The sequence below is a fragment of the Mesorhizobium sp. ESP6-5 genome (assembly GCF_020164695.1).
Taxonomy (GTDB): Bacteria; Pseudomonadota; Alphaproteobacteria; order Rhizobiales; family Rhizobiaceae; genus Mesorhizobium; species Mesorhizobium australicum.
Map to the genome: position 1 here is coordinate 279,386 of NZ_JAIUGR010000005.1, position 114,960 is coordinate 394,345.

Consider the following 114,960-nt stretch of genomic DNA (forward strand, 5'->3'; position numbering starts at 1 on the left):
CCGCCCGCACGCAGGCGCGCATCGATTCCGGCGAGCAGATGCTGGTCGGCGTCAATGCGCATCGCCCCGGAGCCGATATCGAGGTCGACGTGCTGAAGATAGACAATGCCGAGGTCAGGGCCCGGCAACTCTCGAAGCTGCAACGGCTGAAGGGCACGCGTGACGTCGCCGCCGTCGAAAGCGCGCTCGATGCGCTGACCCGTGCCGCACAGAGCGAGGACAACCTCCTGGAGTTCGCCATCCGCGCCGCGCGCGCCAATGCCACTGTCGGCGAAATCTCGTTCGCCCTGGAAAGAGCTTATGGCCGCCATGTGGCCAGGGTGCAGACCATTTCCGGTGTCTACCGCAAGGCGCTTGGCGACAGTCCGGTGATCGACCGCCTGCAGGACAAGCTCGGTGCCTTCGAAAAGAAAAACGGCGGCAAGCCGCGCATCCTCGTGGCCAAGATGGGACAGGACGGCCACGACCGCGGGCAGAAGGTGATCGCCACGGCCTTCGCCGATCTCGGCTTCGACGTTACCGTCGGCGCCATGTTCCAAACGCCGGAAGAGATCGCGAAACTGGCTGTCCAGAATGACGTCCACATCATCGGCGCCTCATCGCTGGCAGCGGGTCACCTGACGCTGATCCCAGAATTGCGCGACACGCTGAAGAAGCTCGGCCGCGGCGACATGCTGATCGTGGCCGGCGGCGTCATCCCGCCGCAGGACTATGATGCGGTGCTGCAAGCCGGCGCGGCGGAAATCTTCCCGCCGGGCACGGTCATTCCGGAAGCGGCGGAGCGGCTGCTGGATCGGCTGCTATCCTCGTGACGAATCTGTTATAATATCTGTTGCAACACCCGGCGCACCGCGTTATAATTAGCGTTGCAACAGGATGTTTCATCATGAACACCACAATTCGCAAGATCGGTAATTCGGACGGCGTGATTCTGCCGAAAGAGCTTCTCGATCGATTGAATCTCAAGACAGGCGACAACGTGGTCGTCGTCCAGGAAGGTCAAGAGCTTCGCTTGCGCCGATTGGAAGATTCTGCCGAAGAATTCGAGCGCAAGATGAAGGTAGCGCGCGAGCGGATGAGGAAATACGAGGTTGCCTACCGCGCGCTCGCAAAATGACGGCACATCATTCGCGAGAGTTCGTGGAGGCGATGCATGCCGAGCAGTTGCGTCTTCACGGCGGCGCGTCGGGCATCCGCGATGAAGGCCTGTTGGAATCGGCGCTCGCACGTCCGCAACAGAAAGAAGCATATGGCGAGCCGGATCTGAGCGAACTCGCTGCCGCCTATCTCTTCGGCATCGCAAAGAACCATCCGTTCGTCGATGGGAACAAGCGCACGGCTTTCGCTGCGGCCGACTTGTTTCTCTATTTCAACGGATTAAGCATCGAAGCCGAACAGGAGGAGGTCATCCAACTGGTGATGATGGTCGCTGCCAGCGAGATAGACGAAGCGGGTGCGGCCGCATTCTTCCGCGACCATGTGGTCAAGCTTGAAGACTAACTCTCCGAGAGCTTGACGATCTCCCACTCCTTGCCGTTGACGCTGGCCACGTCGCCAACCTTCTTGCCGAACAGCGCGACCGCCATAGGCGAGACGTGCGAGATGCTGCCCTTGGCCGGATCGGCTTCATCCTCGCCGACAATCTTCCAGTGCACCTTCCTGCCGTCGTCACTTTGCAGCGTGACACCCATGCCGAAGCGGACGACATCGCTGCCGGGCTCCGGCACGGAAAGCTCGGCACTCTCGCGTCGCGCGGTCCAGTAGCGCAGATCGCGCGACACGACCGCGATGCGCTCGCGGTCGGCTTTCCGCTCCGCTTTCGCCATGATATCGCGCAGATCGGCCAGATTGTCGTCGATCTGCGCCAAGCCGCGCTCCGTCACCAGGTTCCGGTGCGTGCTGATCGGCCGCTCGCCAACACCGGCGATCGCGTTTTCGCTGTCTTCTTCGCGGGTAAAAGCTCTGCTCATCCCCTGAACTTAGGCGCCGAGTGGCTGCCCGACAAGTCATTGCCGCCGAGAAGAGGCGCGTTGAACGTCTGGCATGATTCCTGCGGTGTCGGGGCGGAACACTGGGATTCTGTGCCGATGTTGAACAGACGAACCCTGCTGACGCAGACCACCTGCTTTGCCGTCATGGGCCTCGCGCTCGGCAAGGCGGCGGCCGCCAGCCTGACCGGCATCGAGAAAGCCTCGATGCGCGGCTCGATCAACGCCACCGAACTTGGCGTCCAGCCCGGTACGTTTGACGACCAGAGCAAGGCCTTCGCCAAGCTGCTGCGCGACGCGAATGGCCGTGACATGCCGGTCTTCCTGCCGCCCGGCACCTATGTGGTGTCCAATCTCTCGCTGCCTGGTCGCGTGCGTCTTTCCGGCGTGCCGGGCGCGACGCGGATCGTCTATGGCGGCGACGGCCATTTGTTCATGGCCGAACAGGCCGACCATATTGAACTCAGCGGACTGGTTTTCGACGGCGCGAATCGCTCTATGGGCGACTACGCGCAAGGACTGCTCGATCTGCGCCGGGTGGCGCATCTCGTGGTTGACAACTGCCAGATCACGGGCAGCGGCAAGAACGGGCTGGCGCTGGAACACGCCGCGGGCCGGATCGAGCGTTCGGACATATCGGGGGCGGCGGACGCCGGCATCTATTCGGTGGAGGCCGCAGGACTGGCGATATCAGGCAACACCGTCTCCGATTGCGCCAATGGCGGCATCCTGGTGCACCGCTGGCAAGCTGCGGAAGACGGCACCATGGTCACCGGCAACCGCGTCGAACGCATTGGCGCGCGCAGCGGCGGTACAGGCCAGAACGGTAACGGCATCAATGCCTTCCGCGCCGGCAATGTCGTCATCTCGGGCAATGTGGTCTCCGACTGCGCCTTCTCGGCGATCCGGGCCAACAGCTCCAGCAATCTGCAGATATCGGGCAACACCTGCTCACGCTCGGGCGAGACTGCGGTCTATTCCGAGTTCTCGTTCGAGGGTGCTGTCATCTCCAACAACATCGTCGACGGCGCCGCCAACGGCATCTCGATCGTCAACTTCAACGAGGGCGGCCGCATGGGTGTCTGCTCCGGCAACGTCGTGCGCAATCTGTCGACATCAGGCCCCTATACCGCGGATCCACCCGGCTTCGGCGTTGGGATCGCCGTCGAGGCCGACACCGTCGCTTCCAACAACGTCATCGAGAACGCGCCGCTCTACGGCATGTCGATCGGCTGGGGCCCGTATCTGCGCAACGTCGTGGCCACCGGCAACATCATTCGCAAGGCAGGCACCGGCATCGTCGTCAGTGTGGTCGAAGGTGCCGGCACGGCCGTCATCTCCGACAACGTCATCGATGGCGCGTCGAACGGAGCGGTTGTCGGCCAGCGCTGGGCCGAGCCGGTGACATCAGACCTCACCCAGACCAGCAGCAGCGGTTATGCGCACCTGACCGTCGAGCGCAACCGCGTCAGCTGATTACCACCTTCAATTCAGGGCCGGCGCCGGCTTCAGCGCCCCGACCTTGGCGCCAATCCGGCTTTCGATGGGCGCATTCGCCAGTTCGAGCAGCTTCGCCGCCAAGGCCTCGTCCGCCCGCAGCAGCCTGGCGAGGATCGCGGCCGCGATTGCATCGCCGGTGCGCCCGGCACCGTCATCGCATTTGACCGCGATACCGAGGCCGAGTTCGGGAATTGCGGCACAGTGGACGCCCTCGGCCCCGCCTTTGGCAAAAATTCGTCCCGGAGCGGCTTCCATCAGCAACAGATCCGCGCGGCGGGTGCCGGCGACGAAGAACGGCTCCGCCATGCAGGCCGAAAGCAGCCGCTTCGCGGCCTTCGCCCGCTCCGGGCCAAAGCCTTGGGCCGTGGCCATGCGAGCAAAGCCGAGCGCGAAACTCCTGAGCGGCACCGCATAGGTCGGAATCGAGCAGCCGTCGACCGCGCGTTCGTCGGGGCCGTGGACAGCGCCGGTGACTGCCTGCATGGCGTCGCGCACCATTTCCTGCAGGGCGTGATCCGGTCTGACATAGCCGCGATGCGCGATGCCCGAATGGACGCAGGTACAGAGGAAACCGGAGTGCTTGCCGGAACAATTGTTATGCAACGCATTCGGTGAGCCGCCGGCACGCGCGAGCGCAATCTCCGCGTCATGGTTCGAGGGCCAGTGGACCCCGCATTCGAGCGCCGACCCGTCCAGCCCGGCCCTGGCCAGCATGGACCGCGCCAGTTCGACGTGCGCCGGCTCGCCGGAGTGGGAGGCACAGGCCAGCGCCAGTTCGCGGTCACCGAAGCCATAGGCATCCGCGGCACCCGTTTCAACAAGCGGCAGGGCCTGGATCGCCTTTACGGCGGAACGCGGAAAGACCGGCTTCGACGTATCGCCGATCTCCAGCACCGGCTTGCCGTCGGCATCGAAGACGGCAACGGCGCCGCGATGGGCGCTCTCGACAATGGCGCCGCGCAAAACTTCGATCAGAACCGGATTTGCCATGCTACCTCCCGCGAATGCCGGGGCGGTTTACCTGATCCGGTCGAGAATGGAAACGTAGTTGGCGACCGCCGCACCGCCCATGTTGAAGATGCCGCCGAGTTTCGCGCCCGGCACCTGGATGCCGCCGGCTTCGCCGACAAGCTGCATGGCGGTCAAGACATGCATGGAGACGCCGGTGGCGCCGATCGGATGGCCCTTGGCCTTCAGTCCGCCGGAGGGATTGACCGGCAGGGGGCCGTCTTTCGCCGTTGTGCCATCCAGCGCCAGTTTGGCGCCCTCACCCGGCTTGGCCAGTCCCATCGCTTCATACTCGATCAATTCGGCGATGGTGAAGCAGTCATGCGTTTCGACGAAGGAGAGATCGTCGAGCGTTACGCCGGCGTTCTTCAGCGCGCGGGTCCAGGCCTGTTCGCAGCCTTCGAAGGTCAGGATGTCGCGCTTCGACATCGGCAGGAAATCCTGCACATGCTCGTTGGCGCGGAAGGCGACCGCGCGGCGCATCTTCAGCGCCGTTGCCGTGTCGGCAAGGACAAGGGCAGCAGCGCCGTCGGAGACCAGCGAGCAGTCGGTGCGCTTCAAGGGTCCAGCGACGAACGGGTTTTTCTCGCTCTCTTGCCGGCAGAAGTCATAGCCGAAATCCTTGCGCATCTGCGCATAGGGATTGTCGACGCCATTCTTGTGGTTCTTGGCAGCGATCATGGCGAGCGCATCCGACTGGTCGCCATAGCGCTGGAAATAGGCCTGCGCGATCTTGCCGAAGACGCCGGCGAAGCCGGCTGGCGTCTCGCCGTCCTCGGGCAGATAGGAAGCTTTCAGCAAATTCTTGCCGATTTCGGGCCCGGGCGTCGTCGTCATCTGCTCGGCGCCAACCACCAGCACGATGCGGGCGGCGTTTGCATCGATGGCGCGGATGCCTTGCCTGACCGCCGCCGAACCGGTGGCGCAAGCGTTCTCGACGCGTGTCGCCGGCTTGAAGCGCAGCCGGTCGTCCGCCTGGAGAATCAGACTTGCCGTGAAATCCTGCGCCGAAAACCCGGCATTGAAATGGCCGAGCACGATCTCGTCGACCTCGTCCGGGCCGATGCCGGCATGGTCGAGCGCGTCCGTCGCGACCTTGACGATCAGGTTTTCGAGCGTCTCGCCCTCAAGCTTGCCGAAGCGCGAATGCGCCCAGCCAACGATGCATGCGGTCATGGCGGTCTCCATCCTTGGCGTCAGCGCCCACGGCTCGTGACGCACTTCACCTTTATTGTTCAAATATAAACATTCTCGCCCGGGCCGTGAAGGGCCGCAACGCAACAATCGCTTGGTACAGGTCGCGTCGAGGTCGATTTTTTATTGATTGACGCGTCAATAAAAAATAATCTCCCGCAAAAATCGGAAACGGCATGCCAAAAGTCGGAATGGAGCCATTGCGCCGCAGGGCGCTCATCGACGCGACGATCTCGGCGATCGGCGAGCGTGGCTCGCTTGACGTGACCATGTCCGAGATCGCCGGACGCGCCGGTGTGTCTTCGGCGCTCGCCCACCACTATTTCGGCGCCAAGGACGAGCTGCTGTTCGCGACGATGCGGCACATCCTGGCCGAACTGACCATCGATATGCGCCGCGCCCTGCAGTGCGCCGGCACCGCGCGCGAGCGCGTCTCGGCCGTGGTCACCGTCAACTTCTCCGATGTCCAGTTCCAGGCCGAAACCATTGCCGCATGGCTCGCTTTCTATGTCGAGGCGCAGCAATCGTCTTCGCTGCGCCGGCTGCTCAGAATCTATGCCCGGCGGCTGCATTCCAACCTGATGAGTGGACTGACCGGCATCCTGCCGAGGACCGAAGCCGACCGCGCCGCGGAAGCGACGGCGGCGATGATCGACGGGCTCTACATCAGGCGCGCGCTGAAGGATGGCGTGCCTGACGCCGCGACCGCGATCGCGCTGGTCGAGGATTATCTCGAAACCAAACTTGGCGGACGGCACAAGCAGTGACAGCGAAGCGACCCAATTTCCTGATCGTCATGGTCGACCAGCTCAACGGGACCTTGTTCCCGGATGGGCCGGCGGAATTTCTGCACACACCGCATCTGAAGGCACTGGCGGCGCGTTCGGCGCGCTTTGCCAACAACTACACCGCCTCGCCACTCTGCGCGCCGGGCCGTGCCTCGTTCATGAGCGGCCAGTTGCCGTCGCGCACCGGGGTCTATGACAATGCCGCCGAGTTCGCCTCGTCGATCCCGACCTTCGCCCATCATTTGCGTGCGGCCGGCTACTACACCTGCCTGTCGGGCAAGATGCATTTCGTCGGACCGGATCAGCTGCACGGTTTCGAGGAACGGCTGACCACCGACATCTATCCGGCGGATTTCGGCTGGACGCCGGACTACCGCAAACCCGGCGAGCGCATCGAGTGGTGGTATCATAATCTGGGTTCGGTGACCGGCGCCGGCGTTGCGGAAACAACCAACCAGATGGAGTATGACGACGAGGTCGTGTTCCTCGCGTCTCAGAAGCTCTATCAGCTTTCGCGCGAACAGGACGATGCGAGCCATCGGCCCTGGTGCCTCACCGTCTCGCTGTCGCATCCGCACGATCCCTATGTCGCGCGCAAGCAGTATTGGGATCTCTATGAGCATTGCCAGGTGCTGGATCCGGAAACCGGGTACATCGCTGAAGACGAGCAGGATCCGCATTCTCGGCGGCTGTACCATGCCAGCGACTATCCCTCTTTCGAGATCACGCCTGAAGAGGTGCGTCGTTCGCGGCGCGGCTATTTCGCCAACATCTCCTATGTCGACGACAAGGTCGGCGAGCTCCTCGACGTTCTCACGCGGACGCGCATGCTCGACGACACGATCCTCCTGTTCTGCTCGGATCACGGCGACATGCTCGGCGAGCGAGGCCTGTGGTTCAAGATGAGCTTCTTCGAAGGCTCGGCGCGAGTGCCGTTGATGATTGCCGGCAAGGGCATTCGTGCCGGGCTGATCGAGGCGCCGGTCTCCAATCTCGACGTAGCACCAACGCTTTGCGACCTTGCCGGCATCGACATCGGGGCGATCGCGCCGTGGACCGACGGCCAGTCGCTGCTGCCGCTCACCAAGGGCGGGCAGCGCACGACACCGGTGCTGATCGAGTACGCGGCGGAGGGCTCCTATGCGCCCTTGGTGGCAATCCGCGAAGGCAGGTACAAATTCGTCCATTGCGAACTCGATCCGCCGCAATTGTTCGATCTCGAAGCCGATCCGCTCGAGCGGGACAATCTGGCCGACGACCCCGCCAATGCGGGTCTTGTGGCGGCATTCCTGGAAAAGGTCCGGGCGCGTTGGGACATGGCCGGCTTCGATGCCGCCGTGCGCGAGAACCAGGCACGCCGCTGGGTCGTCTATCCGGCGCTGCGCAACGGCGCCTACTACCCCTGGGATTTCCAGCCGTTGCAGAAGGCGTCAGAGCGGTACATGCGCAATCACATGAACCTCGACAAACTCGAAGAAAGCAAAAGGTATCCGCGAGGCGAATGATGGCAGACCTTCTCGTTCCCACTCTCGACCATCTCAGGCAGGCCTATGCGGTAACGTCACGGGCGACACAGGTCACGCCGCTGTTGGAATCGGCGGCGCTCGCCAGGGAAACCGGCGCGGCCCGGGTCTTCATCAAGCCGGAATCGCTGCAATGGGCCGGATCTTTCAAGGTTCGCGGCGCTTATTGGCGGCTGAAGCGGCTTTCGCCCGACGAGGCGAAGAAGGGCGTCGTGGCCTATTCCTCCGGCAATTTCGCGCAAGGGCTGGCCGCGGCCGGCCAGGCGCTCGGCATTCCCGTGACCATCGTCATGCCGATCGACGCGCCGGCCGCCAAGCGCGATGCTACCGCGGGTTATGGCGCGCGCGTCGTGCTGACCGACCATGGCGATCGCGCGCGTGAAGAGGTCGCGGCGGCCAAGGCGCGCGAAATCGCTGAAACAGAAGGGCTAGCGCTCCTGCATCCATTCGACGATCCCGAGATCGTCGCCGGTCAGGCGGGTGCCGGCCTCGAAGCGCTCGACCAGCTGTCGGCTAAGCATGCCAGCGCCGATCTCTTGTTCTGCTCGGTCGGCGGCGGTGGGCTGATCGGCGGCGTTTCGCTCGCCTTCCACTATCTGTCGCCTGCGACCGAGATCATCGGCGTAGAGCCCGAAGGGTTCGACGGCATGGGCTCGTCACTGGCGCATGGCAGCATCGAGACCATGCCGATCGGTCCGAAATCGATCTGCGACGGACTGATGTCGCGCCGGCCCGGCGACGCGCCGTTCGCCGCCGTCAAGACCGCTGGCGTGCGCGGCATCACCGTCGACGATCGGTCGGTGCGGCGCGCGATGCGGATCGCTTTCGAGCGGATGAAGCTGGTGCTCGAACCGTCAGGTGCGGCGTCGCTGGCGGCATTGCTCGGTGGCAAGGTGGATGTGGCGGGAAAAACCGTCCTGGTGGTGGCTACCGGCGGCAACGTTTCGCTCGCCGATTTTATGGCGCATATGAACCATGCTTGAAGCGGATTTCGTTATCATCGGCTCCGGCTCCGCCGGCTCGGCCATGGCCTATCGCTTGTCGGAAGACGGCAAGCATTCGGTCATCGTCATCGAATTCGGCGGCACTGATATCGGGCCGCTGATCCAGATGCCTTCGGCGCTGTCGATACCGCTCAACATGAGCCTCTACGACTGGGGATTCGCCAGTGAACCGGAACCGCATCTGGGTGGCCGCGTGCTGGCGACGCCGCGCGGCAAGGTGATCGGCGGCTCGTCCTCGATCAACGGCATGGTCTATGTGCGCGGCCACGCCCGCGACTTCGACCATTGGGCCGAACAGGGCGCGGCCGGCTGGGGCTTCGCCGACGTGCTGCCCTACTTCAAACGCATGGAGGATTCAGATGGCGGCGAGGATGGCTGGCGCGGGCACGGCGGCCCGCTGCATGTGCAGCGCGGCTCCCGGCGCAATCCGCTCTATGGCGCCTTCGTCGAAGCGGGCCGCCAGGCAGGGTTTGAACTGACCGACGACTACAATGGCGCCAAGCAGGAAGGCTTCGGCCCGATGGAGCAGACCATTCTGGGCGGCCGCCGCTGGTCGGCGGCATCAGCCTATCTGAAGCCGGCGCTCCGGCGCAAAAACGTCAGACTGGTCAAAGGCTTTGCGCGCCGGGTGATCATCGAGAATCAACGCGCCATCGGCGTCGAGATCGAAGCTCACAAACAGATTCAGGTCGTTAAGGCGCGACGTGAAGTAATCGTCGCGGCGTCGTCGATCAACTCGCCGAAGATCCTGATGCTGTCCGGTATCGGCCCGGCCGGGCATTTGCACGAAAACGGCATTGCCGTCGTGGCCGACCGGCCTGGCGTCGGCGGCAACCTGCAGGACCATCTGGAGCTCTACATCCAGCAGGAATCGACCAAACCGATCACGCTGAATTCAGTGCTGAACCCGTTCTCCAAGGCGATGATCGGGGCGCAGTGGCTGTTCTTCAAATCGGGCCTTGGCGCCACCAATCATTTCGAGGCGGCCGCCTTCGTGCGCTCGCAGGCAGGCGTCGACTATCCCGACATCCAGTACCACTTCATCCCGGCGGCGGTGCGTTACGACGGCAAGGCGGCGGCGAAGTCGCACGGCTTCCAGGCGCATGTCGGACCGATGCGCTCGAAGTCGCGCGGCTCGGTGACGCTGCGCTCGCCGGATCCGAAAGCGAAGCCGGTCATCCGCTTCAACTACATGTCGCATCCGGACGACTGGGCGGAGTTCCGCCACTGCATCCGCCTGACCCGCGAGATCTTCGGCCAGTCGGCCTTCGATGCCTATCGCGGACAGGAACTCTCGCCGGGCAGCCATGTCCAGTCGGACGACGATCTCGACGTGTTCATCCGCGACCATGCCGAAAGCGCCTACCACCCCTGCGGCACCTGCCGAATGGGCCGCGTCGATGATCAATCGAGCGTGGTCGATCCGGAATGCCGGGTCATCGGCGTCGACGGATTGCGGGTCGCCGACTCCTCGATCTTCCCGCGCGTGACCAACGGCAACCTCAACGCGCCATCGATCATGACCGGCGAAAAAGCGTCCGATCACATCCTTGGCCGCACGCCGCTCGCGCCGTCCAACCAGGAACCATGGATCAATCCGCGCTGGCAGGCTTCCGACAGATAGGCCATGATCCGCCGATAGAGTGAGCTGCCCGACAGGCGCCCGCCCAATAGCCGTCTTGGGCACAACGATTGGAGACCTCCCATGCGCGCCCAGCCCACGGCTTCGCACTATGTCAACGGACGCTATATCGAGGACGAAGGCGGCGCGCCGCTGCCGGTGATCTATCCGGCCACGGGCGAGACCATCGCCATGCTGCGATCGGCGACGCCGAACGTGCTGGAACTGGCGGTCGAGGCCGCCCGCGCCGCACAGCCGGCCTGGGCGCGGCTTAAGCCGGTCGAGCGCGGCCGCATCCTGCGCCGAGCCGCCGACATTTTGCGCGCCCGCAACGCCGATCTTGCCCGCATCGAGACGCTCGACACCGGGAAGGCGATCCAGGAGACACTGGTGGCGGATGCACCTTCCGCTGCGGACTGCCTTGAATATTTCGCCGGCGCGGTCGCTGTCTTCAACGGCGAAGCGGTCGACCTCGGCGGGCCGTTCGCCTATACGCGCCGCGAGGCGCTCGGCGTCTGTGTCGGCATCGGCGCATGGAACTATCCGATCCAGATCGCCGGCTGGAAATCCGCACCCGCACTCGCCATGGGCAATGCCATGGTGTTCAAGCCATCGGAAAACACGCCGCTTTCGGCGCTGGCGCTGGCCGAGATCTACTCGGAAGCCGGCCTGCCCGACGGGCTGTTCAACGTCGTGCAAGGCTATGGCGACGTCGGCGCCGGCCTTGTCGGCCATGATGTCGTGGCCAAGGTCTCGGTGACCGGCTCGGTGCCGACCGGGCGCAAGGTGCTGTCGCTAGCGGGCTCCAGGATGAAGCACGCGACGATGGAACTCGGCGGCAAGTCGCCGCTGATCGTCTTCGACGATGCCGATCTCGAAAATGCGATTGGCGGCGCCATGCTCGGCAACTTCTATTCGACCGGCCAGATCTGTTCCAACGGCACGCGCGTTTTCGTCCAGAGTGGCATTCACGACCGCTTTGTCGAGCGGCTGATCGAACGGACCAAGAAAATCCGCATCGGCGATCCGCTCGACCCGGAAACGCAGATGGGGCCGCTGGTCTCCAAGGCACAGCAAGACAAAGTCGTCGGCTATATCGAGGCCGGCAAGCACGATGGGGCGACGCTGGCCTGTGGCGGCAATGTGCCGTCGCTGCAGGGCTTCCAGGGCGGCTTCTTCGTCGAGCCGACCGTGTTCACCGCCGTTACCGACACGATGCGGATCGCCCGCGAGGAGATTTTCGGCCCGGTCATGAGCGTGCTGAAATTCGACAGCGAGGACGAGGTGATCGACCGCGCCAACGACACCGAGTTCGGTCTTGCCGCCGGCGTCTTCACGCGCGACCTGCCGCGCGCCCACCGCGTCATCGCCGAGTTGCAGGCCGGAACCTGCTGGATCAATGCCTACAATCTGACACCGGTGGAAATTCCCTTCGGCGGCGTCAAGCAATCGGGCATCGGGCGGGAGAACTCGCTGGCGGCGCTGGCGCTCTATTCGCAGCTGAAGTCGATCTATGTCGAGACCGGGGACGTCGCCAGTCCGTACTGATCCCGCCTACTTCTCCGCCGTTCCATCCAGATACTGCGTCAGCGCACAGACCAGATGGTAGAAGATGCTCGCCGGCACGTCAGATGCCAGCGAGCGGCCGCGCTCGTCGATGCGATCGATCCACAGGCCGAGCGGCGCCGGGTCGACGTGCCAGCGGAACAGCCGGCCGACCCTCGCCTCGATCTCCGGCTTCAGATCGGGGCCGCCCGAGCCATCCAGGGCGATCGCCGCCTTGAGCGCCTCGGCCTGCGGCCAGCTGCGCGATATCAGGTCGAGCGGCAGTCCTTGCCGCGAGACTGCACCATAGGCAAGGCCAGTGGCCCGGTTGAGGCCATTGGCGATTGCCGAGGCGTAGAGTTTTCGGGCAAAGACGCTCAGTTCGGCCTGGCCGCTGCGGCCGGCGAAATCGACCAGCAGCGATGCCCATTCGAAGTGATGGCCAGGTTCGGTCCAGCTCCCCTTCTCTCCCGGTACCGGTTTCCATTCTGCATCGAAATACTCGCCGAGCGTCCAGCTCTCGGCGTCGAAGAAATGGCTGCGGAAGAGGTCGATGATGCGCGACGCGCGACGCAGATGCGCACGCTCACCGGTTGCCTGGTGCCAGGCCAGGAAAGCTTCGAGCAAATGCATGTGCGGGTTGGAGCGTCGCTCGCCCGCCCCGTCCGAGGTGTCGAGGAAGCCGGTCATGCGGCTGTCCTCCAGATGCGCATCGAGGAAGGTGAAGGTCTCTTGGCCGAGCCGCAAGGCGTCGGCATTGCCCGACATATGCGCATGCGCCAGCGCCAGCAGGATGCAGGAATGATCGTAGGCGTCCTCGACGGGATCGGCGACGGAGCCATCGACATTCAGCGTGCGCACCCAACCGCCCCGTTCGGTGCGGCCCTGCCCCGCCATGAAGTCGATGCCATGCGCGATCAGCCGGTCGGCCGGCCCGGTCCAACCGCGCTCCTTGGCAACCGCGAAGGCATAGACCTGCCTGGCCTGGGTGCGCATGCGCTTCGGCTTGACGAGCGGCTTGGCGTCGAAACCCAGCGCCTCGTGGAAGCCACCGTGGCGCTCGTCGACGCCTGATGTCGACCACAACGGCAAGGTCTCCTGGAACAGCCAGTGATGAACGCGCCGCCGCCAGGCGCCACTTTCGATGACGCGGTCATGCGTCGGCGTGAACCTGGTTTCCAGCCGTCCCGATTTTTCGAGTTGTTCGACGATCTTCTTGACGTGCTGGCTGTGGCTCACCGGGGCAACGAAAGTGGCATCCGCCGTCGAGACAATGGCAACGTCCTTCATGCCGATCGCCGACAGCAGGCGGCCGTCGCTGCGGATATAGGAATTCTCGCAATCTATGGCGACGACATCGCCGACAACGACGTTGCCCCGGTCGTCGGCGGGACCGACATCGAGGAGCGATTGCCAGGAGCCGAGATCGTTCCAGCGGAAGCCGGCCGGCACCATGGCTATGTTTTTTGCCCGCTCCATGATGGCATAGTCGATCGAGTTCGACGGGATCGCCGCGTAAAGTTCCAGCGGCATATAGAGGCCGGACAGGTCCGTCGTGGCCGCCTCGTAGGCCGCTTCGGTGGCGTGCCAAATGTCGGGCTGGAATGTCTTGAAGGCGTCGCGCATGGCACCGGCCCGAAACAGGAAGATGCCGGTGTTCCAGTAGAAATTTCCCGCCTTGAGATAGTCGTTGGCCGTCGCAAGGTCGGGCTTCTCGACAAAGCGCGAAACGTCGAACACCCCGCCCTTCTCGGCCGATACCTCGATATAGCCGTAACCGGTTTCCGGCTGGGTCGGTTTGATCCCGAACACCACCAGACGGCCGGCGCGCGCCGCCTGCGATCCCGCCTCGATACTTTGCCAGAATTGCCCTGCCGTCGCTATTTCATGGTCCGAGGGCACCACCAGAACCAGGCTGTCGCCGAATTCCGACAGCGTGCGCAGGGTCGCCAGTGCGACGGCGGCGGCCGTGTTGCGTCCCGCCGGCTCGAACAGCGGGCCGCCGCCGGCAAGATCGAGACCGGCCAAGTCGGCATGGACACGATCGGCATGACGCTCCGAAGCGATCAGGAAGATCGGCGTTTCGCCAGCCGGTCTCGCCGTCAGGCGGCGCAAGGTCTTGGCGAGCATGGAACCGTCGCCCGACAGGTCGTGGAACTGCTTGGGATTGTCCTCGCGTGACAGCGGCCACAGCCGAGAGCCGACGCCGCCGCTCATGATAAAACTGACGATGCGCTGGCCCATGGATGCCCTGTCAAAAAGTCTGGTTGTAAGCGCCGACTTCCGGACTGCGGCGCAGCACAGCATCGACGGCATCGAACATCTGCTGGCGACGCTCGGACGAGACCGGACTTTCGACGACCACGACCAGTTCCGGCTTGTTCGACGAAGCGCGCACCAGACCCCAGGTACCGTCCTCGGCAACGACGCGCACGCCATTGACGGTGACAAGGTCGACGATCTTCTGGCCGGCGAAACTGGAGCCGTCCCGCTTCATCGCCTGAAAATCGGAGACCACCCGCTCGACCACGCCGTACTTCACATCGTCCGCGCAATGCGGGGACATTGTGGGCGTGCCGAAGGTCAGCGGCAGTGCCCCGTAGAGATCGGCCATCGAACTGGCCGGGTTACGGTCCAGCATCTGACAGATGGCGATTGCCGTGACCAGTCCGTCGTCATAGCCGCGCCCGATCGGGGAGTTGAAGAAGAAGTGGCCTGATTTTTCGAAGCCGGCGACCGCGCCGAGTTCGGCAACCCGGCGCTTGATGTAGGAATGGCCCGTCTTCCAATAGTCGGTAACGGCGCCATTGGCGCGCAGCACCGCGTCGGTGTTGAACAGTCCGGTCGACTTGACGTCGACGACGAAGGTCGAACCCGGATGGAGCCGCGAAATATCCCGCGCAAGCATGACGCCGACCTTGTCGGCAAAGATCTCGTTGCCTTCATTGTCGACGACACCGCAGCGGTCGCCGTCGCCATCGAATCCCAACCCGACATCGGCGCCGGTCTCCAGCACCTTGTCCCGGATTGCATGCAGCATCTGCATGTCTTCCGGATTGGGGTTGTAGTTTGGAAACGTATGATCAAGCTCGACATCGAGCGGGATCACTTCGCAGCCGATGCGCTGCAGGGCTTCCGGAGCAAAGGCGCCAGCAGTGCCGTTGCCGCAGGCGGCGACCACTTTCAGCTTTCGTGTGATGCGCTTGTCCCTTGTCACATCGTCGAGATAGGTGGCGCGAAAATTGTCGACGAAATCATAGGAGCCGCCGCCGGTAAGGTCGAAATCGGCGGCCAGCACGATCGCCTTCAGCGCGCTCATCTCCTCGGGGCCGAAGGTCAGCGGCCGCGCCGCTCCCATCTTGACGCCGGTCCAGCCATTCTCGTTGTGCGAGGCGGTGACCATGGCCACCGACTGCGTCTCCAGCGCGAACTGCGCGAAATAGGCCATCGGCGACAGCGCCAGACCGATATCCTTCACCCGTGCGCCGGCCGCCATCAGTCCAGAAACCAACGCCAGTTTGATGCCGAGCGAATAGGATCTGAAATCATGCCCGGTGACGATATCAGGCCCGGCGCCGAGCCGCCGGATCAGCGTGCCGAGCCCCATGCCAAGCGCCTGGACCCCGATCAGATTGAGTTCAGGCGGCACTGCCGAACCGGGATGGCCGAACCACCAGCGCGCATCATATTCACGAAAACCGGATGGCTTGATCAGCGCCGCGGTTTCGAATTCGAAGCTGTTTGGCCACGCTTCGCCGACGATTTTTAGGGGCAAGACGGCAGGGCTCCTAGCGGCAGAAATACGATCCATCAAGGCAGCGGCTTAGCACACAAGGCTTTAAGCCACGTTTATCCCGGATGGAAATTCGGGCCTTCCGGCAACGCCCGCAGAAAGCGGACGAAATGCGACAGAAGGGCTGCCATTGCCGCTTGCAGGAACGATGTGTGGCGGCTATAAGCCCGCGATCTGGTCACGGAGTGTAGCGCAGCCTGGTAGCGCACCTCGTTCGGGACGAGGGGGTCGCAGGTTCAAATCCTGCCACTCCGACCAGAAAAAACAATGTGTTAGCGCATCCCGACTTTGGCGCTCCACCCGAGATTCACCAGAGATAGAGCCTTGTCCAAGATGATGTCTGTTCCTAGGGAACGGACACGAGATTCGTTCCTCTTTGGGGGCATGGGCCACGAAGTCCCTGCCCCCATATGCAGGCGTTTAACGCAGGCCGAAAAAGCTCAATACCGCTATGACGACGACCACCGCTCCCACAAGCCAAATGATGTTGTTCATAATCTCACTCCTGTTGCCTGGTGAAGCCCGCGCCTCTGGCGGAGGACGCGGGCCGATCAGCCTTTGCCTGCTGATCTTCAGCGAACACCAAACCGTGATGTCCGCTGCGGGAAGAACTGTTAGGCCGGCCTAATGTTCCGTCGCCTGACGGGGATCTGGCGACAGGTGGGCGAACTGTCTTAACAATTGCGACAGAGCGTTCCTCCCTGGCAGTGACAGAACGCGGGTGACGTTTGCCGCCGCCTGCGCAGATGGCCGGAAGCAAGCCTCCTCTTTGCCAATCGTGGCGACGCGATAGCCAGCCCTTCGCTTGCGTGCGGCTGTCCCCCGGGAACCGGAACCAAAGGGATCAGCAGCAGTTGTAACCAACGAAGGGCTAATCAAAGCAGTTGGAGAACTTGCAATGAAAACAATGATCATGTGCGCTTTGGCGCTTTCAATGGGATTGCCCGCTTTGGCTTCGGCAGCCGAGGCCGACGTCGTCATCAGGACCCACCATCGGCACCACCACAACGTCAGGATCATCAATGAGGAAGGCCAGCGCCTGCATCACCGACACCACGGGACGGTGGCGTTCTATGACCATGGCCGCCGGCATCACGATCGGAATGCAGTCGTCGTCACCGGCTCCGTTTCCACCCACCACCGTCACCATCATCCGGTGGTAATGGAAAACGGCGGTTACTGATGCCCAACTGGTGGCCCGGCTCTCGCGAGCCCGGCCACCAGGTGACTTTGCCCAGCACGCTCGCGCGCGTTTCATGCGAATAGCTTCGAGTTCTCGCCCGCGGCTGAAATGCAGCCATGCGAAGCGATCGTTTCAACTTCGAATCTCCCATACCGCTCGGAAGCAAGTCGCGGGAATTCTGCTCGGTGACCAGGTCATTTGAGCTGGCCTGGCCAAGACTTCAGGGTTCGCCAGATCCATGCTCGCTCACGAAGCCTATCGGCCTGGGAAAGAACTGGGCTGCGCTAATGTGCCAAGAGATTAGCTGAGGACTATTCCAGCCACCATGAAGGTGATGGCAACCGCGAAAATCGGTGCGAGCAACCAGCGCGCCTGACCAACACTCTTCTCCATCAAATTCCTCCGGTATTTGCAGCAGACAACGGTGACGAAGAGCGACTGTTCCGGCCGGCCCGCTTGGCAAGACCAATGCGTTCCAGGCCCAGACTTAGGTCCGACCTCCGCCCGACCGAAGCCCTGCCCTGGGAACGTTTCCGCTCGGCCCAAGTTCGAGATCGGGCGCGGGAAAACCAAGCGAAGCGGGAACGGATGAGCACCACCATGTCGAACCATGAGACTGTAACATCCCATGTGTTGGGGATGCGCATAGATAGCCTCAAAACCAGAATGCAACACGCTCAGATCACCGAGGGTGAAATGAAGACCTTCCAAAAGGTAGCGGCCGTGATTGAAGGCGGGCGAGGCCGCATCGACGGCGACGATCTGATCGCCGCATCCTTCGTTACCGACACGCTGACGGACGCGATGTCCGAGTAACCATGCCAACAATCAGTAAGCTTTTCGAATCCCATGCCGAAGCGGCGCGGATTGCCGGCGACCTGTTGGCGGCCGGGGTTCCGCGCGTACAGGTCGCCATTATCGGGCCCTATCGTGACGAAATCGATGTCCTGAGGTCTCCGGGTGTCATGCTGGGCGCTGCCGCCGGGCTGTTGGCGTGCCTCGGCGCCGTTGCTGTTTACGACATCAACCTTTTTCCGACCGGCCTATCGGCAATAGCCTTGGCCAGCGTGTTCTGCGGCGGCCTTGGCGGATTGCTCGAAGCCATTGTCGCGGCCGCCAGAAGACCCGAGCGGCCAAGTATTGGCGGGGGGATTGTGCTGGTGACGGCGCATGTCGACGACAAGGCGACCGACATTGCCCAGATGATGCTCGGCGGTTGTGACTCCATGACCGAATTGGCCGCCCAAGCAGCGTAAAAATTCCGACAGCGATAATTGGCCGATAGCCAGTGCAGAACGCGAGCACTGGCCGGCCGGTGAAACTTTGACGAATTGGCTATCAGCGCTAGGTTGATCGATGAAGATCAGGGAGGCGGCAAAAACGGCCGGGCCGGACGCGCGCATGAGTTTGATTTCAAGGACAAGGTCGGCACCCGCTCTTCTGGCTGCGGCCTTCATGGCTGCCGGATGCTCATCGATCGGCAGGACGGCCGATCCGGCCAAATACGAGAGCATGAGCTGTAGCGACCTCAACAGTGCGCTGGGAAGCAGCGCGCGCGACATCTCGCAGACGGCGATCACCCGCGGCAAGGTCGCCAACACCAGCGTGCCGCGCTGGCTGCTGGGCGGATCGCGCGTCAAGACCGCGGTCGCCAACCGTGAAACGGCCAGGATCGACCGGCTGAAGCGACAGCAGGATGCCATTGTCGCTGTGCGCGCACGCAAGTGCGCGAGCTGAGCGACAGACGACGCCACGACAATTGCCCCTGCCGGCGCCTTACGCGCTCAGTCGAAACCGTGTGACGTCGATCGCGGCGTTCATCAGCGTCTGCGTATAAGGCGCCCGTGGATTGCTGAAGATCTCTTCCGTCGGCCCCTCTTCGACGATCTTGCCTTGCTTCATGACGATGATGTAGTCGGCCATGGCGCGCACGACCGACAGATCGTGGCTGATGAAGAGGTAGGACAGTTCGTGGTCGGCCTGCAGCTTGCGCAGCAGTTCGACGATCTGTTTCTGCACCGAGCGGTCAAGCGCCGATGTCGGCTCGTCCAGCACGACCATCTTCGGCTTCAGAATCATGGCGCGGGCAATGGCGATGCGCTGCCGTTGTCCGCCGGAAAATTCGTGCGGGTAGCGGTTGCGGGCATTGGGGTCGAGGCCGACCTCGCGCAGGGCCTCGACCGCGCGCTGGTCGCGCTGCTTTCCTGAAAGGTTGGGCTCATGCACCAGCAGCCCCTCGGTGACGACCTGACCGACGGTCATGCGCGGCGACAGCGAGCCGAACGGGTCCTGGAAGACGAGTTGCATCTGGCGCCGCAGTGGCCGCATCTGCTGCCGGTCGGCAGTGGAGATATCGCGATCGCCGAACCGAATGAGCCCATCGCTCGGCAGCAACCGCAGCAAGGCGCGGCCGAGCGTCGACTTGCCCGAGCCGGATTCGCCGACAATGCCGATGGTCTGGTTGCGCTGCAGCCGGATCGAGATGTGATCGACGGCCCGCAGCATCAGCGGTTCGCCGGCCAGAAACCCACCGCCGATCCTGAATGTGACTTCGACATTCCTACCTTCGAGCACCACCGGCGCATCGGCTGGCGGCGGCGCCTTGGTTCCCGTCGGCTCGGCCGCCAGCAGCATTTTGGTGTAGGCGTGCCGCGGATTGGCAAAAATGGCTTCCGCCTCGCCTTCCTCGACCACCTCGCCCTGGCGCATGACATAGACACGGTCGGCAAAGCGCCGGACGATACCGAGGTCATGGGTGATGAAGACGATCGCCATGCCGAGCTTGCGCTGCAGTTCGGCCAAAAGCATCAGGATCTGCGCCTGGATGGTGACGTCAAGCGCCGTCGTCGGCTCGTCGGCGATCAGGATGTCGGGGTCATTGGCGAGCGCCATCGCGATCATCACGCGCTGGCGTTGGCCGCCGGACATTTCGTGCGGATAGGATTTCATCCGTCGCTCCGGATCGGGAATATGCACGAGCCGCAGCAGCTTGAGCGCCTCTTCATGCGCTGCGGCGGCGCTCAGGCCCCGATGGCGGCGGATCGGCTCGATCAGCTGGTTGCCGATCGAATAGAGCGGATCGAGCGAAGTCATCGGTTCCTGGAAGATCATGCTGATCTTGCGGCCGCGGACCTTGTTCAGCTCGGACTTGCTCAGGGTCAGCAGGTTGCGGCCGCGATAGTCGACATGGCCTGACGCTTCGCCATTGGAGGCCAGCAGGCTCATCGCCGCCATCATCGTCTGGCTCTTGCCGGAACCGGACTCGCCGACCACGGCAACCGTTTCGCCCGCGTTGACGTGGATGTTGATTCCCTTGACCGCTTCGACCGTACCGTCGAGCGTGCGGAAGCGGACGCGAAGGTCCTTGACGCTGAGGATCGTTTCGGAAGCAGCCATTTCAGCGGTCCCCATCTTTATCGATCCCGTGGGTCGAGCGCGTCGCGCAGGCCGTCGCCGACGAAATTCAAGGCGAACAGCGTCGAGACCAGAAAGAAGGCGGGAAACAGGAGCAGCCAGTTGGCGGTGCCGATGTTCTTGGCGCCGACCGAGATCAGCACGCCCCAGCTGGTCATCGGCTCCTGGATGCCAAGCCCGAGGAACGATAGGAAGCTCTCCAGGATGATGACCTGCGGCACCAGTAGCGTCATGTAGATCACCACCGGGCCAAGCAGGTTCGGGATGACATGGCGGATCAGGATGCCACGCTGGCCAATGCCCATGGCTTCCGCCGCCTGGACATATTCCTGCCGGCGAATCGACAGCGCCTGGCCGCGCACGATCCGCGCCATGTCGAGCCACAGCACGGCACCGACCGCCAGGAACATCAGCACGAAGTTGCGGCCGAAGAACACCACCAGCATGATGACGAAGAAGATGAACGGCAAGGAATAGAGCACGTCGACGATGCGCATCATCACTTCATCGACCTTGCCGCCGGAAAAGCCGGCGGCGGCGCCGTAGATCACGCCGATCACCACCGCCACGACACCGGCCAGCAGACCGATGGCCAGCGATATGCGCCCGGCCATCAGCGTGCGGGAGAGAAGATCGCGGCCGGTATTGTCGGTGCCGAACAGGAAATACTGCTGCTTGACCGATGCGCTCATCGTTACTTCGAGGCCGTCGGGCGACTTGTTTTCGATCTTGGTGTCATCGAAGGCATCGGAACGGTCGAGGTAGCGGATGTTGCGGTCGTCGATCGGCTTGGTCGACTTGACCGTGACGAAGACCTGGCTCCCCTCCTGGTGCCAGTCCTTGATGTCGACTCGCATGCGCTTGATCGCTTCGGTAAGTGCCGTCTCGATCATGTCGGGTTTCGGATAGGCTGAGAGGCTTGGCGGCATGCGCACATAGTCGGCGTAGATGGTCGTGTATTGATGCGGCACGAACCACGGGCCAAAGACGCTGATGATCCCAATGAGAACGAGGTAGTAGAGGCTGAACATGGCGGCGCGATTGGCCTTGAGGCGCGCCCAGGCATCGCCCCAAAGCGAGCGACCAACGATTGCGGGGGCCGTGGCTGCGATGTCAGTCATAGCGCACCCTCGGGTCGACGACCGCGTACATGACGTCGACGATCAGGTTGAAGACGATGGTAAAAATGGCGATCACCACCACCGTTCCCATCACCAGCGTATAATCGCGGTTGAGCGCGGCATCGACGAAATAGCGGCCGACGCCGGGAATGGAGAAGATCGTCTCGACGATGACCGAGCCGGTCAGCAGTGCCGCCGCCGCCGGGCCCGTGAAGGAGACGATCGGCAGGATGGCGCCGCGCAACGCGTGCTTGACCACCACCGACCAGTCGGAAAGGCCGAGCGCGCGCGCCGTTCGGATATGATGGGATCGCAGCGATTCGATCATCGAGCCGCGCATCAGCCGGGCAACGATGGCGATTTGCGGCAAGGCAAGTGTCAGCACCGGGCCAACCTTGTTGATGAAGGCGCCGTCACCCCAGCCACCGATCGGCAGCAGCCTCCAGGTCAGTCCGAAGACAAGCTGGATCACCGGCGCGATGACGAAGGTCGGGATGGTGCTGCCGGCTGTCGCCAAGGCGATCACCGTATAGTCACCAAGCTTGTTCTGGTTGAGCGCGGCGATGGTGCCGAGCACGCTGCCGAGCAGCAGCGCCAGGATCAGCGCCGAGGCTCCGAGCTGCACGGAAATGGGCAGGCCCTTGGCAAACAGTTCGGTGACGGTGAAATCCGGCATGTTGTAGCTCGGGCCGAAATTGCCGCGCAGCAGATTGCCGAGATAATGGACATATTGCAGCCAGAGCGGATCGTTGAGGCCGAACTGGGCTTCCAAGTTGGCCTTGATCTCTGGGCTCAGCCCCCGCTCCTGGTTGAATGGACCGCCTGGCGCGACGCGCATCAGGAAGAACGCCATCGTCACGATGACGAACAGCGTCGGGATGGCGGTCAAAAGCCGCCGGAATACGTATCGCAGCATCGGTGCCCCACTTGATCCAGAGCACGCCCTTCCACTCGGACGATTGCGCTCCAGCCTTCAAATCTTCACACCGGATTCTTCCGAAAATCGATTTCCGCTTCCCGGGCCGATGCGATGGCAAACCAGCACCGCCGCGCTCTTTAGAGCGCGGCGGCTTGGCCAGGGATCAATCCTTGCTGACGAAGCGCGACGGATGCACGTCCATCACATTGTCGACGAAGCCATGCAGCTTCGAGGAAACGATGTCGTGGTAGCTGTAGTAGAGAAGCGGGATCTGGCCGACGTCGTCGATGAGGATGCGCTCGGCCGCGGAGAGGTCCTTCATGCGCTCTTCGGGCTTGCCGCCCGCGGCCGCGGCCTTGTCCATTGCCGCTTCGTATTGCGGGCTGTTGTAGTTGGAATAGTTGTTGCCGCTGGCCTTGCGCGTGATACCGAGGAAGGTCTCTGGATCCTTATAGTCGGCAATCCAGGCGGCACGCGCCACGTCATAGTCGCCCTTCTGCTCGAGGAAGGAGTAGTGGGTCTTGGTGTCGGTGTTGAGCAGCGTGACGTCGACGCCAAGCGGCTTCAATTGTTCCTGGATCGCCACTGCCGTGTTCTTGTGGTTTTCCGAGGTGTTGTAGCGGATTTCCATCTTCAGCGGATGTTCGGGGGTGTAGCCAAGCTTCTCGAGGATCTTCTTGGCCGCGTCCTCGCGGTCGATCTGCGGCATGTCGGCGTATTTGGCCATTGCGGGCGTATAGCCCTCGATGCCGGGGGGCACCATCGAATAGCCGGGCAGCATCGAATTCTGCCAGACCTTCTCGGCGATGAAATCACGGTCGATCGCCATCGAGATAGCGTTACGCAGTTCGGGGTTGTTCCACGGCGCCTTGTCGGTCTTGATGGCATAATAGTAGGTGCCGAGATACGGCCCGACATGGATCTGGTCGCCGAACTTCGTCTTGAGGTCGGCGAGCTGTTCGGTCGGCAGATCGTCATAGCTGTCGAGTTCGCCGGCCTCGAAGCGCTTCATCGCCGACGAACGATCCTCGGTCGGAATGTAATTGACGACGTCGAACTTGACGGTAGCGGCGTCCCAGAATTTGGGATTCTTGACCAGTTTCATGTGGTCGTTGGGAACCCATTCGGCCAGCGTATAGGCGCCGTTCGAAACCAGATTGCCGGGCTTGATCCAGTCGGCGCCAAGCTTTTCAATCGAGGCCTTGCTGACCGGATAGGTCGCCTGATGGGTCAGCATCTCCAGGAAGTAGGGCGTCGGCGCCTTCAGCGTCACCTCCAGGGTGCCGGCGTCGATCGCCTTGACACCCATGTCCTCGGGCTTGCCCTTCTTGGTGTTGACGTCCTCCGCGCCCTTAACCGGATACAGCATCGAGGCGTATTCGGCGCCGGTCGCCGGATCTTCCAGCCTGTGGAAGGCATAGACGAAGTCCTCCGCCGTCACCGGGCTGCCGTCCGACCACATGCCGTCCTTGCGCAGCTTGAAGGTGTAGACGGTGCCGTCATCCGATACCGTCCAGCTTTCGGCCGCGCCCGGAATGAGGTTCGCCTTCTGGTCCTGCATGACCAATCCCTGGAACAGGTCACGCAGCACATTGGCTTCATAGACCGTCGAGGTCTTGTGCGGATCGACCGACTCCGATTCAGCGGCGGTGCCCCTGTTATAGACACTCTCCGCGAAAGCCGGCGTGTAGAATGCGCCGGCGGTTACCGCCATGGTGGTGGCGAATACCGTCGCCTTCAGCATGTTTTTCAGCATGAAGTTCTCCCTGTCGGCGCTGCCATCGGCGCGCCTTACGTGTTGACGCCCCGAAGCCGATGACTGGCTCCTTTGAGCGCGCCCCCGGTTCCCTCCGGCGGCTGGTGGCAGGAGACTAGACAGGAGGTAAGCTCTTTTCAACCGAGTACTGATTGACCCTAAGTCAATCCCCATTGTCGAGAAAGCAACGGCTAAATTAGAGATTCGTTTTCAATCGACCGCACCCTTTGGTTGCACCCAGAGTTTTCGCTTTCTGCATGCGAATTTGGGCATGCTGGTGCCATGGTTCACCACCCCATTTTCGAGGCCCGAAGTCGCCGTTTCCGATCAGACAACTCGGGAACTTCAGCCGTCGAGTTCGCTTTGCTGTCCCCGCTTTTCATTCTTCTTCTGCTCGGAATGGTTGCATACGGCATCTATTTTGGCGCCGCCAATTCGATCCAGCAAATTGCAGCCGACGCTGCCCGAACAGCCATCGCTGGGGTGAACCAGACCGAGCGGCAGACGCTCGTGGCCAGCTATCTCACCAACAATGCCGGCGGCTACCCCTTCGTGGACGCCAGCAAACTGACCTACCAGGCCAACGACAGCATCGCCGACGGAAGCCAGTTCGTGGTGTCCATCTCCTACGATGCCCGCAACCTGCCGATCTGGAACCTGTTCCCCGGCATAGCCATGCCAGGGACGACCATCAAGCGTCAGTCAACGATCAGGGTCGGGGGTATCTGAATGCTGCGGCGGGCGGGCAAGGGTATGGGTCGGCTTGCACGGTCGATGATGGGAGACAGGAAGGCGAACTTCGCCGTCATGACCGCATTGAGCGCGCCGGTCGCGTTGGCATTGGCGGCTGTGGCCATTGACGAAGCCTCCATCTACACCGAGCGCCGGGAAGCCCAGGCGATGGTCGACCTGGCGGCGATTACCGCCGCCTCGAACATCAACAACGTCAACACCGCGGTCGTCACCACACTAACCGACAACGGCATGCCGGGCGTCGTCGTTCAAGCTTCGGGCCAGACCATTGCCCCGGCCACCGGCAAAACGGTGGTGACGGTCACGCAGGGCCGATATGCCTCATCGACCGCCAATGTCAGCCAGCGCTTCCAGGCGGGTGTCACGCCTTACAATGCCGTCCGCGTCACATTGGCAAAGATTCCGAACCGCTATTTCGCAAGTTCGCTGATCCCCACTCCCGTCATCGGCACCCAGGCCACGGCCAGCATGACGCCGCTGGCGACGTTCTCGGTCGGATCGCGGTTGCTCAGCGTCAACGGCGGCATCCTCAATGCACTTTTGAGCGGACTTCTCGGCGGCAACATCTCGCTCAGCGTCATGGACTACAACGGGCTGATCTCGGCGGATGTGAGCGTGCTTTCCTTCATCAGTGCGCTCGCCACGCAACTGAACATCACGGCCGGTACCTATTCCGACGTTCTGGCATCGAAGGCGACGGTCGGCCAGATCGCTACCGCCATGGCCAATGTTCCCGGCCTCGGCAATACGGCCAAGGTCGCCCTGCAGACCATCGCCTCCAAATCGACCAGCACCGTCAAGATCCCGCTCAGCAGCCTTGTCGACCTTGGTTCGGTCGGCAGCCTGGGCCTCGGGCAACAGCCGTCCGGGCTTGGGGTAGACGCAAGCGCTATGGGCATGCTGACGGCGGCCGCCGTGCTCGCCAACGGTACCAACCAGGCCGCGATCGATCTCGGCGCCACCATTCCGGGGCTGCTCTCCACCAAACTCAGCATCGCCATCGGCGAGCCGATGCAGTCCTCGCCCTGGCTGGCGATCGATGGTATCGGCACTGTCGTGCGGACCGCACAGACGCGCATCAAAGTAGCCGCGACAGTCGGCGGCGCAGGCGGCAATGTCGGTGGGGGCATTACTCTGGTGTCGGTCAACCTGCCACTGCATGTGGAAGTCGCCTACGCCGAAGCCAAACTCACCGACATAAGCTGTCCTACGGGTCCCGACAGCATCAAGGTCACCGTTTCTGCCCGCCCCGGTGTTGTGGAAGCGCATTTGGCCGACAGCAGTAGCTCCGGCTTTGCCGATTTCACCAAACCGGAATCGTTCTCCGACACTGAAATCGCAAAGGTCAGTCTTCTGATCAATCTACTTTCAGTGACGGGCTCAGCGGCATTTGAAATGGCCAACAACGCGCCGACCGCATTGACCTTCAACAAGGCCGACATCGACGCCAAAACGATAAAGACAGTCTCCACTCAAAACCTGACACAGTCTTTGACGACCTCCCTGATCACTGATCTGTCGCTGACGACCAATTTGCTGGGCTTGCCGCTGCTGAATCTGAATACCTTGCTTTCAACCGTGCGGCCGGCAGTGGTTGCGCTCTTGAACGGCGTGGCGGCGCCGGTCGACGAGTTGGTTTACAATTTGCTCGGAGCCCTTGGTGTGCGTGTCGGCCAGGCCGACGTGCGCGTCACCGGCGCGACCTGCGGCCGGGCGGTGCTCGTTCAGTAGGACCGCCTAGCCACAACCGAAGTGCCAATCAGTCGAGCCGACCGAGAAAGCAGCCGAGAGTTGGCAGCGAGAGGGTGTTTTCCTCGACAGAAGCGGTCCCGCCGAAGATAGCCGTGACGGGTCCGATATCACCCACCAACGGCAAGGTCGCCGGCTCCTCAGCGAAATTGAAGACACAGATCAACCTCTCCCCGCCACCTTCGCGGATGAAGGCGAGCACGTCGCCCTCGGTATCGAGAAAGCGGATCGAGCCGCCGACCAGCGCCGGATGCCGTTTGCGCAAGGCAAGCGCCGAGCGGTAGGCCGACAGCACCGATTGCTCGTCGCCGATCTGCATATCGACCGCGCGGGCGCGATGGCTTGCCGGCACAGGCAGCCAGGGTTTTGCAGTGGAGAAGCCCGCATTGTCGGCGTCGGCCTCCCAGACCATCGGCGTGCGGCAACCATCCCTGCCCTTCACGCCGGGCCAGAAGCGGATGCCGACCGGATCGCGCAGATCCTCGTAGGCAAGCTCCGCCTCCTCAAGGCCGAGTTCCTCGCCCTGATAGAGGCAGATCGAGCCGCGCAGACAGGCGAGCAGCATGATCGAGAATTTGGCCACAAGATCGGGATCGCCACCAGGCCGCATCCAGCGGCTGACATGGCGGACCACGTCATGGTTGGAAAACGCCCAGCAAACCCAGCCGTCGGCCACCGCGCTTTCGAAGGCCTCGACGCAGCCACGCACATGCGCCGCCGAAAACTGCGAACCCAGCAGGTCGAAAGTGTAGCTCATCTGAAGCTTGTCGCCGCCGGAGGTGTAGGCGGCGAGCGTCTGCAGCGAGCGGCCCTCGTCGCCGATTTCGCCGACGGCGGCGCGGTCGCCATATTCGTCGAGTAACGCGCGGAAGCGCCTGAGGAACGCCAGGTTTTCGGGCTGGGTCTTGTCGAACAGATGCTCCTGATAGAGGTAGGTGTTGGTCTCCGTGTTGGTGCCGGCGACGCTCGACGCCAAGGGCGGATTGCCGCGCAGCCAGCGGTCGTGGACATAGTAATTGACCGTGTCGAGCCGGAAGCCGTCGACACCGCGATCGAGCCAGAACCGCACCGTGTCAAGCAACGCATCCTGGACTTCCGGGTTGTGGAAATTGAGGTCTGGCTGCGAGGCAAGGAAATTATGCATGTAATATTGGCGGCGGGTCGCGTCCCATTCCCAGGACGGCCCCCCGAAGACCGACAGCCAGTTGTTGGGCGCGCCGCCGTCAGGCTTCGCATCGGCCCAGACGTACCAGTCGGCCTTGGCATTATCGCGGCTGGCCCGGCTTTCGATGAACCATTCATGCTTGTCGGATGAATGCGACAGCACCTGGTCGATGATGATCTTCAGGCCGAGCCGATGGGCTTCGGCGACCAGCGCATCAAAATCGGCCAATGTGCCGAACATCGGGTCGACGTCGCGATAATCCGATACATCATAGCCCATGTCGGCCATCGGAGACTTGAAGAAGGGCGACAGCCAGACAGCGTCGACGCCGAGCGAGGCGATATAAGCGAGCCTCGACGTAATGCCGCCGAGATCGCCGCTGCCATCACCGGTCGTGTCCTGAAAAGAGCGCGGATAGACCTGATAGATGACGCAGCCGCGCCACCATTCGGCTCCCTGCCCCAAACTCTCACCGGTCATCACGAACCCTTCCTGACGCCGCCGTTTCCGGTTCGGCTCTCGATCATGAAATTGACGCTGCGCCCCGGCAGCCGGCGCGCAAGGTCAGTCACGTGCGTTTCGATCGCCGGATGCCATCGAAAACCTTCCCGCGCCGGCAAGGTGAAGACGCATTGGCGGCGGTCGCCATTGATCAGAACGGCAAGCCTGCCTTCCTCGCCGCCAAGCAGCATGACGAGGCGATGCCGGCTGGTATCGTTCCAGTCGGTCGCGTCGAGCGGCTCACCGGTCTCGGTCAGCCAAGCGACGTCGGGAACGCCTGATGCCGCAATCGGTTCTCCGGTCAAGAAACGCGTGTCCGACAATGCGGGCACCGCCTGGCGAAGTGCCGCGAGTACGAATGCGTAACGCTCCAGCTTCTGATCGCGGCCTGCCCAGTCAAGCCAGGTGGTGGGGTTGTCTTGTGCGTAGGCGTTGTTGTTGCCCTTCTGGGTGCGACCGAATTCATCGCCCGCGGTCAGCATGATGGTGCCGCGCGAGGCGAAGAGCGTGGCGAGCAGAGCGCGCTGGTCGTCGAAACGGGCCTTGACGATTGCCGCGTCGTCCGTCTCGCCTTCGACGCCATTGTTCCAGGACAGGTTCTCGTTATGGCCGTCGCGGTCCTGCTCGCCATTGGCCGCGTTGTGCTTGCGCTCATAGGCGACGATATCAGCCAGCGTCATGCCGTCATGGGCGGCGATAAAATTCACGCCGCGGCTTGCCGGCTCCCCTGCCCTGTTAAACACGTCGGACGAACCAGCAAGGCGCGTTGCGAGAGCACCGACCATGCCGGCATCGCCGCGCCAGAAGCGTCTGACATCGTCGCGATAGCGGTCGTTCCATTCAAGGAAAGGCGGCCGGAAATTGCCGAGTTGATAGCCGTTTGCCCCGATGTCCCAAGGCTCGGCGATCAGCACGCGGTCGTAAAGCACCGCATCATGGGTGATGGCCTGGAGCAGCGGCGCTTCCGGATCGAAGGCACCATCGACCCGGCCCAGCACCGGAGCCAGATCGAAACGGAAGCCGTCGACACCGGTCTGGCGAACGAAGTGACGAAGTGTGTCGAGCACCATTTCCCGCATCACCGGATGGTCGCAAGCGATCGTGTTGCCGGTGCCGCTGTCATTGACCAGCCCGCCATCCGGCCAGTGCCGATAGTAGGCCCTATTGTCGAGGCCACGCAGCGAGAGCGTCGGCCCCAGCCTGTCGCTTTCGCCGGTGTGGTTGAAGACCAGGTCGAGAATGGTGCCGATGCCGGCCCGGCGCAACGCGGCGACCGTGTCCTGCAATTCCGTCAGGCCGCCGGGCGCGAGGCGAGGGTCGAGCGCCATGAAGGTGACGGGATTGTAGCCCCAGGCGTTGCTCAGGCCGAGCGGCGGCAGATGCCGCTCGTCGATGGAGGCCGTGATCGGCATCAGTTCCACGGCGGAGACGCCGAGCTTTTGCAGATGCTCGATGATGGCTGGGTGGGCAAGAGCACCGATCGTACCGCGCTTCTCTTGCGGTACATCCGGATGCAGCTTGGTGAAGGCGCGGACGTTCAGTTCGTAGATCAGGCCGCCAGGGCGAAACAGCGGCGGCAGGATCGATGGAGCCGTGGGCAAGGCCTTGGTCACGGTCTTGGGCATCAGCGACGCGGTGTCGGCGCCCTCATTGCGCCGCGCGGCGAGCCGCCAGTGATAGGCGTAGGCCCGGTCGATTTCGACGGCGTAAGGATCGGTGAGCAACTTGTCGGGATCGAACCACAGCCCCCGCTCGGGCGCATAGTCGCCATCGGCGCGCAGGCCATAGCGCGCGCCCGCGGCCAAGCCGGAGACAAAGAGTGAATGGACGCCGTTGCCTTCCGACGCCAGCTCGAGACGATCGAGTTCGCGGTTTCCCTGCTCGTCAAAGATCGAAACCCAGAGCCGTCTTGCCGACGAGGACCATGCGGCGAAGCGGATGCCTTCGCTGGTGATGGTGGCGCCGAGCTGGGTCAAGAGCGCTCCACCGCCCTCAAGTAATGACGCTCGGCTTGTTGCGCCCGGTGTGGCTCTTGATCCCGGCAATGTCGTCGGCCGCCGAAATCAGGTCGGCGAGCGCCTCCTGGGTGTCGAGGTCGTGCCTCGACTTGTCCGGCTCGTAGCGCTCGATATAGACGCGCAAGGTCGCGCCAGACGTACCGGTGCCCGAAAGCCGAAAGACCACGCGCGAGCCGCCTTCGAACAGCACCCTTATGCCCTGGTGCTCGCTGGTCGAGCCGTCGACCGGGTCGTGATAGGCGAAATCATCGGCATTGGCGATCTTCAGGCCGCGCACGCTGGTGCCCGGTAGCGAGCCGAGCTTGGCCCTGAGTTCGTCGACCAGCGCATTGGCGCGGTCGCTCTCAACCTCCTCGTAATCATGGCGCGAGTAGTAGTTGCGGCCATAGGTCTCCCAATGCTCGGTGACGATCTGCTTGCAGCTTTCGCCACGGGCGGCGAGGATGTTGAGCCACAAGAGGACCGCCCACAGACCGTCCTTTTCGCGGACATGGTTTGAGCCGGTGCCGGCACTTTCCTCACCGCAGATCGTCGCCATGCCGGCGTCGAGCAGATTGCCGAAGAACTTCCAGCCGGTCGGCGTCTCGTAAATCCCGACACCTAGCTTGTGAGCGACGCGGTCGGCCGCGCCGCTGGTCGGCATCGAACGGGCGATGCCTTTCAGCCCGTCCTTGTAGCCCGGCGCCAGGCGGGCATTGGCGGCGAGCATGGCGACCGAATCCGAAGGGGTGACGAAAATGCCCTTGCCGATGATCAGGTTGCGGTCGCCATCGCCATCGGAGGCGGCGCCGAAATCGGGCGCGTCCGGTCCCATCATCTCATCATAAAGGTGCTTGGCATGGACCAGGTTGGGGTCGGGGTGATGACCGCCGAAATCGGGCAGCGGCTTGAAATTGCGGCAGGTGCCGTTCGGTGCGCCGAGGCGGTGTTCGAGGATTTCCTTGGCGTAGGGCCCGGTCACCGCATGCATGGCGTCGAAGCGCATGCGGAAGCCCGACTTGAACAGTTTGCGCAGCGCATCGAAATCGAACAGGCTCTCCATCAACTCGGCATAGTCGGTAACCGGATCGATGATCTCGACGGTCATGCCGGCAGCCTTGACTGTCGCGACCGTATCGATGCCAATCGGGTCGATGTCGGCGATCTTGAAGCTCGAAATCGTCTTGGTCTTGGCAAAGATGGCGTCGGTCAGCTTTTCCGGCGCCGGGCCGCCATTGCCGGCATTGTACTTGATGCCGAAGTCCTCGTGCGGGCCGCCGGGATTGTGACTGGCCGAGAGGATGATGCCGCCGAAGGTCTTGTATTTGCGGATGACATGCGAGGCCGCGGGCGTCGACAGGATGCCGCCCTGCCCGACCATCACCTTGCCGAAGCCATTGGCGGCGGCCATGGCGATGGCCTTCTGGATGACCTCCCGGTTATAGAAACGGCCGTCGCCGCCGATCACCAGGGTCTTGCCCTTGAACCCGTCGAGCGCATCGAAAATCGACTGGATGAAGTTCTCGGCATAGTGCTCCTGCTGGAACACTGGCACCTTCTTGCGCAGGCCCGACGTGCCGGGCTTCTGGTCGGAATAGGGCTTGGTGGAAACGGTGCGTATCATGCTTCAGGCAACCCTTTTCGAAAGCAGCAGGCGATAGAGTTCGACGTATTTTTCGGCGCTTCGATCCCATGACACATCGGTCTTCATGCCCTGGCGCTGGATGGTTTCGAAGATTGCGGGACTGGCGTGGGCGTCGGCCAGGCGTCGGATCGCGTGCAGCAGCGCGCCGCCATTGTTGGGGGCGAACTGGAAGCCGGTCGCCACGCCGGCGGCAAACGCTGCTTCATTGGCATCAATGATGGTGTCCGCCAGGCCGCCGGTGCGGGCGACGACCGGCACGCAGCCATAGCGCAGGCCGTAAAGCTGCGTCAGCCCGCAAGGCTCGAAGCGCGACGGGATGACAATGGCGTCGCAGCCGCCCTGCATGGTGTGCGACAGCCCCTCGTCATAGCCGACGACCACGCCGATGCGGCCACGATGGCGTGCGGCCGCGGCCAGCAGCGCGCCTTCGAGGCCGGCGTCGCCCGAGCCGAGGATGGCCAGCCTTGCGCCTGTCGCGACGATGCCGTCGACCACCGTCGCCAATATGTCCATGCCCTTCTGCCAGGTCAGGCGGCTGACGACGCAGACAATCGGACTGCCGTCGCGGTCGAGGCCGAAACGGTCCTCGACCGCGGCCCTGTTCGGCGCGCGGGCCTTCAACGTTTCGGCCGTATAGGTAGATACCAGATGCTTGTCGGTTGCCGGATCCCAGATGGCGGTGTCGATGCCGTTGACGATGCCATGGAGATCGCTGGAACGCATGTTGATAAGGCCGTCGAGGCCCATGCCGAATTCCGGCGAACGTATCTCCTGCGCATAGGTCGGGCTCACCGTGGTGATCGCCCAGGCGGCCTGCAGGCCAGCCTTAAGGAAGCCGACGCCGCCATAATATTCGACGCCGTCAAGCGCCATCGCCGCGGCAGGCAGGCCGAGCTCGCCGAAGATACCGGCCCCGAACTGGCCCTGGAAGGCGAGATTGTGGACGGTCATCATGGATGGGGTGCCGACCGCCTTGCCATAGCGCATATAGGCCAGCGTCATCGCCGACTGCCAGTCATGGGCATGGACGATGTCGGGGAGGTAGCCCGAGATGGCGCCCCCGGCGATATCGGCGCCGGCCTGGCTCAGCGCCGCGAAGCGCCGCCAATTGTCCGGCCAGTCCGCGCCCGAGGCGTTGCCGTAGGGCCCCCCGGGGCGGTCGAACAGATGCGGCGCGTCGAGCACGAACAAATCGAGCCCGGCGACCTGGACGGCATGGACCGACGCCTTGCCGCCTTGCAGTAGGGGATACTGATAGACGGCCTTCTTTTTCTTGAAGGCGCTCATCACCACAGGAAAGCCCGGAACGAGCGTACGCATGGCCACGCCCTTGGCCGCGAGCGCGATGGGCAGCGCCCCGGTCACGTCGGCAAGCCCGCCGGTCTTGATCAGCGGGAAGATTTCGGGAGTGACCGACAGAACCTGCATGCGCTTAACGATCCGCTTCCCATCCATGCCGCCCAACCGTGTGCGGTTTGGACCACGACATGCACAAAACACCCTAAAGTGACAGCTTGTTGATCACCTGTTCAGGTTGACAACTTGTTGATCATGTCCTGTGTGATCAGGCAGATACCCTTTTCCGAAACCCGGAAGCGCTTGGCGTCGAGGACGGGATCCTCGCCGACCACCAGCCCTTCGGGTATCCTTACGCCGTGGTCGATGACGACGCGCTTCAACTTTGCGTTCCGGCCGACATGAACGTCGGGCAGCATGACAACCTCTTCCAGCGTCGAATAGGAATTGATGCGCGCGCCGGTGAAGATCAGGCTTTTCTTCAGCGAAGCGCCCGAGACGATGCAATCGCCCGACACCAGTGACGAAATGGCGGAACCGCGCCTGCCGTCCTCGTCATGCACGAACTTTGCCGGCGGCTTCAGTTCGGCATAGGTCCAGATCGGCCAATCGCGGTCGTAGAGGTCGAGTTCGGGCGTCACGTCGGTCAGGTCGATGTTGGCCTCCCAATAAGCATCAACCGTGCCGACATCGCGCCAGTAGGCCTCGTTTTCGGCGGTCGAACGCACGCAGGACTTGGTGAAGCGGTGCGCGATCGCCTTACCGTGCGTGACGATATAGGGGATGATGTCCTTGCCGAAGTCGCGGCTGGAGCCCGGCTCGGCGGCATCGCGGCGCAGTTGCTCCATCAGGAACTTGGTCTTGAAGACGTAGATGCCCATCGAGGCCAAGGCGAATTCCGGGTTACCCGGAATGCCGGGCGGGTCAGCGGGCTTTTCGACGAAGGCGATGATGTTGTCCTTGGCATCGACATGCATGACGCCGAAGCCGGTCGCCTCCATGCGCGGCACTTCGAGGCAGCCGACCGTGACATCGGCGCCGGCATCGACATGCTGGCGCAGCATCATCTCGTAGTCCATCTTGTAGATGTGATCGCCGGCCAGGATTACCATGTATTCCGGGCCATAGGCCTCGATGATATCGATGTTCTGGTAGACGGCGTCCGCCGTGCCCTCATACCACTGCGTTTCCGACACACGCTGGCTGGCCGGCAGGATGTCAAAACTCTCGTTTCGTTCGGGCCGCAGGAAGTTCCAGCCGCGCTGCAGGTGGCGGATCAGCGAATGCGCCTTGTATTGGGTGGCGACGCCGAGGCGGCGGATGCCGGAGTTGAGCGCATTGGAGAGCGCGAAATCGATGATGCGTGTCTTGCCGCCGAAATAGACCGCGGGCTTGGCGCGCCGGTCGGTCAGTTCCTTGAGGCGGCTGCCGCGCCCGCCGGCCAACACGTAGGCCATGGCGTCGCGGGCCAGCGGCTGCGTTCTCTTCAAGTCTGCCATTTATACCCTCCCAAGTTACTCGTATCGATGCGCTAACCAGCCTTAACGAGTTCAGTCGGCAGCGAGTTCAAGCATGATCGTCGACAGCGGAGGCAGGAGCATCGTTGCCGAGATGCCCTTGCCCTCCGCCCTTGCCTCGACCATGCCGCCATTGCCCATGCCGGAACCGCCATATTCGGAAGCGTCGGTGTTGATGATCTCGCGCCACTTGCCGGCCTTCGGCAGCGGCACACGATAGTTGTCGCGCGGCACCGGTGTGAAATTGGAGATGACGGCGACCGGATCGCCGCCGGGAGCGCTGCGCACCCAGGCGAAAACCGAATTCTGGCTGTCGTCGACGATCAGCCAGGAAAACCCTTCCGGCTCGCAGTCGCGGCCATGCAGGGCCGGGCGTGAACGATAGAGATAGTTGAGGTCGCGCACCGTCTGCCAGACCCCGCGATGCGGGCGGAAATCGAGCAGGTCCCAATCAAGCGCGCGCGCTTCGCTCCATTCGCGGCGCTGCGCGAATTCCTGGCCCATGAACAGCAGCTTCTTGCCGGGATAACCCCACATGAAGCCGTAATAGGCACGCAAGGTCGCGAATTTCTGCCAGTCGTCGCCGGCCATCTTGCCCAGCAGCGTGCCTTTGCCGTGCACGACCTCGTCATGCGAGAGCGGCAGCACGAAATTCTCCGAGAAGGCGTAGGTCAGGCCGAAGGTCAGCTCGTTGTGGTGATGCTTGCGGAAAATCGGCTCCTTGGAAAAATACTCCAGCGTGTCGTGCATGAAGCCCATGTTCCATTTGAAGCCGAAGCCCAGCCCGCCTTCATGGACAGGCGCCGAGACCTTTGGCCATGACGTCGATTCCTCGGCGATGGTCATGACGCCCGGATGGTGGCCGTACACCTCCTTGTTCATCTTCTGCAGGAAGCTGACCGCCTCGAGGTTTTCGCGCCCACCCTTCTCATTGGGGATCCACTCGCCGGCCTTGCGCGAATAGTCGAGGTAGAGCATCGAGGCGACCGCGTCGACGCGAAGACCGTCGACATGGTATTTTTCGGCCCAGAACAGCGCGTTGTTGACCAGGAACGACACGACCTCGCGGCGGCCGAAATTGTAGATCGCGGTGTTCCAGTCCGGATGGAAGCCCTTGCGCGGGTCGGCATGCTCGTAGAGCGCGGTGCCGTCGAAATGGACCAGACCGTGCTCGTCGACAGGAAAATGCGCCGGCACCCAGTCGAGGATGACGCCGACGCCGGCACGGTGGGCGCCGTCGACAAAGCGGGCAAAGCCGTCCGGATCGCCGAAGCGGGCCGATGGCGCGTAGAGGCCGGTTGTCTGGTAACCCCAGGAGGGATCATAGGGATGCTCGGAGATCGGCAGGAATTCAATATGGGTGAAACCGGTCTCGATTACATAGGGGATCAGCCGGTCGGCCAGTTCATCCCATGACAGGAAGGAGCCGTCATCGCCAAGCTGCCAGGACCCGGCGTGGACCTCGTAGATCGAGATGGCCTCGCGGCGAGGGTCGGCGTTGCGCCAGAAATTGCGATGCGCCTCGTCACCCCATGCATGCGCCGGCGGCATCGCGGTCACCGAGGCGGTTGCCGGGCGCAGCTCTGATTTGAAGGCGAACGGATCGGCCTTCAGCGGCAACCTCACGCCATCGGGACCGATGATTTCATATTTATAGGGCCGGCCGGCACCGATATCGGGAATGAACAGCTCCCAGATGCCGGTGTCGCGACGGTCGCGCATCGTATGCTGGCGGCCGTCCCAGTCGTTGAAGTCACCGACCACCGAAACGCGCCTGGCATTTGGGGCCCATACAGCGAAATGCACGCCGGACGCGCCTTCGTGCTCGATGACATGCGCGCCGAGCTTGTCGAACAGCCTGAGGTGCGAACCCTCGGCGATGTAGTAATCGTCCATCGGACCGAGTACCGGACCGAACGAATAGGGGTCGGTCAGCCACCAGTCGCCGCCGGCATTGCGGGCGTGGTAGCGCAGCGGCTGGCGCTTCTTGATCGACAGCTTGCCTTCGAAGAAACCGGCCTCGTCGCGCCTGGTCAATTCGCCGACCTCGACGCCGGTCAGGGTGTAGGCCGTAACCGACTCCGCGTGCGGAACGAAGCAGCGTGCGAACAGGCTCTTGCCGGCCTCCTGGACACCGAGAACCGCAAAGGGATTGCCGTGCGTACCGGCGACAATCGCCTCGACATCGCTGGCTGGCGCCAGTCCGTCCGGCCCGCTTGTCGCAGCGGTCGCGCGCGGCTTCCTCATCAGGCGGTCGCCCTCCCCGGGCACCAAGTGTTTGTTTTTGCGGCCATCGTTCGTGGCCTTATGCAATCATATCAGACGGGTACGTTCCAGATTTCTTTCGCATATTGACGGATCGTGCGATCGGAGGAGAACCAGCCGACGCGCGCGACGTTGCGGATGGCGCGCGCGTACCAGTCCGGGCTGTTGCGCCAGACAGCGTCCACCTCGCGCTGACAAGCGGCATAGGCGTCGAAATCCGCCGCGACCATGAACCAGTCGCTGTCATAGAGGCCATTGATGAGGTCGCGGTAGCGATTGGGATCATCGGGCGAGAAGACGCCCGATGAAACGGCCGCAACCGCCTGCGCCAGTTCGGGCGATGCCTCGATGACGCCGCGCGGATTGTAGCCATTGTTGCGCCGCTCGGCGACTTCTTCGGTGGTGAGGCCGAAGATGAAGATATTGTCGTCGCCGACATGCTCCTTGATCTCGACATTGGCGCCGTCGAGCGTGCCGATGGTCAGCGCGCCGTTCAGCGCGAACTTCATGTTGCCCGTGCCGGAGGCTTCCATGCCGGCGGTCGAGATCTGCTCGGAAAGATCGGCGGCTGGCATCAGCACCTCGGCCAGGCTGACATTGTAGTTCGGCACGAACACGACCTTCAGCAGGCCGCGCACCGAAGGGTCGCTGTTGATCACCCTGGCGACGTCGTTGGCCAGTTTGATGATCAGCTTGGCGTTATGGTAGCTGGGCGCGGCCTTGCCGCCGAAGAATTTCACGCGTGGCATCCAGTCGCGTTCGGGATGCGAACGGATCTGGTCATAGAGCGCGATCGCTTCGAGGATGTTGAGCAGCTGGCGCTTGTATTCGTGGATACGCTTGACCTGAATGTCGAAGAGCGCCGAAGGGTCGAGCTTGATGCCAAGGCGATCGGCGACCAGATTGGCAAGCCTCACCTTGTTCTGGCGTTTCACGGCGGCGAATTTTTCGCGAAAGGCGGTGTCGTCGGCTAAGGGATCAAGCCCTTTGATCGCTTCGATGTCATCCATGAAGCGGTCGCCGATCGCCTCGCGGGCAAGCGCGGTGAGGCCTGGATTGCACTGGATGAGCCAGCGCCGCGGCGTGATGCCGTTGGTCTTGTTGTTGATGCGATCGGGATAAAGTTTGTGGAGGTCGGCGAAGACCGTCTCCTTCATCAACTCGGTGTGCAGCGCCGACACGCCATTGATCGAATGCGAGCCGACAAAGGCCAAATTGCCCATGCGCACCCTGCGGTCGCCATTCTCCTGGATAAGCGAGATACGGCTGATCTGCTCGTCCGAGAACTGATCGGTGGCGCGGGCTTCGAGCAGCACCTGCGCGTTGATGGCGTAGACGATCTGCATGTGGCGGGGCAAAAGCCTCTCGAACAGCGGCACGGGCCAGCTTTCCAGTGCCTCTGGCAATAGCGTGTGGTTGGTGTAGCCGAAGGTGCGCTTGGTGACATCCCAGGCGAGATCGAAATCCATGCCATGGACATCCATCAAGAGCCGCATCAGCTCGGGCACGGCGATCGCCGGATGGGTGTCGTTGAGGTGGATCGCCGCCTTGTCGGGCAGAGACTTGAGATCGCCATATTGGCTGAGATGGCGCTGCAGGATGTCCTGCAGCGAAGCGGTGGAGAAGAAGTATTCCTGGCGAAGTCTGAGTTCCTGGCCGGCCATGTGGGAATCGGCTGGATAGAGCACCCGCGACAGTGCATCGGCCTTGTTGCTTTCGGCCAGCGCCCCGATGTGGTCGCCGGCGTTGAACTTGTCGAGCCGGATCGGGTCGATCGGCATGCCGGACCAAAGGCGCAGCGTGTTGACGCGCTTGGCCCGCCAGCCAGCCACGGGCGTGTCATAGGCGACCGCAAGCACATGCTCCCTCGGCTTCCAGACATGGCGTTCGAGGCGGCCGTCCTTCGAGGTGATCGATTCGACCGAACCACCGAAACCGACTTCGAAGGAGCGCTCGCGCCGCTCGAATTCCCAGGGGTTGCCGTGGTCAAGCCAGGTCTCGGGCAACTCGACCTGCCAGCCATCGTGGATTTCCTGGCGGAACATGCCGTTGGCATAGCGGATGCCGTAGCCATGCGCGGGGATGTCGACGGTGGCCATGCTTTCCATGAAGCAGGCGGCGAGCCGGCCAAGGCCGCCATTGCCGAGGGCCGCGTCCGGTTCCAGCGCGGCGATCAGGTCGAGATCGACGCCGAGCGACGACAGCGCCTCACGCATGTTCTCCATCAGGCCGAGGTTGGAAAAGGCGTCGCGCATCAGACGCCCAATCAGGAATTCGAGCGACAGGTAATAAACGCGCTTTTCCTGTTGGTCGTAGGCTTCCTTGGTCGCCTGCATCCAATGGTCGACGACGCGGTCGCGCACGACCTTGATCGTGGCGGTCAGCCAGTCGTACTGGGTCGCGACGGTGGTGTCCTTGCCGACCCGGTACTTGAGCGACATCAAGACTTCTTCAGCAAGCGTCTTGGGATCGGGATTGTCGAGAGCGGGGGCTTCGATCGTCATGGCGGATGTCATATCGCCTCTCGTTCGGTTTGGCCTGATCATACCGGCTTTCACCGTTTCTCCCAGCCCACCCTAGTGCATTGCAACATCTTTTCAATCGATTTAGAGAACGCCGTCATCTACTTACCCTGCGGCAAGTTGGCAGTCAGGCCGCCAATGCCGCCTCCGGGGGTGTTTTTGCCCCGGTCATGAAGGCAACGGCGTCGGACATCGTATATTGCTTGGGGTCGATGACGCACAGTCGACGGCCCAGACGGTGGATGTGGATACGGTCCGCCACCTCGAAGACGTGTGGCATGTTGTGCGAGATGAGCACGATCGGCAGGCCGCGCTTCTTCACGTCGAGGATCAGTTCAAGCACGCGGCGGCTCTCCTTGACGCCGAGCGCCGCCGTCGGCTCGTCCATGATGACCATCTTCGACCCGAAGGCGGCGGCCCGGGCCACCGCCACGCCCTGGCGTTGGCCGCCCGACAGGGTCTCCACCGCCTGGCTGATGTTCTGGATGGTCATCAAGCCTAGTTCGGTGAGCTTGTCGCGGGCACGCTTTTCCATTGCCGGACGGTCCAGCATGCGAAGCCACTGGCCGACGAAGCCGGGTTTGCGGATCTCGCGGCCGAGGAACATGTTGTCGGCGATCGAAAGTGCCGGCGACAAGGCCAGGTTCTGGTAGACGGTTTCGATGCCGGCTTCACGGGCTTCCATCGGCGACTTGAAAGAGACGGGTTTGCCTTCAAGCCGGATTTCGCCTTCGTCCGGCACGGCCGCGCCGGAAATCGCCTTGATGAGTGACGACTTGCCGGCGCCGTTGTCGCCGATGACGGCAAGGATTTCGCCGGGGTAAAGGTCGAAATCGGCATTGTCGAGAGCGGTGACGCGGCCATAGCGCTTAACCAGACCGCGCGCGGTGAGGATGGGTTCCTGGGTCATGCCGAAACCTTTCTGATCCATTGGTCGATGGCGACGGCGCCGATGATCAGCACGCCGGTGAGCAGCACTTTCCATTGCGGATCGGCGCCGAGGATGTTGAGGCCCATCGAGACGACGCCGACGATCATCGCGCCGAACAGCGTGCCGAGGATGGAGCCGCGGCCGCCGAAGAGAGAAATACCGCCGATCACGGTCGCGGTGATCGCCTGCAGATTGTAGTCGGTAACAGCGGCGGACGGCGAGATCGAGCCGTTGCGGCCGATGGAGACCCAGGCCGCGAAAGCGGCGATCAGCCCGGCAAGGGTGTAAACCGTCATCAGCACCTTCTTGGTCTGGATACCCGACAGCTTCGCCGCCTCCTGGTCGTCGCCGACGGCGTAGACATGACGGCCCCATGCGGTGTGGTTGAGCACGTACCAAAGAACCAGCACGAGCACGACCGTGGCGATGACGCCGAGCGTCAGCACGGCCGTGCCGACCTTGAAGCTCAGGGCAAACAGGTGCAGCAGCGGTGCCTGGTTGTCGACGTCGGTGTCGCGGATCGTCTCATTGGCCGAATAGATGAAGTTCGTGGCCATGACGATGTTCCAGGTGCCAAGCGTCACGATGAAGGGCGGCAGCTTCATATAGGCGACCAGCAGCCCGTTCAGCAGCCCGCAAGCCGCACCGGCGGCAAGCCCGATCGCCACGGCGAGCACGCTCGGCATGCCGTAGCTGACCGCGCAATTGCCCATGATCACGGCCGAAATCACCATGATCACCCCGATCGACAGGTCGATGCCGGCGGTCAGGATGACCAGTGTCTGCGCGGCGCCGAGAATGCCGACGATGGCGATCTGCTGCAGGATCAGTGTCAGCGTGTAGGACGAGAAGAACCGCCCGCCGATCGTGATGCCGAAGATGACGATCGACAGAAGCAGCACGATCAGCGGCACCGCCGCCGGCGTCGAATGCAGAAAATGCTGGATGCGCTTGACGGCTGATTTGTGCTCGTCAAAAGCGGCTACACTTGTATCGCTGGCCGAGAGAACCTTCTCGAATTCCTGAGCTTGAGCCATGTTTCCTCCCCGTAGGGCTTCAGCCACACGCTGACGCCGTCCACGCCTTCCGGTCTGTCGCCGGGATTATTCGCGTTTACAGTGATGCATCGTCCACCCGATGCGACCGGGGATCAAGTCCCCCCGGTCGCATCGGTTCCGTTGCCGGTCAGGCCAGTATCAGCCCCAGCACTTGGCGAGGCCTTCCTTGGTGTCGATGGACTTGACGCCCGTCGCCGGCTTGTCGGTGACGAGGTTGACGCCGGTGTCGAAGAAGTTCTTGCCCTCGGTCGGCTTCGGCTTGGTGCCGTCCTTGGCGAAAGCGGCGATCGCCTCGATGCCAAGTGCGGCCATCTGCAGCGGATATTGCTGCGAGGTGGCGCCGATGACGCCTTCGGCGACCGACTTCACGCCGGGGCAACCGCCGTCGACCGAGACGATCAGCACCTGGCTTTCGAGGCCGACAGCCTTGAGCGCCTGGTAGGCACCGACCGCGGCCGGCTCATTGATGGTGTGGATGACGGTGATGGTGTTGTCCTTCTGCAGAAGGTTTTCCATCGCCTTGCGGCCGCCTTCCTCGTTACCGTTCGTCACATCATGGCCAACGATGCGCGGATCGGTCTCATCGCCGATCTTGTTGGGGTCCTTCACGTCGATGCCGTAGCCCATCATGAAGCCCTGGTCGCGCAGAACGTCCACGGTCGGCTGCGAGGGTGTCAGGTCGAGGAAGCCGATCTTGGCGTCCTTGGCCTTGTCACCGAGCGTGGCGGCGGCCCAGGCGCCGATCAGCTTGCCGGCCTCCAGATTGTCGGTGGCGAAGGTCGCGTCGGCGGCGTCGATCGGATCGAGCGGCGTGTCCAGCGCAATCACCAGCAGGCCCGCATCGCGCGCCTTCTTCACCGTCGGTACGATGCCCTTGGTGTCGGACGCGGTGATCAAAATGCCCTTGGCGCCGTCGGCGATGCAGCTTTCGATCGCCGCCACCTGGCTCTCGCTGTCACCGTCGATCTTGCCCGCATAGGTCTTGAGATCGACACCAAGTTCCTTGGCCTTGGCGGTCGCGCCCTCCTTCATCTTGACGAAGAACGGATTGGTGTCGGTCTTGGTGATCAGGCAGGCGCCGACGCCGGCCGCGGACGCAGACGAAGCGAACGCCATCAGACCCAGCGCGGCCGCCGCGAAAACGGTGGACTTCAACAATTTTGTATTGGTCACGATTTCCTCCCAGTGGAACATTTTTCGAATGCCGGCCAACCGGCACCCGCACGGCATCCAGGCGACTTCTCCCAGCGCGGATGCTCCCTCAAGGAACACCACGCCAGCGCATCTGTCAATAATTAAATCACTCTTATTTATTATTGACAGCCTTGCGTCGTTCACTCATTCTGACCCAAAAGCATTGTAGGGAAACGACGGGAGGAACAGGGTGGAGACGGCCACTGCGAGGCATGGTTCGCCCGAAGCGACCGAGAGCCTTATTCACCGCGGCACCAACCAGAGTGGCATGCGCGACCACAACGAGCGCCTGGTGCTTTCGCTGGTGCGCCAGCACGGCAGTCTGGCGAAGTCCGACATTGCCCGCATGACCGGACTTTCGGCGCAGACGGTCTCGGTCATCATGCGCGAACTGGAGGAAGAAAGCCTGCTCGTGCGCCAGGCGCCGTTGCGCGGCAAGATCGGCCAGCCCTCGATCCCCATGGCACTCAACCCCGAAGGCGCCTTCTTCATCGGCCTCAAGATCGGCCGCCGCAGCGCCGAACTCGTGCTGATCGATTTCCTCGGACAGGTGCGCGCGATGCTGCAGCATTCCTACCGCTACCCTGCCCCACGCGAGACGGTCGAGTTCGTCACGTCAGGCATGAAGGCGATGCGCGGCGAGCTGACGCCGGCACAGGACAAGCGCATCGCCGGACTTGGCATCGCAATGCCGTTCGAGCTCTGGAACTGGGCCGACACCGCCGGCGCGCCGCGCGACGTGATGGACGAATGGCGCCATCGTGACATCAGGACCGACATCCAGGCGCAATGCGATTTTCCGGTCTATCTGCAGAACGATGCCACCTCCGCCTGCGGCGCCGAACTGGTCTTTGGCCAGACGGGCGCGGCGCGGGATTTCGTCTATTTCTATATCGGCGCCTTTGCCGGCGGCGGCATCGTGCTCAACGGCCGGCTGTTTGGCGGGCCGACGGGCAATGCCGGCGCGCTCGGCTCCATGCCTGTGCCGGGGCTGGATGGAAAACCGACCCAGCTGATCGACGTGGCCTCGATCGCCATGCTCGAAAAAACACTCAACGCGCGTGGCGTCGAGGCCTCTTATCTGTGGACCTCACCCGAGGATTGGGGGGAGATCGGCGCCGCGCTGGACGAGTGGATCGCCAGCGCCTCGCACGCGCTCGCTTACGCCATCGTGGCAGCGTCCTCGGTCATCGATTTCGAAGCCGCGGTGATCGACGGCTGGATGCCGAAGGCCGTGCGCCAGAGGCTTGTCGAGGCGGTCGTGACGGCAATCGGCGCGATCGACGGCGAAGGGCTGAAACTTCCGGCCGTCCGCGAGGGAAGCGTGGGTATCCATGCCCGGGCGCTCGGCGGCGCCAGCCTGCCGCTTTCCGAACGCTTCCTGATCGGTTCGACGACGATCTCCAGGGGCGCGTGAAATGCTGATCGGGATTCCGGCGCTGCTTGGTCCGGAGCTTCTGGCGACGTTGCGCGCCATGGGCCATGGTGACGAGATTGCCGTGGTCGACGGGAACTATCCGGCACAGGAGCAGGCAAGGCGCCTCATCAGGACCGATGGCCACGCCCTCATGCCCGTACTCGACGCGATACTGACGCTGCTTCCGGTCGACGATGTCGTGCCGGAGGCGCTGTTTCGCGCCTCGGTGAAAGGCGATCCGTCGCTTGCCGACCCCGTCCATCGTGAAATGGAGGCGATCTGCGCCAAACGCGCGCCTGGCCGCAAGGTGGTTGCACTGGCCGGCGCCGACTTCTATGCACGGGTCAAATCGGCGCATGCCATCGTCGCGACAAGCGAGCCGCGGCTTTACGCCAATATCATCATCCGCAAGGGCGTGATCTATCCGCCGGAGACCGAGAAGCCATGATCCTCTGCTGCGGCGAAGCCCTGATCGACATGCTGCCGCGCACCACTACGGAGAATGAGCCGGCTTTTGCCCCCTATGTCGGCGGCGCTGTCTTCAACACAGCGATCGCGCTCGGCCGCTTGGGCGCGCCGGCCGGCTTTTTCTCGGGCCTGTCGTCGGACCTGTTCGGCGGTCAGTTCAGGGACGCGTTGGGGGCGAGCAAGGTCAGTTCCACCTACGCGCACACCTCGCCCCGACCGACGACCCTAGCCTTCGTGCGGCTGAACAATGGCCAGGCGACCTACACCTTCTATGACGAGAACACGGCCGGGCGCATGCTGACCATCGAAGACCTGCCGCAACTCGGCAGCGAGATCGAGGCGATGCTGTTCGGCGCCATCAGCCTGATCTCGGAGCCGGCTGGGTCGGCCTATGAGGAATTCATGCAGCGCGAGCATGAGACCCGCGTGATGATGCTCGATCCCAACATCCGGCCGAACTTCATTCCCGACAAGGCCAAGCACCTCAGGCGCATCCGGGAGATGATGGCGATGGCCGACATCGTCAAACTGTCGGACGAAGACCTCCACTGGTTCGGCGAAGCCGGCTCGCACGAGGATGTCGTGCGCAATTGGCTCGACCGCGGCCCGAAGCTGATCGTCGTCACGCATGGCAGCGAGGGTGCCGTTGGCTACAGCAAACAGCATCGTGTCACCGTCATGCCGGAGACAGTGAAGGTGGTGGACACCGTCGGCGCCGGAGACACGTTCAACGCCGGCATCCTTGCCTCCCTGCATGAGCAAGGCCTGTTGACGAAGGCGGCGATTTCCAGCCTGTCCGAAGACGCCATCCGCAAAGCATTGGCGCTCGGCGCCAAGGCGGCGGCAGTGACAGTGTCACGAGCCGGCGCCAATCCCCCCTGGCGGCACGAGATCGGCTAATCGGCTCTCCAGCGCGATCACTTTATGTTTCCAGGCGCCGGAAAACCTCGATAAGAATGGGCTGAATTGCACCGCCAAGCCCGGATTCCCGGCTTTGTGGGACAATATGCCGGCAAAACGTGGTAACGGGCTGCGACACTTGCACCAAGTCCCCGATCCGCAGCTGGCTTTTTCAGCCGCGCCAAGTCTGGTACCAGCGGGCCGGTTATTGGCAGGTGTATTGAGGCCGACATGCAATTCATCGATCTTGGCGCGCAGCGCGAACGAATCCGCGATCGGCTGAAAGCCGCGATCGACCACGTGGTCGAGGATGGCCGCTACATCCTTGGCCCGCAGGTCGCCGAATTCGAGAAGAAGCTCGCCGCCTATGTCGGCGTCAAGCATGTGATTGCCTGCGCCAACGGCACCGACGCACTGCTTTTGCCGCTGTTCGCCGCCGGCATCGGTCCGGGTGACGCGGTGTTCGTGCCGAGCTTCACCTTCGCCGCCACGGCGGAAGTGGTGGCGCTGGCCAAGGCCGAGCCGGTTTTCGTCGATGTCGATCCGACAACCTACAACATCGACATCGCCAGCCTCGAGGCGGCGATCGCGGCCGTCAAGAAGGAAGGTCGACTGAAGCCGAAGGCGATCATCCCTGTCGACCTGTTCGGTCTTGCCGCCGACTATGAGGCGCTCATGACTATTGCCAATCGCGAAGGCTTATTGGTGATCGAGGACGCAGCCCAGTCCATGGGGGGCTCGCTCGAAGGCAGGATGTGCGGCGCGTTCGGCCATGTCGGCTCGACCAGCTTCTATCCGGCCAAGCCGCTCGGCTGCTATGGCGACGGCGGTGCGATGTTCACCAATGATGACGCGCTGGCCGACGCGCTCAGATCCTTCGCCTTCCATGGCAAGGGCGAGACGCAGTACGACAACATCCGCGTCGGCATCAATTCACGGCTCGACACGCTGCAGGCGGCGATCCTGCTCGAGAAGCTCGCCATCCTCGAGGAAGAGATGGTGGCGCGGCAGGTGGTGGCCCAACGCTACGCTGAAGGCCTCGGTGACATCGTCACCGCAGCCCGCAACCTGGATGGCAGCCGCTCGGCCTGGGCGCAATACGCGATCGAAACGCCGAAACGCGACGGGCTTAAGGCGCATTTGAGCGAAAAGGGCATTCCGTCCGTCATCTACTACGTCAAGCCGCTGCATGAGCAGATCGCCTATCGCGACTACCCGCGCACGCCGACCGGTCTTGCCGTTTCGGAGAACCTGCCGAAACGTATCCTGTGCCTGCCGATGCACCCCTATCTTAGCGAGGCAGACCAGGACAGGATCATCGAAACGATCCGCAATTATATCGGCTCGAACTCGGCGCAGGCCGCGGCCGAATAGGCGTCGGGCACGGATACCCGACCGACACCTCCTTGGCATAGGGCGACGACGGCGCAGGCCGTGCGCTTCGCCCGTTATTTTGAGAAGGCCGCCGCGTGTCTTGTGGTCCCGTCTTCCATTCCCGATCGGGTCATGGAACGGCACTGCACTATGCAGATCCCCGCCGCGAAGACCAAAGTGCCCAGCACCCATGACAACCAGATCCGATGGTCGACCGAGAGTTCGACGACAGCTATGATCAGGTAGCAGCTGGCTATGAAATGGCAGGGGCCGCTCAAACCGCCGATCATTCTTATGATCGCCGCCAGGAGCACCCCATACACGATGATGCCCAGCGCTCCCAGTTCGTACCACAAATCGAATACGATATTATGTGCGCTTGGGAGATCCGCCTGCGCATAATATGTCGGACTCACGACAACCCCGGCCGCGTTTCTCATCGTATTGGCGCCATGGCCGAGGATCGGCTGGTCCGCGATGCGGGGCGAAATCATCTGCCATAGATCAAGCCGCGCTGCGAAGGTTCCTGGATAGAAAACCAGCCATCCCGTTGTTTTGAGGTAGGCGAACAGCGGCGCGACGACGAAGGGGGCAATCAGGGCAAGAGACAAATAGACGGCGAAAAATCCAACCAAAACGTGCTGGCGGTATTTCGCGGGCATGACAAACATCACCGCCACGAGGACAATCGCCAGATTGACGCCGGTCGATTGGCCGTAGAGCAATGTCAGAACGGCAAAGAGAGCCGCAAGCCCTTTCCAGACCAGCCTCGGCTGGGCAAGAAATATGACGGCAAAAAAAGCTCCGTAAACCGTGATTTTGTGGAGGGTGAAAACGTTCTCCACAAAGCGTGGATCTTCGGTCAGAAACGCAAAATACAGTTCCCAGCCCATCACCGATACGACGCCGATCAACATGCCGGCCAATGACACCCACGCGAGCCGCTCGCGTTGAGCGCTCGCAAGCGCGAAGATGCCCTGGAACAGCAGGATAGCGGCGATCGAGTAGCCAAACACGTCCCTCGCCGCCATGAGAGAGCGGCTCGCATCGACCGACCACAGGGCGCTCGCAAGGACAAAGCCTGACAAGAGAGCGAGAGCAATTGCAAGGCCTGTCGTGCCTCTGCCAAAACGCGCACGCTTCGTCAAAAGGGCGAGAGCGCCCATGAGTGCCCCGACAAGCGCTAAGACCGTTGGGGACATTTCGACGAAGGCGAAAAGGGCGGGAGAGAGGGCGTAGAGGCCCAGCAACATCCTGAAGGCTATTTCATCACGATTGCTGGTCCATGCGGGAAAGCCGCCCAAAATGACGGCATGGCATTTCTGAAACAAGGACATTCACTTACCGACTCAGGGGACGTCGACAAAGGATAGGTCATCGACGAGGGCTTTTCACCTACGTTCGATACGTCCCTGGATTGCAGCCTCGCCGCTGGCGATGAAATGCGGATTGGCGAAGTCCGCGTCATCGGCCTGGTTGCGCTTGCCATAGGTCAAGGGCTTGCCGTCCAGCGTCCGCGTCGTGCCGCCGGCGGCACGCAGCACCGCGTCACCCGCAGCGGTGTCCCATTCCATGGTGCGACCGAACCGCGGATAAACATCCGCCTCGGCATTGGCGAGGAGGCAGAATTTCAGTGACGAACCGACCGAGACGATCTCGGCGGCACCAAGGTCGCGAATATAGGCTTCGGTTTCCGGCGTGTTGTGCGAGCGGCTGGCAACCACGGCCAGCGGCGTCGCGGCCGTTCTCACCGAAATCGGCCGGCGGGAAACGATCCGGTAGTCCTTATCGACTTCGAGGGCTTCCGCCCTGCCCGGCCGGCCGGAAAAAAACCGGCCGCTGCAGGGTGCGAAGACAACGCCGACTTCCGGCACACCATGGCGGACAAGCGCGATATTGACGGTGAAGTCGGTGCGCCGGTTGACGAATTCCTTGGTGCCATCAAGCGGATCAATGAGGAAGAAGGTCTCGCCAAGTTCGCCCGGCATGATGCCGGCCGCCGCTTCCTCCTCGGCCACGCACGGAATATCGGGGAATGCGGCGCGCAGGCCTGCAAGAATGATCTTCTCGCTCTCGCGGTCCGCCTCGGTGACCGGCGAGGCGTCCGACTTGCGGTCGACCGCGCACCCGGCGTGGAATACGCGCATCACCTCGCGCCCGGCCGCTAGCGCCAGCCGCTCGAAGATTTCAAGCATCGACGTGTCGTCAGATGCCGCCGCCATTGTCATATTGGTCTTCGGCAATGTCCCGCTCGTTCAGCCAGTGTTCCAGGGCATCTACCATCTCTTCAGCCGATCTGCCGAGCGTCTTCAGATGGATCTCCGGTTTCTCCGGTGCTTCGTAAGGCGAATCGACGCCGGTGAAATTCTTGATCTCGCCATTCAGCGCGCGGGCATAGAGGCCCTTCGGATCACGCCTGGCGCATTCCTCGAAAGGCGTATCGACAAACACCTCGATGAACTCGCCATCGGCCATCAATTCCCTGGCCATCCGCCGCTCGGCGCTGAACGGGGAAATGAAGGAGACAATGACGATCAGCCCGGCGTCGGCCATCAGCTTGGCCACTTCGGCGACGCGGCGAATGTTCTCGACGCGATCGGCATCGGTGAATCCAAGGTCGCGGTTGAGACCGTGGCGGACATTGTCGCCATCGAGAATGTAGGTATGACGCCCAGTAGCGAAAAGCTTCTTCTCGAACAGGTTGGCGATGGTCGACTTGCCGGAGCCCGAAAGCCCCGTGAACCAGAACACGGCGGGCCGCTGGTTTTTCATGTCGGAACGCACTCGCTTGCCGACATCGAGCGATTGCCAATGGATGTTTTCGGCGCGGCGCAGCGAGTGCACGATCATGCCTGCGCCAACCGTGGCGTTGCTGATGCGATCGATCAGGATAAAGGCGCCAGTGGTCCGGTTCTCGCCAAACGGATCGAAGGCAATCGGCGCCCGGGTCGAAATGTTGCAGATACCGACCTCGTTCATTTCAAGCGACTTGGCCGCCTCATGCGCAAAGTCGTTGACATTGATGCGGTACTTCAAGTCGGTGACGGTGGCGCTGGTCTGGTCGGTCTCGGTGCGCAGGATATAGGAACGGCCGGGCAGCAGCGCATGCTCGTCGAACCAGACGATGTTGGCGGCGAACTGGTCGGCGACCTGCGGCCGTGCGGACGGCGAAACCAGCATGTTGCCCCTGGAAACCTCGACCTCGTCGTCGAGAACGAGCGTTATGGCCTGGCCGGCCACCGCCTGTTTGAGATCGCCGCCATAGGCGACGATGCGTTTGACATGCGAGGACTTGCCCGATTTGGCGACCACGACCTCGTCGCCTTGCGCAATAATACCCGACGCGATGGTGCCGGCAAAACCGCGAAAATCGAGATTGGGACGATTGACGTACTGAACCGGAAAGCGGAACGGCAGCTCGGCCGTGGCTTCGTCGACGGAGACGGTTTCGAGATGCTCGATCAATGTCGGGCCGGAATACCAATGCGTGTTTTCGGAGCGGCCGCTGACATTGTCGCCGTAGCGGGCCGACATCGGAATCGGCGCGATGGTCTGGAAGCCGAGATCGCGTGAGAACTGCCGGTAGTCCTCGACGATCCTGTTGAAGACCGCCTGATCAAAGCCGACGAGATCGATCTTGTTGACCGCCAGCACGATGTGGCGGATGCCGAGCAGCGAGGCAATGATCGAATGGCGCCGCGTCTGGCGCAGCACCCCCTGCCGGGCATCGATCAGCACGATCGCCAAGTCGGCGGTCGAAGCGCCTGTCGCCATGTTGCGGGTATATTGCTCGTGGCCGGGCGTGTCGGCGACGATGAACTTGCGCTTCGGCGTGGCAAAGAAGCGGTAGGCGACGTCGATGGTAATGCCTTGCTCGCGCTCCGCCTCGAGGCCGTCGACCAACAGCGCGAAGTCGACGTCGTCGCCCGTCGTGCCATGCTTGCGCGAATCGCGTTCGAGCGCGGCGAGCTGGTCCTCGAAAATCTGCTTGGTGTCGGAGAGCAGGCGTCCGATCAACGTCGACTTGCCATCATCCACCGAACCGCAGGTCAGGAAGCGCAGCAGCGACTTCTTCTCCTGCGCGGCCAGATAATCGCGGACGCCGTCCGTTGGAGCGAGGCTCTTTGCCATGATGTGGCGCATGGTCAGAAATACCCCTCGCGCTTCTTCTTTTCCATCGAACCGGCTTCATCGCGGTCGATCAACCGACCCTGCCGTTCGGAGGTGCGTGCCGTCAGCATCTCGCCAACGATGGCTTCAAGTGTGTCGGCGTCGGATTCGATGGCGCCGGTCAGCGGATAGCAGCCAAGCGTACGGAATCGCACTAACCTGTCCTCCACGACCTCGCCGGGCAGTAGCTTCATGCGATCATCATCCTTGAGGATCAGCATGCCATCGCGTTCGACAACCGGCCGCCGCTTGGCGAAATAGAGCGGCACGATCGGGATGTTTTCCTGCAGAATGTACTGCCAGATGTCGAGCTCGGTCCAGTTCGACAGCGGGAAGACGCGGATCGATTCACCCTGCGCGATACGTGTGTTGAAGATCTTCCACATTTCGGGCCGCTGGTTCTTCGGATCCCACACATGCTGGGCATTGCGGAAAGAGAAGATGCGCTCCTTGGCGCGCGACTTTTCTTCGTCGCGACGGGCGCCGCCAAAGGCAGCGTCGAAGCCGTATTTGTCGAGCGCCTGGCGCAGCGCTACGGTTTTCATCACGTGAGTGTGGGTGTTCGAGCCGTGATCGAACGGATTGATGTTGTCGCGCACGCCATCTTCGTTGACATGAACCAGAAGGTCGAAACCCAGCTTCTTCGCCATCTGATCGCGAAATGCGATCATCTCGCGAAATTTCCAGGTGGTGTCGACGTGAAGAAAGGGGAATGGCGGCTTGGCCGGATAGAACGCCTTCATCGCCAGATGCATCAGCACCGACGAATCCTTGCCGACGGAATAGAGCATGACCGGCTTGGTGAAGGCTGCCGCGACCTCGCGGAATATGTGAATGGACTCGGCTTCAAGCCGCTGCAGATGCGTAAGCGCTGGTATCATGGACCGTGAGCGTTCTCTCATGCCTTGCAACAGAAGATCCTGCGTCAAATCATCGAGCCTTTTGCGCCCGGTTCAAAGCTTCGCTTCTGGACAAGTGTTTCGTGCGGGCGTTCTAGCAGATCGTCGCGGCCCAGAACAATGCAAGACGAGCCCGACAGCCATTCGTTCGGGAATGAATTTTCCACGCTTGCGACAGAACCCGGAAATTTCTGCTTGGAGAGCCTCCCGCCGGGGAAAGGCTGAAAAAATATTGCCTGCGAGAGCGAGCCGGGGATGCTGCAGGGTCAACCGGTGCCGACCGCAGGTTTCAGCGGCAATCGATCAGGGCGCACTATCGAAACAGCGGCCCAGCCGCTATACGCTTTTTGAGGGCGGGCAAGATGCATTATGAATGGGCAATTTCGAGGTGAGCATGTTGGGATTTCACCGAACACGATGTGCCGCATAAATTTTCTCGAGGATAGCGGGTCCGAAAATTGAACCGGCTTTCATTCATAAGACAGCAAATCACGCCTTCGCGGATCAATGTCTACTTCTCCATTCTCTGCTTCTTTTCTCCCCCGGTCCTGGGATCGGCGGTCAGCTTCGTGTTCAACGGCGGCGGACTATGGTCCGTCCTGTTAATCGTCTTGAAGAGAAGGCACTTCAATGTCGACCGGGCGATGATGGCGCTGACGATCGCGATCTACGCCTATTGCGCAAGCAATGTCCTGGCGTCCATCGTCAACCACGCGATCGTCAAGGACGCACGGCATCTTGTCCCGCTGATCACCTTTCTGTTTTTTCCCATTTCCTATTCGACCTGGAGCACTACGCAAAAAACAACGCTCGTCCGCATCATTGTGTTGGCCAGCATGGCGGCTTGTTTCGGAGCGCTGCTGCTGGCGGTTTATCAGCAATATCGACTTGGTATGCGCGCCGAGGGTGGGGCGGGGAATGCGATCGTTTTTGCTGAGGTCCTCTGCCTTGCGGTGGTGATCTGCGTGGCCGCTGCCCTATCCGGTATAGAGAAATACAGGATCGCCCTCGCCTGCGCCGCACTCGGCGGAACGATCGCCATCATCTACTCCGGTACGCGCATCGTCTGGCTGGCACTGCTGATTGCCGGTGTCGCCGTTCTGTTGATCAACCAGCGGAAGCTAAGAGGGAGAGATGCCGTTCGCGTGCTTTTGCTGCTGGCCGCGATTGCGGTCGCTATCGCGTTTTTCGGGTTCCAGACGATAGCGGGGCGCGTCGCATTTCTGCACTCCGACTGGGATGCGCTGGCGGCCCATGGTGACCACACGACTGCTTTGGGACTACGCGTCGCGCTTTGGGATATCGGCCTGAAGGCATTTCATGAGATGCCATTGTTTGGACATGGGGTGGGTGCCACCCGGCTCTTGATCAAGCAGGGCTTTCAGGATCAGTTCGGGATGGATGCAGGTTTCAGTCATTTCCACAACGGCTTCCTGACCGCCTTGGTACAAGCGGGAATCTTGGGTGCGGTGACGCTGGCGGCGATCTTTGTGGCTGCCGTTAGAAATGCAGCCCTGGTCCTCCGTGACAGCACCGATCCGATCGAACGGTTCGGCGCCACCATGATCGTCGCCGTCGTGATCACCTACCTGACTGCCGGCATGACGGGCATCCTGATCGGCCATGACATTCTTGACTCGGTCTTTATGGTCTTCCTGGTGTCGGGAACATATCTTGCCTGTGGCCGCCAGGCCGCGTTGGTGGAAAGGCAAGCCCTTCCACCAGTGGTGGGAGCCCAGGCGACGTCACCACCGAAAAGCCAAACCGTTCCACTGGTGACGGAAGCCATTCCATCAGACCTGGCACCTCCGCCAGCCGCCCGATAGCCGGTCCTGGCAAGACAATGAAAGTCCTGGTTACGGGCGCGACGGGTTTCATCGGCCGCCAGGTGGTCCATCGGCTTCGTGAGGCCGGTGTCGAACTTCGCCTTGCCTCCCGTCAGCCGGAGAGACTTGATGCCGGGCCCGACACGATGCAGATGCCGGGGTACGATGCACCTGCCGAGGCTTTCCTGGCGCTGACCAGGGATGTTACGGATGTCGTCCATTGCGCGGGTCTGAACAATGATCAGGGCAATGCCGCCGAAACTGATTTTCGGGCAGCCAATGCGCAATTGAGCGCACGTCTGGCGCATGCCGCCGCCACGCAGGCAAGCGGACGGTTCATCCATCTTTCCTCGATCCGGGCCGTGATCGGCGCGCGTGCCAGCGCAACGATCGACGAAAACACGATCCCGGACCCGCAAGACGCCTACGGGCGCTCGAAACGCGAAGCAGAAATTGCCGTGTTGGGCGCCTATGCCTCGCATGGCCGTGCCGACGCGGCCATATTGCGGCTGCCTTCAGTCTACGGGATCGGCATGAAAGGAAACCTGGCGACGCTGATGCGGCTCGCCGATACGGCTCTGCCGATGCCGACAGGCGCATTGACGGCGAACCGTTCGCTGCTGTCATCGCAATCCGCGGCACGGGCGGTGTGGCATCTGCTTTGCCATTCCGAGCCACTTCATCCGACCTATCTCGCCAGCGACGAGCCGCCGGTGTCCGTCGCTGCCGTCATCGGTGCCTTTCGCCGCGGCTTGGGGAGGCCGACGCGCCTGATGACCGTGCCGGCTGGACCGATGCGGACAGCCGCCACACTGCTTGGCAAGCGGATGTTCTGGGACAGCCTGACGGCGACGCAAATATGCGACCCGTCGCTGCTTGTCTCGGAAGGCTGGGCGCCGGAACCCAGCACGCTGGAGCGGCTGACCGAGATAGCGCGGCTCCGAAACCCCCGACGTCCTGTTTGATGCCGGCCCAAAGACAGGTTTCCGCTTCTGGAGCGGGGCTGCTCAGCCGCGATAAAGTGTTCCAAACAGGATCCGAAGGTCGAGCCAGAACGACGCGCTCCTGAGATAGGTGGCATCGGTTTCGGCCAGAAGTTGCGGGTTCGACATGTCGATGCCCCTGATCTGGGCCAAGCCTGTCATCCCGGGCAAAGCCTGCAAAACGCCCAGCCGCCTGCGGCATTCGATCAGTTCCGTCTGGGTCGGCAGGCAAGGACGCGGCCCGACCAGGCTCATTTCGCCGCGCAGGACATTCCACAGCTGCGGCAACTCGTCGAGCTTGAATTTCCGCAAGCCCCTTCCAACCGATGTCACGGCGCTCACCGGGGTCTCATGCGAGGGCAAGGACGGCGTTCCCTGGTACATCGTCCGCAACTTGTGGCAGCGAAAAAGCACACCTTCGCGGCCAATCCGCGTTTGTGAAAAAATCACCGGACCGGGCGAGGATACTCGGACGGCAACAATGGCCAGCAATAGAATGGGAGAGGTTGCCACCAGCAGCACAGCCGCACCGGCGAGATCGAAGATTTTCTTGGCTGTCTTCATGTGGCCGATAGGGCTCCCTGCCAGGGCTCTACGCGATAACCGCCATCGATGCCCGTCAATCCGGCCGGCGTAGCACGAGGTCGCCTTCCCAACCAAGCGCGCCGCGCGGTCCGCGATTTCAGATACGACCCAGGACAAAGGCGAGGTAGAGCCCAAGGGTGCCGGCAAAAGTCTGTCGATAGACGCCGCTTTTGCGCAGGGCGCCCAGGCGTTGGAAAAGGGAACCTCGCCGACCGTTCGCGAACAGGTCGAGGCACGCCACCGCATCCTTCGTAAGGAGATCGCGATTGACGGCAAGGCCGGCAAGATTGAGATCGGTCCAGTCCGCGAACTGGCCCTTGAACAGGCGACCCAGCCGCGAGATCCGCGCCTGCCATGATGCATTGGCGCCGACCAGATTTGCCGCATGCTGGCGGTAGCGTACCAATGGCCGCGGATCGTAGCGGACGACCCCGCCGGCACCGGTGACGATCAGATAGGCCCACCAATCGTGGCTGACGAAACCGGTGCGCGCGGAGGCCTTGGCCAGCAGATCGCGCGCCGCGCGGTTGAGCAGCATGGTGTTGCCGCCGGCGATACTCTGCACCAGCGCATTGCGGAACGACGGCGGACGGCTAAACAGCGGCGAATGGCCGACCAGGCGTCCGGTTTCGGTCATGGTCGCGGTTCGCGAGCAGAACATCAGCGGAATGTCCGCATCAAATGCCTGCATCCAGCCAAGGGCGCTTTCAAGCCTGTCGGGCTCCCAGACATCGTCCTGATCGCAGAAGGCGTAACAATCCGCGTCGATGCTCGGGTCCAGGATCATCGACCGGAAATTGGCGGCAAAGCCTTGCCGCGGCCCCTCCACCAGATTTATCCGACCTTTTGTCCAGCGGGGCTTCCAGGCTTCGATGACGACAACCGTGCCATCGACGGAGCCGTCGTCGGATATCCAGAGGTCGATCAGAGGATGGGACTGGGCGAGCAGCGACTGCACCTGCTCGTCGATAAAGGCGGCGCCGTCCTTCGTGCCCATCAGGACCGCAATGCGCAGATCTGTCTTACCCACTGATGTCAAACGCCTTGCCGCGCGAGGAAAAACCGCTGCGCACTTTTCCTGGAATTGCTCATCCTTGCCTTCACGCAATTCCGGACGGAAAACCGCTGCGCACTTTTCCTGGAATTGCTCATCCTTGCCTTTACGCAATTCCGGACGGAAAACCGCTGCGCACTTTTCTTGGAATTGCTTTAGCTCGCCTGCCCGGCCGTTTTCGGGACCGCGCCCTGCCGCGCGTTCGCCCGTGTCTTCGTCCTGCGGTCGAGATCGGCCAGGATGGTGAGCGAGGCTGCCTTGTCCTGGGCCTTCATGGATTGCTGCAGCGCCGCAAGTGCTGCCTGGACATCCGACCACAGTGCGACATCGGTGCTCAGGCCGAAGATCTTGGCAATGCTGAGTTCGACCAGTTCCTCATCCTCGCCGTGCAGCGTCTCGTGGAGCTTTTCGCCCGGGCGGATGCCCGTGAAGCGGATTGGAATATCCGTATAGGGGCTTTTTCCCGCCATGCGGATCATCGTCTCGGCCACTTCGACGATCGGCACGGGCTTGCCCATGTCGAGCATGTAGACGGCGTAGTCCTGGCCGGCCGGCCGCGAGGCGGCATCGGCCGCCGACATGATGACGAGATCGACGGCTTCGGCGACGGTCATGAAATAGCGCGTCATGCGCCGGTCGGTTATGGTGACCGGCCCGCCGGCCTCGATCTGCGCCTGGAATATGGTCGCCACCGAGCCATTGCTGCCGAAGACGTTGCCGAAGCGCACCGCGATGAACTTGGTGGCGGCGCGGCGGCCGCCCGGTTCGCCGGCCGGTGTCCCGTGCAGCGCGCTGACGATCTGTTCGGCGGCCCGCTTGGTCATGCCGAGCACGGAGGTCGGATCGACGGCCTTGTCGCTCGAGACCATTACGAATTGCGCCACTCCGCATTTGGCGGCGACCTCGGCGCAGACAAGCGTGCCAAAGACGTTGGTCTGGATGGCCGATTCCCAGTTCTCCTCCAGCAGCGGAACATGCTTCAAGGCCGCGGCATGGAAGATGATGTCGGGTTTGAACTCGGTGACGACGCGCGTCATCTGGCGCCGGTCCGCGACATCGACGATGCGAACCTTGAGGCGCTCATGGTGCTTCTCGTCGACATACTGGCTCAACTGGAAGATGCCGAATTCGGAATTGTCGGCGACCAGCACGGCCTCGGCTCCAAGCTCCAGCGACCGCTTGACCAGCGTTCGCCCGATGGAGCCGGCGCCTCCCGTGACCAGGACGCGCTTGCCGCCGACGAAGGCGCCGATGCGCTCGATGTCGGATGGCACAGTCGGGCGGCGCAGGATCGTTTCCATCTCGACGGCGTCGAGAACGAGCTTTCCCTCCTGGCCGACCTGCGAAAGCCCCGCGAACTGCACGACCGCTATGTCGGCGTGACGCGCGACGCGGACCAGCTCCGAATATTCCTCGATCTCATGCTCGGCGCCACTGCCGAAGATCAGCAGATCGAGGCTTTTGCTGCCGGTCGCATAGTCTTCCAGGACATCGAGCAGGCGCGGCCGGGTCGCCACCACCGGGACCCCTTGAATGCGCGTGCCCAGCGGTGCGCCATGCTCGGTGGCCATGATGCCGGCTATGGTATGGTCGGGGGGTTGCGCCGTGCGCGTGAAACGAATGATCAGGTCGGCCTCGCCGAGCCGGCCGACGAACAGGGCCTGCTTGGTGCGCGCCGTGTCGGCCTTGCCGCTGAGAACACCCCAGCTCGCGCCGTCACGCAGGAAGCGGTAGAACAGCCGGGGCGCCGAGATGATGGTGAAGGAGACGAGCAGGAAGACGATGAACTGGCGCTCGTTGAGCCCCGCGACAGGCTCAAAGGAACGCACGACCAGCGAAACGGCGTAGAGCACGAATGTCAGGATCGCGCAGCTCTTCAGGATGTTGAAGAAATCAGGCGTCGAGGCGAAGCGCCAGACGGTGGTGTAGAGGCCGCAATATCTGAACAGAAGATGGCTGATGAGCACGATGCCGGCCCAGGTGACAAGGCCCTCCGTGGAGAGCGCGCCGAACGAAAGATCCGACCGCGACAGGACGAGGCTGAGCGCAACGGCGACCAGGACCATGACCACATCCTGGACCATGATGAAGGCGCGCCGAATCTGTGGCCTGAGCCCGAACACAGCTTCCAGGAAAGTATCCATTAGGCAGTACTAAACTCCAGGCTGTCGGCATGACTGCCAGCAAAGTGCGTGAGCACGAGAATCATTCGCGACCATCACACTTCCCAGCGGCATCTCCGCCCCCGCCGTGCTGTATCGCATACTGCGGGCCGCGAGGCATAGCCAGATGTTTTTTTGGGTCTGCGCAAATGCTGTGAGCAGCAGCAAGCCGCGCTGGGAGCCATGACGGTCCGCGAATGTCACGAGTTTAGAGGCTCATAGAAGCTCCACTCGGCCACCACTGCATCCGGAAACTATATTGCCTTATCGCTGCGCTCCGATACCCAGATTGCAAATCTCTTTAGGCCCTCCTCGAAACTCACTTTCGGCGTCCAACCCAGAAATTGATTTGCCTTCTCGATACTTAGCACGCTGGCAGGGACATCAAAGAGGCGGCTTGGCAGGTAGATTCGATTTGCTGAGCGGCCAGTTGCTACTTCTATTGAATCCAGCACCTCGTTCAAACTGTGCCCTTGGCCAGATCCAATATTAAACACCCGCTCGTTGCCAGCGTCATCAACCGCGGCCAACAACGCGCGAACAACGTCGTCTATGTAGATATAATCACGGACTACCGAACCGTCACCCCATATCTCAACAGACTCGCCACGCAAAACCTTTCCAAGAAATACTGCGATGGCGCCTTGGCTGCTATTAACTCGCTGCCCGCCACCAAAAGGATTGGCCAACCGCAAAACTGTGTAATCCAGATTATACAGGACACGAAACAGGTACAAGTATTTCTCTATCGCGAGTTTTGTAATACCATAAGGGACTATAGGGTCCGTGGGATGTGTTTCCAAGATCGGGGTCTGTTGCGGCACACCGTAGACGGTACCACCCGAAGACGTGAAAATTACCTTCTTAACTCCAGACTTAACCGCCTGGGTCAGAAGCCGTACTGTCCCAACAACATTGCTTTCAATATCGAACATCGGATCGGAGTTCGACGATTTCGGCAAGGTGGTCGAAATCAAATGAAAGCAAATTTCACAATCTTGCAATGCGTTCGCGATGTCAGCGCCATTGCTAAAGTCCCCCTCCAATATTTCTAGATTAGGGTGCACCGAACGCTCCTCATGGAGGAGGACTCCATGCGGGCGATACAGACAGCGAACTGCGTATCCGCGCGCGAGTAGCGCATCAACCAGATGAGAGCCGATGAACCCACGCCCGCCGAGCACTAGGCACCGTTTAAGCGTTCCTGATTCAACGCGCCCTGTTTCACTCACAACGCTTCTCCAACAATTGCAGTCTCATTGTGAGAAATGCTGTTGTCAGAAATCCGCAGCACATCCCGATAGATGGCTTCGTATTCCTGCAACATGCCAGACGTTTCAAATTTGGCAGCAGCTATTGGGACACGATCCAATATTTCGTTATAGGCGTCATCGTCGTTGGCAAGCCGGCGCATGATTTCCCCAAGGGCGGGGATGTCAATTTGCCAATCGGTTAGTTCAAATAGTTCCCCGGCAAGCCCGCTGGTGGTATCGAGCATAGACCGAATGTCGCCCACGTTGCTGGCGAGCGCCGGCTTTCCAGACAACAGACAATCTATTAAAACCAGCGGAGCGCTTTCACCCTTGAAGCGTGACGGCAGCAGGCCAGCGTCGGACATCGCAAAGTAATCCCTTATGTTCGAGCGAAACCCAAGAAATCGGACAAATTCGTTGCTGTAATGCGAACGAAGCCGAACGGCTTCCGGACCCTCCCCAATTAGCAGCAGCCGGATTTGGCGCGGCGAGTGCGCGTTCGCCCAAATCACAGCTTCGATTGCCTCCTCCCATCCTTTGTCTGGGATCGCCCGCGCGACGCAGCAAAAAACGAAATCGTTCGGCGACAGCATTAGCTCGTCACGCGATATTGGAAAGATCTGCTTTGCCGGCAGCGCATTGTCTATTCTGCGGAAGCCCTTGTCCCGGCGAAAGTCATACGGAAACGGCTTTACGTTCTTCTCCGCGGTATACACAATCCGACTGATGCGCCGCTGAAGCACAGGCGTCAGAGTATCCAACTGTTCAGATGTCATCATCTCGTACATGCCATGCATGGTGATGACTTGCCGTATGCCTGGATAGCCCAGCAGCAATGTGGCCAAGGAAACATCCACCCACGCATGGTGGGAGTGCACCAATTCGATGCCCATGTCCGAAAAGGCAGCAGCGGCGTGCTCCAATTGCTCCAGTTCGAGCACCGGAATAGTCGGCGACAGCATGTCCCGAACACCGGGCTCGGTCGGCTGCGCGTGGCAGTTGAACAGGGTCACCGGATAGCCTTTTTGCTTGAGCAAGTTGGCCAGCATGATCGGAAAGGTTTCTCCGCCTCCAGCGGTAAGAGCGTAGACTGCCATGACAAGATTGGGGAGCCTTTCGGACTTCAGGCGCCACACGCGATCCAGGCTATAAAGCTGCTGGAAATCGCGTCGCCGATTGGCCCCACGCCGGCTGCACCAGTGGCTGTAAAGATACAGCTCCTGCTTGTCCAGAACGTTGCGCTCGACGTGGTAGAGAGACACGAGATATCCTGCGACGATCTCATGCTCCGCGTAATAATCGTCATCCTTCTGGGCATCCACCGACGTGTTCTTCGGGTGCTGCCGATAATAGTTCGTGGCGTGGGGACTGTAAGCCACCAACCCACCGCGTATGACGGAGATGTAGAAAATCCAATCGCCGCACAGTCGCAAACCGTACCATCGCGGGTCGTCGAAAAGTGTCAGTTGGCCAGGATGCCGGAACAGAGCGGAACTGACATTGGGGAGGAGGTTTTTGATCGCCCAGCCGCTCGTGATCATGGCATGGGCCGACCGGATAAAGGGCTTTCCCCAAATGTCGGGACCCAGGTCGTGCAGGTAATCCGACGTTGTCCAGACCGTCTCGGCGGGCGTACCTTGCACGAATTCACAGCGAGCGAATGCCAGCATCACACCTGGGTTTTGAAAGCAGCGGACCAGTTCTTCTAAGAAATTTCCGGAACAGTAGTCGTCGCTTTCAGCAATCCAGACTAGACCTCCTGTCGCCAGGCCTAGACCTTTCTTCCATTGGTTGAAGACGCCGCCGGAATTTACCGTGTTGAACTGACAGCGAGTCTTCTCGGGATAACGGGCGGCAAATTCCTGTAGAATTGTAGTGCTCTCATCGCTCGAGCAGTCATCGAGCAAGATCACCTCTACGTTCTGGTAGGTCTGCTGATAGATCGACTCCAGTCGTTCCCGCAAATAGCATGCATGATTGTAGTTGGGCACGATGATCGATACACGCGGCACGAAATCCGGCGCAAGAGGGGGCAACTGCCCGTAGACCAAGGCGGGCGAAAACCGCTCATCGCTGTAATCCATCGGCCTGCCAAGCAGGATGTAGGCGCGACGAACAATACCGCCGAACCCCTCCCGCATGAAGACACCGGCGATACGACGTGCGGCTAGGCGCCACGAACCGTGGTAAAAATCCAGCGTAGGCCTAATGGCGGCAAGCAAAAACCCCACACGCAGCAGGGTCCGCGCTGGGGTCTTCAACCTCTCCGTGATACGCCCCACGCCAATCCTCATATGTAACCAGATTCCCTTTCGGACACGGCAGAACAAATTACTGATCGGCGGTTCTGTCACCTAGCCGGCTATTGTTACGGCCAGCTTCGAAAAGCCGGACATATTGCGACGCAACAGCTTCTATATGATAGCGATCGGCAAGCTCCTTCACGCACGCCGATGCAGATTGGTACGCCTCGCGGTCCGAGGCCAATCTGGCAATCGCCGCCGCTGCTTTTTCGACGGGAACCTCCCAGTTATCGAGTTCGACAACGGCCCCGGCAATCGAATCCTCGGTCGACAACATGTTTCTGATCTCCCCCACATCAGTGGCGATGTATGGCTTGCCGGCAAATAGGCAGTCTACGATCGTCAGGGGAAAGCTCTCGGATTTGAACTTGGTCAACATGATGCCAATATCCGAGGCGGCATAATATCCAACGGAATTCTCGCTGAATCCGGCCAGATACACGAAATCGGGCACGCCGCTCCGGCAATATTCGTCATAGACGCGGCCGTTGCCGACGAGGATGAGCCGAATGTCCCGCCCCGAAATTGCCCGCGCCTTTTCCACTGCCGCGATCGTTTCAGCCCAACCCTTGTCGGGAATCGCACGGCTGACACAGCAGAGCACGAAGGCTTCTTCTGGTACGTTGAGCTGCGCGCGGTCTACCGGCGATATTGTCGGCGGCTGCATGCCATTGGGTATTTTCATGAACTTAGGTGAATTCTTTTTGTATAGACCTTGTTTAGAGAACGGACCGAGATTTTTGTCGGCTGTATAGATCCAGGTAGTAACTTTCTTGTCTGCACGGCTGAGCTGATCCTGAGTGACCTCAAATGCTTCCCCATGTTCAATCATTCCATGGAGTGACGCGACATGTGTGCGCAATCTGTCAAACACGTTAGGAACATGTATCGGGTACTTTTGTATATGCCATTGATGAGTGTTAAGCGCTTCAATACCAAAATCATCGATGATCGCCCTAACATCTTCAGCTTCAGGAGTTTCGACGAGCGGCACATCGTTTTGCAACATTCGGCGAACGCCGTCTTCGCGGGGGTTCAAGTTGGCGCTGAGGAGAAGGACAGAATGGCCTTGGCGCTTGAATTCATTCGCCATCCGGATGGGCAATATTTCAGCGCCACCTGGATAGAAACCCATGGTTGAGATCATGATATTCGGCAGACGCCCATCGCGAGCCTGGACTACTGCGCTGTAGTTATACCAGCTTTCAAACTGCTCGACGTCCCCCCCAATCTGTTCCCGATAAACTGCTTCGTATCCGTTGCGGCATCGCTCCAAGATACTCCATGGCACATCGTATAGCGCCGCAACCGCACGGCTCGCCAAGCCAACCTCACGATAGAAGCTTTCTTTCCGATAGGTGAGCTCTGCGGTACTTCCTGGGTAGCGGCGGAAGAAGTTGATGGCTTCCGGTCTAAACGCGATCTTTCCGCCCCGAAGGACATGAAGATAGAATACCCAATCTCCTGCGACGCGCATCGATTGCCAAGAATCGTCATCCAATAAAGCCATGCCGATAGGTCGCCTGAAGAGGACCCCGCTGGCGTTTGGGATAGTATTCTTGATACCTAATGCCTGCCTAACTTCGTTGTGCGCGGTTTCAACATAAGGACCAGTCCATTTGGCCGCACAATCCAAATCACTGACATAGTCGACGAATCCGTTCTGCATTGGAATTTCACGAGCGTCGACGAAGACAGAGCTCCCATATGCCAGCATCACTGCTTCATCATCAAAGCAGCGCACCAAAACTTCGAGGAATAGCTCGTCGCAAAAATCGTCACTTTCGGCAATCCAGACCAAATCGCCGGTGGCACACCTGAGGCCCTTTGCCCATTGGCGGAACGGCCCGCCCGAATTCCCGTTATTGTATATCCTACGCGTTATTTCAGGGTGTACGCTGGCATACTCATCCAGAATGGACTTGCTCCGGTCAGAAGAGCAATCATCCATTAAGATTACTTCGATGTTTCTATAGGTCTGTTGATAGATGCTGTCGAGGCGGCGACGCAGGAATCGTTCGTGATTATAGTTTGGTACAATGACGGATACCTTAGGCATGCGCAGGCCTGACTCCAGATTGGCGAGCGCGCGTGCCGTTTCGTTGAGGCGGGCAAAGCCACCTACTTTGTCAGGTTCAAGGACGCTACCTGTGCTCCAATTGTTCCACGCATCCAAGAACAACAGGCGCCGGTCTGGTGCGTGCACAGCTCTCGTCATGTCAATCACGGCGTCCAGCCACCGGCGATAATCGCCCATGGTGAACCGCGTATAGACCAGCGGGTGCTCTGACCCCTGAGGGGTGTTGTCGTGCCCCACGGTTATCGCATGATAGAACAGATGGGCGGCATCCCGGTCTCGTTCAGCCAGTGCGACGCCGTGCGACGCCACCACACTGTAAGGAATCGTGTGGGTTCCATTTTTGTCCACGGGCGAAAATGCGCCGCTCTTTTCCACCCTAGGCAGACTGAGCACCGCGTCAAAAGAGCCGGCCAACGCCGCTTCGTCACCTGAACCGGCCGACCGGCCAATCATGAACGGGTTTGACATTCCTGCGTCAACAAGCAATCTTCGCAGTTCAGCCAGACGCCCGTCTAGGGCAGGACCGGGGTCGGCAGCTCTGGCTACGAGGACAGGCCGGTCTCCAACGTGGATTTGCCGACAATCGGTGAGAACTGGAGCGAGCGCCTCGACAAGTTGCATCGTCGGAATATCCGGTGAAAGCTCCACCTGTGGGCAGAACCCGATTTCGATGTCGGCATGAGCTAGGAAGTGGTCGATCGGCGACGACCCCGTTCCGAAATTCGCAATATCGAGATCGAAAACGAAGCCCACAATGCCGTGGTGCACGGCCATTTGCGCCTGACGCTTTAGCACTTGCCAGTCAACGGGAGCGTAATGGCCAAGTTCCGCGGCGGGCTGCGGAGGATATGCATGTCCCTTGAAGGCTGGTCGGCCGCGTCGCAAACCATTCCAATCTGGGGATGAATAGAAAGCCAGGGGCTTGATGTCGCTTTCAATTGCTCCAAACCAGACATCATTTTCGTGGCGGATTGTTAGATCAGGCAAAGCATGCCTGTGCTCCGTCCACCCGGACGTAGCGTAGTGCCAAAAGGGATTTAAGCCCGCGTTGCGGATGTCGTGGTAGGTAGCAAGATAAAATTGGGTATCGAATTCGTCGGACGGATTTCTGCCTTCCTGCCAGCCCCGTTCGCAATAATGCCTAATTGCCGCGTCGGGAGAGAGTTCAAGGTCGGCATACATGGATACATAAAAGCGCTCGTCAAAAAGCCCCGACGCATGGATGGCATCGACTTCGGCCGCGAGTTCTTCACTCGACAACGTTCGGTATTCCAGTGCTGCGGAGTCGATCGCGGCCGGCGCATTGTCGGGACCACCGGGCTCGGCGAGGACGCTCGGTGCCGGCGCGAGCGCCCGACCCTCTCGCTTGCCGTGCTTGAGATAGTGAACGAGTGGGTTGACGCCTACCCTAGCTACATCCGGATTGTCGGATAGATATTGCGCCGTGTTGAACAGCGGCGATGGGTTTCGGAGCTCTCTCCAGCCATGGACGAAATAATGACTTGCGAGATCCAGGTCCGCGTCCTTCAAATCCGGATAAGCGGCCCGATAATAGTCCGCGTCGAACAGAGAACTCGCGCGGATTGTACGAGTCGACGACTTGGCGACCCACCCACCGAGCAGATCTTTCCAAAACCTCTTCGCTGGGGCAGCGTCGGAGGAGCGCTCCTGCCGACCAACACCGAGAATCCTAGGCAGGGATACGAACAAGCGCCCTGAAATCGATCGTTGGATTTGATCGTAGGCATGTTGAAGAGCAGAAAGCTTGTCATCTCTATCGATGAGGCGCTTCGCGATTTCGGTGGTCAGATGGGCGATCTGCCCATCACGCTCACCGATGGCATTGTGCAAGCTCGCAATCTCGGTGTCACGCCCGCCAATAGCGTCGTGCAACCTCGCAATCTCGCTGTCACGCCCGCCAATAGCGTCGTGCAGCCTCGCAATCTCGCTGTCACGCCCGCCAATGGCGTCGTGCAGCCTCGCAATCTCGCTGTCACGCCCGCCAATGGCGTCATGCAACCTCGCAATCTCGCTGTCACACTCGCCGATGGCGTCATGTAAGCATACAATCTCGCTGTCGCGCCCGCCAATAGCGTCATGCAACCTTGCAATCTCGCTGTCGCTCCTACTGATAACGTTATCCTTCTGGCCAACCGTCGTACCCAGGCTGGCGACTTGCCGGTCACGATCGGCAACGGTCCCATTGAGGTCAACGATTTCTGCCGAGCGTTCGTCGACCGCTAGCTGAAGGCTCGCAATTTGCTCCCCAACCTCACTTAGCTTCTGATTGAGATGGATAATTTCACCCTCGCGCGCCGAAAGCGCCGTACCAAGCTCGGCAATCCTGACGGCGCGCAACTCCAATTGCTGATGTCGTCCACGGATAAGCCCGATGGCCTTAAGCGCAACATCCAACTGCTCGCGGGAAAAAGCCTTCCGTCGAGAGGGGGGCGTTCGTTCATATCCGAAGATGTCGAAATCGACGCTGTATAGGCTGGCGATCAGTTCGGCACTTCGGTTGGTCAGAAATTCTGGAGCATAAGGGATAAGGCTCTCGTTGGCCCGTCGAACCCCAAAGGGGTCCGGAACGTATTGACCAATCCAATCGACCAGGGCCTTGCTTAACTCCGGCGCCTGCTCGATTTTTGCAATCTGCGAATAAGTGATGAGATCAGGACGAAGCAAATCTGCCTGGGGCGTCCAATGATGATCCCAGTAGGAGGGAGCTTCATTGGCGGCCAGATGCTCAAGAAATGCCTCAAATGCCGCAGCAATATCGCGCTCGTCATTCACCGGATAGTGGAGGAACTCACTGTTAGGATAAAGTCGGGCTTGATGCGGCTCCCGAACCAAAATTTTCGACTGCCAGGCAGAAAATAGCCGCTCGTAAGGATTTCGGACGACGGCGAATCGAAAATAGGAATCCGAGGACAGCGCCTCTGATAGGTCCTCCTGCTTCAAACCGGTGACATGCGGCGCCACCTTGTGGGATTCGTGAACAACTAGGTCAGGATCACTCTCGTCGCTGTCCGCAATGCCATGCAGCGCCTGGGCATAACCTTCCAAGCAAGCAAACCACCACTTGAGAGACGTACACGCGACTTTTGGGGTGCTAACGTACAATATTCTGTACTGCTTCGACAGGTAGCTATTCCATTGCAGATGGCGAACTAGCCCTTGGCTTTCGCCGACTAAACGTTCGACATGTCCTAGGCGCAACTTCTTACCCTTATCATTCTGCGGATGCATCACAGGTCACCGACCATATATGCGTTGCATTTTTCGGCCCAGATTCCGACCGTTTTCAGACAATCAAGGTGATGATCCCGAGGATCTGATTTTCTGAAGAACTCGTGGACGACGTGCGACGACCGGTCCAACACTGCCCTGCTGATATCAAAATAGCTCACACTCATGCGATTAGCGATCTCCTGCAGCGCGCGGTTGTATCTGAGTGTCAATTGGGTTCTGTCATGCAGGCTCGCTGAAACCTCGCGGCGCAGGTTAGCAACCTCGCCCATATTGAACCGATCGTCGAGCGTCGGAAGGCTCGCGCCGGTTATGCACAAGCGCTCAAACCCCATTGCCAGAATGTCCGATACAAACTCACCATACGCGTTAACAGACTCCTGAAACTGCTCCTCCACGCTCTCCCCCCGCTTGTTTGCCCTCCACCACATTACAAATCCACAATCCACTTCACCTAGGTGGAGAAGGACATGCGAGCGTTTCGAGGCCGATCTAAGGAAAGATTTGAACAGATTGACCGCGTCCGTTAGCGAGTTTGGATTTCTTAAGCCGACGGCTGTGGCACCAGGAACAATGCAGAAATCGCTCGTTGCTACATCCAGAAGGTTTAGCTCTGCTGCCAGCTTAAGCGCCTCCAAATGCGAATCGCCTACCGCAAGTAACGTCCCTTCCACCATGTTTGACTTAAGCCGTCTCAAGGCGAGGTTGACCCGCACTCAAGTTCACATACCCAAATGAACTAGGCTTTCCCGCCGCTAACACACGAAACATAATTGCATCCATTATTCGATGAGCGCAGGTCGGTTCTTCGGCAGACCAAACGCCGCCACCGACAAAATACACGCCCGAGATAAGGCTCATGTTGAACGAGAACCTGACCTTGAATTCGCCCCCGCCTCGGACGGCCCTGACAAAGCTGCCTTCCTCTGGATATCTCTGCCCCGTGATGACCGCTCCAGAGATATTGCGAATATGTATCCCGAAGTAAACGCCAGGAAGGCTGTCAATAAACTTTCCCGAGATTTCAAACTGATAGACCGATCCTGGGTTCAGGACATTCACAGCATTATCGTTCTCGTCGAATATGGCTATGTTTTCGATCTCCGCTCCCTGAACAGGGTAAATAGACGTCGTTTCCGGAATGAGCCCGGGATCGAATGTTGCGGCGTTTTCGTCCGAAGCCTTCTCTGATACCTCAAGGACAGGAAACTCGCCGTCAACGGCTGGCGCTTCGCCGCTCTGATCGGCCGCCCTATAGCTCTCGACAAGGAGTTGGTGCTCCTTGTCTGGTGCATATATTATTTTCTGGTAGGCGCGTATGGCCTGCTGTGGCGACGTGTACATAATCCGCGCCCCTCGATCGAGAAGCAATGCCCGGTCGCACAATTCGATGATACTGGGCGCCGAATGGGAAACGAACAGGATCGATGTTCCTCTGCCCTTCAACTCCTCCAGTCGCGCGAAACATTTGCGCTGGAATTTCTCGTCGCCGACAGCCAGGGCCTCGTCTACCACGAGAATATCAGGGTTGATCATGGCCTGAACGGCAAATGCTAATCGCACCACCATCCCGCTGGAATAACTCTTCACAGGCTGCTCAAGAAAATCACCTATATCGGCAAAAATGGCGATATCATCGAAGCGGGCTTCAGTCTCTTCCGGACTTAAACCCAGTATTGCGGCGTTCAGGTGTATGTTTTCGCGCCCCGTGAACTCCGGATTGAAACCAGAACCGAGCTCCAGAAGCGCTGCGATCCTTCCGTTGGTTTGGATCTGGCCGCTGGTCGGATTGAGGGTGCCGCAAATCATCTGCAGAAGCGTCGATTTTCCGCTGCCGTTGCGACCGATGATGCCAACGGTTTCGCCTTTTTTGACCTCCAGCGAGACGTCTTTGAGCGCCCAAAATTCGCGAAAGTATTGTCGTGGTTGCATCCCGACATTGCGGTGAAGGCGCGGCATCACGAACTGCTTAAGTCGGTCACGAGGTCGGTCGTAAATCTGATAACATTTGCTCAGATTTTCCACCTTGACCGATACATCAGAGGACATCGGCAAATCCTTTCCGGGTCCGCTGGAACCAGGCAAAGCCGAGCCAGGCAAACAGGGAGGCTGCCAACAGATAGACGGCGAGAAGCGTGAAATCCGGCTGTTTGCCCCAGTAGAGCACGTCACGTGAATACTCGATCGCAGGTGTCAGCGGATTCAGATAGAGCAGCGGGCGATAGACTTCCGGCAGCGCGCTCGCCGGGTAGAATACGGGCGACAGAAACATCATCGCCGTTATAAGGATACCGATGAACTGCGAGACGTCACGCAGAAATACCCCTAGCGACGCGAGCATCCAACTCAAACCCAATATGAAGATCAAAAACGGCAGAAGCACCAAAGGGAAATATATCACGGTGATCGGAGGTATGCCATAAAGCACAACGTAGGCCAAAAACCAAACCCCAAGACTTATCAAAAGATGGAACACTGCGGAACCAATGACGACACACGGCAGTATTTCAAGCGGGAATACGATTTTCTTGACGTAATTTGGGTTTGAAACAATTAAAGTTGGAGCTCGGTTTATTGACTCCGCGAAAAGGTTAAAAATGATCAACCCTGCGAAAAGGATGAGAGCGAACTGCACTTGAGATCCGACGCCACCTCCCCAGCGAGCCTTGAGAACGGTGCCAAATACGAAAGTATATATCGCCAACATCAAAAGCGGATTAAAAAATGACCATAAAATCCCCAGGAACGACCCTCGATAACGTCCGAATATTTCGCGTTTGATCGAAGCTCCAATAAGGGAGCGATTGCGCCACAAGCCGCGAACCATTTCCAGCGGAGAAATTTGAAACTGTTGCATTAGGAGACAAGCCGAGCAGCTGCCTTTTCCGTCGACTTCCGCCAGTCCGGCGCCGTCCACGCGAACGCGCTCGCGAATTTCGCGCTCGACAGCCGCGAGTTGACAGGGCGGCGCGCCTTGGTTGGGTAGTCCATCGTCGTGATATCCCGTACCCGCGCCCAGGGACCACCAAACCCCCGGCTTGTGTCGAGGATATGACGGGCAAAGCCGCTCCAGTTGGTCTCGCCCGTGCCGGCTAGGTGATAGGTGCCGAATGCGGCGAAGTCCTTGTCGCCATGCAGCAGTGCGGCCGTATGCAGGATCGCGTCGGCGATATCAAGGGCGGATGTGGGATTTCCCCATTGATCTGATACCACCGAAATCTCATCGCGGTCGGCGGCCAGCCGCAGCATGGTTTTCGCGAAATTCTTGCCGAACGGACTGTAAACCCAGGCGGTGCGCAGGATCAGGTGGCGCGGATTGGCTGATGCCACCGCCTGCTCGCCGGCGAGCTTGGAGGCGCCGTAGACACCAAGCGGCGCAGTCGGGTCGGTTTCGACATAGGCATCGGCCTTGGTGCCGTCGAAGACATAGTCGGTCGACAGGTGAATGACCGGCACGCCCAGCCGCGCCGCAGCCTCCGCCACCTTGCCGGCACCGGTCGCGTTGACCGCAAAGGCCAGATCGGGCTCGTCCTCGGCCTGGTCGACGGCGGTATAGGCGGCGGCGGATACGACGATATCAGGCTTGGCACCCGCGATGGCGTCGATGATGGTGTCGGGCCGTGCCAGGTCAAGCTCCGGGCGACCGATGGCGACGACCTCCACGCCGGCGCGCGCCTGGCCGGCCGCGAGCAGGCTTGCCGCGACCTGGCCGTCGCGTCCGGTGACAAGCAGCCTCACGCGCCCACCTTGCGGGCTTCGCCCAGTCTTTCGCCGGCATAGCGCTGTTCGCGGATCGGCCCCCACCACCATTCGTTGTCGAGGAACCAGTCCACGGTCCTGGCAAGGCCGCTGTCGAAATTCTCCCTGGGGGTCCAGCCGAGCTCGCGGCTTATCTTGGTGGCGTCGATGGCGTAGCGGCGGTCGTGGCCGGGACGGTCGGTGACGAAGGAGATCAGCTCGCGATAGCGCCTGCCGCCGGCGCGCGGACGCCTGGTGTCGAGCAGGTCGCAGATCGTCTCGACGACGGCAAGGTTGGTGCGTTCCGAATTGCCGCCGACATTGTAGCTCTCGCCCGGTTGCCCTTTCGTGGCGACGAGTTCCAGGGCGCGCGCGTGATCCTCGACGAACAGCCAGTCGCGCACATTGGCGCCGGCGCCATAGACCGGCAGCGGCTTTTCGTCGAGCGCGTTGAGGATGACGAGGGGGATCAGCTTCTCGGGAAAATGATAGGGGCCGTAATTGTTCGAACAGTTGGAAAGCACGACCGGCAGGCCGTAGGTCTCGTGCCAGGCGCGCACCAGATGGTCCGAGGCCGCCTTCGAGGCGGAATAGGGCGAGGACGGCGCGTAGGGCGTCTCCTCGACGAACATGCCGCCGTCGAAAGGCAGGTCGCCGAACACCTCGTCGGTGGAGACGTGATGGAAGCGGAAGCGGCTTTTCCTGTCGTCGGACAGGCCACGCCAGTATTCCAGCGCGGCGTTGAGGATCTTGTAGGTGCCGACGATGTTGGTCTCGATGAAGGCGCCCGGTCCGTCGATCGAGCGGTCGACATGGCTCTCGGCGGCCAGGTTCATGACGATGTCGATATCGTGCCGGCGCAGAAGGTCGAGCACCGTCCTCTCGTCACAGATGTCGGCCTGGGCGAAGCTATAATTATCGGCGTTCTCGATCGGCCGCAGCGAGGCCAGATTGCCCGCATAGGTCAGCTTGTCGAGATTGGTCACCCGGTAGGCCGGGTTGGCGCACAAATGCCGGCATACCGCCGAGCCGATGAAGCCGGCACCGCCCGTCACCAGAAAATTCATACCGCAGTCCTCACGCAAATACCCATCAGGCGAATACCTCGGCGACGGCGAGCAGCGGCGCCTTGAGGTCCTTGTCCGAAAGCTGGAAGCCGCCGGCCAGCGACGGCCATCCGATGCCGATGGTAGGATCGTCGAAACGGATCGACCGGTCATGCTCGGGCGAATAGGTGTCGGTCACCTTGTACAGCACCTCGGTGTCGGGCACGAGCGTGACGAAGCCGTGCGCGAAGCCCTTCGGCACCAGGATCTGGTTGCCTTTTTGCGCCGACACTTCGAGGGCGACCCATTTTCCGAAGGTTTTCGAGGCGCGGCGGATGTCGACCGCGACATCGAGAATGCTGCCGCGGATCACCCGCAGCAGCTTGTCCTGGGCACGCGGCGCCAGCTGGTAATGGAGCCCGCGCAGCACGCCCGCGGCGGCGGAATAGGAGTGGTTGTCCTGCACGAAAACCAGGTCGATCCCGGCCTGCGAAAAGAGCTCGGCATTGTAGGTTTCCATGAAGAAACCGCGCGCATCGCCATGGCGTTTGGGAACGATTTCCAGCACCCCGTCGATGCCAAGGGATCTCACCTCCAGCATCTAGCCCTCCGACAGATCGGCGACACGCCGGCGCAGATAGGCGGCGTATTCGTTCTTTCCCAGGCGAGCTGCACGCTGCAACACCTCGTCAGCGCTCAGCCAGCCTTGTTCGAAGGCGATTTCCTCCGGACAGGCGACCTTGATGCCCTGGCGGTGTTCGATCGTGCGCACGAAGGAAGAGGCTTCATGCAGGCTGTCATGCGTGCCGGTGTCGAGCCAGGCATAGCCGCGTCCCAGCCGGTGAACATGGAGCTGTCCGCGCTCGAGATAGACATTGTTGACCGCCGTGATCTCGATCTCGCCCCGCGCCGAAGGGCGGATGGTCGGGGCGATGTCGACGACGTCATTGTCGTAGAAATAGAGACCCGTGACGGCCCAGTTGGACTTCGGGCTTTGTGGCTTTTCCTCGATCGTCAGCGCGGTCCCGGTCGCCTTGTCGAAGGACACCACGCCATAGCGTTCAGGATCCTCGACATGGTAGGCGAACACCGAAGCGCCTGTCTGGCGCGATGCAGCGGCGCGGCAAAGCTGCGACAGCCCGTCGCCAAAATAGATGTTGTCGCCCAGGATCATCGACACGCTGTCCTTGCCGATGAAATCGCGGCCGATGATGAAGGCTTCGGCGAGGCCATTGGGCTGCGGCTGCTCGGCGTAGGACAGTGCCAGCCCGAAGTCCGATCCGTCGCCGAGCAAGTCACGGAAAGCCGGCAGATCACGCGGCGTCGAAATGACCAGGATCTCTCTTATCCCCGCGAGCATCAGAACGCTCAGCGGATAATAGATCATCGGCTTGTCGTAGATGGGAAGAATTTGCTTAGAGACTGCTAATGTTAGTGGATAGAGACGCGTTCCACTGCCTCCAGCAAGGATAATTCCTTTCAAGAAGCTCTCCTCGACATGCCAAAGCCCCCCGGCCCTGATTGCCTGTGCTTAGGTTTCATGCATTGGCTTGTCAATGCGGCACACAACAAACGCATTGGCCACGCACGGGCAATCGGCTGGCGCCTCCCGCTTCGGCCGAACCCACCTGGTCCTACCTTGGCAAGGCCGATGCCCTGGCCGGGACAAGCAGATTGTCCTCGTCGCGGCGGCTGGCCTTGCCCAATTCATCCCTCTGGTTGAGCCGATCGGCAAAACCGCGGTGAAAGACAATACCGTTCAAACAGGCAAACGTCATCGCAAGGGCGGCGGTTCGCAGGGGATAATCGACGAGGGAATGAACGAGCAGAAAAGCTAGCGACAGAAAAGCCGCCTTCTGCAACGGTTCCCCGCGAATTCTGGTGGACGATGCGGACAGCAGCACCGCATAGGCAACCATCAGCAAGATAACTGGCAAACCGCCCTCTAGCGCCAATTCCAGATAATCGTTGTGCGCATGATTGACATAAGACTTGAAGATCATGCTGCCTTTTTCATGGATCTGGTAAACCTTCTGAAAAGCGCCAAATCCGACACCGGTGGTCCAATTCTGTTCAATTCCCTCAACCGTGGTCCGTGCGAATTCGGCTCGTCCGAAGGCCGGGTCGACCACTTTGGCATCGATCTTTGCCCACGCGCCGATCGTGTAGATCGAAAGGCCGATGAAAACCGCGAGGATGCCATAACCACCAACCCTCGAGCGCGCGGACAGGAAGACAACGGAGATGGCGGTGATCGCCAGCCCGATCAAAATGCCGGCCCGCGAACCGGCGGCCAGAAGCAGCAGCAGGAGGGTTACCAGACCGAGCGCTCCTGACAGAAGGTGGCCGCGGAACAAGCCATAATATACCACGAAGGGGATCGAGACGAAGAGCAAGGCCGAGAAGTGGTTCTGGTTGGCAAAGAGACCCGCATTGATGGTAAACGGCAGCAGTCCCTCGATGGCGACGGTATCGGAGAGCGAATACTGGATCGCCGCCGCCAGGCCATTGCAGATCACCCCCATGAAAAAGAACGGCAGAAGACCGTGGACCTGCTCGGCGCGCAGGCGCAGGACGGCGAGGAAGAACGCCGCGGCCGCGACAAAATAGAGCATGCACTCGATGGTGCGCCCCACTCCGACGCTGACGAAGCGCAACCGGCTTTCGCCATCCAGCCATGGATCCGCAAGCAGCACCGCGGGCCGTACCCCCTCGAGCAGGGTCGCGGGCAGCGGCACGACCTGAAAACAGAACACCGCAACCACAAGAGCAAGCAACCACAACACGGCGCGGGGAATTGCCTGTTGCGACGGCCTCGAGAGGATCGCCGCGGCGCAGATGACCGCCGCAATCTCGATCAGCATCTCGGTGTACAGACCGCTCGCGGTGCCGCCACCAATCAGCATGGATAGAAAGAGCACCGAGCCAAGCAGATATTTGTCCCACTGCGTGGGCTGTCGCGACCGTTCTCTCACAACGATACTCTTTCGATGCTCAATTTGTGCATGACCAACGTCCCGACATACCGAAACCGCCAACTCTGTGCGATCGTGGCCGTTTCCAGTCTCAGCAACTGCATCGGGCACGCCGCCGGCCCAACCGTGAAGTCCAGGCTCAGGCTTCGCCTGTTGAAGGTGCCTTCCGGTATGTTGAAGCGGGCTATCTCGCGTGAGGGAGCGACGCACCTGAGAGACCAGAACAAATCCTTCGGCAGTTTGAGATTCGTGGCCGAAGCGTTCAGGGAAATCCTGTAGGAGCCAGGAGGAAGTTCGATAAATTGCTGAAGCGCCGCGTTCTTGACGGGCGTGTTCAGAAATCGAATCGTCGCTCCTCTGTCGCTTTCACCTGCATCCCGCGATCCGGCGAAGGTGATCTCCATACCCGACCGGTCGTGTATCACCCAGTCGAATGGTTTGCCGCTGTGGACCGGTTCGAAGCCGCCGTTGAAAATGTAGCCGCCCAGTTTCCGTTCCTCGTCGGACAGGCTGAAGAGAAACAGCCGATAGGCCGGGTCATATTGCCTTTGCTTGATGTAGCCATCGATCACGGCCGACAATTCGTTGGACGTTGGAGACGTCGGGGACCCCGCGAGATCGAGCAACAGTTGGTTTGCGGCTGCCAAACCCTGGGGGTTCTGGCCAAGGGTCGAAAAAAGCTTGCCCCGCCATGGCGCCTCCGCCCGGATGGCGGCGAGCACGGCCCCGTACCCTTCGGGATTGGCGAGAATGGCCGGCCAACCGGCGGCCACGGTTGAAAATTGATCAGGCCACCGACGCAGCAAGATATCGATCTCGGCTACAGCCCTTACCATGTTGTCCGTCTCGACGGAGCGATCGATGGATCTCCGCAATGCGTGTATTTCGGTCTTGGACAGCATTCGAGCCCGATCAAAGAGTTCGAACGCCTGGTCCTTCTCGCCCTGGCGATACTTGATCTCACCGATCAGGCTATAGAGGCGTGCATCCGCGACGTTGAAGCGAAGCGCATTCCGGGCCTTTGCGGCCAACCCGTCGAGATCGGCACCGTCGTTCGTCTGGTTCAGTTCGCCGGCGATCTCGCCTATCAAAGCATCTACGTTCAACGGATCCAGCGCGAGAGAGACGCTTGGCGTTCCCGTCTCAAGAAGACGACTTAGCCCGGTCGACGAAGCCATCAACACCAGAACGGAGGCGACGAACCAAACGCCTGAACGCAGGAGACTTTGCATGCGCGGGCTGGCCTGCTCCACCATCGACTTTGCCCTCGATTTTCGGGGTATTCGTGCCGTATTCGTAATACTGGGAATTCATGTATTTGTAGGCGTAGTTGTAGTCGAACTTCTTCACCTGGAATTTCGACATCGCTGCCCCGATGACATTCGCTCCGGCTGCTCGTAGACGCTTCAGAGCCGTTTTGGCGGATTTGCGGGTTACCTGGTTGGTGGAAATCACCATCAGCGTGCCTTCGGCAAGCCGGCCGAGGATCGGCGCATCCGAAAGGCCAACGACGGGCGGCGCATCTATGATGACCAGATCGAAGCGCTTGCCGAGATTGGTGATGATCAGCGCCATTTTGGGCGAAGAGAGCAGGTCCGCCGGGTTCGGCGGTATCGTCCCCGACGTCAGAACAGTCACATTGGGATATTTCGTCGCTCTGAAGATACCGGCCAGATCTTCCTTGCGAACGGTGTTTGTCAGGAGATTGCTCAAGCCGATCGCGTTGTCGAGGCCGAACAGCCGATGCAGATTGGGTTTGCGCAAATCACCGTCGACAAGCAGAACCTTTGCGCCGAGAGCGGCAAAATCCTGGCCAAGCTTGAACGATGTGGTCGATTTACCCTCCGACGGTTCGGAGCTGGTCACCAGCAGCGAACGCGGCGCCCCTTCCGCTCCTGAGAATTGCAGCGACGTCCGCAACGAACGATAGGCCTCCGAAAGCCCCGACTTCTGATCGGCTATGCTGGCTATGAGTTCCCGGTCATCGACGAGCGGCAAGATGCCGAGCATGGCCAATCCGAGTTCTTTTTCGACCTGCTCCGGATTTGTGAAGGTGTTGTTGAGCAATTCGACGATGTAGATGATCGACGCACTCAAGGCCATGAAGAGCACCAAGGCTATTGCAAGATTGATGCTGAGGCGAGGAGAATAAGGGCTCAAGGGCCGGGTCGCGACATCGACAACGGCAGCGCTTTGCGTCTTGAGCTCAGAACTCACGCCGACTTCGTTCAGCTTGGCGATCAGGCCGTCATACTGCGACCGGTTGGAATCGACCTCGCGCTTGAGGATGGTGTATTTGATGTTCTTGTCGTTGAAGACGATCTGCTGCTTTTCCAGCTCCGTGAGCTTGGCCTTGAGGTCGGCTTCCTTGTTCTGCGCTTCCTGAAATTTCAACCGTAGCGAGTCCGTTATCGCCAGTACGCCATTGTTGTAGAGCCGCTGCAGTTCCTTGATCTGCGACTGCAACTGCTGCATTTCTGGAAAGCCAGGTTTCAGGATGCCTAATTTCTGCTGGTATTGGCTTGTGAGGTCCGCGAGCTTTTCACTGAGCTTCTGCAGGCCTTCGCTCTCCAGAACCGGACCGAGACTGGCGCCACGCCCCTTGTCCACCTGATCCACCATCCGCCCGGCATCGAGACGCTCCTGGATTGCGGTCGCGAGTGCCGTGTTGAGGGCCTCGATGTTTGACCCGATCAGCGATTTGTCGCCGCCGGTGACGGTAATGCCGGCATCCTTGGCATAGGCGACCAGTTCCTCCTCGGACTTCTGCAGCTTCTGTTTGACCTGCAGGACCTGCTCCTGAATGAACTGCCTTGCCAGATCCGACGTCTCGCTGGTCTGGTCGAGACGTTGATCGATGAAGCTCTGGGCGACCTGATTGGCGACATCGCTCGCATATTTCGGCTTCTGGTCGACGAAGGTGATCGACAACAGGCTGGTGTTCGTCACCAGATTGACCGTGAGGTCATCGAGGACGCGCTTGATCGCCATGCCTTCCCGCTCTTCGGGCGTCTTTTCCTGGATCGAGGGCGATTTGGAAATTCCGAAGGCGCGGTAGAAGATGTTGCCGATTGAAAAACTCGGAGTCGGAAACAGGAAGTCCGGCTTTTCGGCTAGGCCCAGTTGAAAGACCACGCGCTGCGCCAAGGCCCTGCTCTTCAATTTCTCCCGGGCGGTCAGAAACGCCCGGACGTCACTGTTTTCGGAAACCACCTCAATGTCCTGGAAGACCTTTGCCGAAGGGACCAGAACCTCCAGCTGCGTCGTCGCTTGATATTTGGGTGTCTGCATCATCGTCACAATGACACCGGCGACGAGGCCCGCCACGGCCATCATGACGATCAGCCAGCGATACTGGATGACATAGAACAGCAAACGGAGCGGATTGAAGCCCTCGTCCTGGGCGGCATAGTCACGGCCATACGGGCTATAATTCTGCGCCCCATCGTAATAAAGATCCGCGGACAGGGCTTGGCCATGTCCGGGACCGGCAATTTGGGGCTGCCTGTTGCGATCGAGCATGGCGCAAAGTCATCCTGGTTTGTCCGTGGGCCGGCCGTGCCTGTCTTATGGAATGACCGCAATGCGGGCCGCGCTCGAGGCGAGACCCAACGCGTCCTTGAGATTGTTCATCGCGATTTTCGACTTCGAAGCGAAAACGACGATCACGTCGCCGCCGTAGATGCGCGGGTTGCGATTCTTGCCTGCGCGAATTTCCTCGACATTGTAGTTGGCGACCAGCCTGCTCTGGCCAAAATTGCGATAGACGAAGACCTTGCCGGCGTCGCCGACAGCATTGAATCCTCCGGCGAGCGCGATCGCATCCAGCAGGGAAGCGCTGCTGGACACCGGATAGATGCCTGCCCTGTTGACTTCGCCGTCGACCGTAATGCGCTGGCCTACCGATTCCTTCACGAAAATCGTCACGTCGGGCGATTGCAGATATTTTGCGCCGTACGCGGTCTCGATTTCCTTCTCGAGCTGACGAACGGTCTTGCCGGCCGCGGTCATCGCGCCAATGAGCGGAAGGGAAATCTGGCCGCTGGCATCGACCTGAACGGTCCTGTTCAAATTATCGACCTGGAAGACGCTGACTTCGAGCACGTCGTTGGCTGACAGCGGCTGCTCGCTGCCATTTTGCGTGTTTTGCGGCGCTGGCAGGTCTTTCACCACCTGCAGCGCACCACCGCCGGCAAGGGCCGTCGAAGACGATGTCGGTTGCAACGCTTCGACGGAGGCCGTCGATGATGTCGAAGAAGAGCTCGCGCAAGCAGAGAGTGCAAGCAACGCGGCCAGCGTCGGCATACCTGCATTGTTTCTGGCAAGATCGAAAATGTTCATCCCAGAGACCCGCTCTTGAACAGCCGACCCAATCCGCCGAAACGGCTCGCGCTGCCGGCATACAATTTCTTGGTGCTCACTTTTCCAATGGGCGCGAGCAGCTGATTCTGCAATATCGCGCCCGGGCGTTTCACCGCCATATTGTAGGCTTCATCTTCGCCGCACCGATTTGCGATGGCGACCACCGCCTGGGAAAGCCCCGGCCGACGCCTCGACGGGCCGTGCGCATCGGATGCGATGATGTCCACCCTGCCTTCGTCGAGCAGCTTTTCCGAGTAGTAGAGAGCGGTCCGGCCAAAGGCTCCTACGACCGAATCCGCCGTGAGCTGGATAAGGCAGCCCAATGCGTTCAATCGCTCGACTACGTCATAGTTCGATTTGATCCAGGTCAACCGTTCAGGATGGGTCAGGATCGGAATATAGCCCGCGCCAACGAGGCGGGAAGCGAGATCCTCGAGCCGCGGCGGCAAGATGTGATGCGGTGGCTCAAAGAGGAAATAGCGCGATCCGTTCAACGTCGGCACTTTGCCGAGCTTCAGCCGGTCGGGAAGATCAGGCGAAACATGAACCTCGGCGCCGACGTAGAGGACAAGCGGGATGCTGGCGCAAGCAAGTTCCCTGACCAGCGCCTCGACTGCCTGGGCAATATTTGTCGTGCTGTTCTCATAGACGCCGGGCATGACGTGCGGGGTGCACACCATATGCGTTGTCCCATCAGCCGCTGCCAGCCGCGCCATTTCGAGCGATTCAGCCAGACTGGAAGAGCCATCGTCGAGACCAGGCAGAATATGGGAATGCAGGTCAATCATTGGCGTTTCTGTCTGCATGGAGGCAAAGCGACGCCGCTGCCTCGACAAAATACAAACGCATCACCCGCATGGCGGCGAATGACGCATTTCACAAGCTTACGCAGAACAGGAACGCTGGGGACCGACTAGCGGCTGACGGCGTCATCGTCATCCTGCAGGCCGAGAAGAAGGGCCGCGCCACCGCCAATCGCACCGGCACCGAGGAGAACCGGCAAAACGCCGGGCTCGGAACCGGCCGGCACGACAGCGGCTTGCGGTGCATCGAACGACACGCACATACCGCCCTCGGCAGGGTCGATCTGGACGGTCACATTCGCCGGAACGTTGAACGCGCAATTGGTGCCCACAACCAGGGAAGCCGAAGCCTGCGCCCCCGTCATGATGCGTGCGCCCGAATAGACCGGCGCCTCGCCATTCACACCGGTATAACCGCCAGCCTGTGACATCCGCACGTCACCCTGGACGTTGGTCAACTGGCCGATCACACTTCCCGAAACCGGTATGGCCGCAAGGCAGGAACACTGCGCTGCCTGTGCGAAAGCCGCGGACCCGGCAAACAAAACATTTCCCGCTGCGAGCGCTACAAAAGCAATAACAACTCCAACTCGACCCGTCATTTCCGCCCCATCGAAACCAGCTATTCCCCGCCAGGATCGCCCACACTATTTCAACAACTACTAATGCAATATAGTTAACGAACCCATCTAAAGACACTATCGGCGCGCCGCGGCCAATCACGGCAATGGGCCACAGCCTTCAACGGCTGACAGCGCTGTCGTCGTCCTGCGTAGCCGCAAGCACGCCGGTCGCAAGAAGCGCACCAGAAAAAATTCCCTCGGGCGGACCGAAACCGCCGACCGCTCCGCCAGACTGCTGGATGGCGGCGGTCTGCTCGGAGCCAATCAGCTTGAGGCAGATGTTGCCCTCGACGCGAGAGACATCCAGGCTCGAACTCGCCGGCACATCCAGGTTGCAGCCGCCAACGGCCACGGACGCCGACCCCTTGGCGCCGACCACCACACGACTGCCGGAATCAAGCATATTTCCTGCCTTGGCCGGGCCGTAGCCGGCGGCCTGCGACACCATCACATCGCCATTCGCGGAAACAATGGATCCAACCGGATTTGACGCACCATGATAGGCAGTCGCGCAACTGCAAGATGCTTTCTGAGCAAATGCGGAAGCGGAACCGAAACCGACGGAAACAACAAATCCAACCACCACGGTTCTGACGATGAGATTCATTCGTTTTGCCTTCTCTCGAAGCCGCTCCTTGGAACTTGCAAATCAAAAGTTTATGACATCAGCGCGTAACAGTTTTTTGCCACAATTCCAACCTGTTTCGCGCCGGCGCTAGAATTTTGACTTGCCTCGTGCCTTTTGGGAGCTCACCATTTTAGCAATAGCGCATGAAAAGTTCTGATTATCGCCGGCGAATTTCAGATTACCCGAAAAACAATTGAGATATCCTTTGCCCCGTGACTGCGCGCGAGCGCTCCTGATCAGACTTGGCGAACGGGAAGGTGGTTCACCATCACCGATGCAGCCACGGCAGCTTGCGCCTGATCGGACAATCGTGGACTGGCAGCGGCTCATGAAGCCCCGGCGATCGGCCGCTAAGACGGAAATAGATCCGGTGTCAGCCGGCTCACGGCCGAGAAGCGGAAGGCGATGGCCGCTCATCACGTGGCGGCAGCCGTAAGCTTCTCTATCTGATGCATGTAGCTCTCGACGACGATCGTTTCCGAAAACTGCCGTTCAACCTTTTTCCGGCTCTCGTTCCCCATCGCGTCCCTGGAGTGGCCGTCCATCGTCACGAAATCGATCATCCGTGCCGACAGGTCGCTGGCATCCCTGACCTTGCAAAGGAAACCGTTGACGGCATGGTCCACCACCTCCTTGCAACCGGGCACGTCCGTGGCGATCAGAGGTTTGCCCATCGCGGCCGCCTCGAGCAGTGAGCGTGGGGTCCCCTCCCTGTAGGAAGGCAGGACGACACAATCGGCAGCGTCCAGGAAAGGGCGAACGTCGTCGGTGGCACCGAGATACTCGACCAAACCCTCGTCGACCCATTGCTCGATTTCGGCGCGGCTGACCGCGGTTCGGTTCTCGACATCGAGAAAGCCAAGGAGTTGGAAGCGCACCGCAGGCGCTTGGCGACGGACGAGGCGGGCAGCCTCGATGAACTCACCTACACCCTTGTCCCATAGCAGCCTGGCCACCAGCAGAAACACGATGGCGCTGGACGGCGCGCGCTGGCGCGGCGACGGCGAGAAGCGCGCGAGATCGACGCCTGAGCCGGGCAACAGCGCGGTCCGTTCCTTGCGCACGATGCGCGCGCCGACGAACAGCATCCGGTCGTCGTCGTTCTGAAAGAAGATCACCTTCGAACGGGCCAGCGCCAGGCGATAAAGGGCTTTGGCGATTCCCTGGAGAAGGCCGCCCTGGAGGAAGACAGTGCCGAGCCCCGAAACATTGTTTATGACCGGAATGCCATTCAGGTTTGCAGCCATCGAGCCAAACACGTTGGGCTTGATGGTGAAGCCTACGAACGCCAGCGGCTTCTCGCGGCGCAGGATAAGCCAGTAGCGCCACAGAAGCGCAAGGTCGCGAAAAGGCGAGGTGCCGGAATTGTCGATTTCGATATCGACGTGGCGGCAACCCATCCGTGGGATCAAGGATGAATACTCGTCCCTCGGCGCGACGACGACGACATCATAGCCACGCCGCCGCAACGCCTCGATCAGGCCTCTGCGGAAATTGACGACGTTCCACGACGTGTTGATCGAGATGACAATCTTCCTTCCCACCTCGGACCCCACTCCCCGCCCCTCCGGATGTCCTTCAGCTCATCGACGCGCGCGTCCGCACGGTTCCAGTCCCAAAAGTCTCGAACAACCGCAAGATCACATCGTCATCGGCCACCGAGGAGATGCGCGTGAAACATGCATCCCTTGCAAGCCGCAGGTCCTCGGGCCCGGCAATAAGCCCGGCAACCGCGCGAGCGATGTCTTGCGGGTCGTCTGGGTCAAAGTCGAACCCGGACCCCGCAGGGAGGTAATGCCTCGTGCCGCTGTCGCGCGACATCAATACGGCACATCCCGCCCAGGCGGCCTCGACGGGAGATACCGCGGCAGGTTCCGTACGCGAGGGCAATATCAAGAGATCATGGCTGGCATAGATCGAGATCATCCTGTCATGAGCTATGTTGTTTTGAAACCGAAGTCTGTCCGCCAGTCCAAGCGCTTGGGCCTCTTGCCGCAAGGCCTCACAAAAAGCCGCGTCGGAATGCGTCGCCTCCTCGCCGCACAATGTTATGGAGAATGGTGTGGACGCCGAGATCACCGCCAGTGCCCTCAGAAGCAAACTGTGCCCCTTTCGCTCCCGGTATTTTGCCACCATCAGGATTCGGGGCGGCGAATGCAACGGCCTGCCTCGCAGCGCTCCGATCCGGATCGGCTCGAAGGGATTTCCGAATGGCAGGGGCATGGCGCCTCCCGCACCGACGGAGCCAGGATTCGACGGGAGCCGTGACGTGAAGTGCGCAATCCCGAGTTGCCGAAAGACAGCTCTGCGGATCCATGTGCCGCTCCATGCCTGAGGCCTGACATCCTCCTGATCGTAGATAACCAGCTTGCGGCCTTGCAAAATCGCACACAACGCGGCGACCCTGCAGAACCATCGCGTCACGCCGCGCACGATCACCACATCGGGATTCTCGACCCGAAGATGTCTCCAGTAGGAAACAAGACCGGGAAAGGAAAAGGGCGAGTTTGGGATATCGCTCGGACCCATGTGCATAACTCTTCGTGACAGCGCCGATGGTGCCACTACATTGGGAGAAACAAGTGTGTAATTCTCCGTTGCCCCTGTTTCGACGACGTCGATTGCAACATGATGCCCGGCCGAGGTCAGTATGCGCACCCAAGGCACAACATTGGTGTGGTATCTTGGTAGGCAAAACAAGTATCTCAAACTGTCAGACCTGGGATATTTTCCGTGATTCGGATCTGCTTTTTCAGCAATAATTGCGAAACCACCATCATTGCCGTGTAGACCAGCGCCGATGCGATCAGACCGGCCCAGGCGATACCCGGAATTCCGATCCACCCCGACAGGACGAACGAAAGCGGCAGGTAGACGATGAATGCCGACGCCATGATCTTGAGAAGCGGTTTTGTTCCGGCCAGAACCTGGATCAAAGGATTGAAATGCATTCCGGCCAGGCCGAGACACTCGGCCGCGAACAAGATAGCGAAAAGCAGCGAGGCATCGGCATAGGCCGAACCGGCGGCCAGAACCACGATGAATTTTTGCAGCACGACACCGCCCGCCGCCATGCCCGCGGCGACACATGCCGAGACCATCGTGATGCGGGCGTTCAGCCTGTTTAGGCGGGACGGAGATTCTTCGTTGGACAGTCTCGCGAGTTCGGGAAAGATCACCTGGTTCAAGGGCCCAGTCAGCCGGGACATCATCGTCGCCAGACGCGACGCCACGGAATAGGCGCCGGCGGCAACATCTCCTAAAAGACCGGCGACAAGGAACAAGGCTACATGTCGTCTAGCACTCACCAGGGTCGACAGCACACTGGTCCCGGTGGCCATGACAAGGAATGTCCAAAAGAAACGCCGCCTGGAACGGAACGAAGCGGATTGAATAGTTTGATGTTCTCGCGTCGGGCATAGACAAGCAGCCGGACGAACAGCGCCAGATTGTAGAGCGCACCGATCGCCGCCAACACAGCCACATAGGCGATCAGAGGCGCTTCGATGGCCCAAAGGACGAGCGAGGCAACAACCACGGCAGCCCCCTGGGCGAGTTGATTGCCGGCAATGACGTCGTACCGCCCATTCAGGCGAAGCACGCCTTTGGGGGTGCCCGCGAGGCTGGCCAGCAAGGTGAGACTATAGATCAGCGCCAGAAGCCGATCCTGGTGGGATACGCCGATCGACTCCCCAAACAGCAGGACCCCACCAACCGCCACCGCAGTGGCGACAACGGCCGCCGAAACGTCGAGCGCGATCCCGCATGAAGCTGCCCGGCCAAGGCGCGAGCGGGACCTGGCGGACAGCCTGATGACAGGCTGCCAACTCTCAAACGTAGCGAGGCCGGAGATGAACGTGACATAGGCCTGGATTACGGCGAGGGTGCCAAAATCTCCGGGGCCGAGCGAGCGTGCATTGAGCGCCAACGCGATGACGGAACACAAAGCCGCCACTCCACTTGAGGATGTGGTCATGGTGACGTCCCGAGCGACCCTGCGCGCGCGTATCCATCCAGAAGGTTTGGCTATCGCCGTCATGTCCTCAGCCATGGTCCCGGCGCAGGCCCCGCACTCCCGCTTCCATCGCAGGCGCTTGCGGGAAGCACTTTCGATGGACATACACCAGCCCGAATATGAAAAGCGACACAAGGATGACCCGCTTGGCGGAGATGAACGCGCCGAGCAGTTCCTTGCGCTGGATGTAGAATGTGAGGTGGATGATCGCCACGATCAGACCAGACTTGAGCGTCGCGCTGCGCACGTTGCGGATTATTGCTTCGATGGCGACACAGACCAGGGAAAGAATAATGACGAGCAGCGGAAATCCGGCGTATCCGAAATTTGCATAGAACTCCGCCCAGATATTTGCCGCCACACCGCCACTGTAGCCCGGAAAAAGCAGCGGCTGGACCTGCTCGTTGTAAGTACAGCCATCCTTGCCGAAGACCGCATCCGAAAATGGAATGAAAGAAAGCAGCACCAACCAGAGATTGGAACAAGGCAAGGTGTAGTTATATTTTACGACAAGGTCCAAATGAGCCAATGTCACGAACTGCTCCAACCCGACAAGGGTGGAATCTGACAAATGGTCGAACTTTATTTTTTGGCCGACAAGCTCGAAATTCCCCGCCTTCACCGCGGAGTAGACCGACTTGTACACTGCCAGAAAAAATAATGCTGAAAGCCCGCCAATGACATACCGTTTTCTTATCATCATCAACGGAACATTCCTGTATCTTACATACAGTAAAGATAGGATAGTTATCGCAACTGAGGATCTATGCCCAATATAGAGCGTTAAAATTAGTCCTAGCCAGCTCAGGGCCATAACAAGCTTGGATTTCCTCCATCCAGACAGAGCCCCAAAGACCACGCCGATGATACAAGCATTGTAAAATATATACTGAAACCGACCAGTTGACGATAAAACATCCGCCTTAGACGCGGAGAAAAGTGCCGGGTTCGCAATCGAAATTCCGCCGAAAATAATGATCATCGCGATTATTATCAACGACTCTCCTTGGCTATCTCCCTCAATTTCGAAACTCTGGCGTCTCGGAACGAAGCCAACCATCGCTGCGGCGATGCAAACCATGGAAACGGCGATGGCATACCCCGTGCCCAAATCATATGTAAAATCATACTTCCTTCCGCCAACGTCAACGTACTGAAAGCCGCCGGCAAGAAATGGAACAAAATAAAGTAGGCTCGATATAAGCAAAAGCATTTGCGGCGTAAGCGCAAAGGGTGAAACCAGGTAATCTCTTCTGACGTTCCGCGCCTTCACCCTATTGCCTAGCTCCCAATATCCTCACGCCCGGCGGCTCACAAATCCGGCTGGTATCTGCGGCCCTCCGAATGCCATCCGAGTGCGGTACGGCGGGCGACATGTCGTGCGGAACGGGCCTGCCGACACCTAGACCTCGGCCATGATTACATGGGCCTGAATTTTGGCGGCGACTTCACCGCTGCCGTGTCGGTCTGCGATGGCGGATGCCGCGTAATCGGTTGCAGCTTCCAGTTTTCCAGCTTCCCTGGCCTCGATTTCGGTGCGAAGAACAGTGCCTTGACAGTAGGCAACGGCCGGAAGGCGTGGCGAGGATGCGCGGCTCTGTTCGGCTCTCGTCTCGATCACCACTCGAGAGAAGCCTGCATCCTCTAGGTCGCGACGGATCAGCACCTTGTCGTGATAGCCGTGCGGCGTGCGTGCCAGGAAGCGCGGGGGATCGTCGGGAAAGATCCGTGCCAGAGCGTTGGTCACGTCATCGGCGAACACATTCTCCTCGATGCGATCCCATACATTGAACAAAAACCGTCCGCCGGGCTTCAGGACCCGCCTGGCTTCGCGATAAGCAGACGTGCGGTTCGGAAAGAACATCGCACCGAACTGACAACAGACAAGATCGAAGGCCGCATCTTCAAATGGCAGCGCCATCGCATCCGCTTGGCGCCACTCGATGCGGCTATCAGGAGTTTGTCGCGAAGCAGCGTAGTCGAGCATCGGCTGGTTTAGGTCGGTCACGACATAGCTTGCGTCGGGCGACAGTCTTGGCGCCAATGCGCGGGTGACGACCCCGGTGCCCGCGGCGATTTCCAGGACCGCGCCGGGCGATAGGGCCGCTGCTCGCCGCGCGATATCCGCAGCGAACGGCTCAAAGATCAAAGGCACCATGTAGCGGTCGTAGTTTTCCGGAATTGAGCCCGCGAACAGCTTGTCGGTTTCCAACATGACAATCCCCACCGTCTGCCTGATGACTCGCAAGCTTAACATATAATTGTCTGTTCCTGGTCGTTTTCCGTGCGCTAGCCCTTGGCAGACAATCTCTCCCATAGCGCGCTGTATGCCCTTGCCATCCGCTCAACTGAAAAATCGGAAGCGACGCGGTTGCGGCATGCCTGCTGTCTTGTCTCCCAGGATGGCGAGTCACGGTTTTCCAGAGCCATGTTTGTAATGGCGCGAGAAAGCGCGTCGGGATCCCGGCTCGGAACAACACATCCGGTGTTGCCGACAATCATGCCGATATCGCCGACATCCGTCGCTACGCAAGGCGTACCGCACGCCATGGCTTCGGCGACGACGTTAGGGAATGCCTCGCGCCTCGAGGCAAGGACATGGATGTCGAACGCACTCATGAGAGCAGCGACACCGTCGCTCGGACCAAGCAGCATCACCTTGTCGCGAACGCCGTAACGGTCCAGCAGTCCGGCAAGGTCGGTATTTTCAGGAGAGATTCCGGGGCCGGCGAGAATACATTTGAAAGGGAACTCGGCGCGCGCGGACAGCTTGGCCAAGGCAGCGGCGAGATTCCTGTGATCCTTGTCGGGATGCCAGCGGGCGACGCTTCCGATGACGAATTGGCCTTCATCTATCGACCAGGCCCGACGCAGCCGACTGCGCGCCCTCTCATCCGGCTCGAAGACAGCCAGATCATAACCGTTCGGAATTATCGTCCAGTTCGAAGCCGAGTAACCCGCACTCATATGGCGCCGTGACGCCTGTTGCGAACAGCTCACGATCTGGGTCGGGACCACCCGGGATATCAGCGCGCAGGCCCGGTCCGCCATCCGCGTGGCCAAGGGGGCGACAAGCGGATCCAGACCGGAATTGTGCATTCCCCAAACCACCAGCCGGATACCCGCAAGCCGAGACAGGACGCCTCCAACCAGATTTGCGTGGTACATCCAGCACTGGACGATATCAGGCGGATGGGCTGACAAGACACGCCGAAATGCCGCGAGCCCGCCGAGGCTTAGCCTTCCCTTCGGCATCGACAGACAGGTCAGGGGCACCCCCGCCTCCCGAAGCAGCGGGCCATATTTTCCTTCGTCGGAAAGCGAGACCACTGCGTGCGAATGAGTGTGCTCGGCCATGCAGAGACGGAACAAAGCCGCCTCAGCACCGCCATTGTGCAGCCCGGTGATGACATGCAGGACTTTAATCCGGGAGCTCCTTTCGGGTGGCGCTCGCCAGGCCCATACCCATCGCGAGCAGATACGCGTCAGCCACTTTTTCGACACTGAAATCCTGGGCTCGACGTCTGACATCGGGTGGGCTGACGTCATCGAGGCCGGCCAATATCGCGGCCGCGAAGGCTTGCACGTCGCCCACCGCGACAAGCCGCCCCCACTTGCCGTCCTCCAGGATTTCCGCAGGGCCGCTTTCGCAATTTGTGCTCACCACCCTGGCTCCGCAGGCCATGGCTTCGATAATCGTATTGGGAAAGCCCTCCCTTCGCGACGAATGGAGAAACAGCGCGGCGCGGTGCATCCACGGATACGGATTTTTCGAAAAGCCGACCAGGGCGACCGAGGAACGCAACTCGAGTTCATCGATCATCGTCTGCAGCGACGCGCGCAGCGGCCCTTCCCCAACAATCGCCAGTTTGACGGGTCGTTTCCTTACGACCTGTGAAAAGCTGCTAATCAGAGTGGCATGGTCCTTTGCGAAATCAAGGCGACCGACGGCGACCAGCAGGGACCTGCCGTCCTCGTCCGCGAACGGATGATCGATGGGCGCGCTGGCCTGTGCCTGAATGTGTTCTATATCCAACGGGTTGTGGATCACTTCGACAGAATTCGGGTCGAGCCCGATGCGCCTGATCAGATCGTCCGCAACGCCATGTGAGACGGCTATTATCCTGTCAGCATAACCGTATGTCATTCGCATGAGGAACGGCAGAAATCTCTCACGGATCAGTTTCGTATCCGCAAGGGTCCTGGACAGGTTGCTTCTCTCGGATATGACCGTACGCACCCCTTGCCGTGACAGGAAGGACGACACTATTGCCAGGATGTTCGCGTGAGGCAGCGCCGCCAGCATCACCCGCGGCTGCTCCGCCTTGACGTAGCGAATAAGGCCGGACAGGGAAAACAGCATGCGAGACGCCTGCAGATCCACTATCCTTATCGTGTCGGGAACCAGGGGAAGATATTCACCTATCGCACATCCAAGTACGAGATGCGTCACCAGCCCACGCCGATCGAATTCCCGGGCCAGGGTAAGCATCGCGCGCTCGGTGCCACCTGCCCGCAGCGAGGGGATGAAGACGGCGATCCGGGCATCCGGACCGCCCGGCGACTTTATATCTTTCCTCGTTCGCTTCATCCGGTTCGAAGCCCGGTCGCCGCCATACCGCCTCGTTCGGCTCTAGCTCTCCCGTTGGAAAGCAGGCGCAACCGGAAACGGGCCAGGACCGGCGGAGAATATCTTCGACGGATCACTGTTTTCGCCGAAAGACATAGGCATAGGTCTCCGCCGCATCCTTGCCGAGCAAGAGAGCGGCGATGCCAAGCCAGAGGCGCCAGGCGAGGAAAGCCGGCACGAAGGAATAGAAGTATGAACTTCTCCAGAACAGGCGCCGCTGGACAAGCTCCAGCCCATTTTGCGCCGCGATCCTTTCCACTTCGCTTGGCAGGCATTTGTCATAGAAAGCCGGAAATCCGTCATGACCCCTGCCTTTGTCGGGATAGATGGCAAACAGCAGCCGCCGCTTGATCCTCTCTGGCAAAATCAGGTTCAACCTGGCGAAAACGGCATTGCGTGACGGCGAGAAAATGGCAACCAAACCGCCCGGCTTGACGCAACTGGCGATGCCGCGAAGCGCGCCCTCTCCGTCGCGAACATGTTCCAGGGTCGCCTGGCATATGACCAGATCAGCGTCCTGCCTTCCCTTGAACACGGTAAGGTCCGCCTCGATCTGCTCGTCATAGAGTCCATCGGGGGCCTTGGACAGTTCCTCGGCAGCGAGATCAAGCCCGACCACGACGAGCCCGAGGCACCGCTTCTGCGGCAGGCTGACGAGCGGTCTTGCGCCTCCACCCAGATCGTAGACCAATGTGTCCGGAGACAGCAGCGCCGGCGCGATTTCGGTCGCAAACGTGCTATTGCCGTCCGCGCGAAGGCGTGGCGGCAAAGCCCTGTCAAGATATTCAGAGACCGCCACGTTCGCGCGTACAAACCCCCTCAGCAACGACACTGCCTCCTTATCGGTTCGCGCTATCCCCGCCCAAAATAATCCTGGTACCACTCGACGAACCGCCCCACCCCCTCGGTGACGGAGGTGCGGGGGCGATAGCCGACCGCCGCCTGCAGCGCCGAAGTGTCGGCGAAAGTGTCGGGCACGTCGCCGGCCTGCAGCGGCAGCAGCTCGATCACCGCCTTGCGGCCGAGCGCGTTTTCCAGCGCCTCGACATAGGCGGTCAGCTTCACCGGGTTGTTGTTGCCGATGTTGAAGATGCGCCAGGGCGCGCTGCTGGTCGCCGGATCCGGACGGCAGGAATCCCAGGCCGGGTTGGCCGCGGCGGGGCTGTCGCTGGTACGGATCACGCCCTCGGCGATGTCCTCGACATAGGTGAAGTCGCGCGTGTGGTTGCCGTTGTTGAACAGCTTGATCGGCTCACCGGCCAGGATGTTCCTGGTGAACAGGAACAGCGCCATGTCAGGGCGTCCCCAGGGGCCGTACACGGTGAAGAAGCGCAGCCCCGTGGTCGGCAGGCCAAACAGGTGGCTGTAGCTGTGCGCCATCAGTTCGTTGGCACGCTTGGTGGCGGCGTAGAACTGCAGCGGATGGTCGGCCGGCCGATGCTCGGAAAACGGCATGTCGGTGTTGGCGCCGTAGACGCTCGAGGTGCTGGCATAGGTCAGGTGCCCGACACGGCTGCCGCGGCAGGCCTCGAGCATGTTGGTGTAGGCGATGATGTTGCTCTCGACATAGGCACGCGGGTTTTCCAGGCTGTAGCGCACGCCGGCCTGGGCGGCGAGATGGATCACCCGGTCGAAGCCATGGTCGGCAAAGCAGCCGTCGACCACGCCCCTGTCGGCGAGATCGCCATGGATGAAATGATAGCCGGCATTGGTCTTGCGGCTCGCCTCGTCCAGGAGCCGCAGCCGCACCTGCTTGATTTGCGGGTCGTAGTAATCGTTGATGCTGTCGATGCCGACGACCTCGTCACCGCGCTCCAGGAGCCGCCTGGCGACATGATAGCCTATGAAGCCGGCAGCGCCGGTGACCAATACCTTCATCAGAAGCGCCCGTCCGTAACGTCCCTAGGGAACAGCCCCTTGATGTCGTAGATTACACTGGGGTCCTTGCAAAGCGACTTCAGCCCCGCAACGCCCAAGCTGCGGAACTGCGCGTGTCCGACAGCGACGATGACGCCGTCATAGCGCGCGGCGGGCATCTCCTTCACGCTCGCCGTGCCGAAAGCGCGTGCGCATTCCTGCGCGTCGACCCAAGGGTCCCAGATATCGATGCCGGCATTGTACTGCCTCAGTTGCGCGACGACGTCGACGACCTTGGAATTCCTCAAGTCCGGACAGTTTTCCTTGAAGGCCGCACCCATGACCAGAATCCGGCTGCCAACGACAGGTATGCCCTTGCGCATCATCAGGCGGGCCGTCTGGTCCGCCGCATGCTGGCCCATGCCGTCATTGATGCGGCGCCCGGCAAGAATCACCTCGGGATGATAGCCGAGTTCCTGGGCCTTGTGGGTGAGATAATAAGGATCGACGCCGATGCAGTGCCCGCCGACGAGGCCCGGCGTGAAGCGCAGGAAATTCCATTTGGTGCCGGCCGCCTCCAGCACCTCCGACGTGTCGATGCCCAGCTTGCCGAAGATCAGCGACAGCTCGTTCATCAGGGCGATGTTCAAGTCGCGCTGCGTGTTCTCGATGACCTTGGCGGCCTCGGCCACGGCAATGCTGGAGGCACGATGCGTACCCGCCGGCACGATCGAGGCATAGAGCGCGTCGATGGCCTCCGCCGCCTCTGGCGTGGAACCGCTGGTGACCTTGACGATCGTCTGCAGCCGGTGCTCGCGATCGCCGGGGTTGATGCGCTCTGGACTGTAGCCGAGGAAGAAATCGCTGTTGTAACGCAGCCCGGAATGTTTCTCGATCAGCGGTGCGCAGACTTCCTGCGTGCAGCCGGGATAGACGGTGGATTCAAAGATCACCACCGCGCCCGGGGATATGACCTCGCCGACCGTCGTCGACGCCATGACGAGAGGCTTCAGGTCCGGCCTGTTGGCCCGGTCGATCGGCGTGGGCACGGTAACGATGAAAATTCCGCAGTCGTGCAGATCGGCTTTCTCGCTGGTGAACTTCAGCCCTCTGGCGGCGGCGATTTCCTCCTCGCTGGCTTCTAACGTATGGTCCTCGCCGCGCTTCAGTGCCTCCACGCGCGACGGGTTGATGTCGAAGCCGATCACATCCCTGGTCGCCCCGAAGGCCACAGCCAGCGGCAGACCGACATAGCCAAGTCCGATGACAGCTATTTTCCTTGAGGCGAGATCCATTGCTTCCTGCACGTGCGATCGGATTCAGGCCCTGATTTGGCTATCGCGCACCAAAACCGGTAAACATCGTTTTTATGGTCCTGAGAACGATCAGCACGTCCAACCAAGGTGAGAAGTTCTTTATGTAGTAAAAATCATAGTGCAATTTTTCCATGACATCGCCGACCGCTGCGACATGGCCCTGATTTACTTGTGCCCACCCGCTCACGCCCGGCCTGACGATGTGCCGGTACCGGTAGAACGGCAATTCCGCCTCATACCATTGCGACAGCACGACAGCTTCCGGCCGTGGCCCGATCCAGCTCATCTCACCGCGCAGGATGTTGATGGCCTGCGGCAGCTCGTCGATCCTGAACTTGCGCAGGAAGCTCCCTACCCGCGTGATGCGATCGTCATCCCGTTTGGTGATCGCCTTGTCCTTGTCGCTGCCGGAGCCGGTCTGCTGCCTCATCGAACGAAATTTGTAGACGGTGCAGATCCTGCCCCGGTAGCCCATGCGGGGTTGGCGAAACAGCACGGGGCCTTCCGAGTCCAGCCGGATCGATAGGGCGACCAGCAGCAGAACGGGACAAAGAACCACGACAAGGACAAGCGCGGAGGTCCAGTCGATGGCCTGCTTGATCTTGAGATAAGCCTGGTTCGGATTGAGCGAGCCGAGCGTGTTCTCCGACAGATGTTCGATCTCGACACGACCGGTCAACGATTCGCTGACCTGCTTGACGTGATAGACGGGCGTGCCCGACAGCGCCCGGTCGGCGATGTAGCGCTCCCATTCGGCGCCGAGGTCCGCACGCAAATCGACAACAACGCCGTTAACTCTTTCGATAACGGTGCCGGGCGACTTGAGCCAGAACCAGTGCACGCCCGGCAGGGCCCTGAGGCGCTCGACATTGCCGCCGGGAATGACGGCCAGCCGGTACGGCTCAAGACGCCGGGTCATGAGGCTCAGGCCGAAATACCAGAGCGTGGACTGCGTGAAGCTGGCGGCGGCCTGAAACCGGCTATACTCGAAGCGGAAAAAGAAAATCGTCAAGAAAACAAGACCGTAGGACAGGACGAATGTCGGCAGGATGTAGCTGGCCGCGGCCACGCCCGGAAAATTGCCAATGCGGCGATAGGCAAGAAAGCCGGTAACATGCGCAATGATGGCAGCCGCGACCGTTATCTGCAGATTGGCCGAATAGATCGCGTCCGGATAGGATGCTATCCGGATCAGTGCTGGCGCGATGATCGCGAATGTCAGTCCGCCGATGAGTTGAAAACGAATTCTGAACAGGAAGTGCCGGCTTCCGACAATCGTTGATGTTGCGACATTCAACTTCTTCCCCTTCCCCCGAAAGGTGCCCGTGTCGGCAATCGCCACTACACTTGGCAGGCCGTTCCTTCGCAAAGCGAACCGGACCCCTCACCATTGGCGATTCGACTCAGTCGAAGATCAAGAGCTACGCCAGTGCGACCTCACCAGCAAGCATCTATTTAGCGGGAACAGTTGGCAGAAGTTCTGATCGGCAGCATTGCTGCATTGCAATTTAAAAGCCGCGGCTAATGTCCCGGCTTATTCTCCAATCCTTGAGAAACCTGCCGAACCCTCAGCCGATATATAGAGGTGATGTCTTTGGTGCCGACCAAGCGCCCATGCCAAATCGGCCAACCGCCTGGCCAGATCGCCATCGATGGCCGGTCCGGGCCCGATGCAGCCAAGCGAAATCAAAAAGCCGTCCGGATTCAACCGTTTGCCGATACAGGTTCGAACTTCGACTTTCGCCCGCTGCGCTTGTGGACGCTGGACAATTCCCCGGTTCGCTTCACAATGCGATCAAAAGCGCACCGTGAAAAGCGTGATGGAGGAACCCGGCATGCTGGGACTGATGCAGGAATGGCCGCTGCTGTGCCACAAGCTGATCGACAACGCCGAGCGGCAGCATGGTGCGCGGGAGATCGTGTCGCGTTCGGTCGAGGGGCCGATCGTGCGCACCACCTATGCCGACCTTCATCGTCGTTCCCTCAAGGTCGCCCAGCGCCTGGAGCGCGACGGTTTTGCCTTGGGCGACCGCATCGCCACCCTGGCCTGGAACACCGCCCGCCACATCGAGGCCTGGTACGGCATCATGGGCATCGGTGCTATCTACCACACCCTCAATCCGCGCCTGTTTCCCGAACAGATCGTCTGGATCATGAACCACGCCGAGGACAAGGCCGTCTTCGTCGACCTCACCTTCATCCCGTTGCTCGAGAAGATTGCCGGTGCCGTCAAATCGCTGAAGAAGGTAATCGTGCTCACCGACAAGGCGCACATGCCGCAAACGACCCTGCCCGACGCCGTCGCCTATGAGGAGTGGCTCGGAGAGGTCGATGGCGATTTCGCCTGGAGGAGCTTCGACGAAGGCACCGCCGCCGGCATGTGCTACACGTCGGGCACGACGGGCGATCCCAAGGGCGTCGTCTACAGTCATCGCTCGAACGTGCTGCACGCCATGATCGCGGCCATGCCCGACGCCATGGGCCTGTCATCGCGCGACACGATTCTGCCGGTGGTGCCGATGTTCCACGCCAATGCCTGGGGTCTTGGCCAGAGCGGCCCGATGATCGGCGCCAAGCTGGTCATGCCCGGCTGCAAGATGGACGGCGCCTCGATCTATGAATTGCTCGATCAGGAAAAGGTGACGTTCAGCGCCGCCGTGCCGACCGTGTGGATGATGCTGCTGCAATATCTGGAGGAGACTGGCAAGACGCTTCCCCATCTGGGCAAGGTCGTGATCGGCGGCTCGTCGTGCCCGCGCGCGATCATGACGAAATTCCAGGACGATTACGGTGTCCAGGTCATCCATGCTTGGGGCATGACCGAAATGTCGCCGCTCGGCACGCTGTGCACCTTGAAGCCGGACTATGCCGGCCTCGAAGGCGAGGCTCGGCTCGACGTCCAGAGCAAGCAGGGTTACCCGCCTTTCGGCGTCGAAATGAAGGTGACCGATGACGAGAACAATCCGCAGCCTTGGGACGGCAAAACGTTCGGCCGGCTGAAGGTGCGCGGGCCGGCCGTCGCCCGCGCCTATTATGGCGGTGCGGGCGCGGAGCAGTTCGACGTGGACGGCTGGTTCGACACTGGAGACGTCGCCCATATCGATGCCGGCGGCTACATGCAGATCACCGACCGTGCCAAGGACGTCATCAAGTCCGGCGGCGAATGGATTTCGACCATCGACCTGGAGAATCTGGCCGTTGGCCATCCCGATGTGGCGGAAGCCGCGGCCATCGGCGTCAAGCATTCGAAATGGGGCGAGCGGCCTCTGCTGGTCGTCGTTGCCAAGCCGGGCAAGGAACCGACCAAGGCCGGGATTCTCGATTTCATGGATGGCAAGGTGGCCAAATGGTGGATGCCGGACGACGTCGCTTTCGTCGGTGAGATACCGCATACCGCCACAGGCAAGATCCAGAAGATCACCTTGCGTCAGCAGTTCAGGGACTATCGCTTGCCGACGGATTGAGAGGATGTTGCGTGTTTCCGCAAAAAGGCACTAAACCTCCATCCGGGTTGGGGCAGCGTAGAGAATAATGGTTAGCATTCCCGAACGGCAAACGTCGAAAGCTGCCGGCTGGTCGCGGGGTACGGGCGCCTTTTCGGCGGTGCTTTTGCTGACGAACTTTGTCGGCCATAGGCTCGGCCTCGTCCAAACGCCGGTCTTCCTGTGGGTACTGGGCATTGCTGCCCTGCTGGCGGCGCTGGCGCTGCTGTTTGCCGGCCTGGCCTTTGCGAGGCTGTGGAATTTCGGTGACCGTGGTGGCCGTGATCTCACCGTCGGCGCCTTGCTGGCGCTGCTGGTGCTCACCCCGTACGGCGTTGCCGCCTACTGGGCGACGATCTATCCGCCGCTGCGGGATATTTCGACCGATTTCGATGAACCGCCCGCGCTCGATGTCAGCGACCGGACCAAGGACATGAACGCAGTGTCCCCGTCGACGCCGGGTGAGCAGACGTTGCAGACGGACAGCTATCCATTGGTCACCGCACGCAGCTACGACCTGCCGTTCGAGACCGTCGTCAATGCCGTTGAAACCGTGCTCGACCGGCGCGGCTGGGACCTTTCGGAGCCTTATCCCGAACTCGCCGGACAGACGGAGGTGACAATCACTGCCGTCGCCTCGAGTTTCGTTCTTGGCCTTCCCGCGGACGTCGCCATTCGCGTCACGGATGACGGCGACACGGTCATCGTCGACATGCGCTCCGCCTCGCGTTACGGCCGCCATGACCTTGGCGACAATGCCGCGCGCATCACTGAATTCCTCACGGAACTGGATCAGGAAGTCGCCGGCCAGATCGGCGCGGCGCCGGCACAATAGCCATTTTTCGAGCAAATCGCGCGTCGCGACGATGATTGGTGAACGGGTGGGCGGCGGCAGGGCTATCGGCCAGGCGTGAAAATGCCATCTATGGCGGGAGCGGCGTCCGTCGCCACCACGCCGCGCGCCACCAGGTCCTCCAGATGGGCAAGCACCGACAGGCCGGCGGCGCCGTGCAGCCGGGGATCGGTATCCCTGTAGATCGCCTTGACCATGTCGGGGATTGTCCTGTCGCCGGCCCTGATCCGTTCCAATATGGCTCGTTCGCGCATCTTGCGATGGGTCTTCAGCCCGCGCATGAAAGCGCGCGGCGCCATCACCGGTCCCCCATGGCCAGGCAGCAGCAGCCGGTCGCCGCGCTCGATCAGGCGGTCCAGCGATGCCATGTAGTCGGCCATTGCCCCGTCCGGCGGCGCGACGATCGAGGTTGCCCAGCCCATGACGTGATCGGCTGAAAACAGGATGCCGGTGCCTTCCAGCGCGAATGCGGCATGGTTGGCGGTATGGCCGGGCGTCAGGACGGTCAGGATCGCCCAGCCGTCGCCGCTGACCAGCTCGCCGTCCGCCAAGGCGATGTCGGGAACGAAAGCGGTGTCGGCGCTGGCGTCGAGCGCATTGGTTTCGCCAATGTGCAAGGGCCTCGCCGGCCGGTGCGGTCCCTCCGCCAGCACTTGGGCGCCGGTGCGCTCCTTCAACCGGGCCGCCAGCGGAGAATGGTCGCGATGCGTGTGGCTGACGAAAATGTGGCTCACCGGCCGGCCCGCGATCACGTCGAGCAAGGTCTGAAGATGCGCCTCGTCATCGGGCCCCGGATCGATCACCGCCAGCGTATCGTGGCCCACGACGTAGCTGTTGGTGCCATGGAAAGTGAAGGGACTGGGATTAGGGGCCGTGACGCGTTGCACGTCGGGGGCCACGCTTACACCTTGGCCGTAAGCAGGGTCGAAGCTGGTATCGAATTTGAGAGCCATGTCGGCGCATTGTTCCCGGAACGCAAAACCGATTGCCGCATAGCACGCAAGCCAATATAGGAAAATGCAAGACCGCGATTTCTGGTTCGCGGCAAGTTTGGATTGGGGAAGACCATGACAACCGCAACGACGACGCGCCCGCTTGTTTTCCTGGCCTTGCCGCAGGAAGGTGCCGCGCGACTGGCAACGCAGTTTTTGCTGGCGATCACTGGGACGCTGCTTTTGACGCTTTCGGCCAAGACCAAGGTGATCCTCGGGCCTGTCGACCTCTCGATGCAGACGCTCGCCGTCCTGCTGATCGCCGCCGCCTTCGGCATGCGGCTCGGCGTCGCCACCCTGCTGCTCTACATGGCGGAAGGCGCCATGGGCTTCCCGGTCTTCCAGGGCACGCCGGAAAAAGGCATCGGCATTGCTTATATGCTCGGCTCGACCGGCGGCTATCTCGCCGGCTTCGTGGTCATGGCGGCGATTGTCGGCTGGGCCGCCGACCGCGGCTGGGACCGTCATCCGATCAAGCTTTTCAACGCCATGCTGGTTGCCGAAGGGGTGATGATGGCGATGGGTTTTGCCTGGCTGGCGCTGCTCATCGGTCCGGAAAAATCCTGGCAGTTCGGCGTCGTGCCGTTCATCGTCGGCGATCTCATCAAGGTCGCGCTCGCGGCCAGCCTCGTGCCGGCCGTCTGGTCGTTGCTGAAGCGCTCCTGAAATTTGGGGGTCCCTGCCGCCGATCGAATGGCAGGAGCTTCAAATAGATTCCATCGGCGCAAACTCCTCGTGATCGGACCAACAGCAAAAAGTGCCATAATCCGGCCATCGTCGGTGTTAAGCTTCGTTAACGGGCAAAGGGGTGCGATTGGCGACTGAAAGAGGTTCGCATGGACGCGCTCGACGATAAGGTTCTCGAGAGTACGCTTGCCGAAAGCCTGGCCGATCTGGTGCCGGACGAAAAGACCGTTTCCGAAGACGAGTTCGTCGAAGTTGTCGGCGGCGCGCTCGAAGCCGTCGGCGGCACACTGCTGTTCAAGATGTGCGTCCAGAACGAAGGCGAAGGCCAGCACGTCGCGGCGGCATCCGTCGGTGATGGCGGCAATCGCCAGTTCCTTCTGCTCACCTTGCCGACCGTCGGAGGGGCGCTGAAGGTCGAGACGATCTCGAGAAGCAGCAACCCGGTGGCGGGCATCGCGGCCGCCTATGCCGGGCTGATGGACGCCTTCAAAACCGCTGCCTGATTTTCCGCTGCCACGCCAAGGCCAGTCTTGCGCCACGCACGGGGCGCTTGGTGTCTGGTTGTTCGTGACCACGGGCCTTGTTCTATCCGGTCGCCCACCACACCTAAGGTCGGGGCAAGGAGAACCAGCATGGACAAGATCGCCAACCCGGCACCCGGCTTCCAGCGCAATCCCGACAAGATCATCACGATAGAGCCCTATTCCGGCACCGTCACAATCCGCGCCGGCAGTACGGTCATCGCTTCTTCCGCCAAGGCGAAAGTGCTGACGGAGGCCCCCTACCCCGCCGCCTTCTACATTCCGTTCGCCGACATCGATTTCGACAAGCTCAGCCGAACGGATCATGCGACGCACTGCCCCTACAAGGGTGATGCCAGCTATTGGAGCGTGCTGCCGGCGGGCGAAGCGGGCAAGGACGCGATGTGGGCCTATCGACGGCCCTTCGACGAGATGACCGACATCCGCGACCACGGCGCGTTCTACGCCAGCAAGGTCAGCATCGAGGCCAAGCCGGACTGAACGCTTCGGCTTGAAGACACTCAGGGGCATTGATATTCGGGTGATGCCGGCCCTTAGTCGGTGGTGCCGTGATTACCCGTTCCGTCGGCATCGTCGAGGCGCACGAAGGTCATGCCCTTGTCCTTGAGCGCCAGCAGGCCCTGAACCACGCCCTCGCCGGCGGCATGGGTCGGCTGATTGATGTGGGAGATGATGACATCACCGTCCTTGGCGGCGGCGATGCGCCTGGCCGTTTCCTTGGCGCCGAGCAGCGAGCCACCGTCGCCATTGATCGAGAAGCCGGCAATCTTGAAGCCGAGTTTGCGGATCATCGCAATGGCCGAGGGACTGTATTCGGCTGTTGCGCCACGGAACCATTTCGGCGCCGGTTCGCCGGTCGTGGCCAGAGCCGCGGCCCCCGATTCGACTTCGGCAAGGACTGCTTCCGGGCTGCCGGCGCTGCGTATGCCATAGATCTTCTGTGGCGTGTCGACCGCCGGGATATGCCGGCCACCGTGATTTTCCAGCTCGAACAGGTCGGGATGCGCCCGCATGATCGCGACGGCCTCGGCGTTGCGCTTCAGCCAGATGCCGGTGACGAAAATGGTAGCCGGTATCTTGTTGTCCACCAACGCCGAGAGAATGCGCGTGTCGGTCTTGCCGCCGCAGGCATCGAGCGTGAGTGCAACGCGACCGGTTCCGCTTGCAGCCGGCTTGATGTGCAGCGTGGGTTCGACCAGCGGCGTGGCATGGGCGCTGGATATCAGCGCCACCGACATGGCGATCGTGCAGAGATGTTTTTGCGGCAAATGCATCGAACCAAGTTCCCGACCGGCGGTTTCAAGCCGACATCCCAAGACCCGCATGAAGGCGGAAATCGGACGAGGGATAGCAGAAAAACGCCTGGCGCGGCAATTTGACCTCCCACTTGGTCGACGAGCCGTTCAGCGACAGTCTTGCCGTTCCATCGCCCTCAGACAGCGCGTTCATTTTTCAGCTCGGTGCGCGCGAGAATTTCGCGCGCCGCTTCGACAACCGGCTTCACCTCCAGGCGCCAAACGCAGCACGCCTTGCTGGGATCGGTTCGGCGACACAAATCCTTGGCCACGCAGTCACATGGCATTGACGGCCGAAGCGCGATGCTGGGCACGCCGACAGGTCCCCAGCGTGACGGATGCGTCAGGCCGAAAAGGCCGACAACCGGGGTGCCGGCGGCAGCGGCCATATGCATCGGCCCGCTTTCATTGCCCACAAACAGCCGAGCCTGTTCCAGGACGGCCAGCAGGGTCTCGAGCGACAGCGCTCCGACCAGGTCCACCACCGGCGTCGCCGTCTCGGCAACGATCCGCGCGGCGGTTTCACCTTCGCCCGGCCCTCCCACCAGGACGATGCCCAGTCCGGTTTCGGCCGCAATCTGGTCAATCGCCTCGGCAAACCGTTCCGGCTGCCACTGCCGGCCCTTGAAACTCGCGCCTGCGTGGACAGCGACGAAGGCGTTCGGACGGATGTGGTGCGTGCCCAGAAGCGCCAAGGCTTTCGCGGCCTCGAATGGCGGCGGCTGGAGGCTCGGTACCGTCACCCGCAGATCGATGCCGAGCGCTTCAAGAGGGGAGAGATAGCGATAAACAAAATGCTGGCCGCCAAACCCGAATGGTTTGGCAAACACATTGGCGGGCTGCCGCTCCAGCAGCTTCAGAGGCCTTTCCGGGGGATTGTAGCCGACGCGCGTCTTTGCGTTGACCAAGCCGCTGATAAGCCGAGAGGTCTTCGAATCGGTCAGGTCGATCGTCAAATCGAAGCAGAAGCCGCGCAGCGCCTTCACCGTTGCGTAGAGCTCTTTTCCGCGCTCCAGCGGGGTGCCCCGCGCGCGAGCCCGCCTGAACGGAACCACCTCCGAAGCGATGCCATGCGCAATCACGAAGCTCTCCAAGTGCGCCTCGCAGAGGAACACGATCCTGGCACCGGGGAATTCGAGCCGAAGGTTCCTGGCGAGGGTCGAAGCGAGGACGATATCGCCTATGAACTTCGTTTGAATGATCAGGATCGAGCGGAACGGAGCGGGTGAAATCTGCAACATATGTTTCCGGAGACGTTTGGCGATCATCACGAAATTGGTCAGAAACAATGGCGGGATTGCGCGATACCTCTAGCACGTTCGCGTGAGTTTTCATACAAAACCGTAAGCTCGGACCGGTCTATCCACGCCCCGTGGTCGTCTGCACTGCAGCCTGCGCCGCTGCCAGTCTGGCGATCGGCACGCGGTAGGGCGAGCAGGAGACATAGTCGAGCCCGACCTCCTCGCAGAAGCGGATCGACGAGGGATCGCCGCCATGTTCGCCGCAGATGCCGAGCTTGATGTCGGGTCGCGTCGCCCTGCCCTTCTGCGCCGCCATGCGCACCAGTTCGCCGACGCCCTCAATGTCGAGCGAAACGAACGGATCCTGCTCGATGATGCCTTTCTGGCGATACGTCTCCAGGAAGGAGGCGGCATCGTCGCGCGAGATGCCGAAGGTGGTCTGGGTGAGGTCGTTGGTGCCGAAGGAGAAGAACTCGGCCGACTCGGCAATGACATGGGCGCGGATCGCCGCGCGGGGAAGCTCAATCATGGTCCCAGTCAGGTAATCGATGTTGACGCCGCTCTCGTCCATGACGCTCTTGGCGACGGCGTCGATGCGTGCCTTCACAAAATCGAGTTCCTTCGCCAGACCGACCAGCGGCACCATGATCTCGGGGACGACCAGCGCGCCGGCTTTCTTGCCGGCCTCGACTGCCGCCTCGAAAATGGCGCGCGCCTGCATCTCGGCGATCTCGGGGTAGGAGACGGCGAGCCGGCAGCCGCGATGGCCTAGCATCGGATTGAACTCGTGCAGGGCCTCGGTGCGCTGCCTGAGCTTGTCTGCCGACACGTTCATGGCGGCCGCGACTTCGGCGACTTCCGCTTCGGTCTTGGGCAGGAATTCGTGCAGCGGCGGATCGAGCAGGCGGATCGTCACCGGCAGGCCGGCCATGATCTCGAACAGCTCCAGGAAATCCGAGCGCTGCATGGGCAGAAGCTTGGCCAGCGCCGCGCGGCGGTCCTTCTCGGTGTCGGCCAGGATCATCTCGCGCATGGCGACGATGCGGGCGCCGTCGAAGAACATGTGCTCGGTGCGGCATAGCCCGATGCCCTCGGCGCCGAAGGAGCGCGCCATGCGGGCATCGAGCGGCGTTTCGGCATTGGTGCGCACCTTCATGCGGCGTACCGCGTCCGCCCATTCCATGATGGCGGCGAAATCGCCGGACAATTCCGGCTGCAGCATCGCCACGGCGCCCTTGAGCACCTGGCCGTTGCCCCCATCGATGGTGATGATGTCGCCCTTGCGGAAGGTCTGCCCCATCGAGACCAGCGTGCCTGCCTTGTAGTCGACGCGCAGCGAGCCGGCTCCGGACACGCAAGGCTTGCCCATGCCGCGCGCGACGACCGCGGCGTGGCTGGTCATGCCGCCGCGCGTGGTCAGGATGCCTTCGGCCGCATGCATGCCATGGATATCTTCCGGACTGGTCTCGATACGCACCAGGATCGCCTTGCGCCCCTGCGTCTTCAGATCCTCGGCATCGCCGGAAGAAAAGACGATCTCGCCGGTGGCAGCCCCCGGAGACGCCGGCAGCCCGACGCCGATGATGTCTCGTGCGGCCTTCGGGTCGATGGTCGGGTGGAGCAATTGGTCAAGAGAAGCAGGATCGATGCGTGCGACGGCTTCTTGCTTCGTGATCAGGCCGTCCCTTGCCATTTCAACCGCGATCCTGAGCGCCGCCTTGGCGGTCCGCTTGCCGGACCGGGTCTGCAGCATCCACAATTTACCGCGCTCGATGGTGAATTCGAGATCCTGCATGTCGCGGTAGTGCTTTTCCAGGCTGTCGGAGATGGTGACGAAGGACTGGAAGGCATCCGGCATCAGCTTCTGCAGCGAAGGCTTGTCGGAACCGGCCGCGATGCGCGCCGCCTCGGTGATGTTCTGCGGCGTGCGGATGCCGGCGACGACATCCTCGCCCTGCGCATTCACCAGGAACTCTCCATAAAGCATTTTTTCACCGGTCGAGGGGTTGCGGGTGAAGGCAACGCCGGTGGCCGAGGTCTCGCCCATATTGCCAAACACCATGGCCTGGACATTGACCGCCGTGCCCCAGCTTTCCGGGATATCGTGCAGACGCCGGTAGGTGATGGCCCGGTTGTTCATCCAGCTTGAAAACACCGCGCCGATCGCGCCCCAGAGTTGCTCGTGCGGATCCTGCGGGAACGGCCTGCCGAGTTCCTCCTCGACCTTGGCCTTGTAGAGCGCGATGACGCCTTGCCATTCGATCGCCGTCAGTTCGGTATCGAGCTCGTGGCCGAGGCTGGCTTTCTGGTCTTCCAGGATTTCCTCGAACACCTCGTGATCGAGGCCCATGACGACATCGGAATACATCTGGATGAAACGGCGGTAGCTGTCATAGGCAAAGCGCGCATCGCCGGAATCGGCGGCCAGCGCCTCGACTGTCTCGTCGTTCAATCCGAGATTGAGCACGGTGTCCATCATGCCGGGCATCGACGCCCGGGCGCCGGAACGCACCGAAACCAGGAGCAGCTTCGACGGGTCGCCGAACCGGCGGCCAGTCAGCCGGCCGATATGGTCGAGGGCGACTGCGACATCAGCCTCCAATCCCGCCGGGTGGGTGCGACCGTTGGCATAATAGGCATTGCAGACCTCGGTGGTGATCGTAAAGCCCGGCGGCACTGGCAGCCCCAGGCTGCACATCTCGGCCAGGTTGGCGCCCTTTCCGCCCAGCAGATTCTTGTCGCTGGCACGGCCTTCCGCCGCACCATCGCCAAAGGTGAAAACCCATTTGGTCATGCTTGCTCTCCGGTTGCAGGAGATTGGAAAGATTGGCGAAACGCAAAGTTCCATCCGTGCCCGACTTTGGAGCGATATGATGCTGCAGTGCGAAAGGCAAGGCGTCGGCAAGCCGTTCGGCCGCTACAATCGATTAAGAAAAAACTCCGCCTGGGCCTGTGGCAAAAAGACTTGCCACCTCACGGCTCGACGTCTAGAACATAAAGGGAACAAGAGGTGCGCCATGAAACAGCCTGGAAAACTGGACTATCTGGAAATGCCGGCGACCGGCGGCACGCTGGATCGGTTGAAGGCCTTCTACAGCGCCGCCTTCGCTTGGTCTTTCACAGATTATGGGCCGACCTATTCGGCCTTCGCCGAGGGCCTGGATGGCGGCTTTCAGGCCGATGCCGCGGAAGCACCGGCCAAGCCGTTGCCCGTGCTTTACAGCGACAATCTGGAGGAAACCCTTCGCGCCGTCGAAAGCGCCGGCGGAACGATCGTCAGGCGGATATTCTCATTCCCCGGCGGCCGACGCTTCCACTTCGTCGATCCAGCCGGCAACGAGCTGGCTGTGTGGTCCCACTAGTCCGCTTGTGGATCACCTGGCGCCGATTGCACCGCTGGTCAGCCGAGCGTCTTCGCGGTCATTCATAAGCATTGTGCTTTTCGGCTGCTCTGCTAATAACGCGCCGCACAGCGACTCTGACGGCTATTGGGGCGTCGCCAAGTGGTAAGGCATCGGTTTTTGGTACCGACATTCCCAGGTTCGAATCCTGGCGCCCCAGCCAAGCGCAGACGGTCCATTCGAGACCGAAGCGCGCACCGAATAAGCCCTGATCCAAACACTCTGCAGCCTAGACTTAACCAAGAAGTGTCACGCTCGGCAGTGCGTCAGCGATCTCGCAAACCACAGCGGATGAAAGCGCGACCAGAACATGTCGTCAATCTGGGTGGGCCGGACCAAATCCTTCTGCACCCGAGCTGTTGAAGGCGCCTTATTGCCTCCGCGAGAGCAACTTTGTTTGCGGACATGCGTACTCATCGGCATATGCCAGAACAGGCTTGCTGTTGCCCATCTTCAATATCTTGTCTCGGGGCTTCAAGTTTCGATGCCGGCATTTGATCCCGCCGGCGTCCCAAATGTGTGCTATTTTTGCTACATTTTTTGACCGTCTGCCTAAATTCCATGATTTAGTCACAGCTTAATAATGAAACGCGCACGTTAATTTGCAAGATAGTGGCAAGGTCAGGCGCCAAGCCCGGCTGGGGCGCTCTTAAAAAGCGCGGGGAAACGTGGGTGGGAAAATGAAGACGACAGGTCTGTCGACCAAGGTCATGGGCGTTGGTCTCTTGATGACGGCTACCATGCTGAGCTGCTGGGGCGCGCATGCGCTGACACTCAAGGAAGCCATGGCGGTCGCGGTGGAATCCAACCCGGAAATCGGCCAGGCCATCGAAAACCGCGAGGCCATCGAGTTCGAACTGCGGCAAGCAAAAGGGCTCTATCTTCCAAGCGTCGACCTGGAGGCATCCGCTGGTGCTCGCCGCCTGGACAACTCCTCCCGCCGCGCGCTCTCCATCGAGCACGATGCGCTTTATCCCGCGGAGACCGATCTGACGGTTTCGCAAACGCTTTATGATAGTGGCGCAAGGCGAGCCGAACTCAACCGTCAAGCCTCGCGAGTGGATGGCGCCTCATTCCGCGTGCTGGAGCGATCTGAGTTCATCGGGCTGTCTGTCGTCCAGGATTACCTGGAATACATGCTTCAGGCCTCGATCGTGGCCGAGGCAAAGAAGAATCTGGGCTTTCACCAAGCGATTCTCCACGACATCAGGGAAGGCATAGCAGGCGGCGGATTGAACGAAGCAGACCGGCAACAGGCCGAGGAGCGCTTGTTTGCGGCCAAGGCCCGCATGCAGGAGGCTTCCGAGGAACTCGAGGCCTCGAGAATACGCTTCTTCAAGACCGTCGGGAAACCGCTGACCAATGCATCGCGGCCAGGCGACGTTTCCTCTGCACTGCCAAGGTCCCTGGACGACGCGCTGGGCATTGCGCGGGAGAACAACCCGCGCGTCCACATGGCCAATAGCGATATCGCCGCCGCGGGCTCGCAGGTTGACGCCGCTCGGGCGAAATACGGCCCGTCGGTCGTCGCCGAAGGCGTTGCCCGGGCCGGATACGACATTGACGGCGACAATGGAGACACGTCCGATCTGCAGGCACGGGTGGTGCTGCGGTGGAACCTGTATCGGGGCGGCATCGACAAAGCGAATGAGCAGGAGCAGATCCGCCGCGCCAGCGAACAGCGGCTTGGGCTGCATCAGGTTCTGCGGGAGATCGAAGAAGCCGTTCGCACGTCGTGGGATCGCCGCTTCCGGCAAGCCGACCTGGCAAAGACCCTGAAGCTGCAAGCCGCTTCCAACGAGAAGCTGGTTGCCTCTTATCGCGAGCAGTTCAAGGTCGGACAGCGCTCGCTGCTCGATGTGCTGGATGCGCAGAATACGCGGTTCAACACAGCAACGCTGGCGGACACCGCGTCCTACGCATCCCTCTTTGCCCAATACCGACTTCTGGCGGCAACCGGGCAGTTGCTGAAAACGATGGACATCCAGCCGCCGAAGCAGGCCGCGGCCTACGCCAAGGATGAATTCGCGGTTCCGGAGATCCCGGACACCGAAACCTATGCACGGACCCCGTCGGAACAGAAGAACGACCTGCCCTTCGATATCCTCGCCCCTGTCAGGAAGAAGTGAGCCGTAAGGGGTGTTGAGGGTTCTGGCGGGCGGGTCGTGAATCAGCAGCCACATATTCTGTCGCCCAAGGAGGCGTTCAAGGCCTGCTTTTCGGCGGTGGCCGCCTATCTCGGCAGGCCGAGCGCCGAGACCGTGCTGTTTGCCGGAGTGCCGATTTCGGACACGCGCATCGAGGTCACCGAGATCCGGCATCTTGCCGAGCGCATCGGTCTCGAGACCCAGGAATTCAACCATCGCGACTTCCTGCGCGGTCGCGTCGATCTTCCGGCAATTCTCTTCCGTGTCAGTCAGTTGCCGATCGCCCTGCTGGCGGAAACCGACGGCGACGGGTATCTCACGGCCCCGCAGGAAGACGGGCGCACGACTGTCGGCAAATCCGAGCTGGCCGCAAGTTACATCAGTGGCGGCGTATCCTTCTCGATCACCTATGCCAACGCCACCGAGGGCATGAAGGTCGGGTCGGCGCAGCAGATCGAGCGGCGCCATTGGCTGACGGGAACGATGGGCGCTTTCTGGCGCACTTATTCCAAGGTCGTGCTGTCGGCGATCTTCATCAACCTGTTGGCCATCGCCTCGCCGATCTTCACCATGAATGTCTATGACCGCATATTGCCGAACAAGGCGATATCGACGCTTTGGGTGCTGGCGATCGGCATCGGCGCCGTCATTCTCTTCGATCTGCTTTTGAAAACGGCCCGAGCCTCGCTCATCGACTATGCCGGGCGCAAGGCGGATTTGCGGATATCGTATCTGCTGTTCGAGAAGGTGCTGAATTCGTCCCTGTCCGCGCGCCCGGGCTCGACAGGCGAATATGCCAACCGCGTCACCCAATATGAGTTCGTCAGGGAATTTTTCACCTCCAACACGATCAGCGTGTTCATCGATACGGCTTTCGTCTTCATCTTCCTGCTCGTCATCTACGCGATCGGCGGCTGGCTGGTCGTCATCCCGGCCCTCGCATTTGTGGCGTCGGTGGTCGTTGGCCTGGTCACGCAACGCCGCATCGGCAAACGGGTCGCCGCATCCATGAATGAAGCCTCCCAGCGCCAGGCTCTGCTGGTCGAGTCCATCTCCACGCTGGAAACGATCAAGTCGCTGCGCGCCGAAGCCTATTTACTGAGGAAGTGGGGCGAGCATTCGAAGAACGCGGCCAACACTTCCGAGAAGATCAAGCAGCTCTCGGCGGCGGCCGGCAACATCACCCAGGCCATCCAGCAGCTTGTGACGGTCGCCTTGGTCGTGGCTGGAGCCTACGCCTTTTCGGAAGGGCATGTTTCGACAGGAGCCATCATTGGAACGGTGATGCTGGCGAGCCGGGCCGTGGCTCCGCTCGGCCAGATCGCGATCACCTTGTCGAGATTTCGCCAGGCCATGCTCTCCTTGAGAATGGTGAATTCCATCATGGCCCAGCCGGAGGACCGGCCGGATACGGTGGGCTTTGTCAATCGCCCGATTCGCAATGGAGCGATGACGTTCAAGAATGTCGGCTTCGTCTACCCCGGATCGGAAAACGAGGTTTTGTCCGGCCTGAACTTTTCGGTGAAGCCGGGAGAGCGCATCGGCATCATCGGCCGCATCGGGTCAGGCAAGACGACGATGGGACGCCTGATCGGCAGGCTTTTTCTGCCAAGCTCCGGCGAATTGCTGCTGGATGGCATCGACATCCGCCAGTATCACCCGTCAGAGGTGCGCGCCGCCGTCGGCATCGTCGCGCAAGCCGGCGATCTGTTTTCGGGCACCATCAAGGAGAACCTGCTGATGGCATCTCCGGAGGCGACCGACGAGCAGATCATCGAAGCCGCGAAAGCCGCCGGCGTCGACGAGTTCGTGTCTCGCCATCCGCGCGGCTACGACATGAACGTCGGTGAACGGGGCACCAATCTTTCCGGCGGGCAGAGACAGACGGTGGCGATCGCCCGGCTGCTTTTGACCAAGCCGAAGATCGTCTTTCTGGATGAACCGTCCGGCTCGATGGATCTGGCGTCGGAACGGCAACTGATAAAGCAACTCAAGACCGCTTTCGACCACAACACGACGCTGATCGTCTCGACGCATCGCTTCAGCATGCTCGAATTGGCTGATCGCCTCATTGTTATCGAACAAGGAAAGATAGTTGCCGACGGGCCAAAAGAACAAGTCATTCAGGCGCTGCAGAGAACGAATTCCTGAATGAACAAGTTATATCGGGCTGAAACCGATATGATAACGGGGCGTGGGAAATGCTTGCCAGGGAAGACCGCCCGCCGCTTTTCGCGACGGCGTCCATATTCATCATAGGGGCGCTCTTCGCCGCCTTTGTCGCTTGGTCGTCCTTCGCCGAGGTCGACGAGATCGCGCGTGGCGACGGCAAGGTCATACCGGCCTCCAAGACCCAGGTCATTCAAGCCAGCGAGCCGGGCGTCGTTCAGGAAATCGCCGTGAAGGTGGGGCAGGTCGTCAGGAAGAACGACCTTATTATCCGTCTCGACAATACTTTGAACACATCCAGCCTCGGCGAACAGCAAGCCAAGGCGCGGGCCCTGCAAACACGCATCGCCAGGCTCAAATACGAACAGAGCGGCAGCATCACCGGATCGTTTCCCTGTCCGCAGGACATCCAATCCGTGGCGCCGGAAATCTGTGACAACGAACAAAATCTCCTCGTTGCCCGGCGCGAAAACTTCGACAACAAGCTGTCGGTGCTCAAGTCGCGACTCGACCAGCGCGAAAAAGAACTGGACGAGGCGAACGCCAATCTCGACCGCCTGACAAAAAACCTGGCTGTGAGCGACCAGCAGGCGAAGCTGGTCGAGGCGATGGTCAAGAAAGGTCTGATGGCAAGGACCGAGCAGCTCAAGGTCGAGCAGGAACAGACCGAACTCAACGGCCAATTGAACCTGGCCGGCGAGACGATAAAGAAGGGCAAGTCGGCGATCACCGAGGCGCAGCTCCAGGTCGAGGAACTCGGGCTGCAGTTGAAGCAGGAAGCGCTCGATGACCTGACGCAGGCCTTGGCCGATCTTTCAGTGGTGGACGAAACCATTCGCGGCGCGACCGACAAGGTCGCGCGAACGGATATCCGCTCGCCGGTGGACGGCATCGTCAACACTATGGAACTGAACACCGTCGGCGCCTTCGTCCAGCCGGGTACTGTCGTGGCCGGCATCGTCCCCACTTCCGAGACATTGCTGGTCGAAGCACGTGTTTCGCCCCGCGATGTCGCGTTTATCCGCCCAGATCAGGATGCCTTGATCAAAGTCACGGCTTACGATTTCTCGATCTTTGGCGGCATCGAGGGCAAGGTTTCAAACATAACCGCCGACAGCCTGGTCGATCAGAAGACGGGCGAGCCCTACTATCAGGTGCGTGTTTCAACCGATAGATCGACGCTGGAGCGAGACGGAAAGGCATATTCGATCATCCCCGGCATGATCTGTTCCGTGGATATCAAGACCGGTCGCAAGACGATCCTGAGCTACCTGCTGAAGCCGATCAACAAAGCCCGCCAGGAGGCAATGAGTGAGCGCTAGCGCCACCTCTCCCGCGACCCGGAGCGACCACTTGCTTCTGCCACTCCCGACAGAAGATTTCGAACTCGAGTTCCGCGTCGTGGCGCGCGGCGGCATCAGGCGCGGCATTCGGCTTGAACGGGCTTTCTGGGTTTCGCTGAAACAGATGGCTGAGAGCCGCAAATGCACGATCGGCATGCTGGTCGACGAGATCGCCGAAGGTCACGCGGAGAAAGGAAACTTGACCTCGGCAATCCGGGTGGCCTGCATACGCGAGTTGGGGCGCGAGAACCTGAATTTGCGCAGGCTTGCATCGATCAGGACGATAAACGCCATTCTGCTTGCCTGCCCGTCGCCGGCCTTCGCCTTGGCCTCGACGAAGAAGATCGTGACCTTCAATGCGCCGTTCCAGCAATTGGTCAAACGACAATTGCCGGCGGCATTCGACGAAGACACGCGCCAGGACCTGAAGCTGGCGCTGGACCTCAACGTGGCCGATATATTCGCCCGCCTCGACACCAATGGCGATGTTGCCGTTGCGAGCGGATTTGTGATTGGAGCCGGCGAACGCCGTTACCGGGGCCAATTGAACGTGGTGCGGGCGCCGGTGCTGGACCTGGAATTGCTGATGGCTTTCGTCTTCAACGGCTAGCGCCGTTCATCGTTTCCGCAAACGCCGAACCGCCCTATCTGCTGACGCAATTCCGCCGGAAAACCAACAATAGACTTTTCCCGCAATTGTCCGCCATTCAACCAGGACAAGAAAGCCGGCGCGCGGGCCCCTTACTTGACTTCCGTCTGGACGCCTTCGCCAGGGGCGACGGTTGCGAAACCGCCCTTGACATCGGCCATCTGGGCGTCTCCCGATTTGGACCCGTGGATCCAGGCCCGGTCGGTGCTGAACGAGTACAGTGGCTGATAATTCGGAAGGGCGCTGTCCTTGAGCACCGTATCGTTGAGACTGTCGAGAATATAAGCGCCGCTTGCGGTGCTGACCGAAAGCACGGCGTGGAAGAAGCCCCGCTTGCGGTCCTGGAGAACGACGAGCGACATGCTGCGTGCCGGAATGCCGGCCCTCAGCAACGCGGTCATCTTGAGAATGGCGAAGTCCTCGCAGTCGCCAGCACGATTGGCGAGGATCTCCGAAGGCTTCGCCCAGTAATCAAGCTTGCCGTAAACGACGCTGTCCTTCTTATAGGCGATCAGGTGGTTGATGCCGCTGTCGATGAACGACAGTTTTTCGACGAACCCCTTGCCTTGGGCGGCCGAGACCATGGCCGCGAAGGCTGGGCTCTCGTGGTCACAGGGGCTGCCCGCGGTGCAATCGGTTATGGCCTGGTAGACCGGTGCCCAGCGCGCCGAAACGGGAAAATTGCGCATGGACAGCGCAACCGACCCGAAAACGCCCGGAATGATCGACGCGGTCTGAATCGGGTCGATGCCCCTGCCCTCTTGCGCCATCGAGGCGCTGGACCCGTCTTGAGCGGAAACGGGACCATATCCGTTCAGGACAAGGCTGATCCGGTAGGGGGTGGCCGGCTGCCAGGGCTGGTATCTCTGCAGCGAAATGCCGCCGAGGCCAAGCGGCGCCTGGACCGCTCCAAGCAGTGCTGCTTCGGGCATGAAATTCCTGATGACGGGCCCGGCAAGGGCTGGCTGCGCCGAGCCGGCTATCCCCACCGCCAGCAGAAGCAGCTTGAGCTTGCACTTCCCCGGAGCATTCTTTTGTTTTTTCATGACGCCCACCTTTGACTGTGGACGCTACCAATTTTGTCTCAAATTACTGGAAAGGAAGATGGATAAGTTTCCTACGAATTTACTTTGCTGATTTTAGTAAAATTTTACACGTATTTATACTTATATTTACCAAGTTTTTCGCGCCGCCGGTGGCGAAGCGCTATGCCTTCCAGACAACATATAACTGATTATATGTTCACAGTTTACCAAGCGTAAAAAAAGTCATCGAAGGCATATCCAAATATATAGAATGGATTGACGGACCGTTGCAAAGTCAAGCCGCCGCCTGTCTCTATCCGGGAAATACCGGAGGGGTTTAAGCTATGGCGAACAGTATTGAACTGGACAATCTTTCGAACTCGTGGGACGAGCATTCCGTCTCCAGCGACCATCACGACCTGACAGCGCCGACCCAGGTGGTGGCGCAAGCCGCGCCCGCCGAGCAAGCGGCGGCACCGGTCCAAACAGCGCCGGCCGCGGCCGAGCCTGTGCCGGTCGATGTCGGTGGCGGCGCGCCGGCGGCAGCTCCGCCAGCGGCAAACGCCCCGCACGAATACGTCGCGGACGCAAGCAACGTCGTCAAACTTCCCGCCAATGTCTCGATCGACAACATCAAGGTCGACGGCCACAACCTCGTGCTCGAGCAGGCGGACGGCTCGGTCATCGTCATCAAGGACGGTGCCCTGCATGTGCCGACCTTCATCATCGGCGACGTCGAAGTGCCGCGCGTGGCCCTGATCGCAGCGCTGGAAGCGAGCCATGTCGATGTCGCCTTTGGCGCGGACGGCTCGATATCGGCCGGTGGCAGCGCGACCTCGAGCGCCGGCGGGAATTTCGAACAGCCTGCCGGCGGGATCGGCGACGGCTTCGGCCTGTCGGCGCTCCTGCCGCCGACGGCTTTGCAGTTTGGGCAGCCGGATCATCGCGAGTTGTTCCCGAGCCTCCTGCCCGATTCAACGCCGTCTATCGCCGACCTGACGCCTTCCGTCGATGGCGGCGATACCACCGTACACGAAAAGGGCCTGACCTCGGCTGCCGACACCAGCGAGATCGGCACAGGCACCTTCACCATCACCTCGCCCGACGGCATCGGCAAACTGACCATCGCCGGCCAGGATATCTCGGGTGCCGCCCTTGGCAATAGCGTATCGACGCCGATCAGCATCACCACGCCGCTCGGCAACATAGTGACCATCACCGGTTATGACGCCAGCACCGGCCAGGTGAGCTACAGCTACACACTTGTCCACAGCGAGACTCATCCCAGCGCGGGAACAGATTCTATTTACGACAACATGACGGTGACGGTCACCGACAGCGACGGCGACATCTCTCTACCCGGCATGCTGTCGGTCAAGATCGTCGACGATCTGCCTGTGGCGCACAATGTGAATGCCGGCACGCTGACCGAAGACGGAGCGACGACCACTGTCGGCGGCAACGTGAG

General features: G+C 60.9%; 92 protein-coding genes, 2 tRNA genes and 1 pseudogene (1 of these 95 running past the window's edge). 34 read left to right on the forward strand and 61 right to left on the reverse strand.

Going from position 1 to position 114,960, the window contains the following annotated elements; translation table 11 throughout:
* The 3 genes from scpA to LB524_RS10615 all read left to right on the forward strand — a co-directional run.
* Positions 1-812, forward strand: partial view of a methylmalonyl-CoA mutase gene (scpA, locus tag LB524_RS10605; protein ID WP_224525891.1) — the final stretch only. It extends 1,309 nt beyond the left edge of the window; 812 of the gene's 2,121 nt are visible here — the last part of the coding sequence; its start codon lies beyond the left edge, outside the window; the stop codon is at positions 810-812.
* Positions 813-886: 74 nt separating this feature from the next.
* Positions 887-1,117 carry an AbrB/MazE/SpoVT family DNA-binding domain-containing protein gene (locus tag LB524_RS10610; RefSeq protein WP_015318661.1) on the forward strand — a complete coding sequence of 77 codons (231 nt, stop codon included), beginning with the start codon at positions 887-889 and terminating at the stop codon, positions 1,115-1,117.
* Positions 1,114-1,500 carry a type II toxin-antitoxin system death-on-curing family toxin gene (locus LB524_RS10615; RefSeq protein ID WP_015318662.1) on the forward strand — a complete coding sequence of 129 codons (387 nt, stop codon included), beginning with the start codon at positions 1,114-1,116 and terminating at the stop codon, positions 1,498-1,500. The genes LB524_RS10610 and LB524_RS10615 overlap by 4 nt, the downstream gene beginning before the upstream one ends.
* Here LB524_RS10615 and greA read toward each other — a convergent pair.
* Positions 1,497-1,970 (reverse strand): transcription elongation factor GreA, encoded by a 474-nt coding sequence (greA, locus tag LB524_RS10620; protein ID WP_015318663.1) that lies wholly within the window; start codon positions 1,968-1,970, stop codon positions 1,497-1,499. The genes LB524_RS10615 and greA overlap by 4 nt on opposite strands.
* A gap of 117 nt (positions 1,971-2,087) precedes the next feature.
* Between greA and LB524_RS10625 the strand changes: the two genes are divergently transcribed.
* Positions 2,088-3,464 (forward strand): TIGR03808 family TAT-translocated repetitive protein, encoded by a 1,377-nt coding sequence (locus LB524_RS10625; RefSeq protein WP_224525892.1) that lies wholly within the window; start codon positions 2,088-2,090, stop codon positions 3,462-3,464.
* Positions 3,465-3,473: 9 nt separating this feature from the next.
* Here LB524_RS10625 and LB524_RS10630 read toward each other — a convergent pair whose 3' ends face one another.
* Positions 3,474-4,478: an asparaginase gene (locus LB524_RS10630; protein WP_224525893.1), complete on the reverse strand. Its 1,005-nt coding sequence runs from the start codon at positions 4,476-4,478 to the stop codon at positions 3,474-3,476.
* Between the two features lie 27 nt (positions 4,479-4,505).
* Entirely contained in the window at positions 4,506-5,672 is a 1,167-nt protein-coding gene (locus LB524_RS10635; protein ID WP_224525894.1) for an acetyl-CoA acetyltransferase, read from the reverse strand.
* A 194-nt stretch (positions 5,673-5,866) separates the two neighbouring features.
* On the opposite strand from LB524_RS10635, the gene betI reads away from it, so the two are divergent.
* The 5 genes from betI (at position 5,867) to betB (ending at position 12,174) form a co-directional block, all read left to right on the forward strand.
* A complete protein-coding gene (betI, locus tag LB524_RS10640; protein WP_224525895.1) occupies positions 5,867-6,457 on the forward strand; it encodes a choline-responsive transcriptional repressor BetI in 591 nt (196 codons plus the stop codon).
* Positions 6,454-7,983: a choline-sulfatase gene (betC, locus tag LB524_RS10645; protein ID WP_224525896.1), complete on the forward strand. Its 1,530-nt coding sequence runs from the start codon at positions 6,454-6,456 to the stop codon at positions 7,981-7,983. Before betI ends, betC begins: the two co-directional genes overlap by 4 nt.
* A complete protein-coding gene (locus tag LB524_RS10650) occupies positions 7,980-8,984 on the forward strand; it encodes a threonine/serine dehydratase (protein WP_224525897.1) in 1,005 nt (334 codons plus the stop codon). Before betC ends, LB524_RS10650 begins: the two co-directional genes overlap by 4 nt.
* Complete coding sequence (gene betA / locus LB524_RS10655; RefSeq protein WP_015318670.1) at positions 8,977-10,629, forward strand: choline dehydrogenase; 1,653 nt, start codon at positions 8,977-8,979, stop codon at positions 10,627-10,629. The genes LB524_RS10650 and betA overlap by 8 nt, the downstream gene beginning before the upstream one ends.
* An 81-nt stretch (positions 10,630-10,710) precedes the next feature.
* Positions 10,711-12,174 (forward strand): betaine-aldehyde dehydrogenase, encoded by a 1,464-nt coding sequence (gene betB / locus LB524_RS10660; RefSeq protein WP_140663187.1) that lies wholly within the window; start codon positions 10,711-10,713, stop codon positions 12,172-12,174.
* 6 nt (positions 12,175-12,180) lie between these two features.
* On the opposite strand, the gene LB524_RS10665 is transcribed toward betB, so the two are convergent.
* Together LB524_RS10665 and LB524_RS10670 are read right to left on the reverse strand one after the other, a co-directional pair.
* The gene (locus LB524_RS10665) at positions 12,181-14,415 is read right to left on the reverse strand and encodes a mannose-1-phosphate guanylyltransferase/mannose-6-phosphate isomerase (protein WP_224525900.1); all 2,235 of its coding nucleotides are present in this window, start codon (positions 14,413-14,415) and stop codon (positions 12,181-12,183) included.
* Positions 14,416-14,425: 10 nt separating this feature from the next.
* On the reverse strand, positions 14,426-15,946 hold the full coding sequence (locus tag LB524_RS10670) for a phosphomannomutase/phosphoglucomutase (RefSeq protein WP_224525904.1): 1,521 nt from the start codon (positions 15,944-15,946) through the stop codon (positions 14,426-14,428).
* Positions 15,947-16,145: 199 nt separating this feature from the next.
* Here LB524_RS10670 and LB524_RS10675 point away from each other — a divergent pair.
* The 5 genes from LB524_RS10675 (at position 16,146) to LB524_RS10695 (ending at position 18,884) form a co-directional block, all read left to right on the forward strand.
* Positions 16,146-16,222, forward strand: a tRNA-Pro gene (locus LB524_RS10675).
* A gap of 640 nt (positions 16,223-16,862) precedes the next feature.
* Entirely contained in the window at positions 16,863-17,147 is a 285-nt protein-coding gene (locus tag LB524_RS10680; RefSeq protein ID WP_140618613.1) for a hypothetical protein, read from the forward strand.
* Positions 17,148-17,747: 600 nt separating this feature from the next.
* On the forward strand, positions 17,748-17,963 hold the full coding sequence (locus LB524_RS10685) for a hypothetical protein (RefSeq protein ID WP_015318676.1): 216 nt from the start codon (positions 17,748-17,750) through the stop codon (positions 17,961-17,963).
* Between the two features lie 2 nt (positions 17,964-17,965).
* Positions 17,966-18,403, forward strand: a complete 438-nt coding sequence (locus LB524_RS10690; protein ID WP_224525907.1) for a hypothetical protein — start codon at positions 17,966-17,968, stop codon at positions 18,401-18,403.
* A gap of 145 nt (positions 18,404-18,548) precedes the next feature.
* Positions 18,549-18,884 carry a hypothetical protein gene (locus LB524_RS10695; protein WP_140618616.1) on the forward strand — a complete coding sequence of 112 codons (336 nt, stop codon included), beginning with the start codon at positions 18,549-18,551 and terminating at the stop codon, positions 18,882-18,884.
* 39 nt (positions 18,885-18,923) lie between these two features.
* Here the strand turns inward: LB524_RS10695 and LB524_RS10700 are convergent, their stop codons facing one another.
* The 4 genes and pseudogenes from LB524_RS10700 to LB524_RS10715 form a co-directional block, all read right to left on the reverse strand.
* Positions 18,924-20,543 carry an ABC transporter ATP-binding protein gene (locus LB524_RS10700; protein WP_224525909.1) on the reverse strand — a complete coding sequence of 540 codons (1,620 nt, stop codon included), beginning with the start codon at positions 20,541-20,543 and terminating at the stop codon, positions 18,924-18,926.
* Positions 20,544-20,560: 17 nt separating this feature from the next.
* The gene (locus LB524_RS10705) at positions 20,561-21,682 is read right to left on the reverse strand and encodes an ABC transporter permease (protein ID WP_015318680.1); all 1,122 of its coding nucleotides are present in this window, start codon (positions 21,680-21,682) and stop codon (positions 20,561-20,563) included.
* Entirely contained in the window at positions 21,675-22,598 is a 924-nt protein-coding gene (locus tag LB524_RS10710) for an ABC transporter permease subunit (protein ID WP_015318681.1), read from the reverse strand. The genes LB524_RS10705 and LB524_RS10710 overlap by 8 nt, the downstream gene beginning before the upstream one ends.
* A 418-nt stretch (positions 22,599-23,016) precedes the next feature.
* Positions 23,017-24,531, reverse strand: a pseudogene (locus tag LB524_RS10715) (peptide ABC transporter substrate-binding protein); the annotation flags it as partial.
* 108 nt (positions 24,532-24,639) lie between these two features.
* Between LB524_RS10715 and LB524_RS10720 the strand changes: the two are divergent.
* Together LB524_RS10720 and LB524_RS10725 are read left to right on the forward strand one after the other, a co-directional pair.
* A complete protein-coding gene (locus LB524_RS10720; RefSeq protein WP_140618623.1) occupies positions 24,640-25,086 on the forward strand; it encodes a TadE/TadG family type IV pilus assembly protein in 447 nt (148 codons plus the stop codon).
* On the forward strand, positions 25,087-26,841 hold the full coding sequence (locus LB524_RS10725; protein WP_140823819.1) for a TadG family pilus assembly protein: 1,755 nt from the start codon (positions 25,087-25,089) through the stop codon (positions 26,839-26,841). It abuts the gene before it with no gap.
* 28 nt (positions 26,842-26,869) lie between these two features.
* Here LB524_RS10725 and LB524_RS10730 read toward each other — a convergent pair whose 3' ends face one another.
* From LB524_RS10730 to LB524_RS10775, 10 genes are all read right to left on the reverse strand, one after another.
* Positions 26,870-28,504 carry an alpha-glucosidase family protein gene (locus LB524_RS10730; RefSeq protein ID WP_224525912.1) on the reverse strand — a complete coding sequence of 545 codons (1,635 nt, stop codon included), beginning with the start codon at positions 28,502-28,504 and terminating at the stop codon, positions 26,870-26,872.
* On the reverse strand, positions 28,504-30,501 hold the full coding sequence (glgX, locus tag LB524_RS10735) for a glycogen debranching protein GlgX (protein ID WP_224525916.1): 1,998 nt from the start codon (positions 30,499-30,501) through the stop codon (positions 28,504-28,506). The genes LB524_RS10730 and glgX overlap by 1 nt, the downstream gene beginning before the upstream one ends.
* Before the next feature lie 16 nt (positions 30,502-30,517).
* Positions 30,518-32,146 (reverse strand): alpha-D-glucose phosphate-specific phosphoglucomutase, encoded by a 1,629-nt coding sequence (locus LB524_RS10740; RefSeq protein ID WP_224525918.1) that lies wholly within the window; start codon positions 32,144-32,146, stop codon positions 30,518-30,520.
* A gap of 3 nt (positions 32,147-32,149) precedes the next feature.
* Positions 32,150-33,595, reverse strand: a complete 1,446-nt coding sequence (glgA, locus tag LB524_RS10745; protein ID WP_224525920.1) for a glycogen synthase GlgA — start codon at positions 33,593-33,595, stop codon at positions 32,150-32,152.
* Between the two features lie 101 nt (positions 33,596-33,696).
* Positions 33,697-34,962 (reverse strand): glucose-1-phosphate adenylyltransferase, encoded by a 1,266-nt coding sequence (glgC, locus tag LB524_RS10750; RefSeq protein WP_015318689.1) that lies wholly within the window; start codon positions 34,960-34,962, stop codon positions 33,697-33,699.
* Positions 34,963-35,013: 51 nt separating this feature from the next.
* Positions 35,014-37,227 carry a 1,4-alpha-glucan branching protein GlgB gene (gene glgB / locus LB524_RS10755; RefSeq protein ID WP_140823823.1) on the reverse strand — a complete coding sequence of 738 codons (2,214 nt, stop codon included), beginning with the start codon at positions 37,225-37,227 and terminating at the stop codon, positions 35,014-35,016.
* Positions 37,228-37,298: 71 nt separating this feature from the next.
* Entirely contained in the window at positions 37,299-39,761 is a 2,463-nt protein-coding gene (locus tag LB524_RS10760) for a glycogen/starch/alpha-glucan phosphorylase (RefSeq protein WP_015318691.1), read from the reverse strand.
* Between the two features lie 133 nt (positions 39,762-39,894).
* The gene (locus tag LB524_RS10765) at positions 39,895-40,677 is read right to left on the reverse strand and encodes an ATP-binding cassette domain-containing protein (protein ID WP_015318692.1); all 783 of its coding nucleotides are present in this window, start codon (positions 40,675-40,677) and stop codon (positions 39,895-39,897) included.
* Entirely contained in the window at positions 40,674-41,735 is a 1,062-nt protein-coding gene (locus LB524_RS10770; RefSeq protein ID WP_224525922.1) for an ABC transporter permease, read from the reverse strand. The genes LB524_RS10765 and LB524_RS10770 overlap by 4 nt, the downstream gene beginning before the upstream one ends.
* Positions 41,736-41,894: 159 nt before the next feature.
* Positions 41,895-42,950 carry a sugar ABC transporter substrate-binding protein gene (locus LB524_RS10775; RefSeq protein ID WP_411908817.1) on the reverse strand — a complete coding sequence of 352 codons (1,056 nt, stop codon included), beginning with the start codon at positions 42,948-42,950 and terminating at the stop codon, positions 41,895-41,897.
* A 190-nt stretch (positions 42,951-43,140) separates the two neighbouring features.
* Here LB524_RS10775 and LB524_RS10780 point away from each other — a divergent pair, with 190 nt between their 5' ends.
* From LB524_RS10780 to LB524_RS10795, 4 genes are all read left to right on the forward strand, one after another.
* On the forward strand, positions 43,141-44,367 hold the full coding sequence (locus LB524_RS10780) for an ROK family protein (protein WP_224525934.1): 1,227 nt from the start codon (positions 43,141-43,143) through the stop codon (positions 44,365-44,367).
* 1 nt (position 44,368) lies between these two features.
* Complete coding sequence (locus LB524_RS10785; RefSeq protein ID WP_015318696.1) at positions 44,369-44,815, forward strand: RbsD/FucU family protein; 447 nt, start codon at positions 44,369-44,371, stop codon at positions 44,813-44,815.
* On the forward strand, positions 44,812-45,735 hold the full coding sequence (locus LB524_RS10790) for a carbohydrate kinase family protein (protein ID WP_140618637.1): 924 nt from the start codon (positions 44,812-44,814) through the stop codon (positions 45,733-45,735). The genes LB524_RS10785 and LB524_RS10790 overlap by 4 nt, the downstream gene beginning before the upstream one ends.
* A gap of 231 nt (positions 45,736-45,966) precedes the next feature.
* Positions 45,967-47,109, forward strand: coding sequence for a DegT/DnrJ/EryC1/StrS family aminotransferase (locus LB524_RS10795; protein WP_140663210.1), 1,143 nt, complete (start codon positions 45,967-45,969; stop codon positions 47,107-47,109).
* 74 nt (positions 47,110-47,183) lie between these two features.
* Here the strand turns inward: LB524_RS10795 and LB524_RS10800 are convergent, their stop codons facing one another.
* Genes LB524_RS10800 through cysD form a run of 4 tightly spaced genes read right to left on the reverse strand, consistent with a single transcriptional unit; the run spans position 47,184 to position 52,160 of the window.
* A complete protein-coding gene (locus LB524_RS10800; protein WP_224525936.1) occupies positions 47,184-48,446 on the reverse strand; it encodes an O-antigen ligase family protein in 1,263 nt (420 codons plus the stop codon).
* 54 nt (positions 48,447-48,500) lie between these two features.
* Positions 48,501-49,304: a 3'(2'),5'-bisphosphate nucleotidase CysQ gene (cysQ, locus tag LB524_RS10805; RefSeq protein WP_181171104.1), complete on the reverse strand. Its 804-nt coding sequence runs from the start codon at positions 49,302-49,304 to the stop codon at positions 48,501-48,503.
* Between the two features lie 10 nt (positions 49,305-49,314).
* Positions 49,315-51,252, reverse strand: a complete 1,938-nt coding sequence (gene cysN / locus LB524_RS10810) for a sulfate adenylyltransferase subunit CysN (protein WP_181171106.1) — start codon at positions 51,250-51,252, stop codon at positions 49,315-49,317.
* Positions 51,253-51,254: 2 nt separating this feature from the next.
* On the reverse strand, positions 51,255-52,160 hold the full coding sequence (gene cysD, locus LB524_RS10815; RefSeq protein WP_015318702.1) for a sulfate adenylyltransferase subunit CysD: 906 nt from the start codon (positions 52,158-52,160) through the stop codon (positions 51,255-51,257).
* A gap of 476 nt (positions 52,161-52,636) precedes the next feature.
* On the opposite strand from cysD, the gene LB524_RS10820 reads away from it, so the two are divergent.
* Positions 52,637-54,004: an O-antigen ligase family protein gene (locus LB524_RS10820; RefSeq protein ID WP_224525937.1), complete on the forward strand. Its 1,368-nt coding sequence runs from the start codon at positions 52,637-52,639 to the stop codon at positions 54,002-54,004.
* A gap of 17 nt (positions 54,005-54,021) precedes the next feature.
* On the forward strand, positions 54,022-54,969 hold the full coding sequence (locus LB524_RS10825) for an NAD-dependent epimerase/dehydratase family protein (protein ID WP_224525939.1): 948 nt from the start codon (positions 54,022-54,024) through the stop codon (positions 54,967-54,969).
* Positions 54,970-55,011: 42 nt separating this feature from the next.
* Here the strand turns inward: LB524_RS10825 and LB524_RS10830 are convergent, their stop codons facing one another.
* The 32 genes from LB524_RS10830 to LB524_RS10985 all read right to left on the reverse strand — a co-directional run bounded on the left by LB524_RS10830 (position 55,012) and on the right by LB524_RS10985 (position 94,963).
* Entirely contained in the window at positions 55,012-55,551 is a 540-nt protein-coding gene (locus LB524_RS10830) for a sugar transferase (protein WP_015318705.1), read from the reverse strand.
* Positions 55,552-55,669: 118 nt separating this feature from the next.
* Positions 55,670-56,569 carry a glycosyltransferase family 2 protein gene (locus tag LB524_RS10835; protein WP_224526106.1) on the reverse strand — a complete coding sequence of 300 codons (900 nt, stop codon included), beginning with the start codon at positions 56,567-56,569 and terminating at the stop codon, positions 55,670-55,672.
* Between the two features lie 212 nt (positions 56,570-56,781).
* Positions 56,782-58,770: a UDP-N-acetylglucosamine 4,6-dehydratase gene (locus tag LB524_RS10840; protein ID WP_224525943.1), complete on the reverse strand. Its 1,989-nt coding sequence runs from the start codon at positions 58,768-58,770 to the stop codon at positions 56,782-56,784.
* 272 nt (positions 58,771-59,042) lie between these two features.
* Positions 59,043-60,020 carry an NAD-dependent epimerase/dehydratase family protein gene (locus LB524_RS10845; protein ID WP_224525947.1) on the reverse strand — a complete coding sequence of 326 codons (978 nt, stop codon included), beginning with the start codon at positions 60,018-60,020 and terminating at the stop codon, positions 59,043-59,045.
* Positions 60,017-62,323, reverse strand: a complete 2,307-nt coding sequence (locus LB524_RS10850; protein ID WP_224525962.1) for a glycosyltransferase — start codon at positions 62,321-62,323, stop codon at positions 60,017-60,019. The genes LB524_RS10845 and LB524_RS10850 overlap by 4 nt, the downstream gene beginning before the upstream one ends.
* 49 nt (positions 62,324-62,372) lie before the next feature.
* Positions 62,373-67,673, reverse strand: coding sequence for a glycoside hydrolase family 99-like domain-containing protein (locus tag LB524_RS10855; RefSeq protein WP_224525964.1), 5,301 nt, complete (start codon positions 67,671-67,673; stop codon positions 62,373-62,375).
* Positions 67,673-68,350 carry a hypothetical protein gene (locus LB524_RS10860; RefSeq protein ID WP_224525966.1) on the reverse strand — a complete coding sequence of 226 codons (678 nt, stop codon included), beginning with the start codon at positions 68,348-68,350 and terminating at the stop codon, positions 67,673-67,675. The genes LB524_RS10855 and LB524_RS10860 overlap by 1 nt, the downstream gene beginning before the upstream one ends.
* 7 nt (positions 68,351-68,357) lie before the next feature.
* Positions 68,358-69,722, reverse strand: a complete 1,365-nt coding sequence (locus tag LB524_RS10865; protein WP_224525968.1) for an ABC transporter ATP-binding protein — start codon at positions 69,720-69,722, stop codon at positions 68,358-68,360.
* The gene (locus LB524_RS10870) at positions 69,712-70,530 is read right to left on the reverse strand and encodes an ABC transporter permease (protein ID WP_224525970.1); all 819 of its coding nucleotides are present in this window, start codon (positions 70,528-70,530) and stop codon (positions 69,712-69,714) included. The genes LB524_RS10865 and LB524_RS10870 overlap by 11 nt, the downstream gene beginning before the upstream one ends.
* Positions 70,530-71,411: a dTDP-4-dehydrorhamnose reductase gene (gene rfbD, locus LB524_RS10875; protein WP_224525972.1), complete on the reverse strand. Its 882-nt coding sequence runs from the start codon at positions 71,409-71,411 to the stop codon at positions 70,530-70,532. Before rfbD ends, LB524_RS10870 begins: the two co-directional genes overlap by 1 nt.
* Positions 71,408-72,478 carry a dTDP-glucose 4,6-dehydratase gene (gene rfbB / locus LB524_RS10880; RefSeq protein WP_140788277.1) on the reverse strand — a complete coding sequence of 357 codons (1,071 nt, stop codon included), beginning with the start codon at positions 72,476-72,478 and terminating at the stop codon, positions 71,408-71,410. The genes rfbD and rfbB overlap by 4 nt, the downstream gene beginning before the upstream one ends.
* A 25-nt stretch (positions 72,479-72,503) precedes the next feature.
* Entirely contained in the window at positions 72,504-73,058 is a 555-nt protein-coding gene (gene rfbC / locus LB524_RS10885; protein ID WP_224525975.1) for a dTDP-4-dehydrorhamnose 3,5-epimerase, read from the reverse strand.
* On the reverse strand, positions 73,059-73,940 hold the full coding sequence (gene rfbA, locus LB524_RS10890) for a glucose-1-phosphate thymidylyltransferase RfbA (protein WP_140618669.1): 882 nt from the start codon (positions 73,938-73,940) through the stop codon (positions 73,059-73,061).
* Positions 73,941-74,091: 151 nt separating this feature from the next.
* Positions 74,092-75,432: an O-antigen ligase family protein gene (locus LB524_RS10895; RefSeq protein ID WP_224525979.1), complete on the reverse strand. Its 1,341-nt coding sequence runs from the start codon at positions 75,430-75,432 to the stop codon at positions 74,092-74,094.
* Positions 75,429-76,688 carry a tetratricopeptide repeat protein gene (locus LB524_RS10900; protein WP_224525982.1) on the reverse strand — a complete coding sequence of 420 codons (1,260 nt, stop codon included), beginning with the start codon at positions 76,686-76,688 and terminating at the stop codon, positions 75,429-75,431. The genes LB524_RS10895 and LB524_RS10900 overlap by 4 nt, the downstream gene beginning before the upstream one ends.
* Positions 76,576-78,954 (reverse strand): GumC family protein, encoded by a 2,379-nt coding sequence (locus LB524_RS10905; protein ID WP_224526011.1) that lies wholly within the window; start codon positions 78,952-78,954, stop codon positions 76,576-76,578. The genes LB524_RS10900 and LB524_RS10905 overlap by 113 nt, the downstream gene beginning before the upstream one ends.
* A 45-nt stretch (positions 78,955-78,999) precedes the next feature.
* On the reverse strand, positions 79,000-79,737 hold the full coding sequence (locus LB524_RS10910) for a polysaccharide biosynthesis/export family protein (protein ID WP_224526015.1): 738 nt from the start codon (positions 79,735-79,737) through the stop codon (positions 79,000-79,002).
* Positions 79,738-79,769: 32 nt separating this feature from the next.
* Positions 79,770-80,582: a tyrosine-protein phosphatase gene (locus tag LB524_RS10915; RefSeq protein WP_224526018.1), complete on the reverse strand. Its 813-nt coding sequence runs from the start codon at positions 80,580-80,582 to the stop codon at positions 79,770-79,772.
* Positions 80,583-80,707: 125 nt separating this feature from the next.
* On the reverse strand, positions 80,708-81,055 hold the full coding sequence (locus LB524_RS10920; RefSeq protein ID WP_224526020.1) for a hypothetical protein: 348 nt from the start codon (positions 81,053-81,055) through the stop codon (positions 80,708-80,710).
* 283 nt (positions 81,056-81,338) lie between these two features.
* Positions 81,339-81,827 carry a hypothetical protein gene (locus tag LB524_RS10925; protein ID WP_224526027.1) on the reverse strand — a complete coding sequence of 163 codons (489 nt, stop codon included), beginning with the start codon at positions 81,825-81,827 and terminating at the stop codon, positions 81,339-81,341.
* Between the two features lie 437 nt (positions 81,828-82,264).
* Entirely contained in the window at positions 82,265-83,392 is a 1,128-nt protein-coding gene (locus LB524_RS28980) for a glycosyltransferase family 4 protein (RefSeq protein ID WP_224526028.1), read from the reverse strand.
* Between the two features lie 34 nt (positions 83,393-83,426).
* Positions 83,427-84,377 (reverse strand): glycosyltransferase family 4 protein, encoded by a 951-nt coding sequence (locus LB524_RS10935; protein WP_224526031.1) that lies wholly within the window; start codon positions 84,375-84,377, stop codon positions 83,427-83,429.
* Positions 84,378-84,553: 176 nt separating this feature from the next.
* Positions 84,554-85,189, reverse strand: coding sequence for a lipopolysaccharide biosynthesis protein (locus tag LB524_RS10940; protein ID WP_224526034.1), 636 nt, complete (start codon positions 85,187-85,189; stop codon positions 84,554-84,556).
* Positions 85,153-85,968, reverse strand: coding sequence for a lipopolysaccharide biosynthesis protein (locus LB524_RS10945; RefSeq protein ID WP_318012224.1), 816 nt, complete (start codon positions 85,966-85,968; stop codon positions 85,153-85,155). The genes LB524_RS10940 and LB524_RS10945 overlap by 37 nt, the downstream gene beginning before the upstream one ends.
* On the reverse strand, positions 85,892-87,136 hold the full coding sequence (locus LB524_RS10950) for a hypothetical protein (RefSeq protein ID WP_224526035.1): 1,245 nt from the start codon (positions 87,134-87,136) through the stop codon (positions 85,892-85,894). Before LB524_RS10950 ends, LB524_RS10945 begins: the two co-directional genes overlap by 77 nt.
* A gap of 129 nt (positions 87,137-87,265) precedes the next feature.
* Positions 87,266-88,078, reverse strand: coding sequence for a class I SAM-dependent methyltransferase (locus LB524_RS10955; protein ID WP_041163501.1), 813 nt, complete (start codon positions 88,076-88,078; stop codon positions 87,266-87,268).
* Between the two features lie 74 nt (positions 88,079-88,152).
* The gene (locus LB524_RS10960; protein WP_140717751.1) at positions 88,153-89,394 is read right to left on the reverse strand and encodes a glycosyltransferase; all 1,242 of its coding nucleotides are present in this window, start codon (positions 89,392-89,394) and stop codon (positions 88,153-88,155) included.
* Complete coding sequence (locus LB524_RS10965) at positions 89,285-90,454, reverse strand: glycosyltransferase (protein ID WP_140726519.1); 1,170 nt, start codon at positions 90,452-90,454, stop codon at positions 89,285-89,287. The genes LB524_RS10960 and LB524_RS10965 overlap by 110 nt, the downstream gene beginning before the upstream one ends.
* A 112-nt stretch (positions 90,455-90,566) precedes the next feature.
* Complete coding sequence (locus LB524_RS10970; protein ID WP_181173065.1) at positions 90,567-91,262, reverse strand: class I SAM-dependent methyltransferase; 696 nt, start codon at positions 91,260-91,262, stop codon at positions 90,567-90,569.
* 83 nt (positions 91,263-91,345) lie between these two features.
* Entirely contained in the window at positions 91,346-92,371 is a 1,026-nt protein-coding gene (locus tag LB524_RS10975; protein WP_224526040.1) for an NAD-dependent epimerase, read from the reverse strand.
* Positions 92,371-93,645 carry a nucleotide sugar dehydrogenase gene (locus LB524_RS10980; RefSeq protein ID WP_015318742.1) on the reverse strand — a complete coding sequence of 425 codons (1,275 nt, stop codon included), beginning with the start codon at positions 93,643-93,645 and terminating at the stop codon, positions 92,371-92,373. Before LB524_RS10980 ends, LB524_RS10975 begins: the two co-directional genes overlap by 1 nt.
* 40 nt (positions 93,646-93,685) lie before the next feature.
* A complete protein-coding gene (locus LB524_RS10985) occupies positions 93,686-94,963 on the reverse strand; it encodes a sugar transferase (RefSeq protein WP_224526043.1) in 1,278 nt (425 codons plus the stop codon).
* A 538-nt stretch (positions 94,964-95,501) separates the two neighbouring features.
* Between LB524_RS10985 and LB524_RS10990 the strand changes: the two genes are divergently transcribed.
* Positions 95,502-97,130 (forward strand): fatty-acid--CoA ligase, encoded by a 1,629-nt coding sequence (locus tag LB524_RS10990; RefSeq protein WP_224526047.1) that lies wholly within the window; start codon positions 95,502-95,504, stop codon positions 97,128-97,130.
* Between the two features lie 67 nt (positions 97,131-97,197).
* Entirely contained in the window at positions 97,198-97,983 is a 786-nt protein-coding gene (locus LB524_RS10995) for a DUF1499 domain-containing protein (protein WP_140618702.1), read from the forward strand.
* A 62-nt stretch (positions 97,984-98,045) separates the two neighbouring features.
* On the opposite strand, the gene LB524_RS11000 is transcribed toward LB524_RS10995, so the two are convergent.
* On the reverse strand, positions 98,046-98,954 hold the full coding sequence (locus LB524_RS11000; protein ID WP_224526050.1) for an MBL fold metallo-hydrolase: 909 nt from the start codon (positions 98,952-98,954) through the stop codon (positions 98,046-98,048).
* 114 nt (positions 98,955-99,068) lie between these two features.
* Here LB524_RS11000 and LB524_RS11005 point away from each other — a divergent pair, with 114 nt between their 5' ends.
* The 3 genes from LB524_RS11005 (at position 99,069) to LB524_RS11015 (ending at position 100,702) form a co-directional block, all read left to right on the forward strand.
* Entirely contained in the window at positions 99,069-99,659 is a 591-nt protein-coding gene (locus LB524_RS11005; protein WP_140663256.1) for a biotin transporter BioY, read from the forward strand.
* 170 nt (positions 99,660-99,829) lie between these two features.
* Entirely contained in the window at positions 99,830-100,183 is a 354-nt protein-coding gene (locus LB524_RS11010; protein WP_015318748.1) for a hypothetical protein, read from the forward strand.
* 129 nt (positions 100,184-100,312) lie between these two features.
* Positions 100,313-100,702, forward strand: a complete 390-nt coding sequence (locus tag LB524_RS11015; RefSeq protein WP_224526053.1) for a DUF427 domain-containing protein — start codon at positions 100,313-100,315, stop codon at positions 100,700-100,702.
* A gap of 53 nt (positions 100,703-100,755) precedes the next feature.
* Here the strand turns inward: LB524_RS11015 and LB524_RS11020 are convergent, their stop codons facing one another.
* The 4 genes from LB524_RS11020 to ppdK all read right to left on the reverse strand — a co-directional run bounded on the left by LB524_RS11020 (position 100,756) and on the right by ppdK (position 105,552).
* A complete protein-coding gene (locus LB524_RS11020) occupies positions 100,756-101,496 on the reverse strand; it encodes a polysaccharide deacetylase family protein (protein WP_224526060.1) in 741 nt (246 codons plus the stop codon).
* 25 nt (positions 101,497-101,521) lie between these two features.
* Entirely contained in the window at positions 101,522-101,671 is a 150-nt protein-coding gene (locus LB524_RS11025) for a hypothetical protein (RefSeq protein WP_015318751.1), read from the reverse strand.
* Positions 101,655-102,806: a glycosyltransferase family 9 protein gene (locus tag LB524_RS11030; protein ID WP_224526061.1), complete on the reverse strand. Its 1,152-nt coding sequence runs from the start codon at positions 102,804-102,806 to the stop codon at positions 101,655-101,657. The genes LB524_RS11025 and LB524_RS11030 overlap by 17 nt, the downstream gene beginning before the upstream one ends.
* A 70-nt stretch (positions 102,807-102,876) precedes the next feature.
* Positions 102,877-105,552 carry a pyruvate, phosphate dikinase gene (ppdK, locus tag LB524_RS11035; RefSeq protein WP_224526062.1) on the reverse strand — a complete coding sequence of 892 codons (2,676 nt, stop codon included), beginning with the start codon at positions 105,550-105,552 and terminating at the stop codon, positions 102,877-102,879.
* A 223-nt stretch (positions 105,553-105,775) separates the two neighbouring features.
* On the opposite strand from ppdK, the gene LB524_RS11040 reads away from it, so the two are divergent.
* From LB524_RS11040 to LB524_RS11065, 6 genes are all read left to right on the forward strand, one after another.
* On the forward strand, positions 105,776-106,120 hold the full coding sequence (locus LB524_RS11040) for a VOC family protein (protein ID WP_015318754.1): 345 nt from the start codon (positions 105,776-105,778) through the stop codon (positions 106,118-106,120).
* Positions 106,121-106,247: 127 nt separating this feature from the next.
* A tRNA-Gln gene (locus LB524_RS11045) sits at positions 106,248-106,322 on the forward strand.
* Positions 106,323-106,839: 517 nt separating this feature from the next.
* Entirely contained in the window at positions 106,840-108,288 is a 1,449-nt protein-coding gene (locus tag LB524_RS11050; protein WP_015318755.1) for a TolC family protein, read from the forward strand.
* Positions 108,289-108,324: 36 nt separating this feature from the next.
* Positions 108,325-110,457: a type I secretion system permease/ATPase gene (locus LB524_RS11055; protein ID WP_140663265.1), complete on the forward strand. Its 2,133-nt coding sequence runs from the start codon at positions 108,325-108,327 to the stop codon at positions 110,455-110,457.
* A gap of 50 nt (positions 110,458-110,507) precedes the next feature.
* Positions 110,508-111,797: an HlyD family type I secretion periplasmic adaptor subunit gene (locus LB524_RS11060; protein ID WP_015318757.1), complete on the forward strand. Its 1,290-nt coding sequence runs from the start codon at positions 110,508-110,510 to the stop codon at positions 111,795-111,797.
* Positions 111,787-112,428, forward strand: a complete 642-nt coding sequence (locus LB524_RS11065; protein WP_140618714.1) for a ribbon-helix-helix domain-containing protein — start codon at positions 111,787-111,789, stop codon at positions 112,426-112,428. The genes LB524_RS11060 and LB524_RS11065 overlap by 11 nt, the downstream gene beginning before the upstream one ends.
* Before the next feature lie 131 nt (positions 112,429-112,559).
* Here LB524_RS11065 and LB524_RS11070 read toward each other — a convergent pair whose 3' ends face one another.
* Complete coding sequence (locus LB524_RS11070; protein ID WP_224526063.1) at positions 112,560-113,513, reverse strand: transglutaminase-like cysteine peptidase; 954 nt, start codon at positions 113,511-113,513, stop codon at positions 112,560-112,562.
* Positions 113,514-113,836: 323 nt separating this feature from the next.
* On the opposite strand from LB524_RS11070, the gene LB524_RS11075 reads away from it, so the two are divergent.
* Positions 113,837-114,960 (forward strand): hypothetical protein (locus tag LB524_RS11075; protein ID WP_411909907.1); only part of this gene is annotated, 1,124 nt, incomplete at its 3' end.

Bases quoted from the DNA above. Each gene is read 5' to 3' on its own strand.
- glgB (WP_140823823.1), bottom strand. From the start codon at position 37,227: ATGAGGAAGCCGCGCGCGACCGCTGCGACAAGCGGGCCGGACGGACTG.
- LB524_RS11020 (WP_224526060.1), bottom strand. From the start codon at position 101,496: ATGCATTTGCCGCAAAAACATCTCTGCACGATCGCCATGTCGGTGGCG.
- LB524_RS10835 (WP_224526106.1), bottom strand. From the start codon at position 56,569: ATGGGCACGAAGGACGGCGCCGCCTTTATCGACGAGCAGGTGCAGTCG.
- LB524_RS10630 (WP_224525893.1), bottom strand. From the start codon at position 4,478: ATGGCAAATCCGGTTCTGATCGAAGTTTTGCGCGGCGCCATTGTCGAG.
- LB524_RS10650 (WP_224525897.1), top strand. From the start codon at position 7,980: ATGATGGCAGACCTTCTCGTTCCCACTCTCGACCATCTCAGGCAGGCC.
- ppdK (WP_224526062.1), bottom strand. From the start codon at position 105,552: ATGACCAAATGGGTTTTCACCTTTGGCGATGGTGCGGCGGAAGGCCGT.
- LB524_RS10830 (WP_015318705.1), bottom strand. From the start codon at position 55,551: ATGAAGACAGCCAAGAAAATCTTCGATCTCGCCGGTGCGGCTGTGCTG.
- LB524_RS11025 (WP_015318751.1), bottom strand. From the start codon at position 101,671: ATGAACGCGCTGTCTGAGGGCGATGGAACGGCAAGACTGTCGCTGAAC.
- betI (WP_224525895.1), top strand. From the start codon at position 5,867: ATGCCAAAAGTCGGAATGGAGCCATTGCGCCGCAGGGCGCTCATCGAC.
- LB524_RS10795 (WP_140663210.1), top strand. From the start codon at position 45,967: ATGCAATTCATCGATCTTGGCGCGCAGCGCGAACGAATCCGCGATCGG.
- LB524_RS10760 (WP_015318691.1), bottom strand. From the start codon at position 39,761: ATGACATCCGCCATGACGATCGAAGCCCCCGCTCTCGACAATCCCGAT.
- LB524_RS10910 (WP_224526015.1), bottom strand. From the start codon at position 79,737: ATGCCGACGCTGGCCGCGTTGCTTGCACTCTCTGCTTGCGCGAGCTCT.
- LB524_RS10635 (WP_224525894.1), bottom strand. From the start codon at position 5,672: ATGACCGCATGCATCGTTGGCTGGGCGCATTCGCGCTTCGGCAAGCTT.
- cysD (WP_015318702.1), bottom strand. From the start codon at position 52,160: ATGATACCAGCGCTTACGCATCTGCAGCGGCTTGAAGCCGAGTCCATT.
- LB524_RS10915 (WP_224526018.1), bottom strand. From the start codon at position 80,582: ATGATTGACCTGCATTCCCATATTCTGCCTGGTCTCGACGATGGCTCT.
- LB524_RS10690 (WP_224525907.1), top strand. From the start codon at position 17,966: ATGCCAACAATCAGTAAGCTTTTCGAATCCCATGCCGAAGCGGCGCGG.
- LB524_RS10725 (WP_140823819.1), top strand. From the start codon at position 25,087: ATGCTGCGGCGGGCGGGCAAGGGTATGGGTCGGCTTGCACGGTCGATG.
- LB524_RS10720 (WP_140618623.1), top strand. From the start codon at position 24,640: ATGGTTCACCACCCCATTTTCGAGGCCCGAAGTCGCCGTTTCCGATCA.
- LB524_RS11040 (WP_015318754.1), top strand. From the start codon at position 105,776: ATGAAACAGCCTGGAAAACTGGACTATCTGGAAATGCCGGCGACCGGC.
- LB524_RS10740 (WP_224525918.1), bottom strand. From the start codon at position 32,146: ATGATACGCACCGTTTCCACCAAGCCCTATTCCGACCAGAAGCCCGGC.
- LB524_RS11000 (WP_224526050.1), bottom strand. From the start codon at position 98,954: ATGGCTCTCAAATTCGATACCAGCTTCGACCCTGCTTACGGCCAAGGT.
- LB524_RS10790 (WP_140618637.1), top strand. From the start codon at position 44,812: ATGATCCTCTGCTGCGGCGAAGCCCTGATCGACATGCTGCCGCGCACC.
- LB524_RS10770 (WP_224525922.1), bottom strand. From the start codon at position 41,735: ATGGCTCAAGCTCAGGAATTCGAGAAGGTTCTCTCGGCCAGCGATACA.
- LB524_RS10865 (WP_224525968.1), bottom strand. From the start codon at position 69,722: ATGTCCTCTGATGTATCGGTCAAGGTGGAAAATCTGAGCAAATGTTAT.
- LB524_RS10980 (WP_015318742.1), bottom strand. From the start codon at position 93,645: ATGGATCTCGCCTCAAGGAAAATAGCTGTCATCGGACTTGGCTATGTC.
- LB524_RS10825 (WP_224525939.1), top strand. From the start codon at position 54,022: ATGAAAGTCCTGGTTACGGGCGCGACGGGTTTCATCGGCCGCCAGGTG.
- rfbB (WP_140788277.1), bottom strand. From the start codon at position 72,478: ATGAATTTTCTGGTGACGGGCGGTGCCGGCTTCATCGGCTCGGCGGTA.
- glgA (WP_224525920.1), bottom strand. From the start codon at position 33,595: ATGCAGGTTCTGTCGGTCACTCCCGAAATCTTCCCGCTGATCAAGACC.
- betB (WP_140663187.1), top strand. From the start codon at position 10,711: ATGCGCGCCCAGCCCACGGCTTCGCACTATGTCAACGGACGCTATATC.
- LB524_RS10680 (WP_140618613.1), top strand. From the start codon at position 16,863: ATGAAAACAATGATCATGTGCGCTTTGGCGCTTTCAATGGGATTGCCC.
- LB524_RS10665 (WP_224525900.1), bottom strand. From the start codon at position 14,415: ATGGGCCAGCGCATCGTCAGTTTTATCATGAGCGGCGGCGTCGGCTCT.
- greA (WP_015318663.1), bottom strand. From the start codon at position 1,970: ATGAGCAGAGCTTTTACCCGCGAAGAAGACAGCGAAAACGCGATCGCC.
- LB524_RS11050 (WP_015318755.1), top strand. From the start codon at position 106,840: ATGAAGACGACAGGTCTGTCGACCAAGGTCATGGGCGTTGGTCTCTTG.
- LB524_RS11060 (WP_015318757.1), top strand. From the start codon at position 110,508: ATGCTTGCCAGGGAAGACCGCCCGCCGCTTTTCGCGACGGCGTCCATA.
- LB524_RS10765 (WP_015318692.1), bottom strand. From the start codon at position 40,677: ATGACCCAGGAACCCATCCTCACCGCGCGCGGTCTGGTTAAGCGCTAT.
- betA (WP_015318670.1), top strand. From the start codon at position 8,977: ATGCTTGAAGCGGATTTCGTTATCATCGGCTCCGGCTCCGCCGGCTCG.
- LB524_RS10965 (WP_140726519.1), bottom strand. From the start codon at position 90,454: ATGAAGCGAACGAGGAAAGATATAAAGTCGCCGGGCGGTCCGGATGCC.
- LB524_RS10905 (WP_224526011.1), bottom strand. From the start codon at position 78,954: ATGCTCGATCGCAACAGGCAGCCCCAAATTGCCGGTCCCGGACATGGC.
- rfbC (WP_224525975.1), bottom strand. From the start codon at position 73,058: ATGCTGGAGGTGAGATCCCTTGGCATCGACGGGGTGCTGGAAATCGTT.
- LB524_RS10695 (WP_140618616.1), top strand. From the start codon at position 18,549: ATGAGTTTGATTTCAAGGACAAGGTCGGCACCCGCTCTTCTGGCTGCG.
- LB524_RS10625 (WP_224525892.1), top strand. From the start codon at position 2,088: ATGTTGAACAGACGAACCCTGCTGACGCAGACCACCTGCTTTGCCGTC.
- LB524_RS10685 (WP_015318676.1), top strand. From the start codon at position 17,748: ATGTCGAACCATGAGACTGTAACATCCCATGTGTTGGGGATGCGCATA.
- LB524_RS10935 (WP_224526031.1), bottom strand. From the start codon at position 84,377: ATGGGTCCGAGCGATATCCCAAACTCGCCCTTTTCCTTTCCCGGTCTT.
- LB524_RS10900 (WP_224525982.1), bottom strand. From the start codon at position 76,688: ATGGTGGAGCAGGCCAGCCCGCGCATGCAAAGTCTCCTGCGTTCAGGC.
- cysQ (WP_181171104.1), bottom strand. From the start codon at position 49,304: ATGCTTGAAATCTTCGAGCGGCTGGCGCTAGCGGCCGGGCGCGAGGTG.
- cysN (WP_181171106.1), bottom strand. From the start codon at position 51,252: ATGCGCCACATCATGGCAAAGAGCCTCGCTCCAACGGACGGCGTCCGC.
- LB524_RS10995 (WP_140618702.1), top strand. From the start codon at position 97,198: ATGGTTAGCATTCCCGAACGGCAAACGTCGAAAGCTGCCGGCTGGTCG.
- LB524_RS10855 (WP_224525964.1), bottom strand. From the start codon at position 67,673: ATGCATCCGCAGAATGATAAGGGTAAGAAGTTGCGCCTAGGACATGTC.
- LB524_RS10710 (WP_015318681.1), bottom strand. From the start codon at position 22,598: ATGCTGCGATACGTATTCCGGCGGCTTTTGACCGCCATCCCGACGCTG.
- glgC (WP_015318689.1), bottom strand. From the start codon at position 34,962: ATGGCAGACTTGAAGAGAACGCAGCCGCTGGCCCGCGACGCCATGGCC.
- LB524_RS10870 (WP_224525970.1), bottom strand. From the start codon at position 70,530: ATGCAACAGTTTCAAATTTCTCCGCTGGAAATGGTTCGCGGCTTGTGG.
- LB524_RS10775 (WP_411908817.1), bottom strand. From the start codon at position 42,950: ATGTTCCACTGGGAGGAAATCGTGACCAATACAAAATTGTTGAAGTCC.
- LB524_RS11015 (WP_224526053.1), top strand. From the start codon at position 100,313: ATGGACAAGATCGCCAACCCGGCACCCGGCTTCCAGCGCAATCCCGAC.
- LB524_RS11070 (WP_224526063.1), bottom strand. From the start codon at position 113,513: ATGAAAAAACAAAAGAATGCTCCGGGGAAGTGCAAGCTCAAGCTGCTT.
- LB524_RS10960 (WP_140717751.1), bottom strand. From the start codon at position 89,394: ATGTCAGACGTCGAGCCCAGGATTTCAGTGTCGAAAAAGTGGCTGACG.
- LB524_RS10975 (WP_224526040.1), bottom strand. From the start codon at position 92,371: ATGAAGGTATTGGTCACCGGCGCTGCCGGCTTCATAGGCTATCATGTC.
- LB524_RS10615 (WP_015318662.1), top strand. From the start codon at position 1,114: ATGACGGCACATCATTCGCGAGAGTTCGTGGAGGCGATGCATGCCGAG.
- LB524_RS10840 (WP_224525943.1), bottom strand. From the start codon at position 58,770: ATGGATACTTTCCTGGAAGCTGTGTTCGGGCTCAGGCCACAGATTCGG.
- LB524_RS10955 (WP_041163501.1), bottom strand. From the start codon at position 88,078: ATGTTGGAAACCGACAAGCTGTTCGCGGGCTCAATTCCGGAAAACTAC.
- LB524_RS11005 (WP_140663256.1), top strand. From the start codon at position 99,069: ATGACAACCGCAACGACGACGCGCCCGCTTGTTTTCCTGGCCTTGCCG.
- LB524_RS10730 (WP_224525912.1), bottom strand. From the start codon at position 28,504: ATGACCGGTGAGAGTTTGGGGCAGGGAGCCGAATGGTGGCGCGGCTGC.
- LB524_RS10945 (WP_318012224.1), bottom strand. From the start codon at position 85,968: ATGTCCATCGAAAGTGCTTCCCGCAAGCGCCTGCGATGGAAGCGGGAG.
- LB524_RS10700 (WP_224525909.1), bottom strand. From the start codon at position 20,543: ATGGCTGCTTCCGAAACGATCCTCAGCGTCAAGGACCTTCGCGTCCGC.
- LB524_RS11010 (WP_015318748.1), top strand. From the start codon at position 99,830: ATGGACGCGCTCGACGATAAGGTTCTCGAGAGTACGCTTGCCGAAAGC.
- LB524_RS10800 (WP_224525936.1), bottom strand. From the start codon at position 48,446: ATGTCCTTGTTTCAGAAATGCCATGCCGTCATTTTGGGCGGCTTTCCC.
- LB524_RS10925 (WP_224526027.1), bottom strand. From the start codon at position 81,827: ATGAATCTCATCGTCAGAACCGTGGTGGTTGGATTTGTTGTTTCCGTC.
- LB524_RS10705 (WP_015318680.1), bottom strand. From the start codon at position 21,682: ATGACTGACATCGCAGCCACGGCCCCCGCAATCGTTGGTCGCTCGCTT.
- LB524_RS10940 (WP_224526034.1), bottom strand. From the start codon at position 85,189: ATGGCCACCGGGACCAGTGTGCTGTCGACCCTGGTGAGTGCTAGACGA.
- LB524_RS10990 (WP_224526047.1), top strand. From the start codon at position 95,502: ATGCTGGGACTGATGCAGGAATGGCCGCTGCTGTGCCACAAGCTGATC.
- LB524_RS10610 (WP_015318661.1), top strand. From the start codon at position 887: ATGAACACCACAATTCGCAAGATCGGTAATTCGGACGGCGTGATTCTG.
- LB524_RS10785 (WP_015318696.1), top strand. From the start codon at position 44,369: ATGCTGATCGGGATTCCGGCGCTGCTTGGTCCGGAGCTTCTGGCGACG.
- LB524_RS10860 (WP_224525966.1), bottom strand. From the start codon at position 68,350: ATGGTGGAAGGGACGTTACTTGCGGTAGGCGATTCGCATTTGGAGGCG.